The 115,343-nt window shown below is 58.5% G+C and carries 101 protein-coding genes, 4 tRNA genes, 3 rRNA genes and 2 pseudogenes (2 of these 110 cut by a window edge); 62 read left to right on the top strand and 48 right to left on the bottom strand.

The window, feature by feature from the left end; translation table 11 throughout:
* Positions 1–453: the 5' portion of a hypothetical protein gene (locus ACYZUA_RS07360; protein ID WP_461962583.1), read on the bottom strand. It extends 33 nt beyond the left edge of the window; only the first 453 of its 486 coding nucleotides appear in the window; the start codon lies at positions 451–453; its stop codon lies off the left edge, out of view.
* A 180-nt stretch (positions 454–633) separates the two neighbouring features.
* Positions 634–1,191: a hypoxanthine-guanine phosphoribosyltransferase gene (locus tag ACYZUA_RS07355; protein WP_046048293.1), complete on the bottom strand. Its 558-nt coding sequence runs from the start codon at positions 1,189–1,191 to the stop codon at positions 634–636.
* Between the two features lie 163 nt (positions 1,192–1,354).
* Here ACYZUA_RS07355 and upp point away from each other — a divergent pair, with 163 nt between their 5' ends.
* Both upp and ACYZUA_RS07345 read left to right on the top strand, forming a co-directional pair.
* Entirely contained in the window at positions 1,355–1,993 is a 639-nt protein-coding gene (gene upp / locus ACYZUA_RS07350) for a uracil phosphoribosyltransferase (RefSeq protein WP_008025893.1), read from the top strand.
* A 2-nt stretch (positions 1,994–1,995) separates the two neighbouring features.
* Positions 1,996–3,270 carry a uracil-xanthine permease family protein gene (locus ACYZUA_RS07345; RefSeq protein WP_461962582.1) on the top strand — a complete coding sequence of 425 codons (1,275 nt, stop codon included), beginning with the start codon at positions 1,996–1,998 and terminating at the stop codon, positions 3,268–3,270.
* Positions 3,271–3,400: 130 nt separating this feature from the next.
* Here ACYZUA_RS07345 and hemH read toward each other — a convergent pair whose 3' ends face one another.
* Positions 3,401–4,426, bottom strand: coding sequence for a ferrochelatase (gene hemH / locus ACYZUA_RS07340; protein WP_461962581.1), 1,026 nt, complete (start codon positions 4,424–4,426; stop codon positions 3,401–3,403).
* A gap of 13 nt (positions 4,427–4,439) precedes the next feature.
* A complete protein-coding gene (locus ACYZUA_RS07335) occupies positions 4,440–5,342 on the bottom strand; it encodes a TIGR01777 family oxidoreductase (protein ID WP_461962580.1) in 903 nt (300 codons plus the stop codon).
* Positions 5,343–5,538: 196 nt separating this feature from the next.
* Here ACYZUA_RS07335 and ACYZUA_RS07330 point away from each other — a divergent pair, with 196 nt between their 5' ends.
* From ACYZUA_RS07330 to ACYZUA_RS07280, 11 genes are all read left to right on the top strand, one after another.
* Positions 5,539–6,525, top strand: a complete 987-nt coding sequence (locus tag ACYZUA_RS07330; protein ID WP_461962579.1) for an NAD(P)/FAD-dependent oxidoreductase — start codon at positions 5,539–5,541, stop codon at positions 6,523–6,525.
* A gap of 133 nt (positions 6,526–6,658) precedes the next feature.
* Positions 6,659–7,618, top strand: a complete 960-nt coding sequence (locus tag ACYZUA_RS07325) for a YbgA family protein (RefSeq protein ID WP_461962578.1) — start codon at positions 6,659–6,661, stop codon at positions 7,616–7,618.
* Between the two features lie 10 nt (positions 7,619–7,628).
* Positions 7,629–8,570 carry a MerR family transcriptional regulator gene (locus tag ACYZUA_RS07320; protein WP_461962577.1) on the top strand — a complete coding sequence of 314 codons (942 nt, stop codon included), beginning with the start codon at positions 7,629–7,631 and terminating at the stop codon, positions 8,568–8,570.
* Positions 8,571–8,590: 20 nt separating this feature from the next.
* Positions 8,591–10,036 carry a deoxyribodipyrimidine photo-lyase gene (gene phrB, locus ACYZUA_RS07315; protein WP_461963902.1) on the top strand — a complete coding sequence of 482 codons (1,446 nt, stop codon included), beginning with the start codon at positions 8,591–8,593 and terminating at the stop codon, positions 10,034–10,036.
* Positions 10,029–10,451, top strand: coding sequence for a nuclear transport factor 2 family protein (locus ACYZUA_RS07310; protein WP_283181641.1), 423 nt, complete (start codon positions 10,029–10,031; stop codon positions 10,449–10,451). The genes phrB and ACYZUA_RS07310 overlap by 8 nt, the downstream gene beginning before the upstream one ends.
* Positions 10,448–11,230 carry an SDR family NAD(P)-dependent oxidoreductase gene (locus ACYZUA_RS07305; protein WP_283189097.1) on the top strand — a complete coding sequence of 261 codons (783 nt, stop codon included), beginning with the start codon at positions 10,448–10,450 and terminating at the stop codon, positions 11,228–11,230. Before ACYZUA_RS07310 ends, ACYZUA_RS07305 begins: the two co-directional genes overlap by 4 nt.
* Positions 11,227–12,474 carry an NAD(P)/FAD-dependent oxidoreductase gene (locus tag ACYZUA_RS07300; protein WP_283189098.1) on the top strand — a complete coding sequence of 416 codons (1,248 nt, stop codon included), beginning with the start codon at positions 11,227–11,229 and terminating at the stop codon, positions 12,472–12,474. The genes ACYZUA_RS07305 and ACYZUA_RS07300 overlap by 4 nt, the downstream gene beginning before the upstream one ends.
* Positions 12,471–13,286: a DUF1365 domain-containing protein gene (locus tag ACYZUA_RS07295; protein WP_461962576.1), complete on the top strand. Its 816-nt coding sequence runs from the start codon at positions 12,471–12,473 to the stop codon at positions 13,284–13,286. The genes ACYZUA_RS07300 and ACYZUA_RS07295 overlap by 4 nt, the downstream gene beginning before the upstream one ends.
* Positions 13,273–14,544, top strand: coding sequence for a class I SAM-dependent methyltransferase (locus ACYZUA_RS07290; RefSeq protein ID WP_461962575.1), 1,272 nt, complete (start codon positions 13,273–13,275; stop codon positions 14,542–14,544). The genes ACYZUA_RS07295 and ACYZUA_RS07290 overlap by 14 nt, the downstream gene beginning before the upstream one ends.
* On the top strand, positions 14,537–15,040 hold the full coding sequence (locus tag ACYZUA_RS07285) for a DUF2878 domain-containing protein (RefSeq protein ID WP_461962574.1): 504 nt from the start codon (positions 14,537–14,539) through the stop codon (positions 15,038–15,040). The genes ACYZUA_RS07290 and ACYZUA_RS07285 overlap by 8 nt, the downstream gene beginning before the upstream one ends.
* 53 nt (positions 15,041–15,093) lie before the next feature.
* Positions 15,094–15,399, top strand: coding sequence for a YkgJ family cysteine cluster protein (locus ACYZUA_RS07280; RefSeq protein WP_282378837.1), 306 nt, complete (start codon positions 15,094–15,096; stop codon positions 15,397–15,399).
* A 123-nt stretch (positions 15,400–15,522) separates the two neighbouring features.
* Here ACYZUA_RS07280 and ACYZUA_RS07275 read toward each other — a convergent pair whose 3' ends face one another.
* The 6 genes from ACYZUA_RS07275 to hemA form a co-directional block, all read right to left on the bottom strand.
* Entirely contained in the window at positions 15,523–16,041 is a 519-nt protein-coding gene (locus ACYZUA_RS07275; RefSeq protein WP_461962573.1) for an acyloxyacyl hydrolase, read from the bottom strand.
* 113 nt (positions 16,042–16,154) lie between these two features.
* Positions 16,155–16,946, bottom strand: a complete 792-nt coding sequence (gene murI, locus ACYZUA_RS07270) for a glutamate racemase (protein WP_461962572.1) — start codon at positions 16,944–16,946, stop codon at positions 16,155–16,157.
* A complete protein-coding gene (locus tag ACYZUA_RS07265) occupies positions 16,939–17,694 on the bottom strand; it encodes a molybdopterin-synthase adenylyltransferase MoeB (protein ID WP_461962571.1) in 756 nt (251 codons plus the stop codon). The genes murI and ACYZUA_RS07265 overlap by 8 nt, the downstream gene beginning before the upstream one ends.
* Positions 17,688–18,518: a peptide chain release factor N(5)-glutamine methyltransferase gene (prmC, locus tag ACYZUA_RS07260; RefSeq protein WP_461962570.1), complete on the bottom strand. Its 831-nt coding sequence runs from the start codon at positions 18,516–18,518 to the stop codon at positions 17,688–17,690. Before prmC ends, ACYZUA_RS07265 begins: the two co-directional genes overlap by 7 nt.
* Complete coding sequence (prfA, locus tag ACYZUA_RS07255) at positions 18,519–19,601, bottom strand: peptide chain release factor 1 (RefSeq protein ID WP_461962569.1); 1,083 nt, start codon at positions 19,599–19,601, stop codon at positions 18,519–18,521.
* Entirely contained in the window at positions 19,598–20,887 is a 1,290-nt protein-coding gene (hemA, locus tag ACYZUA_RS07250; RefSeq protein ID WP_461962568.1) for a glutamyl-tRNA reductase, read from the bottom strand. The genes prfA and hemA overlap by 4 nt, the downstream gene beginning before the upstream one ends.
* Before the next feature lie 181 nt (positions 20,888–21,068).
* Between hemA and ACYZUA_RS07245 the strand changes: the two genes are divergently transcribed.
* From ACYZUA_RS07245 to ychF, 8 genes are all read left to right on the top strand, one after another.
* On the top strand, positions 21,069–22,793 hold the full coding sequence (locus ACYZUA_RS07245; RefSeq protein ID WP_461962567.1) for a tetratricopeptide repeat protein: 1,725 nt from the start codon (positions 21,069–21,071) through the stop codon (positions 22,791–22,793).
* Positions 22,794–22,797: 4 nt separating this feature from the next.
* Positions 22,798–23,415: a lipoprotein insertase outer membrane protein LolB gene (lolB, locus tag ACYZUA_RS07240; RefSeq protein ID WP_461962566.1), complete on the top strand. Its 618-nt coding sequence runs from the start codon at positions 22,798–22,800 to the stop codon at positions 23,413–23,415.
* 2 nt (positions 23,416–23,417) lie between these two features.
* A complete protein-coding gene (ispE, locus tag ACYZUA_RS07235) occupies positions 23,418–24,269 on the top strand; it encodes a 4-(cytidine 5'-diphospho)-2-C-methyl-D-erythritol kinase (RefSeq protein WP_046053453.1) in 852 nt (283 codons plus the stop codon).
* Between the two features lie 37 nt (positions 24,270–24,306).
* A tRNA-Gln gene (locus tag ACYZUA_RS07230) sits at positions 24,307–24,381 on the top strand.
* Between the two features lie 45 nt (positions 24,382–24,426).
* Positions 24,427–25,368 (top strand): ribose-phosphate pyrophosphokinase, encoded by a 942-nt coding sequence (locus ACYZUA_RS07225; protein ID WP_003208392.1) that lies wholly within the window; start codon positions 24,427–24,429, stop codon positions 25,366–25,368.
* A gap of 141 nt (positions 25,369–25,509) precedes the next feature.
* Positions 25,510–26,112 (top strand): 50S ribosomal protein L25/general stress protein Ctc, encoded by a 603-nt coding sequence (locus ACYZUA_RS07220; RefSeq protein WP_461962565.1) that lies wholly within the window; start codon positions 25,510–25,512, stop codon positions 26,110–26,112.
* Positions 26,113–26,281: 169 nt separating this feature from the next.
* Positions 26,282–26,866 (top strand): aminoacyl-tRNA hydrolase, encoded by a 585-nt coding sequence (gene pth / locus ACYZUA_RS07215; protein ID WP_309676573.1) that lies wholly within the window; start codon positions 26,282–26,284, stop codon positions 26,864–26,866.
* Between the two features lie 23 nt (positions 26,867–26,889).
* A complete protein-coding gene (gene ychF, locus ACYZUA_RS07210) occupies positions 26,890–27,990 on the top strand; it encodes a redox-regulated ATPase YchF (RefSeq protein ID WP_064675906.1) in 1,101 nt (366 codons plus the stop codon).
* 93 nt (positions 27,991–28,083) lie between these two features.
* Here ychF and ltrA read toward each other — a convergent pair whose 3' ends face one another.
* Both ltrA and ACYZUA_RS07200 read right to left on the bottom strand, forming a co-directional pair.
* Complete coding sequence (ltrA, locus tag ACYZUA_RS07205) at positions 28,084–29,505, bottom strand: group II intron reverse transcriptase/maturase (protein WP_461959972.1); 1,422 nt, start codon at positions 29,503–29,505, stop codon at positions 28,084–28,086.
* Between the two features lie 579 nt (positions 29,506–30,084).
* Positions 30,085–31,302: an MFS transporter gene (locus ACYZUA_RS07200; RefSeq protein WP_461962564.1), complete on the bottom strand. Its 1,218-nt coding sequence runs from the start codon at positions 31,300–31,302 to the stop codon at positions 30,085–30,087.
* A gap of 332 nt (positions 31,303–31,634) precedes the next feature.
* On the opposite strand from ACYZUA_RS07200, the gene ACYZUA_RS07195 reads away from it, so the two are divergent.
* The 3 genes from ACYZUA_RS07195 to ACYZUA_RS07185 all read left to right on the top strand — a co-directional run bounded on the left by ACYZUA_RS07195 (position 31,635) and on the right by ACYZUA_RS07185 (position 34,938).
* Positions 31,635–33,692, top strand: a complete 2,058-nt coding sequence (locus ACYZUA_RS07195) for a methyl-accepting chemotaxis protein (protein ID WP_095130365.1) — start codon at positions 31,635–31,637, stop codon at positions 33,690–33,692.
* A gap of 116 nt (positions 33,693–33,808) precedes the next feature.
* Positions 33,809–33,885 (top strand) — tRNA-Met (locus tag ACYZUA_RS07190).
* Between the two features lie 144 nt (positions 33,886–34,029).
* Positions 34,030–34,938 (top strand): bestrophin-like domain, encoded by a 909-nt coding sequence (locus tag ACYZUA_RS07185; RefSeq protein ID WP_095130363.1) that lies wholly within the window; start codon positions 34,030–34,032, stop codon positions 34,936–34,938.
* On the opposite strand, the gene ACYZUA_RS07180 is transcribed toward ACYZUA_RS07185, so the two are convergent.
* Positions 34,842–35,951 carry a DUF2817 domain-containing protein gene (locus ACYZUA_RS07180; protein WP_461962563.1) on the bottom strand — a complete coding sequence of 370 codons (1,110 nt, stop codon included), beginning with the start codon at positions 35,949–35,951 and terminating at the stop codon, positions 34,842–34,844. The two genes, ACYZUA_RS07185 and ACYZUA_RS07180, sit on opposite strands and share 97 nt — an antisense overlap.
* A 164-nt stretch (positions 35,952–36,115) precedes the next feature.
* On the opposite strand from ACYZUA_RS07180, the gene ggt reads away from it, so the two are divergent.
* Together ggt and ACYZUA_RS07170 are read left to right on the top strand one after the other, a co-directional pair.
* Complete coding sequence (gene ggt / locus ACYZUA_RS07175; RefSeq protein WP_461962562.1) at positions 36,116–37,948, top strand: gamma-glutamyltransferase; 1,833 nt, start codon at positions 36,116–36,118, stop codon at positions 37,946–37,948.
* A 262-nt stretch (positions 37,949–38,210) separates the two neighbouring features.
* Positions 38,211–39,365 carry a Fic family protein gene (locus ACYZUA_RS07170; RefSeq protein ID WP_461962561.1) on the top strand — a complete coding sequence of 385 codons (1,155 nt, stop codon included), beginning with the start codon at positions 38,211–38,213 and terminating at the stop codon, positions 39,363–39,365.
* A 7-nt stretch (positions 39,366–39,372) separates the two neighbouring features.
* Here the strand turns inward: ACYZUA_RS07170 and ACYZUA_RS07165 are convergent, their stop codons facing one another.
* The 3 genes from ACYZUA_RS07165 to ACYZUA_RS07155 all read right to left on the bottom strand — a co-directional run bounded on the left by ACYZUA_RS07165 (position 39,373) and on the right by ACYZUA_RS07155 (position 41,584).
* Positions 39,373–39,756 (bottom strand): TOBE domain-containing protein, encoded by a 384-nt coding sequence (locus tag ACYZUA_RS07165; RefSeq protein WP_461962560.1) that lies wholly within the window; start codon positions 39,754–39,756, stop codon positions 39,373–39,375.
* A gap of 81 nt (positions 39,757–39,837) precedes the next feature.
* Positions 39,838–40,932 (bottom strand): D-alanine--D-alanine ligase, encoded by a 1,095-nt coding sequence (gene ddlA / locus ACYZUA_RS07160; RefSeq protein WP_461962559.1) that lies wholly within the window; start codon positions 40,930–40,932, stop codon positions 39,838–39,840.
* 10 nt (positions 40,933–40,942) lie between these two features.
* The gene (locus ACYZUA_RS07155) at positions 40,943–41,584 is read right to left on the bottom strand and encodes a LysE family translocator (protein ID WP_461962558.1); all 642 of its coding nucleotides are present in this window, start codon (positions 41,582–41,584) and stop codon (positions 40,943–40,945) included.
* A gap of 150 nt (positions 41,585–41,734) precedes the next feature.
* Here ACYZUA_RS07155 and ACYZUA_RS07150 point away from each other — a divergent pair, with 150 nt between their 5' ends.
* Complete coding sequence (locus ACYZUA_RS07150) at positions 41,735–42,544, top strand: AraC family transcriptional regulator (protein ID WP_461962557.1); 810 nt, start codon at positions 41,735–41,737, stop codon at positions 42,542–42,544.
* A 76-nt stretch (positions 42,545–42,620) separates the two neighbouring features.
* Positions 42,621–42,989, top strand: a complete 369-nt coding sequence (locus tag ACYZUA_RS07145) for a cupin domain-containing protein (RefSeq protein WP_046048322.1) — start codon at positions 42,621–42,623, stop codon at positions 42,987–42,989.
* A 12-nt stretch (positions 42,990–43,001) separates the two neighbouring features.
* On the opposite strand, the gene ACYZUA_RS07140 is transcribed toward ACYZUA_RS07145, so the two are convergent.
* The 3 genes and pseudogenes from ACYZUA_RS07140 to ACYZUA_RS07130 form a co-directional block, all read right to left on the bottom strand.
* On the bottom strand, positions 43,002–43,601 hold the full coding sequence (locus ACYZUA_RS07140; RefSeq protein ID WP_461962556.1) for a flavin reductase family protein: 600 nt from the start codon (positions 43,599–43,601) through the stop codon (positions 43,002–43,004).
* A 57-nt stretch (positions 43,602–43,658) separates the two neighbouring features.
* Positions 43,659–44,096: pseudogene (locus ACYZUA_RS07135) on the bottom strand (methyl-accepting chemotaxis protein); the annotation flags it as partial.
* Positions 44,097–44,246: 150 nt separating this feature from the next.
* Positions 44,247–44,885 (bottom strand): annotated as a pseudogene (locus tag ACYZUA_RS07130) (PAS domain-containing protein); the annotation flags it as partial.
* A gap of 628 nt (positions 44,886–45,513) precedes the next feature.
* Between ACYZUA_RS07130 and ACYZUA_RS07125 the strand changes: the two are divergent.
* Positions 45,514–45,909: a DUF6124 family protein gene (locus tag ACYZUA_RS07125; RefSeq protein ID WP_461962555.1), complete on the top strand. Its 396-nt coding sequence runs from the start codon at positions 45,514–45,516 to the stop codon at positions 45,907–45,909.
* 89 nt (positions 45,910–45,998) lie between these two features.
* Here ACYZUA_RS07125 and ACYZUA_RS07120 read toward each other — a convergent pair whose 3' ends face one another.
* Positions 45,999–47,315: an MFS transporter gene (locus tag ACYZUA_RS07120; RefSeq protein WP_461962554.1), complete on the bottom strand. Its 1,317-nt coding sequence runs from the start codon at positions 47,313–47,315 to the stop codon at positions 45,999–46,001.
* A 202-nt stretch (positions 47,316–47,517) separates the two neighbouring features.
* Between ACYZUA_RS07120 and ACYZUA_RS07115 the strand changes: the two genes are divergently transcribed.
* From ACYZUA_RS07115 to ACYZUA_RS07100, 4 genes are all read left to right on the top strand, one after another.
* A complete protein-coding gene (locus ACYZUA_RS07115) occupies positions 47,518–48,936 on the top strand; it encodes a short-chain fatty acid transporter (RefSeq protein WP_461962553.1) in 1,419 nt (472 codons plus the stop codon).
* A gap of 208 nt (positions 48,937–49,144) precedes the next feature.
* Positions 49,145–49,465: a hypothetical protein gene (locus ACYZUA_RS07110; RefSeq protein ID WP_461962552.1), complete on the top strand. Its 321-nt coding sequence runs from the start codon at positions 49,145–49,147 to the stop codon at positions 49,463–49,465.
* A gap of 184 nt (positions 49,466–49,649) precedes the next feature.
* Positions 49,650–50,822 carry a hypothetical protein gene (locus tag ACYZUA_RS07105; RefSeq protein WP_461962551.1) on the top strand — a complete coding sequence of 391 codons (1,173 nt, stop codon included), beginning with the start codon at positions 49,650–49,652 and terminating at the stop codon, positions 50,820–50,822.
* Between the two features lie 146 nt (positions 50,823–50,968).
* Positions 50,969–51,493: an SET domain-containing protein-lysine N-methyltransferase gene (locus ACYZUA_RS07100; RefSeq protein ID WP_461962550.1), complete on the top strand. Its 525-nt coding sequence runs from the start codon at positions 50,969–50,971 to the stop codon at positions 51,491–51,493.
* Positions 51,494–51,499: 6 nt separating this feature from the next.
* Here the strand turns inward: ACYZUA_RS07100 and can are convergent, their stop codons facing one another.
* Positions 51,500–52,144, bottom strand: coding sequence for a carbonate dehydratase (gene can, locus ACYZUA_RS07095; RefSeq protein WP_461962549.1), 645 nt, complete (start codon positions 52,142–52,144; stop codon positions 51,500–51,502).
* Positions 52,145–52,296: 152 nt separating this feature from the next.
* Here can and ACYZUA_RS07090 point away from each other — a divergent pair, with 152 nt between their 5' ends.
* Positions 52,297–52,701 carry a serine kinase/phosphatase gene (locus tag ACYZUA_RS07090; RefSeq protein ID WP_461962548.1) on the top strand — a complete coding sequence of 135 codons (405 nt, stop codon included), beginning with the start codon at positions 52,297–52,299 and terminating at the stop codon, positions 52,699–52,701.
* A 156-nt stretch (positions 52,702–52,857) separates the two neighbouring features.
* Here ACYZUA_RS07090 and rimI read toward each other — a convergent pair whose 3' ends face one another.
* Positions 52,858–53,310 (bottom strand): ribosomal protein S18-alanine N-acetyltransferase, encoded by a 453-nt coding sequence (rimI, locus tag ACYZUA_RS07085; protein ID WP_461962547.1) that lies wholly within the window; start codon positions 53,308–53,310, stop codon positions 52,858–52,860.
* Positions 53,303–54,052: an energy transducer TonB gene (locus ACYZUA_RS07080; protein ID WP_283190951.1), complete on the bottom strand. Its 750-nt coding sequence runs from the start codon at positions 54,050–54,052 to the stop codon at positions 53,303–53,305. The genes rimI and ACYZUA_RS07080 overlap by 8 nt, the downstream gene beginning before the upstream one ends.
* Before the next feature lie 206 nt (positions 54,053–54,258).
* Between ACYZUA_RS07080 and mksB the strand changes: the two genes are divergently transcribed.
* Genes mksB through mksF form a run of 3 tightly spaced genes read left to right on the top strand, consistent with a single transcriptional unit; the run spans position 54,259 to position 59,064 of the window.
* Entirely contained in the window at positions 54,259–55,536 is a 1,278-nt protein-coding gene (gene mksB / locus ACYZUA_RS07075) for an Mks condensin complex protein MksB (RefSeq protein WP_461962546.1), read from the top strand.
* On the top strand, positions 55,526–56,227 hold the full coding sequence (gene mksE / locus ACYZUA_RS07070; protein WP_008145537.1) for an Mks condensin complex protein MksE: 702 nt from the start codon (positions 55,526–55,528) through the stop codon (positions 56,225–56,227). The genes mksB and mksE overlap by 11 nt, the downstream gene beginning before the upstream one ends.
* Entirely contained in the window at positions 56,224–59,064 is a 2,841-nt protein-coding gene (gene mksF, locus ACYZUA_RS07065; protein WP_461962545.1) for an Mks condensin complex protein MksF, read from the top strand. The genes mksE and mksF overlap by 4 nt, the downstream gene beginning before the upstream one ends.
* Positions 59,065–59,139: 75 nt before the next feature.
* Here the strand turns inward: mksF and ACYZUA_RS07060 are convergent, their stop codons facing one another.
* From ACYZUA_RS07060 to ACYZUA_RS06995, 14 genes are all read right to left on the bottom strand, one after another.
* The gene (locus ACYZUA_RS07060) at positions 59,140–61,443 is read right to left on the bottom strand and encodes a PqiB family protein (RefSeq protein ID WP_461962544.1); all 2,304 of its coding nucleotides are present in this window, start codon (positions 61,441–61,443) and stop codon (positions 59,140–59,142) included.
* On the bottom strand, positions 61,436–62,059 hold the full coding sequence (locus ACYZUA_RS07055; RefSeq protein ID WP_461962543.1) for a paraquat-inducible protein A: 624 nt from the start codon (positions 62,057–62,059) through the stop codon (positions 61,436–61,438). The genes ACYZUA_RS07060 and ACYZUA_RS07055 overlap by 8 nt, the downstream gene beginning before the upstream one ends.
* Positions 62,046–62,705, bottom strand: a complete 660-nt coding sequence (locus ACYZUA_RS07050) for a paraquat-inducible protein A (protein WP_461962542.1) — start codon at positions 62,703–62,705, stop codon at positions 62,046–62,048. Before ACYZUA_RS07050 ends, ACYZUA_RS07055 begins: the two co-directional genes overlap by 14 nt.
* 148 nt (positions 62,706–62,853) lie before the next feature.
* A 5S ribosomal RNA gene (gene rrf / locus ACYZUA_RS07045) occupies positions 62,854–62,969 on the bottom strand.
* 150 nt (positions 62,970–63,119) lie between these two features.
* Positions 63,120–66,011, bottom strand: a 23S ribosomal RNA gene (locus tag ACYZUA_RS07040).
* A 248-nt stretch (positions 66,012–66,259) separates the two neighbouring features.
* Positions 66,260–66,335 (bottom strand) — tRNA-Ala (locus tag ACYZUA_RS07035).
* Positions 66,336–66,362: 27 nt separating this feature from the next.
* Positions 66,363–66,439, bottom strand: a tRNA-Ile gene (locus ACYZUA_RS07030).
* Positions 66,440–66,600: 161 nt separating this feature from the next.
* Positions 66,601–68,139 (bottom strand): 16S ribosomal RNA (locus ACYZUA_RS07025).
* Together the 16S, 23S and 5S rRNA genes with 2 tRNA genes alongside form the textbook arrangement of a ribosomal RNA operon.
* A 543-nt stretch (positions 68,140–68,682) precedes the next feature.
* Entirely contained in the window at positions 68,683–69,303 is a 621-nt protein-coding gene (gene msrQ, locus ACYZUA_RS07020) for a protein-methionine-sulfoxide reductase heme-binding subunit MsrQ (RefSeq protein ID WP_461962541.1), read from the bottom strand.
* Complete coding sequence (gene msrP / locus ACYZUA_RS07015; RefSeq protein ID WP_461962540.1) at positions 69,303–70,316, bottom strand: protein-methionine-sulfoxide reductase catalytic subunit MsrP; 1,014 nt, start codon at positions 70,314–70,316, stop codon at positions 69,303–69,305. The genes msrQ and msrP overlap by 1 nt, the downstream gene beginning before the upstream one ends.
* A 58-nt stretch (positions 70,317–70,374) precedes the next feature.
* Positions 70,375–71,229, bottom strand: coding sequence for a CDP-diacylglycerol--serine O-phosphatidyltransferase (pssA, locus tag ACYZUA_RS07010; RefSeq protein ID WP_461962539.1), 855 nt, complete (start codon positions 71,227–71,229; stop codon positions 70,375–70,377).
* 144 nt (positions 71,230–71,373) lie between these two features.
* Entirely contained in the window at positions 71,374–72,390 is a 1,017-nt protein-coding gene (gene ilvC / locus ACYZUA_RS07005; protein WP_007948647.1) for a ketol-acid reductoisomerase, read from the bottom strand.
* 48 nt (positions 72,391–72,438) lie between these two features.
* Positions 72,439–72,930, bottom strand: coding sequence for an acetolactate synthase small subunit (ilvN, locus tag ACYZUA_RS07000; RefSeq protein WP_003176102.1), 492 nt, complete (start codon positions 72,928–72,930; stop codon positions 72,439–72,441).
* A gap of 2 nt (positions 72,931–72,932) precedes the next feature.
* Positions 72,933–74,657, bottom strand: a complete 1,725-nt coding sequence (locus ACYZUA_RS06995; protein WP_461962536.1) for an acetolactate synthase 3 large subunit — start codon at positions 74,655–74,657, stop codon at positions 72,933–72,935.
* Between the two features lie 400 nt (positions 74,658–75,057).
* On the opposite strand from ACYZUA_RS06995, the gene ACYZUA_RS06990 reads away from it, so the two are divergent.
* Entirely contained in the window at positions 75,058–75,480 is a 423-nt protein-coding gene (locus tag ACYZUA_RS06990) for a DUF4124 domain-containing protein (protein WP_461962535.1), read from the top strand.
* 107 nt (positions 75,481–75,587) lie between these two features.
* Here the strand turns inward: ACYZUA_RS06990 and ACYZUA_RS06985 are convergent, their stop codons facing one another.
* From ACYZUA_RS06985 to mrcB, 3 genes are read right to left on the bottom strand one after another with little or no spacing between them, the layout of a single operon-like run.
* Positions 75,588–75,923 carry a YqcC family protein gene (locus ACYZUA_RS06985; protein WP_461962533.1) on the bottom strand — a complete coding sequence of 112 codons (336 nt, stop codon included), beginning with the start codon at positions 75,921–75,923 and terminating at the stop codon, positions 75,588–75,590.
* Complete coding sequence (locus ACYZUA_RS06980) at positions 75,923–76,657, bottom strand: tetratricopeptide repeat protein (RefSeq protein ID WP_461962531.1); 735 nt, start codon at positions 76,655–76,657, stop codon at positions 75,923–75,925. The genes ACYZUA_RS06985 and ACYZUA_RS06980 overlap by 1 nt, the downstream gene beginning before the upstream one ends.
* Before the next feature lie 16 nt (positions 76,658–76,673).
* Complete coding sequence (gene mrcB, locus ACYZUA_RS06975) at positions 76,674–78,998, bottom strand: penicillin-binding protein 1B (RefSeq protein WP_461962530.1); 2,325 nt, start codon at positions 78,996–78,998, stop codon at positions 76,674–76,676.
* A gap of 118 nt (positions 78,999–79,116) precedes the next feature.
* Here mrcB and ACYZUA_RS06970 point away from each other — a divergent pair, with 118 nt between their 5' ends.
* The 4 genes from ACYZUA_RS06970 to ACYZUA_RS06955 all read left to right on the top strand — a co-directional run bounded on the left by ACYZUA_RS06970 (position 79,117) and on the right by ACYZUA_RS06955 (position 82,443).
* On the top strand, positions 79,117–80,673 hold the full coding sequence (locus ACYZUA_RS06970; protein WP_461962528.1) for a bifunctional aminoglycoside phosphotransferase/ATP-binding protein: 1,557 nt from the start codon (positions 79,117–79,119) through the stop codon (positions 80,671–80,673).
* 91 nt (positions 80,674–80,764) lie between these two features.
* Positions 80,765–81,109, top strand: coding sequence for a pentapeptide repeat-containing protein (locus ACYZUA_RS06965; RefSeq protein ID WP_111451047.1), 345 nt, complete (start codon positions 80,765–80,767; stop codon positions 81,107–81,109).
* A 245-nt stretch (positions 81,110–81,354) separates the two neighbouring features.
* The gene (locus tag ACYZUA_RS06960) at positions 81,355–81,627 is read left to right on the top strand and encodes a TfoX/Sxy family protein (protein ID WP_003228231.1); all 273 of its coding nucleotides are present in this window, start codon (positions 81,355–81,357) and stop codon (positions 81,625–81,627) included.
* A gap of 15 nt (positions 81,628–81,642) precedes the next feature.
* Positions 81,643–82,443: a Crp/Fnr family transcriptional regulator gene (locus ACYZUA_RS06955; RefSeq protein ID WP_461962527.1), complete on the top strand. Its 801-nt coding sequence runs from the start codon at positions 81,643–81,645 to the stop codon at positions 82,441–82,443.
* Between the two features lie 233 nt (positions 82,444–82,676).
* Here the strand turns inward: ACYZUA_RS06955 and ACYZUA_RS06950 are convergent, their stop codons facing one another.
* The 4 genes from ACYZUA_RS06950 to ACYZUA_RS06935 are packed head-to-tail and all read right to left on the bottom strand — an operon-like array spanning position 82,677 to position 86,222.
* Positions 82,677–83,528: a ChaN family lipoprotein gene (locus tag ACYZUA_RS06950; RefSeq protein WP_461962526.1), complete on the bottom strand. Its 852-nt coding sequence runs from the start codon at positions 83,526–83,528 to the stop codon at positions 82,677–82,679.
* Between the two features lie 20 nt (positions 83,529–83,548).
* Entirely contained in the window at positions 83,549–84,316 is a 768-nt protein-coding gene (locus ACYZUA_RS06945) for a heme ABC transporter ATP-binding protein (protein WP_461962525.1), read from the bottom strand.
* Positions 84,316–85,299, bottom strand: a complete 984-nt coding sequence (locus ACYZUA_RS06940) for a FecCD family ABC transporter permease (protein ID WP_197281707.1) — start codon at positions 85,297–85,299, stop codon at positions 84,316–84,318. Before ACYZUA_RS06940 ends, ACYZUA_RS06945 begins: the two co-directional genes overlap by 1 nt.
* A gap of 50 nt (positions 85,300–85,349) precedes the next feature.
* On the bottom strand, positions 85,350–86,222 hold the full coding sequence (locus ACYZUA_RS06935; RefSeq protein ID WP_461962524.1) for a heme/hemin ABC transporter substrate-binding protein: 873 nt from the start codon (positions 86,220–86,222) through the stop codon (positions 85,350–85,352).
* A gap of 166 nt (positions 86,223–86,388) precedes the next feature.
* On the opposite strand from ACYZUA_RS06935, the gene ACYZUA_RS06930 reads away from it, so the two are divergent.
* Positions 86,389–86,706 carry a Rieske (2Fe-2S) protein gene (locus ACYZUA_RS06930; protein ID WP_461962523.1) on the top strand — a complete coding sequence of 106 codons (318 nt, stop codon included), beginning with the start codon at positions 86,389–86,391 and terminating at the stop codon, positions 86,704–86,706.
* Here the strand turns inward: ACYZUA_RS06930 and sfsA are convergent.
* Positions 86,703–87,416: a DNA/RNA nuclease SfsA gene (gene sfsA / locus ACYZUA_RS06925; RefSeq protein WP_461962521.1), complete on the bottom strand. Its 714-nt coding sequence runs from the start codon at positions 87,414–87,416 to the stop codon at positions 86,703–86,705. The two genes, ACYZUA_RS06930 and sfsA, sit on opposite strands and share 4 nt — an antisense overlap.
* Positions 87,416–88,588 carry a pyridoxal phosphate-dependent aminotransferase gene (locus ACYZUA_RS06920; protein ID WP_461962520.1) on the bottom strand — a complete coding sequence of 391 codons (1,173 nt, stop codon included), beginning with the start codon at positions 88,586–88,588 and terminating at the stop codon, positions 87,416–87,418. The genes sfsA and ACYZUA_RS06920 overlap by 1 nt, the downstream gene beginning before the upstream one ends.
* Positions 88,589–88,920: 332 nt before the next feature.
* Here ACYZUA_RS06920 and dksA point away from each other — a divergent pair, with 332 nt between their 5' ends.
* The 16 genes from dksA to ACYZUA_RS06840 all read left to right on the top strand — a co-directional run bounded on the left by dksA (position 88,921) and on the right by ACYZUA_RS06840 (position 109,987).
* Positions 88,921–89,361 carry an RNA polymerase-binding protein DksA gene (gene dksA / locus ACYZUA_RS06915; RefSeq protein WP_007902025.1) on the top strand — a complete coding sequence of 147 codons (441 nt, stop codon included), beginning with the start codon at positions 88,921–88,923 and terminating at the stop codon, positions 89,359–89,361.
* 203 nt (positions 89,362–89,564) lie between these two features.
* A complete protein-coding gene (gluQRS, locus tag ACYZUA_RS06910) occupies positions 89,565–90,461 on the top strand; it encodes a tRNA glutamyl-Q(34) synthetase GluQRS (RefSeq protein WP_461962518.1) in 897 nt (298 codons plus the stop codon).
* 77 nt (positions 90,462–90,538) lie between these two features.
* The gene (locus ACYZUA_RS06905; RefSeq protein ID WP_003176118.1) at positions 90,539–90,715 is read left to right on the top strand and encodes a hypothetical protein; all 177 of its coding nucleotides are present in this window, start codon (positions 90,539–90,541) and stop codon (positions 90,713–90,715) included.
* Positions 90,699–93,653 (top strand): sensor histidine kinase, encoded by a 2,955-nt coding sequence (locus tag ACYZUA_RS06900; protein ID WP_176471621.1) that lies wholly within the window; start codon positions 90,699–90,701, stop codon positions 93,651–93,653. Before ACYZUA_RS06905 ends, ACYZUA_RS06900 begins: the two co-directional genes overlap by 17 nt.
* Before the next feature lie 22 nt (positions 93,654–93,675).
* Positions 93,676–95,112: a sigma-54-dependent transcriptional regulator gene (locus tag ACYZUA_RS06895; protein ID WP_461962516.1), complete on the top strand. Its 1,437-nt coding sequence runs from the start codon at positions 93,676–93,678 to the stop codon at positions 95,110–95,112.
* 893 nt (positions 95,113–96,005) lie between these two features.
* Positions 96,006–97,406 carry a polynucleotide adenylyltransferase PcnB gene (locus tag ACYZUA_RS06890; RefSeq protein ID WP_008153304.1) on the top strand — a complete coding sequence of 467 codons (1,401 nt, stop codon included), beginning with the start codon at positions 96,006–96,008 and terminating at the stop codon, positions 97,404–97,406.
* Between the two features lie 3 nt (positions 97,407–97,409).
* Positions 97,410–97,895, top strand: a complete 486-nt coding sequence (gene folK, locus ACYZUA_RS06885) for a 2-amino-4-hydroxy-6-hydroxymethyldihydropteridine diphosphokinase (protein ID WP_461962514.1) — start codon at positions 97,410–97,412, stop codon at positions 97,893–97,895.
* A gap of 365 nt (positions 97,896–98,260) precedes the next feature.
* Positions 98,261–99,061 carry a 3-methyl-2-oxobutanoate hydroxymethyltransferase gene (gene panB / locus ACYZUA_RS06880; protein ID WP_461962513.1) on the top strand — a complete coding sequence of 267 codons (801 nt, stop codon included), beginning with the start codon at positions 98,261–98,263 and terminating at the stop codon, positions 99,059–99,061.
* On the top strand, positions 99,058–99,918 hold the full coding sequence (panC, locus tag ACYZUA_RS06875) for a pantoate--beta-alanine ligase (protein WP_461962512.1): 861 nt from the start codon (positions 99,058–99,060) through the stop codon (positions 99,916–99,918). The genes panB and panC overlap by 4 nt, the downstream gene beginning before the upstream one ends.
* A gap of 197 nt (positions 99,919–100,115) precedes the next feature.
* Positions 100,116–100,496 carry an aspartate 1-decarboxylase gene (gene panD, locus ACYZUA_RS06870; protein ID WP_008153310.1) on the top strand — a complete coding sequence of 127 codons (381 nt, stop codon included), beginning with the start codon at positions 100,116–100,118 and terminating at the stop codon, positions 100,494–100,496.
* Between the two features lie 230 nt (positions 100,497–100,726).
* Positions 100,727–102,391 carry a glucose-6-phosphate isomerase gene (pgi, locus tag ACYZUA_RS06865; protein ID WP_076029727.1) on the top strand — a complete coding sequence of 555 codons (1,665 nt, stop codon included), beginning with the start codon at positions 100,727–100,729 and terminating at the stop codon, positions 102,389–102,391.
* Positions 102,392–102,578: 187 nt separating this feature from the next.
* Positions 102,579–104,516 (top strand): acetate--CoA ligase, encoded by a 1,938-nt coding sequence (gene acs / locus ACYZUA_RS06860; RefSeq protein ID WP_461962511.1) that lies wholly within the window; start codon positions 102,579–102,581, stop codon positions 104,514–104,516.
* A 65-nt stretch (positions 104,517–104,581) separates the two neighbouring features.
* On the top strand, positions 104,582–105,454 hold the full coding sequence (locus ACYZUA_RS06855; protein ID WP_095133089.1) for an oxygenase MpaB family protein: 873 nt from the start codon (positions 104,582–104,584) through the stop codon (positions 105,452–105,454).
* Between the two features lie 175 nt (positions 105,455–105,629).
* Positions 105,630–106,646, top strand: coding sequence for a class I SAM-dependent rRNA methyltransferase (locus ACYZUA_RS06850; protein ID WP_095133087.1), 1,017 nt, complete (start codon positions 105,630–105,632; stop codon positions 106,644–106,646).
* 93 nt (positions 106,647–106,739) lie between these two features.
* Complete coding sequence (locus ACYZUA_RS06845; protein ID WP_461962510.1) at positions 106,740–109,691, top strand: DUF748 domain-containing protein; 2,952 nt, start codon at positions 106,740–106,742, stop codon at positions 109,689–109,691.
* On the top strand, positions 109,688–109,987 hold the full coding sequence (locus tag ACYZUA_RS06840) for a DUF2845 domain-containing protein (RefSeq protein ID WP_461962509.1): 300 nt from the start codon (positions 109,688–109,690) through the stop codon (positions 109,985–109,987). The genes ACYZUA_RS06845 and ACYZUA_RS06840 overlap by 4 nt, the downstream gene beginning before the upstream one ends.
* Before the next feature lie 267 nt (positions 109,988–110,254).
* Here ACYZUA_RS06840 and ACYZUA_RS06835 read toward each other — a convergent pair whose 3' ends face one another.
* Together ACYZUA_RS06835 and ACYZUA_RS06830 are read right to left on the bottom strand one after the other, a co-directional pair.
* Complete coding sequence (locus ACYZUA_RS06835) at positions 110,255–110,608, bottom strand: BON domain-containing protein (protein ID WP_461962508.1); 354 nt, start codon at positions 110,606–110,608, stop codon at positions 110,255–110,257.
* 308 nt (positions 110,609–110,916) lie between these two features.
* Entirely contained in the window at positions 110,917–111,333 is a 417-nt protein-coding gene (locus ACYZUA_RS06830; protein WP_461962507.1) for a pilin, read from the bottom strand.
* 225 nt (positions 111,334–111,558) lie between these two features.
* Here ACYZUA_RS06830 and pilB point away from each other — a divergent pair, with 225 nt between their 5' ends.
* The 3 genes in view from pilB to ACYZUA_RS06815 are tightly spaced (at most 2 nt apart) and all read left to right on the top strand, a layout consistent with a single transcriptional unit that may run on beyond the window.
* Positions 111,559–113,259, top strand: coding sequence for a type IV-A pilus assembly ATPase PilB (pilB, locus tag ACYZUA_RS06825; RefSeq protein WP_461962506.1), 1,701 nt, complete (start codon positions 111,559–111,561; stop codon positions 113,257–113,259).
* 2 nt (positions 113,260–113,261) lie between these two features.
* Complete coding sequence (locus ACYZUA_RS06820) at positions 113,262–114,479, top strand: type II secretion system F family protein (RefSeq protein WP_461962505.1); 1,218 nt, start codon at positions 113,262–113,264, stop codon at positions 114,477–114,479.
* 1 nt (position 114,480) lies between these two features.
* Positions 114,481–115,343: the 5' portion of a prepilin peptidase gene (locus ACYZUA_RS06815; RefSeq protein ID WP_461962504.1), read on the top strand. The gene runs 10 nt beyond the window's last position; only the first 863 of its 873 coding nucleotides appear in the window; the start codon lies at positions 114,481–114,483; its stop codon lies off the right edge, out of view.

The raw sequence follows: 115,343 nt of genomic DNA, 5'->3' as shown, positions 1-115,343 counted from the left end.
GGCCCAGACATGGCCGTTGGCGTAGCTGAGGAACTGGCAATACACCGTGTCATTGCGCAACAAGTCGATCACCACCCGGTACTGAGCCATCGGGTAAAACAGCGTCAGGGTTTTGTTCTTGTCGTCGTAGATCGGCTTTTTCAGGCTTTTGCTTTCGCCATCGAAATTGACCAGCACCTGGTTGATGGTCGCGCCCTTGTTCAAGGATTTGCCCTTGAGACGGATCAGCAACGGTGAGGTCACCGGAATCGGCTGCTGGTTTGACTGGCGTTGACTGCCGACCACCACCGAGTACTCGGTGACCTGCAACAGCTGTTGCTGCTCGGGCTCCGCGTTACGCAGGGCCAGGTCATCCGGGGGCAGGAACTGCGCGTGCATCGGCGCAGGGGCGGCCGCCAGAGGCAGGCTGACGGTCAGCAACAGGGCGGCGCAGCTGCGGATCAAAAGGCTCATGACAGGCTCCGGAGGGCGGGGCCGAGCACTCTAGCATGGGCGCACAAAACGGATCTGTGAACACAGAACCATTGTGGGAGCGAGCCTGCTCGCGATAGCGTCGGCACATCCAACATAACGTTGTCAGATAGACCGCTATCGCGAGCAGGCTCGCTCCCACAGGGGATTTGACTGATTTTTTTACATGCCTTTAACAGCAAAAATCCCGTTGGCGTTACGCCAGTAGCCTTTGTAGTCCATGCCGTAACCGAAGATGTAACGGTCGATGCATGGCAGGCCGACGAAGTCGGCTTTCAGGTCCGGGCGAGCCTTGCGGTCGTGGTCCTTGTCGATCAGCACGGCGGTGTGCACAGCGCGGGCGCCAGCGTGTTTGCAGTAGTCGATGATCGCGCCCAGGGTGTGACCTTCGTCGAGGATGTCGTCGATGATCAGCACGTCACGGTCGAGGAACGACACTTCCGGCTTGGCTTTCCAGAACAGATCGCCGCCGCTGGTTTCGTTGCGATAACGGGTGGCGTGCAGGTAGGACGCTTCCAGCGGGAAGTTCAGATAGGTCAGCAGCTTGCCGGAGAAAATCAGCCCACCGTTCATCACGCAGAACACCACCGGATTGCTTTCAGCCAGCTGGTCGTTGATTTGTGCACCGACGCGGGCGATGGCCGCCTCGACTTCAGCTTCGGTGTACAGGCAGTCAGCCTCTCGCATGATTTGACGGATATGCTCGAGATCAGCGGACATGGCGCTCTCCAGGGGGTGGCTGTTCAGGAAAAGCGGGCAAAGGTACGCATCAAGCGAGGCCAGATCAAGCGTTTGTGGACTAACGTACTTCATGTCTATAGGACAACACCCTCGGATAGATTAATCTAGGCCGGTTTTTTTGCCCGCCGCCGGAGCCTTTCCCATGCCCATCCTCGAGATCCGCCATCCGCTGATCCGCCATAAACTCGGCCTTATGCGCCGCGCCGACATCAGCACGAAGAATTTCCGTGAGCTCGCTCAGGAAGTCGGTGCCCTGCTGACCTATGAAGCCACCAAAGACCTGCCGCTGGAAAGCTACGACATCGAAGGCTGGTGCGGCACGGTGTCGGTCGAAAAAATCGCCGGCAAAAAAATAACTGTAGTCCCGATCCTGCGCGCCGGTATCGGCATGCTCGAAGGCGTGCTGAGCCTGATCCCGGGCGCCAAAGTCAGCGCCGTCGGCGTGGCCCGCAACGAACAGACCCTGCAGGCCCACACCTACCTGGAAAAACTGGTTCCGGAAATCAACGAACGCCTGGCGATGATCATCGACCCGATGCTCGCCACCGGCAGTTCCATGGTCGCGACCATCGACCTGCTGAAAAAGGCCGGTTGCCGGGATATCCGCGCGATGGTGCTGGTGGCTGCCCCTGAAGGCATCGCCGCCGTAGAAAAGGCTCACCCGGACGTGACCATCTACACCGCGTCCATTGACGAGAAACTCAACGAACACGGTTACATCATTCCAGGCCTGGGCGATGCCGGTGACAAGATCTTCGGTACCAAGCAGAAGGACGCTTGAGCATGCAGCAAGAGTGCAACGATCCGCTCTGGCGCACGGTGTTGTCGGGTGCGCAGATGCTGTTCGTGGCCTTCGGCGCCCTGGTGTTGATGCCGCTGATTACCGGCCTCGACCCGAACGTGGCGCTGTTCACTGCTGGCCTGGGGACGATTCTGTTCCAGATCGTCACCAGGCGTCAGGTGCCGGTGTTCCTGGCATCGAGCTTTGCCTTCATCACCCCGATCATTCTCGCCAAAGGCCAGTTCGGCCTCGCGGCGACCATGGGCGGCGTGATGGCGGCGGGTTTCGTCTACACCTTCCTCGGCCTCGCCGTGAAGATCAAAGGCACCGGTTTCATTGACCGTCTGCTGCCGCCGGTGGTGATTGGCCCGGTGATCATCTCCATCGGCCTGGCCATGGCGCCAATCGCCGCCAACATGGCGATGGGCAAGGCTGGTGACGGCACCGAGCTGATTCATTATCAGACGGCGATGCTGATCTCGATGCCAGCGCTGCTGACCACCCTGATCGTCGCGGTGTTCGGTAAGGGCATTTTCCGCCTGGTGCCGATTATCTCCGGCGTGCTGGTGGGTTTTGCGATGGCGTTCTATTTCGGCGTCGTTGATACCGCGAAAATTGCCGCTGCACCGTGGTTTGCGATCCCGCACTTCACCGCGCCGGAATTCAACTGGCAGGCGATTCTGTTCATCGTTCCGGTGGCCCTGGCTCCAGCCATCGAGCACATCGGCGGCGTGATCGCGGTCGGTAGCGTGACCGGTCGCGATTACCTGAAGAAACCCGGCCTGCACCGCACCCTGCTCGGCGATGGCATTGCCACCACCGCCGCCGGCCTGTTTGGCGGCCCACCCAACACCACCTATGCCGAAGTGACGGGCGCGGTGATGCTGACCAAGAACTACAACCCGAAGATCATGACCTGGGCGGCGATTTTCGCCATCAGCCTGGCGTTCGTCGGCAAGTTCGGCGCGCTGCTGCAAAGCATTCCGGTACCGGTGATGGGCGGGATTCTGTGCCTGTTGTTCGGTTCGATCGCGGCGGTGGGCATGAACACGCTGATTCGCCACAAGATCGACCTGGGCGAAGCGCGCAATCTGGTGATTGTCTCGGTGACCCTGGTGTTCGGGATTGGCGGCGTACTGGTCGGCACCGGCACTGGGCCGGACGACTTCGGCCTCAAAGGCATCGCGCTGTGCGCGGTGACGGCGATTGCGCTGAACCTGCTGCTGCCGGGTAATGACAGCTGGAAGCACAAGAAGGCGGATGAGCCGGTGTTGTAAGGGTTTAAGCTCTTTGTTGTCAGTGCAATAGCTATCGCGAGCAGGCTCGCTCCCACATTTGATCGGTGTCGAACACAAAGTCTGTGTTCACCGAATATCTACTGTGGGAGCGAGCCTGCTCGCGATGCTTTTAAAGCGACAATGGCGCTCTTTCGCACAAGGCATTCAACGCCCGCGCCCACTGTGGATCGTCGTTGAGGCACGGCACCAGCACCAACTCCTCCCCTCCCGCTTCGCGGAACAGCTCTTTGCCGCGATCCCCGATCTCTTCCAGCGTCTCGATGCAATCGGCAACGAACGCCGGGCACATCACCAGCACTTTCTTCACGCCCATCCCCGCCAACTCATCAAGGCGCGCTTCGGTGTAGGGTTCGATCCATTTCGCTCGCCCCAAACGCGACTGGAACGACACCGACCACTTACCGTCCCGCAGCCCCAGTCGCTTGGCAAATTCGGAGGCAGTGCGCAGGCATTGGGCGCGGTAGCAGGTCGCCAATACTTCTGGCGAAGCGTTCCGGCAGCAATTATCGCTTTTGAAGCAATGGTGACCGGTAGGGTCGATCTTTGTCAGGTGCCGCTCGGGCAATCCGTGAAAGCTCAGCAGCAAGTGATCGTAATCCTGCTGCAAATGCGGCTTGGCACTGGCCACCAGCGCATCGAGGTATTCCGGTTGATCGTAGAACGGCTGGAGAATCGAAAACTGCACATCCAGCTGCTTATCGCGCACCACCCGCTTGGCCTCCTCGATCACGGTGGTCACGGTGCTGTCGGCGAATTGTGGATAGAGCGGCGCGATCGTGATCCTCTTGTGACCCTGAGCCGCCAGGCGCACCAACGTCGATTCAATCGACGGCTCACCGTAACGCATCGCCAGTTCCACCGGACCGTGGGTCCACTGGGCAGTCATGGCCTGTTGCAGGCGACGGCTGAGCACCACCAACGGCGAGCCCTCCTCCCACCAGATCGAGGCGTAGGCGTGAGCAGACTGCTCCGGGCGCTTGAATAGAATCAGCGACACCAGCAAACGTCGCACCGGCCATGGCAGGTCGATCACATACGGGTCCATCAGAAATTGATTGAGGTAACTGCGCACATCCGCCACGGAGGTGGAGGCCGGTGAGCCCAGATTGACCAGAAGCAATGCGTGATCAGTCATGCAACGTCCTATTTCAAAGGCGGCTGGAAAAGTCGTCCAGTGCCGCGCGCAAATCAGTGAACTGGAAAGTGAAACCCGCTTCCAGCAAGCGAGCCGGCACAGCCTTCTGGCCGCCCAGCAACAGCAATGACAATTCGCCCAGACACACCTTCAACGCAAGGGCCGGCATGGGCATGAACGTCGGGCGGTGCAGCACGCTGCCTAACGTCTTGGCAAACTCGCGGTTGCGCACCGGCTTGGGCGCGCAAGCATTATAAGGACCACTGGCGTCTTCCTGACGCAGAAGAAAATCAATCAGGGCGATTTGATCGTTGATATGGATCCACGGCATCCACTGCCGGCCATTGCCGATAGGCCCGCCCAGCCCCACTTTGAACGGCAGCAACAGCCGCGACAAAAAGCCGCCCTCGGCCGACAATACCAGCCCGGTGCGGATGAGAATGACACGAATGCCCAATGCCTCGGCACGCTGGGCCGTTTCCTCCCAGGCAATGCACAACTGGCTGGCGAAATCATCGATGACGGGCGGAGATTCTTCAGTCAGCTCCCGCTCGCCCCCGTCGCCGTACCAACCAATGGCAGAGCCCGAGATTAATACCTGAGGTTTTTGCGCGCGGCTTTCGAGCCAGGCCAGCAGGGTTTCGGTCAGCGTGATCCGGCTGCTCCAGAGCAGCGCTTTGCGTTTGGAGGTCCATGGCCGGTCGGCAATCGGTGCGCCCGCCAGATTGATAATGGCATCAACCGTTTCTTGTCCAAGGTCTTCGAACAGTGCAATTCCCCGCACCTGCGCACCGCAGATTTTTGCGACCTTTTCAGGTGTGCGGCTCAAGACAGTCAAACGATGTCCCTGACTCAACCAGTGTCGGCAGAGTTGACGTCCTATCAAACCAGTACCGCCGGTCAGCAATATGTGCATGACTTCTTCCTCGCGTGGCGTTTTACCTTGATCACTAGTCTATTTTTATAAGCAGGGATCTTTGGTATCGGGCAGGCTCTGTGTTTAACAATAGGCCAAGCTGTCAGAACGAGAACGCTAAAAGTTATACCAAAAAACAATATTGTACAGGTTTCAACCACGGCGTAGTCTGTACAGAAAGGTAAACGAGGCCCCTATGACTGTACCTATCGCAATCATCGGCACCGGCATCGCCGGACTCTCCGCCGCCCAGGCCCTGACAGAGGTCGGGCATGTCGTTCAACTTTTCGATAAAAGCCGCGGCAGTGGCGGACGCATGTCGAGCAAGCGCAGTGATGCGGGTGCTCTGGACTTGGGCGCGCAATATTTCACTGCCCGCGACCGTCGCTTCGTCACTGAAGTCCAGCGCTGGCAAGGCAACGGCTGGGTTGCCGAATGGATGCCGCAGCTCTACACCTTCCACGGTGGCCAGCTCAGCCTGTCGCCGGACGAACAGACGCGCTGGGTCGGCACGCCGCGCATGAGCGCCATCACCCGTGGCCTGCTCGGCGACCTGGAAGTGCATTTCGCCTGCCGCATCACCGAGGTCTATCGCGGCGAGGAGCACTGGCATCTGCAGGACGCCGAAGGCTTCACCCACGGCCCGTTCAGTCATGTGATTATCGCCACGCCGGCGCCTCAGGCGACTGCTCTGCTGGCCTCCGCGCCGAAACTCGCCGGTGCCGCCGCCGGGGTGAAAATGGACCCGACCTGGGCTGTCGCGCTGGCGTTCGAGACACCGTTGGATACGCCCATGGAAGGCTGCTTTGTACAGGACAGCCCGCTCGACTGGCTGGCTCGCAACCGCAGCAAACCCGGGCGCGATAACACCCTCGATACCTGGGTGCTGCATGCGACCAGTGCCTGGAGCCGGCAACATATCGACCTGTCCAAGGAAGCGGTGATCGAGCAATTGCACGGCGCGTTTGCCGAGCTGCTGCACGACGCCATGCCCGCCCCGACCTTCAGCCTCGCCCACCGCTGGCTCTACGCCCGGCCCGCCAGCAGCCACGAATGGGGAGCCTTGGCCGATGCCGATCTGGGCCTCTATGTGTGTGGCGACTGGTGCTTGTCCGGTCGTGTCGAAGGCGCCTGGCTCAGCGGTCAGGAAGCCGCCCGCCGCTTGCATGCGCATCTGCAGTGATCCGTATCGATCCGGTAGGAGGCCGACAGTAAAAACCTATACAAACAATTTGACTTGTACACCTTTGAATCTATGATGAAGTTATGTTGTACAGACCGAGCCGTCTGTACAGGTTTAGATTCGAGGTGCTCCGATGCCCCACGTCACCATGAAACCGAAGATCGCCATCAGCGCCTGCCTGATGGGCGCAGAAGTGCGTTACAACGGCGGGCACAAGGCGTCGCGGCTGTGCAGTCGCACCCTCACTGATTATTTCGATTTCATCCCGGTCTGTCCGGAAGTCGCCATCGGTCTCGGCATCCCCCGTGAACCGATCCGCCTGGTGGGCGATCCACAACATCCAGAAGCCATCGGTACCGTTAACCCAACGCTCAATGTCACCCGGACGCTGGCCGAGTACGGTCAGAAGATGGCCGCGGAACTGGGTGACATCTGTGGCTACATCTTCATGCAGAAATCCCCGTCATGCGGCCTCGATCGGGTCAAGGTCTACCACGCCAACGGTACCCCGGTGGACGGTGGTGGCCGTGGCATCTACGCCCAGGCATTCTGCGCGCGGCATCCGGATTTACCGGTGGAAGAAGACGGCCGACTCAACGACCCGGTGCTGCGCGAAAACTTCCTCACCCGCGTATTCGCCTATAGCGCCTGGCAGCAATTGCTGCGCGATGGCCTGACACGCCGTGGCCTCACGGACTTTCACTCGCGCTACAAATACCTGCTGATGGCCCACAACCCCGTGCAATACAAAACTCTGGGCAACCTGCTGGGAAACATGGGCCAGACCGACCCGAACGAGCTCGGTCCACGCTATTTCAGCGAGCTGATGGCGGCCTTGAAAAAATGCGCCACACGCCGCACCCACACCAACGTCCTGCAACACATCAGTGGCTATCTCAAACAGACAATCAGCCCTGAAGACAAACTGGAAGTGCAGCACGTCATCGGCCAATACCGCCACGGTATCGTGCCGTTGGTGGTGCCGTTGACGCTGCTCAAACACTACTTCCGTCAACACCCGGATCCCTACATTGCGCAACAGGTTTACCTGCAACCGCATCCGGAAAATCTCAGCCTGCGCAACGCGATCTAATGACAATCCAATGAAAAGCCCACTCGACACCAGCGCCAGCGAAGACCTCGGCGCCGACTTCAAGAAAGCCCTCGACGAAGGCTGGCTGCCGATCCGTGAGGTCGCGCGGCAGACCGGCGTCAACGCCGTCACCTTGCGAGCCTGGGAGCGGCGTTATGGCTTGATCGTGCCGCAACGCACGCCCAAGGGGCATCGGCTGTTCTCTGCCGAACACGTTCAACGCATCCTGACGATTCTCACCTGGCTCAACCGTGGCGTGGCCGTCAGCCAGGTCAAGCAACTGCTCGACACCCCGCAGGCCTTTACCGAATCCGTCGAAAACGATTGGCAAGTGATGCGTCATACGCTGCTGCAAGCGGTCACTCAACTGAACGAACGCACCCTCGATGACACCGTCAATCAGGCCATGGCGTTGTATCCACCACGAACCTTGTGCGCACAACTGCTGATGCCATTGCTGGCTGAACTGGAGCAACGCTGGCAAGGCCAGTTCGGCGCGCAGATGGAGCGGGTGTTTTTTTACTCCTGGCTACGCAGCAAATTTGGCGCACGCATCTACCATAACAACCGTCAGTTACGCACCGCGCCACTGTTGTTGATCAATCAATCGGACCTGCCACTGGAACCTCACCTGTGGCTGACCGCCTGGCTGATCAGCAGCGCCGATTGCCCGGTGGAGGTGTTCGACTGGCCACTCCCCGCCGGCGAACTCGCGCTGGCGGTCGATCATCTGCAAGCCCGCGGCATACTGCTGTATTCCAGCAAAGCCATGAACCTTTCGCAGCTGCCGAAACTTTTGAATGGTGTCAGTTGCCCAAAAATGATTGCCGGCCCCACGGTTTGCATCCACCACGCCGAGTTGTCCGCACGAACGTTCAAGATTACTGATTTGTTCCTGGCTGAAGATCCGTTAGCGGCGCATCAGGGCCTGATTCAGCGTGGACTAATTTAATGAAACGTACGGACACCACCATGCAATTGATCTGGTTGCGCAACGACTTGCGCCTACATGACAACACCGCCCTTTCGGCCGCCGCTGCTCGCGGCCCGACTGTGGCGGTGTATCTGCTGAGCCCGGAGCAATGGCTGGAGCACGATGACGCGCCGTGCAAAGTGGATTTCTGGTTGCGCAATCTTGGCGAGTTGAGCCGTACGCTGGGCGAACTGAATATTCCTTTGCTGATCCGCACGGCATCACGCTGGGATGAAGCGCCGAAGGTGCTGCTCGAACTGTGTCAGCTATTGAAGATTGGCGCGGTGCACCTCAACGAAGAGTACGGCGTTCATGAAAGCCGTCGTGATGACGCCGTGGCCGAGTCGCTCAAGGCCCATGGCATCGATTTCTATAGCTACCTCGATCAACTGCTGTTCAAACCGGGCAGCGTGCTGACCAAGACCGGCACTTACTTTCAAGTCTTCAGCCAGTTCCGCAAAGTCTGCTACGACCGTCTGCGTGCGTCGTTACCAGGGCTGGTCGTCGCACCCGCGGTTCAGGTGCCACTTGCTATGCGCAGCGACAAAATCCCATCAAGCGTTGAAGGTTTCAAAACGCCGCGCCACAGTTTGCGCACACTCTGGCCGGCCGGTGAAGCCGAAGCCCGGCGCCGTCTCAACACCTTCACCGACGCCCAGATCGACTATTACAAAAACGAGCGAGACTTCCCGGCCAAACCGGGCACCAGTCAGCTCTCGGCTTATCTCGCCGCCGGGGTGATTTCCCCTCGCCAATGCCTGCACGCCGCCCTGCAAAGCAATCAAGGGGAATTCGAAAGCGGTAAGGTCGGCGCGGTGACCTGGATTAACGAACTGCTGTGGCGCGAGTTTTACAAACACATTCTGGTGGGCTACCCACGGGTCTCGCGTCACCGTGCTTTCCGCCCGGAAACTGAAGCCCTGGCCTGGCGCGACGCCCCGGAAGAACTGCTGGCGTGGCAAGAAGCCCGCACCGGCCTACCGATCATCGACGCGGCCATGCGCCAATTGCTCGAAACCGGTTGGATGCACAACCGACTGCGCATGGTCGTGGCGATGTTCCTGACCAAAAACCTGCTGATTGACTGGCGTGAAGGCGAGCGCTTTTTCATGCGGCACCTGATCGACGGCGATCTCGCGGCGAACAACGGCGGATGGCAATGGAGCTCGTCCACCGGCACCGACTCGGCGCCCTACTTCCGGATTTTCAATCCGTTGAGCCAGTCTGAAAAATTCGACAGCGAAGGCGTATTCATCAAGCACTGGCTGCCGGAACTGGCCGGGCTGAACAAAAAGGAAGTGCACAACCCGGCCAACCTTGGTGGATTGTTCGGCGTGGCAGATTATCCGTCGCCAATCGTCAACCTAAGCACCTCGCGCCAACGGGCACTGGCCGCGTTCAAGAACCTGCCAACACGACAACAGGCCGGAGGACACGATGAGTGATTTCCTGCGCCGTTTTGCCCAACAGTTTGCAGCCTTGGACAAGGACTGCCTGCAACACCTCAATCAGCTCTACACCCACGACGTGCACTTCACCGATCCTCTGCACGAAGTTCAGGGCCTGGTGCAAATGCGCAGCTACTTCAATGAGCTCTACGCCAACGTCAGCGATCTGCACTTCGACTTTCATGGCTTCGACCAGATCAGTGAAGGCGAGGGCTATTTGCGCTGGGTCATGAGTTATCGCCATCCGCGCCTGGCCAGCGGTCAGTTGATTCGGGTCGATGGCTGCTCGCACCTGCTCTGGCGCGATAAGGTTTATCGCCACCGGGATTACTTCGATGCCGGGGCGCTGCTTTACGAACATGTACCCGTATTAGGTCGGGCGATTGCCTGGCTGAAAAGGAGAATGGGATGAGTTTTACACCTCCACGGCGATATTGGTTAACCGGCGCCAGCAGCGGCATTGGCGCCTCGCTGGCCGAAGAAATACTGAAAACCGGCGCCCACGTCGCCGTCAGTTCGCGCTCGGCGGCGGTGCTGAAAGTCTTGTCGCTACGTTATCCGGGGCAAGTGCTGGTGGTGCCCGGTGACTTGACCAACAGCCAGACAGTCCGCGAAATCGGCGCGCAAATTGCCGAAGACTGGGGATCCCTGGACACGGTGATTCTCAACGCAGGCACCTGCGAATATGTTGACGTTCACCAATTCGATTCCTCGATTGTCGAGCATGTGGTGCGCACCAATTTGCTCGCCAGCGCGTACTGCATCGAGGCGGCCTTACCGTTGCTGCGCAAGGGTACCGCGCCACACTTGGTGGGCGTCGCCAGTTCGGTGACGTACTTGCCGCTACCCCGCGCCGAAGCCTATGGCGCGTCAAAGGCCGGGCTGCGCTACTTGTTCGAATCGTTGCGCATTGATCTGGCGCCGGAAGGCATTGAAGTCACCGTGGTCAGCCCGGGGTTTGTCGAGACACCGTTGACGGCGAAGAACGATTTCCCGATGCCGCTCAGTTGGCCTGTGGATAAAGCTGCGAAGCACATTTTCGCCAAACTCAAAAACCGCCCACTGGAGATCGCGTTTCCCGGCCTGTTCATGGCCGCGCTCTGGCCGCTGTCTAAAATGCCCAACAGCGTGAAACTGGCCATCGGCAAGCGCATGGTGCGTAGCAGTCCGCCGATCAAGGATGTCCCTTGAACATCGCCATCATCGGCAGCGGGATCTCGGGGCTGACCAGCGCCTACCTGCTCAATCGCAGGCACGAGATCACCCTGTTCGAAGTCAGCGACTGGGTCGGTGGTCACACCCACACGGTGGACGTGACTGTCGATGGCCAGCGCTATGCAGTGGACACCGGTTTTATTGTGTTCAACGACTGGACCTACCCCAATTTCATTCGCCTACTGGGCCAGCTCGGCGTGGGCTTCAAACCCACCGAGATGAGTTTCTCGGTCACCGACCCGGATTCGGGCCTCGAGTACAACGGCAACAACCTCAACAGCCTGTTCGCCCAACGTCGCAACCTGATGTCGCCAGGGTTCTGGGGCATGTTGCGCGACATCCTGCGGTTCAACAAAGAAGCCCAGCGCGATCTCGAAGAACAACGGATCGCCGCCGACACTACCCTCGATCAATACCTCAAGGCCGGCGGCTACGGCGAGCGCTTTATCCTGCATTACATCGTGCCGATGGGCGCGGCGATCTGGTCGATGTCCATGGCCGACATGCTCGGTTTCCCGTTGCAGTTCTTCATCCGGTTTTTCAAGAATCACGGCTTGCTGTCCGTCAGCAATCGTCCGCAATGGAGTGTGATCGAGGGTGGTTCAAGCGCTTATGTCGCACCTCTGACCGCGTCTTTTAAAGACAAGATCCGCCTCAATTGCCCGGTGACCCGCGTTGAACGCGATGAAGACGGCGTCGTTATCCACAGCGCCGCCGGCAGCGAGCGTTTCGACAAAGTGGTGTTCGCCTGCCACAGCGATCAGGCCCTCAAACTGCTGGCCAAACCGAGCAGCGCCGAACAGTCGATCCTTGGCGCCCTGCCCTACGCCGACAACGAAGTGGTGTTGCACACCGACACGCGCTTGCTGCCGGTGCGAAAGCTTGCCTGGGCCAGTTGGAATTATCGCCTCGGTGGTCCCGGTCACACGCTGGCCGCCGTCACTTACGACATGAACATTTTGCAAGGCATCCAGAGCGACACCACGTTTTGCGTCAGCCTCAATCAGAGTGCAGGCATCAGCCCGAACAAAGTGCTCGCCAAATTCACCTATGCCCATCCGCAATACAGCTTGGCTGCCGTCGCCGCGCAGGCACGCTGGGATGAATTGGACGGCGCGCAGCACACTTGGTTTTGCGGCGCTTATTGGGCCAGTGGTTTCCATGAAGACGGTGTGGTCAGTGCGCTGCGGGTTGCTCGCTCACTGGGAGAAGAGTTGTGAACAGCGCCCTTTACAGCGGCTGGATCGCCCATCGGCGGTTTGCCCCGCGGCGCCATGAATTCCGTTACCGGATCGGTCTGCTGTACCTGGACCTCGACGAACAGGACGCGGTGCTTGGCTTGTCGCCGCTGTCGGGCACCAGCCGTTTCGCGCCGTTCTCGTTTCGCGAAACCGATTACTTGAAAGCCTTCACTGACAGTGGCATGCGCTTGATCGACGCGGTACGTCAGCAGGTCGCCGAAGTAATCGGCCATGTGCCAAACGGCTCGATCTGCCTCCTGACCCAAGCCCGCAGTTGGGGCCTGTCGTTCAACCCGGTGAGTTTTTTCTACTGCCATGAGGCCGACGGCCAACTGGCGGCGATTCTCTGCGAAGTCACCAATACGCCGTGGCGCGAGCGTTACCACTACGTGTTACCGGCCAAGGCACCGACGAACGTGCAGGACTTCCACCAGCATTTCGCCGTGGCAAAGGCGTTTCATGTCTCGCCGTTTCTGCCGCGCGATATTGAATACCGCATGAGCTTCAGCCCCGCAGCGCAAAAACTCGGCGTGCACATGGCGGATTGGCAAGGCGAACTGAAACTGTTCGACGCCACACTCAACCTGCACCGCGAAGCCCTCACCCGCGCCAGCCTGCACCGTTACTTGCGGCGCTTTCCGTGGATGACCGCGAAAACCTGTCTGGCGATTTATTGGCAGGCCGTGCGCTTGCTACTGAAACGCGCACCGATATTTGCTCATCCGGCTGCCGATGGCAGATTTCAGACCACCATTGTTCCCCCCAAGGATCGCCGCCATGAAATCCTCTAGCGTCTCGGCCAAAACCAACCTGTTAAGTACCAACGGCCTGACCGGATCGTTGCTGCGCCGTGGTGTGTTGCGGCAGATGGCGCAGCTCAAACACGGGCAACTGGTGGTCTTCGAGGACGGCGAACGGCACGCCTTCGGTACCGCCGGCAGCCATCCGGTGGGCGAAATCCATATTCTCGACGCCGCGGCCTGGGGACTGGTGGCGAGTAACGGCTCGATTGGCGCGGGCGAAGCGTTTATCCACGGCTACTGGAGTTCGCCGGATTTGACGGCAGTGGTGCGTGTCTTCGTCAGCAACCTTGACGTGCTGGATGCACTGGAAGGTGGACTGGCAAAACTGAGCCGCCCGTTCGTGCAGAGCCTGCACTGGCTCAATCGCAACACACGCAAGGGCTCGCAGAAAAACATCGCGGCACATTACGACCTCGGCAATGACTTGTTCGAGCAGTTTCTCGACCCGACCATGATGTATTCCGCCGCGCAGTTCCTCACCCCTGAAGACACCCTGGAACAGGCGCAACTGAACAAGCTCGAACGTATCTGCCAGAAACTCGCGCTGCAACCCAGCGATCACCTGCTGGAAATCGGCACCGGCTGGGGCAGCATGGCGCTTTACGCCGCCCAGAATTACGGCTGCAAAGTCACCACCACCACGCTGTCGAAAGAGCAGTACGCCTTTACCGCGCAACGGATCGAAGCCCTGGGTTTGCAAGACCAGGTCACACTGCTGCTGTCCGATTATCGCGACCTGACCGGGCAGTACGACAAACTGGTGTCGATCGAGATGATCGAAGCGGTTGGTCATCGCTTCCTGCCGACCTACTTCAAGCAATGCGCGCAGCTGCTAAAGAGTAACGGCTTGATGCTTTTGCAAGCGATCACCATCCGCGAGCAGCGCTACGAACAAGCCAAGAGCAATGTCGATTTCATTCAGCATTACATCTTCCCCGGCGGCGCCCTGCCCTGCGTGCAGAAAATGCTGGAGATTGTCAGCCGTGACACCGACATGAACCTACTGCACATGGAGGATTTCGGCCTGCACTACGCGCGAACCTTGCGCCTGTGGCATGAGAATTTTCGCCGCGCCCACGGTCGCTTGAGCGAAATGGGCTACGACGACTATTTCCTCCGGCTGTGGGAGTTTTATCTGTGCTACTGCGAAGGTGGTTTCCTGGAACGCACCATCGGCACGGCGCAATTGCTGCTGGCCAAACCCGCCGCGATGCCGAGGCCGCTGCTAGGCCGATTCAATGCTTGAACGATGGGTAAATGCCGCGCTGTTTCAGGTCGGCTGGTTTGCCTGCGTGATCGGAGGCAGTGGTCCGTGGTTGCTGGTGGCGTTGGCGGTGCTGGTGATTCATCTGTTGTGGATAAGTCGCTGGGCTGATGAAGGCCGACTGATCCTCAGCGTGGTGCTGCTGGGAACGATGGTCGACAGTTCGTTGCGCTGGCTGGGGGTGTTCGACTTCAACGATGTCGCGCCGCTGATTCCGATGTGGCTGATGCTGTTGTGGGCGTTGCTGGCAACCACCTTGCGACATTGCCTGCAATGGACCGCCAATCCCTGGTGGCTCGGCAGCCTACTAGGCGCCGTCGGTGGACCGTTGTCGTATTACGCGGGAGGACAATTGGCCGGGGTGCAATTTCCCTATGGACAATGGCCGACACTGATCGGCATCGGATTACTGTGGGCGCTGCTGTTTCCCACGCTGCATTTCATGGCTCAGCGGCTGGCGTCCGATACGCACAGCTGAGCGTCCGTCAGGCCTTTCACACAGCCCCGGCTCACTGCCTTACACTGCGAGCCATGAAAACCATTCCCCACACACAAATCGCCGAACCGGTGGTCACTTGCTCGACCTGCGCAGCTTGCTGCTGCCAGCTCGAAGTCATGCTGATCACCGACACGGGCGTGCCCGAACGTTTTATCGATACTGATGACTGGGGTGGGGAAGTCATGTTGCGTCTGGATGACGGTTGGTGTGCTGCGCTGGATCGCAACACGATGATGTGCACCATCTACGAAAAACGCCCGCTGATCTGCCGGGAGTTCGAGATGGGCGCACCGGAATGCATCGACGAACGCCAAGGAATTACCACGGCGTATCGGTGATCGAGAAAACACCGCAGATCTAATGTGGAAGCGAGCCTGCTCGCGAAGGCGATTTAACATTCAACACTGATGTTGACTGACAGCCCGCTTTCGCGAGCAGGCTCGCTCCCACATTAAAAGCGCTTACAACGGCATCGTGTAATGCAGCGCGTAGCTTTCTACACCATCGTTCGGGCTGCTTAGCCCGGCATTTGAATAGTGCGTCGCACGAATCCCGACTTCATGTCCGCCCGCAAAGCGCAGCCCAAAACCGAACCGGTCTTCGAACTGAAAGGCACTGCCGAGTTGGTTGTTTTCGACTTCGGTATTGGCAAATACTGCGACGCCAACCCCCAACTCGACATAAGGTTTGACGTTCTGTCCGGCAAACTCGTAAACCAGTACCGGCGAGAACGACAGGCTGTGGTTACTGGAGGTCTTGTCGCCTTCCCAATAGGTGTAGGCACCGCTCCAGTAACCCGTCAAACGACCGATATCACTCTGCAACCAGCTCTTGTCCCAATCGAATTGCATGCCCAGTCGATAGGTCATGGTCGATTCGTCAGTCTGGCCGACCGCGAACTCCACGCCTGCCGCCTGTGCGGTAAAACTGTGCCCCATCAGTGCGGCCGCAATCGCGGCCAAGCAGAATAGTCGCTTCATTAGAAACATCCTTTCCCGAACGATTTCGTATGGTTTTTTTGTTGCTCAACGCTCTAGAAGTCGACAATTAATCAGAAGTTCACCCCAATTACTCGCTTGTCCCCGAGTTTTGTTTACTCCTTGAAGCTTCGCACAACCCCAGCGGTATTCCACAATATCGGCAAGATATTTCTGAAATGTGCCGGATCGGCACTTGTCCAGAACTGTGCAGCACGAGCCGGCTCCTCGGCGAGCAACTCCCGCTCGGCCAACAATCGCTGTAGTTGCCGCGCTACAGCGGCGCCGGTATCAATCAAGCTGATGTCATCGGGGATCATCTGCTTCAGCAACGGCTTTAGAAAGGGGTAATGCGTGCAGCCAAGTATTATCGTGTCACACCCGGCGCCGAGCAGCGGTTCGACATACCTGGCCAGCAACTCGCGCAATGCCTCGCTGTGCAGATCTCCGTTTTCAATCAGTTCCACCAGGCCGGGGCACGGCTGAGTGATGACTCGCACATCGGTGGCGAATCGGTCGAGCAACGCGGCGAACTTGGCACTCTGCAAGGTGCCGGTGGTGGCGAGTACACCGACCACACCGCTGCGGGTGGCGGCAGCGGCCGGTTTGACCGCCGGTTCCATACCGACGATGGGCCACTCGGGATAATCGCGCCGCAAGTCTGCTACCCCAGCGACCGTCGCCGTGTTACAGGCCAGCACCAAGGCCTTGGCGCCCTGCTGCTGAAAAAAACCGGCCATCACGCTACAGCGATGACGGATGAATTCCGGGGTTTTCTCGCCGTAGGGAATATTCCCGCAATCGGCGACATACAACAGTGACTCGTTGGGCAGCAAACGCTGGATCTCGGCCAGCACCGAAAGCCCACCGACACCGGAGTCGAACACGCCAATCGGCGCTTCACGCATGCATCGAACCACAGACGCTGCAGCCCGGATCACGCTTGACCCGCAGTTCGCGAAAGCGCGAGCCCAAGGCATCGATCAACAACAAGCGTCCCACCAGCGGTTCGCCAAATCCCACCAGCAACTTCATGGCTTCCAGCGCCTGAAGGCTGCCCACCAGGCCAACCAAAGGCCCTATGACGCCGGCTTCGCTGCACGTCAGTTCAGCCTCGCTGCCGTGACCATACAAACAGTGGTAGCACGGGCTTTCCGGACGGCGCGGGTCAAACACTGACAACTGACCTTCCAGTCGAATCGCAGCGCCACTGACCAAGGGTTTGCAGGCGGCGACACACGCCGCGTTGACCGCTTCGCGGGTGGAGAAATTGTCGGAACAGTCCAGCACCAGATCCACCGCGGCCACGGCGGCGGCCAGGGAATCTTCGTCCAGCGCGGTGCGGTGGGCGATCAACTGAATCTCGGGATTGATTGCAGTCAGTCGGCGTATAGCCGAATCGACCTTGCTCAGGCCGACGCTGTCGGTGTCGTGAACGATCTGGCGTTGCAGGTTGGTCAGGTCGACGGTGTCGAAATCTGCCAGATGCAACTCACCGACGCCGGCGGCTGCCAGATACAGCGCAACCGGCGAGCCGAGGCCGCCGAGACCGACGATCAATACGCGGCTTTCTTTCAGTCGCAACTGGCCGTCGATGTCGACGTGTTGCAACAGAATCTGCCGACTGTAGCGCAACAGTTCCTGATCATTCAGCACGGCAGGCGCCCCAGGCTGATACGTTCGTGACCGCCCAGATCGGTGCGGCTGTGGACTTCTTCAAAGCCGTGGGTCAGCAGCAAATCGCGTACCGCAGTGGCTTGATCGTAACCGTGTTCAAGCATCAACCAACCGCCCGCCTCCAGATAATCCGGCGCCTGGGCGACGATCAGACGCAGATCGTCGAGCCCGTCGATGCCGGCCACCAAGGCACTGGCCGGTTCGAAGCGCACATCGCCTTCCACCAAATGCGGATCGGCTGAGGCGATGTAAGGCGGGTTGCTGATGATCAGCTGAAAACGCTGACCTTCCAGCGCACTGAACCAATGACTGCTCAGCACGGTGGCGTTATTCAGGTGAAGTCGCTGACGATTGCGCTCGGCCAGGGCCACGGCTTCGAGCACGCGATCCACGGCGGTCACCTTCCAGGCCGGACGCTCGCTGGCCAGGGCCAACGCAATGGCGCCGCTGCCGGTGCCGAGATCGAGGACCTTGGCAGGTGTGGCTGGCAGGAGTTCAAGCGCCGCTTCTACCAACAGTTCGGTGTCCGGGCGCGGGATCAGCGTATGCGGCGCCACTTCCAGATCAAGCTTCCAGAAACCTTGCTGACCGAGGATGTAGGCCACTGGCTCGCCGCCACGGCGGCGCTGCAAATACTCGGCAAACTTCAGCGCCGCTTCGCTCGGAACGATGCGCTCGGGCCAGGTGTGCAGAAAACTGCGGGACTTGCCCAACGCGGCGGCCAGCAACAATTCGGCATCCAGGCGCGCGGTGGGCGAATCTGGCAGGTCGGCGGCGCGTAACAAACTGGCAATGATCGTCATTTACTCACCTATCGCTGCCAATTGGTCTGCCTGGTATTCGGCCAGCAACGGCTCGATTACCGCATCGACGCCACCCGCGAGGATTTCGTCGAGGGAATACAGCGTCAGGTTGACCCGATGGTCGGTGACCCGCCCTTGGGCAAAGTTATACGTGCGGATCCGCTCCGAGCGATCGCCCGAACCGACCAGCAATTTACGCTCGCTGGCGATAGCGTTCGCGGCGGCGCTGGTCTGCTGATCGTTGAGCTTGGCCGACAGCCAGGACATCGCCCGGGCGCGGTTCTTGTGCTGGGAACGTTCTTCCTGGCACTCGACGACGATACCGGACGGCAAGTGCGTGATGCGGATCGCCGAGTCCGTCTTGTTGACGTGCTGACCACCGGCACCGGAGGACTTGTAGGTATCGATGCGCAAATCCGAAGGGTTGATCTCGATCGCTTCCTGCTCGTCCGGCTCGGGCAACACGGCTACGGTGCAGGCCGAAGTGTGGATGCGACCCTGGGATTCGGTGGCCGGAACCCGTTGTACGCGGTGGGCACCGGATTCGAATTTCAGCTTGCCGTAGACGCTGTCGCCTTCAACGCGGGCGATGACTTCTTTAAAGCCGCCGTGTTCACCGATGTTCTCCGAGAGGATTTCCACCCGCCAGCCACGACGCTCGGCGTAACGCGAATACATGCGGAACAGGTCACCAGAGAAAATCGCCGCCTCGTCACCGCCGGTGCCGGCGCGGATTTCGAGGAACACGTTACGCCCATCGTTCGGATCCTTGGGCAGCAACATGCGTTGCAGGCTGGCTTCGATGTCGATCAGTTGCTCTTTGGCTTCGCGGACTTCTTCCACGGCCATTTCGCGCATGTCCGGGTCGCTGTCCTTGAGCAGCGCCTGGGCACCCTCGAGATCGCTTTGTACTTTGAGCAACTGTTTATAGGTTTCGACAATCGGTTCGACTTCCGCGTATTCCTTGGAATAGGTGCGGAATTTGGTCTGATCGGAAATGACTTCGCCGTCGCCAAGCAAGGCGGTCAATTCCTCGAAACGGTCCTGGAGGATGTCCAGCTTATTGAGCAGTGACGCTTTCATTGCGGTTTTTTATCCGAAAAGCTATCCGATGAGCCCTCATTCAGGGCAAAGAGTTCCTGGGCCATGGCCAGCGCATCGAGGCGGCCTTCGGCAGAGAGCTTTTTCAACTGCACGCTCGGTGCGTGCAAGAGTTTGTTGGTCAGGCCACGCGCCAGTTGCACCAGCACGTCTTCGGCGCTGCTGCCGTTGGCCAGCATACGCTGGGCCTTCTGCAATTCTTCGTCGCGCAGGCGTTCGCTTTGTTGGCGATAGGCCTTGAGCACATCCACCGCCGCCAGTTCACGCAGGCGGACCATGAAATCTTCGGCACCGACCGAGACCATCTCTTCCGCCGCCTGGGCTGCACCCTGGCGACTCTTGAGGTTCTCGGCGACCACTTCGTGGAGGTCGTCGACGCTATAAAGGTAAACGTCGTCCAGTTCGCCGACTTCCGGCTCGATATCCCGGGGAACGGCGATGTCTACCATGAAGATCGGCTTGTGCTTGCGCAGTTTCAAGGCGCTTTCCACCGCGCCCTTGCCCAGGATCGGCAACTGGCTGGCGGTAGAGCTGATGACGATGTCGCTGCGCACCAGTTCCGCCGGGATGTCCGAGAGCAACACCGCGTGGGCGCCGAACTGCTCGGCCAGAATGCTCGCGCGCTCCAGCGTGCGGTTGGCGACGACGATGCGCTTCACACCCAATTCGTGCAGATGACGGGCGACCAGGGTGATGGTCTCGCCGGCGCCGATCAGCAAGGCCTGGCTGCGTTGCAGGTCGCTGAAAATCTGTTTCGCCAGACTGACCGCGGCAAACGCCACGGACACCGGGTTCTCGCCAATGGCAGTGTCAGTGCGCACCTGTTTGGCCGCATTGAACGTCGCCTGGAACAGCCGCCCGAGCAACGGACCGATGGTGCCGGCCTCGCGGGCCACGGCGTAGGCCGATTTCATCTGACCGAGAATCTGCGGTTCGCCCAACACCAGCGAATCGAGCCCGGAGGCCACCCGCATCATGTGACGAACTGCCGCATCATCTTCGTGCACATAAGCACACGCGCGCAGCTCTTCGAGGCTCAAATGGTGATAATCGGCCAGCCAGCGCAATATGATGTCAGCCGAAAGGTGATCCTGTTCTATATAGAGTTCACTGCGATTGCAGGTGGAGAGGATCGCAGCTTCGCGGCTGTCGGTGAGTCGGCAGAGCTGCTGCAAGGCCTCCACCAGCTGCTCAGGGGTAAAGGCCACGCGCTCGCGGACGTCTACTGAAGCAGTCTTGTGGTTGATACCGAGTGCAAGGAAGGCCATTCAAAGTCGCTGATGGTGACGTGAAGCCGGCAATTGTCCTACTTCGACAGAGCCAGAACAACTACCGCTGACTATTGTCCCAATGACCTGCCTCTATAAAGACACCCTTGAGACTCGGTTATGTTTGGCTGAAGGCTTGTGTCATGATGATCCGACCGCAGGTTAGTCGTCCTCTTCCTATATGAATAGATCTTCCGCGTTGCTCCTCGCTTTTGTCTTCCTCAGCGGCTGCCAGTCCTTGGCACCCGTTTCGTCGGACGGTACGCCGCCGGTCGAAGACAGCACTCCGGCCCCTGAAAAGCCCAAGGTTTACAGCTCATTCAGTGAAGAAACCGTCTTCAGTCTGTTGAGCGCCGAACTGGCTGGCCAGCGCAATCGTTTCGACATTGCCCTGGACAACTACGTGACCCAGGCGATCAATACTCAGGATCCGGGCATCTCCGAGCGGGCATTCCGTATCGCCGAGTACCTGGGCGCCGACCAGGCTGCCCTGGACACCGCGTTGATCTGGGCGAAAAACGCCCCGGAAGACCTTGAGGCGCAACGGGCCGCTGCCGTGCAACTGGCTCGTGCGGGGCGTTATGACGACTCCATGGTCTATATGGAGAAAGTCCTGCAAGGCAAGGGCGACACGCATTTCGACTTTCTAGCCCTGTCTGCGGCCGATACCGACCAGGACACGCGCAACGGCTTGATGAAAAGTTTTGACCGTTTATTGCAGCGCCACCCGAACAACAGTCAGCTGATTTTCGGCAAAGCCTTGCTCCTGCAACAGGACGGTGACGCCAAGGGTGCGTTGGGCCTGCTGGAAGACAATCCACCGGACGAAGGCGAAATAGCACCGATTCTGCTGCGCGCACGCCTGCTGCAAACCCTCAATCGTGGCGATGAAGCGCTGCCGCTGCTGCAAAAAAGCATCAAGAAATACCCGGACGACAAACGCCTGCGCCTGACTTATGCGCGCATGCTGGTCGAACAGGACCGCATGGACGACGCCAAAGCCGAGTTCTCGAGCCTGGTTCAGCAGTACCCCGAAGACGACGAATTACGTTACTCCCTGGCGTTGGTCTGCCTGGAAGCCAAGGCCTGGGATGAGGCCAAGGGCTATCTGGAAGAGCTTATTGCCCGGGAAAGCCACGTCGATTCGGCGCACCTGAATCTCGGTCGTATCGCAGAAGAGCGCAACGACCCTCAAGGCGCGCTGATCGAGTACGCCCAGGTCGGCCCGGGCAACGATTACCTGCCGGCGCAATTGCGTCAGGCCGATATCCTGATGAGCAATGGCAAGACCGCCGAAGCCCAAAGCCGTCTGGCTGCGGAGCGCGATGAACAGCCCGATTACGCGATCCAGTTGTATTTGATCGAAGCCGAAACCTTGTCTGCCAATAAACAGCCCGACAAGGCCTGGAATGTATTGAAGCAAGCCTTGCAGCAATACCCGGACGATCTGAATCTGCTGTACACCCGCGCCATGCAAGCGGAAAAACGCAATGACCTGGCGCAGATGGAAAAAGACCTGCGCCTGATCATCAAGCGCGACCCGGACAACGCGATGGCATTGAACGCCCTCGGTTACACCTTGTCCGACCGTACGACGCGCTACGCTGAAGCCAAGGCCTTGATCGAACAGGCGCACAAGATCAATCCAGAAGACCCGGCGGTACTCGACAGTCTTGGCTGGGTGAATTTCCGTTTGGGCAATTTCGACGAAGCCGAACGCCTGCTGCGCCAGGCGCTGGAGCGCTTCCCCGATCAGGAGGTCGCCGCGCACCTGGGCGAAGTCCTGTGGGCCAATGGCAAGCAACGGGAAGCCAAGCAAATCTGGAGCAAGTTCCTCAAGGAGCAGCCCGACAGCCCCATCCTGCGCAGCACCATCAAGCGCCTGACCGGATCAGAGACTCTTTAAGATTATGTTTTTGCGCCACCTCATTGTTTTCAGTTTCATCGCCCTGCTCGCCGGTTGCGCGGGCTTCGGTGCCCGCGAATCAGTCCAGGGTAAAGGCAACACAGCCCAATGGCGCGAGTACAAACAGCAACTGACCAGCCTCGACGGTTGGCAGATCAACGGCAAGATCGGCATTCGCGCCCCGAAAGACTCAGGCAGCGGCACGTTGTTCTGGCTGCAGCGACAGGATTACTACGACATTCGCCTCTCCGGCCCCCTGGGTCGCGGCGCAGCACGCCTGACCGGTCGCCCCGGCAAGGTCTCGCTGGAAGTCGCCAACCAGGGCCGCTATGAAGCGCCGACGCCTGAAGTGTTGGTCGAAGAACAACTGGGCTGGAAGCTACCGGTGTCCAATTTGGCCTGGTGGGTTCGCGGGCTCCCGGCCCCGGATAGTAAAAGCCGTCTGACGCTGGATGCCGACAGCCGCCTGGCCCATCTTGAGCAGGATGGCTGGCAAGTCGAATACCTCAGCTATGCCGAGCAAAACGGCTTCTGGCTACCCGAGCGGATCAAACTGCACGGCACCGACCTTGACGTCACGCTGGTGATCAAGGAATGGCAACCACGCAAATTGGGGCAGTGAACATGACCGCTCCGCGCTTGACGCTGCCCTCCCCGGCCAAACTCAATCTGATGCTGCACATCCTCGGTCGCCGTGAAGACGGTTATCACGAGTTGCAGACTATTTTTCAGTTTCTCGATTACGGCGATGAAATCACGTTCGCCGTTCGAGATGACGGTGTGATTCGACTGCACACCGAATTCGATGGCGTTCCTCACGACAGCAATCTGATTGTTCGAGCGGCAAAAAAACTTCAGGAGCAATCCGGTTGTTCGCTCGGTATCGACATCTGGATCGAAAAAATTCTACCCATGGGCGGTGGTATCGGTGGCGGCAGTTCAAATGCCGCGACGACTTTGCTCGGCCTCAATCATCTCTGGCAACTGGGTTGGGATGAGGATCGACTGGCCGTGCTGGGCCTGACGCTTGGCGCGGACGTCCCGGTTTTCGTGCGTGGGCACGCGGCTTTTGCCGAAGGCGTGGGGGAGAAACTGACCCCTGTAGACCCCGAAGAACCGTGGTATCTCGTGCTTGTGCCGCAAGTCTCTGTAAGTACAGCAGAAATTTTTTCAGATCCGTTGTTGACACGTAACTCTTCTCCCATTAAAGTGCGCCCCGTTCCCAAGGGAAACAGTCGAAATGACTGCTTACCGGTGGTAGCAAGGCGTTACCCAGATGTACGTAACGCATTGAATTTGTTAGGTAAATTTACCGAAGCAAAACTCACCGGAACTGGAAGTTGTGTGTTTGGGGGCTTCCCAAGCAAAGCTGAAGCTGATAAAGTCTCGGCCCTTCTTACAGAGACCCTTACAGGGTTTGTAGCAAAGGGAAGCAACGTTTCGATGTTGCATCGCAAGCTGCAAAGTCTGCTCTAAAAGGAACCGAGTACTGGGTACTCGTTGCAACAGATACAGGGGCGTCGCCAAGCGGTAAGGCAGCAGGTTTTGATCCTGCCATGCGTTGGTTCGAATCCAGCCGCCCCTGCCATTTTCTATACTCATCCAGGTTACCCTCAGCCTCTAGGTACTGCGCGTGTCCAAGATGATGGTCTTTACGGGGAACGCTAACCCCGATCTGGCTCGGCGTGTTGTACGTCAGCTGCATATCCCTCTCGGTGACATCTCTGTCGGTAAGTTCTCCGACGGCGAAATTACTGCCGAGATCAATGAAAACGTCCGCGGTAAAGATGTCTTCATTATTCAGCCGACTTGCGCTCCGACCAACGATAACCTGATGGAACTGGTAGTGATGGCTGATGCCTTCCGCCGCTCCTCGGCTACTCGTATCACTGCTGTTATTCCTTACTTTGGTTATGCCCGTCAGGATCGCCGTCCGCGTTCCGCACGTGTGGCTATCAGCGCGAAAGTCGTTGCTGACATGCTTACCGTAGTCGGCATCGACCGTGTTCTCACGGTTGATCTGCATGCTGACCAAATCCAGGGTTTCTTTGATATTCCGGTAGATAACATCTACGGCTCCCCAGTATTGGTGGATGACATTGAAGATCAGCGCTTCGAAAACCTGATGATCGTGTCCCCGGACATTGGCGGCGTCGTGCGTGCACGAGCTGTTGCCAAATCCCTGGGCGTGGATCTCGGGATCATCGACAAACGCCGTGAGAAAGCCAATCACTCTGAAGTGATGCATATCATCGGTGATGTCGAAGGGCGTACCTGTATTCTGGTCGATGACATGGTCGATACCGCCGGCACTCTGTGCCACGCGGCCAAGGCCCTGAAAGAGCATGGCGCTGCCAAGGTTTTCGCCTACTGCACACACCCTGTGCTGTCCGGTCGGGCGATCGAAAACATCGAAAATTCAATGCTGGACGAACTGGTGGTGACTAACACCATCCCGTTGTCCGCCGCTGCTCAAGCCTGCTCGCGTATCCGTCAACTGGATATCGCGCCGGTAGTTGCCGAAGCGGTTCGCCGCATCAGCAACGAAGAATCGATCAGCGCGATGTTCCGTTAAGGGCCCTGCCCTTCTCGGATATCTCGTTGACGAAAAGCGCCCCGCCCCGGCATTCCTGTCGGGGCGGGGCTTTTTTGCCCATATCGCCTTTAGCGCTGGTCGCAAACGCTGGGGCGAATGTGGTTATTTTGGAGATACAACATGAACGATTTTACTCTGAATGCTGAAGTGCGTTCCGACCTGGGGAAAGGTGCGAGCCGCCGCCTGCGTCGTCTCGCAAGCCTGGTACCTGCTGTAGTTTACGGTGGCGAAAAAGCCCCTGAATCCATCAGCATGCTGGCTAAAGAAGTTGCCAAACTGCTCGAAAACGAAGCGGCTTACAGCCACATCATCGAGCTGAACGTTGGCGGCACCAAGCAAAACGTAATCATCAAAGCTCTGCAGCGTCACCCGGCCAAAGGCCACGTGCTGCACGCCGACTTCGTACGCGTTGTAGCTGGCCAGAAACTGACCGCTATCGTGCCTGTACACTTTGTTGGTGAAGAAGCGCCGATCAAGAAAGGCGGCGAAGTTTCGCACGTTGTTGCTGAAATCGAAGTTTCGTGCCTGCCGAAAGACCTGCCTGAATTCATCGAAGTCGACCTGGCTAACGCCGAAATCGGTTCGATCATTCACCTGTCTGACCTCAAAGCCCCTAAAGGCGTTGAGTTTGTTGCTCTGGCACACGGTGATGACAAGGCTGTTGCCAACGTCCACGCTCCACGTGTTGCTCCAGAAGCTACTACTGAAGGCGCAGCAGAGTAATTTCACTCTGTTCGCCGGAGTGACCGGAAACATCGCGGACTAGAGCGTAGCGAGAAAGCGGGCGAGAACGCGGAGTTTACATAATGGTAAATGAGCACTTGTCGTCCACTTTCGCCGCACACAACTGTCGCGGCGATGTTATCCACCACTCCAAGGAAGGGCCCCTATCGTGACTGCCATCAAACTGATCGTTGGCCTGGGAAATCCAGGCGCTGAATACGAACAGACCCGGCATAACGCAGGGGCCTTTTTTGTTGAGCGCATCGCGAACGCACAAGGCGTAAACCTTGTTGCGGATCGCAAATATTTCGGCCTGACCGGGCGCTATTCGCATCAGGGTCAGGATGTTCGTCTGCTGATTCCCACCACCTACATGAACCGCAGCGGCCAGGCCGTCGCGGCACTTGCCGGCTTCTTCCGCATTACGCCTGAAGAAATTTTGGTGGCGCATGACGAACTCGACCTGCCACCGGGTGTAGCCAAGCTCAAACAGGGCGGCGGCCATGGCGGTCACAACGGGTTGCGCGACATCATCGCGCAACTGGGCAATCAGAATACCTTTCACCGCTTGCGGCTTGGCATTGGCCACCCGGGCGTTGCCAGTATGGTTTCAAATTTCGTCCTGGGTCGTGCGCCACGCGCCGAACAGGAAAAACTCGATGCCAGCATCGACTTTGCCCTCGGCGTGCTGCCGGATATCCTCGCCGGTGAATGGAACCGCGCGATGAAAAACCTGCACAGCCAGAAGGCCTGACTCTACTCCTCGGGGAAAACACCATGGGATTCAATTGCGGCATCGTCGGCCTGCCTAACGTCGGCAAGTCCACCCTGTTCAACGCCCTGACCAAATCCGGGATCGCGGCCGAGAACTTCCCCTTCTGCACCATCGAACCGAACACCGGTATCGTGCCGATGCCGGATCCGCGTCTGGAAGCCCTGGCGGCCATCGTCAATCCCAAGCGTATCCTGCCGACCACCATGGAATTCGTCGACATCGCAGGCCTGGTGGCCGGCGCCTCGAAAGGTGAAGGCCTGGGCAACAAGTTCCTCGCCAACATCCGTGAAACCGATGCCATCGCGCACGTAGTCCGCTGCTTCGAAGACGAGAACGTGATTCACGTCTCCAACAGCGTCGACCCGAAACGCGACATCGAAATCATCGACCTGGAACTGATCTTCGCCGACCTCGACAGCTGCGAGAAGCAACTGCAGAAAGTCGCCCGCAACGCCAAGGGTGGTGACAAGGACGCCGTGGTCCAGAAAGGCCTGCTGGAGCAACTGATCGCTCACTTCACCCTCGGCAAGCCTGCGCGTACGCTGATGAAGACCATGGGCGCCGACGACAAAGCGGTGATTCGTGGTTTCCATCTGCTGACCACCAAGCCGGTCATGTACATCGCCAACGTCGCTGAAGACGGTTTCGAGAACAACCCGCTGCTGGACATCGTCAAAGCCATCGCCGAAGAAGAAGGCGCTATGGTGGTTCCGGTCTGCAACAAGATCGAAGCTGAAATCGCCGAACTGGACGACGGCGAAGAGAAAGACATGTTCCTCGAAGCCCTGGGCCTCGAAGAGCCTGGCCTGAACCGCGTAATCCGCGCCGGCTACGAAATGCTGCATCTGCAAACCTACTTCACCGCCGGTGTCGAAGAAGTCCGCGCCTGGACCGTCCGCGTCGGTGCCACCGCACCACAAGCTGCTGGCGTGATCCACACCGACTTCGAAAAAGGCTTCATCCGCGCCGAAGTCATCGCCTACGACGACTTCATCCAGTACAAGGGCGAAGCCGGCACCAAAGAAGCTGGCAAATGGCGTCTGGAAGGCAAGGATTACATCGTTAAAGACGGCGACGTGATGCACTTCCGTTTCAACGTCTAAGTTATTCAGGACGAAGCACCCGATCGAGTAGGAGGCGGCTTCACAGCCGCCGTCCTCTCACACCACCGTACGTACGGTTCCGTATACGGCGGTTCAGGTTATGCGGCTAAGCCGGTTTATCGTATCCAGTATCGAGACCAACCCGAGTCGATCCCACAGCTTCTTCGGTAGCGCCTGATTCATATGCGACGCTCCCGAGTTCCACCATGGGCCTCGGCCATTGGTCGCCGATTTCCACGCCCGCGCCTCGTCGAGTCCCAAACGTATCAAGTTGCGCGCCCTCGTAGAGGGCCGCTTCCATTGACGCCAGATGACACAACGAAGTTTGTGACGCACCCATCCGTCCAGTTCCTCAAGTGGCCGCTTGCTCTGAGTCAGCTTGAAGTAGCCAGCCCAACCACGCAGTACGGGCGTTACTTGCTCGACGATATACCTCATTGAGCGAGCCCGTATCCGACGCAAGATTTCCCTGAGTCGATCGCGTAGGCGGTGCAGGCTTATGCTCGCTACCCTCAGCTTTGGCTGTTTATGCCAGCTCATCCCATAGCCCAAGTAGTCGCAGACCCAAGGCCGTGCTACGCAGCTCTTTTCCCGATTCAGCGTCAGTTTCAGACGCTGATTCAGGTAGCGCTCAACCCCAGCCAACACTCGCTCACCCGCACGACGACTGCGCACATAAATGTTGGCGTCGTCGGCATAACGCACGAAGCGATGGCCTCGCCGTTCCAGTTCGCGATCGAGTTCGTTGAGCAGGATGTTCGACAGCAACGGCGAGAGCGGGCCGCCTTGCGGCGTCCCTTCCTGCCGTCGGCTGACGAGTCCGCCCGACATCGTTCCCGCTTCGAGGTAACGACGGATCAGCGCGAGCACCCGCTTATCTTCGATTTGACGCGTCACGTAAGCCATCAGGACATCGTGGTTGACCCGATCAAAGAACTTCTCGAGATCAAGTTCCACGCACCAGCGGTGACCCGCTGCCACATGGTCCCGAGCGGTTTCGAGGGCTTGGTGGGCGCTTCTGCCCGGACGAAAACCGTAGCTGTAGTCCGAGAACAGCGGGTCGAAGATCGGCGTGAGCTGTTGCAGCAGAGCCTGCTGGATCAGGCGATCCACGACGCTGGGGATACCCAGCTGTCTTGTGCCGCCTTTGGGTTTGGGGATGTCGACGGCGCATACACCTTGCGGGTGGTACTCACCGGCCAGCAACCGATCCTTGAGGGTCGGCCAATACTGTTTTACGTAGCCCGCCAAGTCATCGACCGTCATGCCATCGGCACCCGGTGCGCCCTTGTTGCTGACCACGCGGTGATACGCACGCTTGAGGTTCGCCGGTGCAAGCACCCGCGCCATCAGCGTGTCCGGCTCCGCGTTCGTCCACGCCACAGACGCCGTCGATACCTCTGCCCTGTCAGCCGTCATCCTCGGATACTGTCCGGGACTCGGGGTAACAGTCTTCTCTGGGAGAAATTTCTGCATTTCGATACTCGACGAGACTCTGACGCCTACTGGCGGCATAACCTGTTCGGCCCTTGGTGACGTGGTTATTCGTCACTTACTACGGCCTCGGCTGACTTCTGCACGTTCATCCCGTCGCCTCTCGACGCTCGGTAGCACAGTGGCAAACGTGCAGATCTCCCAGGGTAATTCGCGCGACCTTCCTGCTTATGCCTGTCGGATTTACGTCACAGCGTTCCGTGCAAGTATTGGGCTTTGACGATTTGGGCCGTCTTACCCCGCTGCGCCGCCTCTATCCGCTTCCTGTTCGTCAGGCCAGCATTTTGCCTCGGGCTTCCTTCAGATTCGCAGTCACCCGCGACACCCTTGCCTCTGGCTAACACTTCCCCTTGCCGGGTGTGTAGAGGACTCTCACCTCCAAGTCACCAGCGTGGCCACCACAGCCAAACTGGTTGCGCTTACGCGCAACGCGCCATGCCTGGCGCACCCCAAGAAAAAGCCGCGTTTAAACGCGGCTTTTTTGTGCCTGAAATTCCTGTAGGAGCAAAGCTTGCTCGCGATGGCCGTTACGCGATTTGCCTTATGCACCGCGTCATCGTTCATCGCGGGCAAGCCTTGCTCCTACGGGACCGCGTGTTTTCAGGCTTTTTTAGTTCTTGGCAGAAAGATCGCCAGCACACCCAACAACGGCAGGAACGAACACAGCAAGTACACGTATTCGATGCCGTGTATGTCCGCCAGATGCCCAAGCAACGCCGCACCAATCCCGCCAAAGCCGAACATCAATCCGAAGAACACCCCGGCAATCATCCCGACATTGCCCGGCACCAGTTCCTGCGCATACACCACGATCGCCGAGAATGCTGACGCCAGGATGAAGCCGATCACGACGCTGAGGATGCTGGTCCAGAACAGGTCGACGTGAGGCAGGATCAGGGTGAACGGCGCGACGCCGAGGATCGAGAACCAGATCACCGCCTTACGCCCGATCTTGTCGCCGATCGGCCCACCGAAGAAGGTCCCCGCCGCTACCGCTCCGAGAAACAGGAACAGATGCAACTGTGAACTCGCCACCGACAGGTCGAACTTCTCGATCAGGTAGAACGTGAAGTAGCTGGTGAGGCTGGACATGTAGAAATACTTGGAAAACACCAGCAACCCGAGCACCACCAGCGCACTGATCACGCGGTTCTTCGACAAGCCATGCGTCGCCGCCTGTCCTTGCTTGAGTTTGAACAGGCTCAAGTGATTGGCGTACCAGCGGCTGATCCGATAGAGCACGAACAGCGCAAACACCGCGAACAATCCGAACCAGGCCACATGGCCCTGACCGAAAGGAATGATGATCGCCGCAGCCAGCAACGGACCGAAGGCTGAGCCTGCATTGCCGCCGACCTGAAACGTCGACTGCGCCAAACCAAACCGCCCGCCAGACGCTAATCGCGCCACGCGAGAAGCTTCCGGGTGAAAGGTCGAGGAGCCGATACCGATCAATCCTGCCGCCAGCAAAATCATCGGAAAACTGCCGACCACCGACATCATCAAAATGCCGATCAATGTGCAAACCGTCCCGGCCGGTAGCAGCCAGGGTTTGGGGTGCCGATCGGTGTAGTAACCGACCCACGGCTGCAACAGCGAAGCCGTTAGCTGGAACGTCAAAGTGATCAAGCCAACCTGGGTGAAAGTCAGGCCATAGTTGGCCTTGAGCATCGGATAGATCGACGGCAGCACCGACTGGATCAAGTCGTTGATCAAATGCGCCAGCGCCACGGCGCCGATGATGCGCATGACCAAAGGGCTGCTTTGTGAAGTCGCGGATGCCGGCTGCGCGCCGGTCTGGACATTGCTGATAGCCATAAGAGTTTCCGTACAACAGATGGGTGCACACAGGCAGGTGCGTCAATGTGCCATTTTTCGGTGCAGCAGCGCCATCCCCTTAGCCTGCTAACGACTTCGACTTTCATCACTGAAAAGGTGATAGCGCAACGCCATGGTCTGAATCTTGCCTTGGTAATCCGCTTCAACGCGGCCCCTTACAAAGGGGACCGAGAATGGGAAGTTTCGCTACAGAGCCGGCCTACAGAGCTGGCGAGGGTGAACTTTCGAGGCCTTTTAAAAGGGCACAGGTCGCGGCCGCAACGGTCTCGACGCACGCCAATGGCGCGTGGTGTCCAGAGGAGTCATGGGGCATGCAGGCTTTTTTATCACCGGGGATCGGGTTACTGGGGCGTTTTGGCTTCGCACGCAAATTTCAGCTGTTATTTCTACTGTTTATCCTGCCGCTGGCGGGCAGTCTGTGGATGATCGGTCAGGACTATCGCGACAAACTGAACCTGATCTCCGGCGAACGTGCCGGGGTTCGGCAACTGCTCGCCCTCGATGCACTGGATAATCTGCTCGCCGCCCAGCGTGACCGCGCGGCTCGCTGGCGCGCCACGGAAACCAATCGTCAGCCGACACCCGCGACGATCGCGGCGATGGCTGCTTTCGATACGGTTCAGCCAGCCGTCGCCCAAGCCACCTCGGACCTCGGCAACGCACTGCAAACCGAAGGCGCCGAGGGCGAAACCCTGGCCCGTTATCAAGCCCTGCAAACCGCCCTCAACGGCCTCGACTCGAAAAGCTTGAGCAGCGTCGGTTGGTGGCCGGACGGTTACGATCGTTTCACCAATGCCTTGAGTGCGCTGCAAGCCTTGCGCGAGCAGATCGCCATGGACAATCGCCTGACGCTGGCGCCGTGGCTGGAAACCTATCTGCTGACGCAAATCTCCACGCAACACGCGCCAGACCTGATTGAGCGAGTCGGCCGTCTCGCCAGCGTCGGCCAGGCCTCTGTAGTGTCCGGGCAGTTCACCCTGCAAAGCCGCCTGCAATTGCGCGACTTACGCAGCCGCATCGGTGATGCCCGGGAGCAGCTGGTCAAAACCGCCAGCCTGCTGGAAGCGCGACTGCCCAGCGCGTTGCAAGCCTGGGCCGGGCAATACCATGACAGCCTCAAGCACCTGGACGCCGAATTGAAAGTCCTCGATGACGGCGTGTTCGGCGGCAGTATCAAGCTCAAGCCGGAAGAATTTGAACGAAGTCTCGACGGCCTCCTCTCCGACCTCGCTTCGTTGCGTCAGCAGTCGTTGGTGTCACTGGATCAACGTCTGGACTATTACCACGGTTCTGCCATCCGCCAGTTCATCCTGGTAGCGACCATTTTCGGCTGCCTGCTGCTGGCCGCGCTGTATCTGTTCATCTGCTTGCAAGCCTCGATTCGCCGTAGCACCAGCGGCATTACCCTGCTGGCCGAAGCCTTGCGCGACGGCAATCTGAGTCTGCAAGTACCGGTGGAGGGCCGCGACGAACTGGCCGCCATCAGCACCGCCCTCAACGTCGCGGTGGTGCAACTGCGTAACAGCTTACTGGGGGTCGATCATGAAACCTTGCAACTGAGCAACGCGGTGCGCACCCTCAACCATCACTCCAGCGGCGCCCTTGGGGAAGTCGAAGCTCAGCAGTTGCAGATCAGCCAGATCGCGGCGGCGGCCACGCAATTGGCCGCGACCTCGCAAGGGGTCGCCCAGAGTTGCGAACAGGCTTCTGGCAGCGCTCAGCACACCCAGCGCATCGCCGCCGACAGCAGCCGTGACAGCCAGCGCACGACGGCGAGCATTCAGCAACTCAATCAACGCTTGAATGACACCGCTGCGGCACTGGGCCGGGTCAGTGAGCAAGGGCAGCAGATTCAGTTGGTGGTGGACACCATTCGCGGGGTGGCCGAGCAGACCAACCTGTTGGCACTTAACGCCGCCATCGAGGCCGCTCGCGCGGGTGAGCAAGGTCGTGGCTTTGCGGTGGTGGCCGATGAAGTACGCAGCCTGTCGCAACGCACCCAATCCTCCACCGCACAGATTGCCGGCACTGTCGACAGCCTGCGCAGTACCGTGAACGAAGCGGTGAGCCTGATGGAAGCCGCTTGCGGCCAGGCTCAGTCCGACGCCCAGGCCGTCACTGGCCTCGGCGAACGCTTGGGGGAAATTGCCAGTGCTGTGCAAAGTGTCACCGACACCCTGGCGCAGATCGCCACAGCGGTCGACGAGCAAGCGACCACCGCCGACGAGGTCAGCGGCAACATCCAGCAAGTCGATCAGGCGGCGGTACGCTTGCTCGAAGGCGCGCGGGCGGTGAATCTGGCGGCGGACACTTTGAGCCAGGGCAGCAAGGCCTTGAGTGCCAATACCGGGAGATTTCAGCTCAGTTGACGCCCTCCCCTGGCCCGTTTTTTCGGGTCAGGTGGATAAGCGGTTGAAAGCGTAGAGAAATATTTTAGATTTACGCTTGACACATCTCAGTTACGAGCCAATAATGCGCGCCACTTGGCTACATAGCTCAGTTGGTTAGAGCATAGCATTCATAATGCTGGGGTCCGGGGTTCAAGTCCCTGTGTAGCCACCAAGTACTAAAAACGGCTTACCGAAAGGTAGGCCGTTTTTTTATGCCTCGAGAAAAGTGCTCCCGGCCCACAGAGCGGTTAATGCCCGCTCTTCGCGGTTCTCTCCTACAGTTAATGCCAAAGCTTAAACGCAGAGAGACCACCCTATGCACTGGGGCCTGGACGAGATCATTCTGTTTTTCATCGTGGTCGCCATCTTCTGCGTGGTGCTGGAACTCGCTTTTCGTCTCGGCCGTCATCACCGAACCCACAGCAGTGATTCGAACCGATCCCACCTCACCGTTTTGCAAACCGCCCTCCTCGGTCTGCTCGCGTTGTTGCTGGGTTTCAACTTCGCCATGGCCACCTCACGTTTCGAAGCGCGCAAAACACTGATTCAAGATGAAGTCACGGTGATCGGCTCGACCTATTTGCGGGCGAAGCTACTGCCGTCTGATCTGCGCGGGAAGATGTCGGCGCTGCTCAAGGATTACGTCTCGGCGCGGATTGAATTCATGCGCGCCGGCACGGACGAGATACTGTTGAAGGCGGCCAGCGAATCGTCCCGGACGATCGAGGACCAGTTATGGAATCTGGCTGCCACCGCCGAGGCCCAGGGCGAAGCGACAGCCGCCATGAACCTGGTGATCCAGTCGTTGACCGACGTCTACAACGTCAATGAAAAGCGCCGCGCCGCGCAGGACAATCATGTCCCGGCAACCGTCATCAATCTGCTGTTCGTCGTGGCCATCGGTGCGCTGGGTTTGATCGCTTACAGCTATGGCCTGGGCCACCGTCGACGGCACGGTTCGACGGCCGTCTTCGCGATCCTGATTGCCATGGTCTTCACCGTCATCCTCGACCTGGATCAGCCCCGCAGCGGCTTCATCCGCGTCGGCGAAGAAAGCATGCTGCGGTTGCAGGAAGATTTGAACCGCATGAGTTCGGGCAACCAGAGGCCACTTCCCCGTAAATCACGTCAGGAACGAATTGCCGGCAATGCTGACAACGCCCGTTCCCAAATCTGCCAGGTGCGCAGCCAGACCATCGCCTGCCAGTCGCTGTCGGCGGGATAGAACTGCTCAAGCAGATTCAGTTTGATCCCGCGCCCCACGGCATCACTCGGATTGCCGTGCAGATGCAGCCAGTGATCATCGCGCAGATGACGATGAACCTCGGCGCCGGGATACGTCCCGCACTCGATCACAAACGGCATCAACCGCACGTTCGGCAACGCATTGATCAACGCCTGCGAGGTGTAGCCGGTGGCGGTGGCCGCAACGCCGGTTTCGCTCAGCGTGTCGGCGCCCGTGTGCAAGGTATAGAGCCAGGGACCATAAATGGCCTGCGCATCTGCTAGCGCTGGATACGCCGCTTCGGTGATGGTCAGCAACATCGGATGACCGTACTCCCCGGCGCCGGTGTGCAAGTCGAAACACATCGCCACTTCGGCATGCGAAACATGCTTTTGGATGATCTGATGCAACGTGCGATTCGACCAGCTCGGGGACAATCCTCCGTAAAACAAACCGTCGGGATGACGGTGCTGGCCGCCCTCCACAATCGACATCACCGCGGGCCAGCCGTGTTCGTTGATCTGCGCCTCGAGCAAGGCATCGGCGCGATCACGCTCCGGGCCCTGCAACTGCGTGCAGGCATAGATTTCATGCAGCGCTGCGTAGGCCTGATTATCTGGCAATGCGTGGTCGAAGTTCAGGTGATTGCGGTTCAGGTCGATGTTGTCTTCGTTGACCCGACGCAGCCACGCAGTGCCCCACGGATTGATCAGGTGGATCATCACCACCGCGACATCGGCCGGCAAAGAACGCTTGCCCAACTCCCGCAACCACTTGATCTGACATCCCGAACCGTAGAAGCCTTCGACGCCATGAGTGCCACTCAGCGCAATCAGCAAACGCTTGGCGCGCGGATCACCCAGCACGGCCACATCGGTGCTCAACGGCTCACCGAACGGCCCTTTGAGCGGATGCGGGTACTCGGTCAGCGTCGCACCGGCCGCGGTCGCAGCGACCAGGAATTGATCACGCTGGGTGCGGTAACTTGGCTGGGTGGGGAACTCGGTCTGCATGTCTGCCTCTTGTTGATCTTCTGGCCAGTCTGTTGCCCTAGACCCTACAGAAAATCCTTGGAGTCATGAAGGGCAAAAGCATCTTTGCTGTAGGCCTAGGTTTGCGTCACATCCTTTCGGCCGATAAAGTCCCCTGATCTTTCCCACGGACGGAGTGCCCCCACGTGTTATCAGCCTTGCACTTGAGCCGCTATCGCCTGTCAGCATTTTCGCTGATCGCTGCCGCTTTAACCCTCGCAGCCTGTAGCGTCCCGACCTCTTCGACGCTACCTATTGCGCCGGAAGTCGCGTCGGGCTATCGCACTGACCTGCAAACCCGACACGCCTCAAAACACATGGCGGCCGCGGCCAATCCGCTCGCAGCCGAGGCCGGGCGGGAGATGTTGCGCCGGGGCGGTTCGGCAATCGATGCCGCGATTGCGATGCAAGCCGTGCTGACCCTGGTCGAGCCGCAATCCTCGGGCATTGGCGGTGGCGCACTGATCGTGTTGTGGGATGGCAAGGCTGTGCGCACTTATGACGGTCGCGAAACCGCTCCCGCCGGCGCCACCGAGAAGCTGTTCCTGCAAGCCGACGGCAAACCGATGCCGTTCACCCAGGCGCAGATTGGCGGGCGTTCGGTGGGGACACCGGGCGTTTTGCGAGCGCTTGAGTTGGCCCATCAGAAACACGGTCATCTGCCGTGGGCGCAGCTGTTCGAACCGGCGATCAAACTCGCGGAGCAAGGCTTCGCCATCTCGCCACGCCTTCACCGGTTGGTCGCCTCGGACTCGTCCATTCGACGCTCGCCGGACATGGCGGCCTACTTCCTGAACGTCGATGGCAGCCCGAAAGCCGCAGGCACGCAACTGAAAAACCCGGCACTGGCCGCGGTGTTCAAACGCATCGCCAAGGAAGGACCGGATGCATTGTACAAAGGCCCTATCGCACAAGAGATCGTCGCCAAGGTTCAGGGCCACGCCAATTCGGGCAGCCTGTCGCTGAACGACCTCAAAGGCTACAGCGCCAAGGAACGCGCGCCGCTGTGCACCGACTACAAACGCTGGCAGGTCTGCGGCATGCCGCCGCCGTCGTCAGGCGGGATCGCCGTGGCGCAGATCCTCGGCACCTTGCAGGCTCTGGAAACCCGTGACCCGCGATTTGCCCTGGCGCCGCTCAAACCGGTCAAGACCAGCCAACCTGCGGGCGTTGAGCCGGCGCCTGAAGCCGTACACCTGATCTCCGAAGCCGAACGCCTGGCCTACGCCGACCGCGCGCTGTACGTGGCCGACGCAGACTTCGTGCCCGTTCCCGTCAAAGGACTGGTGGACCCTGCGTATCTGGCCGACCGCGCGGCCCTGATCGGCGATCGCAGCATGGGCACAGCCAAACCCGGTACCCCGCCGGGTATTCAGGTCGCCTACGCACCGGACCGTTCGCCGCTGCGCATCTCCACCTCGCAAGTGGTGGCAGTGGATGACGAAGGCGGCGCCGTGTCCATGACCACCACCGTGGAATCCGCGTTCGGCTCGCACCTGATGGTTCAGGGTTTCCTGCTGAACAACCAGATGACCGACTTCTCGTTCATCCCCGAAGAGAATGGCCAGAAGGTTGCCAACCGCGTCGAACCCGGCAAACGCCCACGCTCGTCCATGGCACCGACGCTGATCTTCGACCGCCAGAGCGGCGAATTCCTCGCCACCATCGGCTCCCCCGGTGGCTCGCAGATCATCGAATACGTCGCCAAATCCACCATCGGCCTGCTCGACTGGAACCTCGACCCACAAGCCGCCATCAGCCTGCCCAACTTCGGCAGCCGCAATGGCCCGACGGAGCTGGAACAGGGGCAGTTCAGCCCGACACTGATTCAGGCGCTGAAGGACAAAGGCCACAGTGTGAACGAGATCGACATGACCAGCGGGACTCAGGCGATTGTTCGAGTGAAGGATGCGCAGGGGAAAACGTCGTTGGCGGGTGGGGCTGATCCGCGACGTGAGGGAGCGGCGTTGGGGGATTGAGTCCTACGTGGGAATGAGCAAGGGCTTACCGGGAGGTAGGCCTTTTTTTTATGTTTGTTTACTATTGATTGAGTAAAGAACGTGAGGCCACCAACCGCTTTTCCAAGCACGCCCTTTTCACTTATCTCGTTACAGCTTTCGACTTCACATAGAGAACGATTAGAGATAATTTTTACACCCGCATCAAAAATAGCCCTATAAATAGGGCCTGTTGAGGGCCTCATTAGAGATAACTCCCCTCAACGCCAGAGATAAATTCCATATGCCCGAATTTGCCCATCATGAACTTCAGCTCCTGAATCCAACTTTCGACTCCCCGTTGGTGGACGTGTTGAGTGAGCTGGAACACCTACGACGGCTCCGACTTGAAGGCGATACTCCAGCCCCGGTATTTTTTCAGCTCAAGGCAATTTTCCACACATTGGAAAGCCTGGGGTCAGCACGGATTGAGGGTAACCACACAACCTTGGCCGACTACCTGGACAACAAAATCGAGGGTAAGGCAACGGATAGCGACCAACTGCGTGAAGTTGCCAACATCGAAAAGGCCATGAGCTATATCGAAGAAATCATGCAGCCAGGTGAACCTTTGACCGAACGGACCATTCGCGAAATACATGCGATGACCGTCCAGCAACTTGAGCGTGAAGGCGACCGAACTCCGGGCGCCTATCGTCAAACGCCAGTACGTATCGCACAGTCGGAGCATCTTCCGCCAGAAGCAGTTCAGATACCAGGGTACATGCAAGAGCTGGTTGCCTTCGTGAACCATGATGACCTGCCAAAATACGACCTGATGAAAGTCGCCTTGGCGCACCATCGATTCGGATGGATTCATCCTTTTGGAAACGGTAACGGCCGCGTAGTGAGACTACTCACTTACGCACTCTTGATGAAATATGGGTTCAACGTAAACACAGGCGGGAGAGTGCTGAATCCCACAGCCGTTTTCTGTAACGATCGCGAGCGCTATTACGCAATGCTAGGTGTGGCTGACACCGGCACGAAAGCAAGTCTCGAAGCGTGGTGTGTCTATGTGCTGGAAGGTGTGAAGGATGAGATTGCCAAGGTTGATCGACTTACCGACTACGCCTACCTCAAACACTCAATTCTCATGCCTGCCGTTACATTCGCTCGTCAGCGCGAGTGGATTACCAAAACAGAAGAAGCTGTGCTGGATATAGCGATCAATGAAGGCGTTGTTAAGTCTGCAGATCTCGCCCATGCACTACCAGACCTATCAGCTAGCCAACGCACCTACTTGATTAAAAAACTGGTGAGCCAAGGAATGCTCCTTCCAATCAACGAAGGAGCAAGGCAGTACACCATTGGATTTTCTAATAACTACCTGATCCGAGGTGTCATCAAGGGGCTTAGAGAGCAAGGTTTTATCCCCGAGCCGCTGGAAAATCCTTGAAGGCGTATCAGGCCGGCACACCCAAAATGATATGCGACGCCTTGATCACCGCAGTCGCACTCACACCCGGTGCCAGGCCCAGTTCTGCCACAGCCTGGCGTGTCACGATCGAATAGACTTCGGTGCCGCCGTCGAGCTGGATGACCACTTCGGAGTTCACGGCGCCATTGATGACACTGGTGATCTTGCCTTCCAGGCAGTTGCGCGCCGACAGGCGAATGTCGCTGGATTCGGTCATCAACATGACCCACGGCGCCTTCACCAGCGCGACCGCGTCCTTGCCGACCGCCAGGCCGAGGTTCTTCACGCTTTCCATGGTCACCACGGCCACCAGTTCATTGCCGCCCGACAGTTTCAGTGAGACTTCGGCGTTGACCGCGCCGGGCTGCAATTAACTGATGGTGCCTTTGAAGACGTTACGTGCGCTGACTTTCATGACGTATCTTCTCGAATAATTATTGTTGTACTCAGCCTAGCGAGAGATCTTCAGCCCCTGTCTCGCCTGATGCTTCTCCAGCGCAAGCTCGATCAAACGGCTGACCAGCTCGCTGTAAGTCATACCGGCGGCCTGCCATAGCTTGGGGTACATGCTGATGCGGGTGAAGCCGGGCAACGAGTTGATCTCATTGATCAGCACTTCGCCGCTGTCGGTCAGGAACACGTCGACCCGCGCCAGCCCGGAACAGCCCAACACCTGAAACGCCTCGACGGCCAGGGCACGGATGCGTTCACTGGCTTCGATGCTGATGTCAGCCGGCACCACCACTTCCGCCGCTTGAGCGTCGATGTATTTGCTGTCGTAGGAATAGAACCCGCTGCGTACCACGATCTCGCCACAACCGCTGGCGATGGCGTTTTCGTTGCCGAGCACTGCGCATTCAATCTCACGACCGCTGACGGCGGACTCGATCAAGACTTTCTCATCAAAACCCAGGGCCAGTTCTATTGCCGACGCGTACTCGGCTTCGTCATTCACCTTGCTCACGCCCACGGAAGACCCCTGGTTTGCCGGTTTGACGAACAGCGGCAGGCCGAGTTTGCCTTGCACCTCGGCGAATCCGGTACGCGCCGCGGTGGCGCGGGTCAGGGTGACGAACGGCGTGACCGCCAACCCGGCGTCACGCAGCAGGCGCTTGCTGATGTCCTTGTCCATGCAGACGGCGGAACCGAGCACGTCGGAGCCGACAAACGGCAGATCAGCCATGCGCAGCAACCCTTGCAGGCAACCGTCTTCACCCAGGGTGCCGTGGACGATCGGGAAGATCACGTCGACGTGGCCCAGCAGTTCCTGACTGGAGGTTTCCACCAATTGCTGACTGACCTTGCCCGGCACGACGGCCAGTTCACGGTTCGACTGGTTGAGGGCGATCAGCGCCGGGTTTTCCTGGTTGAGCAGGAAGTTCGAAGGGTCGTTAAGGTGCCAGTGGCCTTGTTTATCGATGCCGATCAGCACCGGTTCGAAGCGCGAACGATCCAGCGCATCGACGATGTTTTTCGCCGATTGCAGCGACACTTCGTGTTCAGCCGAACGGCCGCCAAAAATAATGCCTACCCGCAGTTTGCTCATTCAGAACTCCTTAACGATTGGCCACCAGATGTGCGCCGAACAACAGATAGCAACTACCGGCGAAGCGATCCAGCCATTTACGCGAACGATCATAAGCACCCGCGACCCGCCGGCTGGCGAACAGCAGCGCCACGCTGCAATACCAACTGAATGACAAGGTCGCCATGGTCAGCACGGCCAGCGCCAGCAACATCGGTGGCGGCGAGGCTGGCATGGCCGTAGCGAAAATCGTTGCAACGAATAGCGCTGCCTTGGGATTGGTCATGTTGCCCACAAAGCCCCGGCCATACGCCGATAGCAGCGTGCGACCTGCGCCATTCAGCGATCCGCTATCGCCCCGTACACTCGGTGGTTTGCGCTTGAACTGCTTCAAGCCCAGATAAATCAGGTAACAACCGCCGGCAATCTTGAAGCTCAGGTAGAGCGTCGGCGCAGCGCTGAACAGCGATTTGATGCCCAGGCCACCCGCCAACCCCCACAGCACCGTGCCCGTGGCCACGCCGAGTGCGGCGACAACCCCGTGGCGCCGGGAGCAACTGGCAGCCAGTTGCGCGGTGTTGAAGAAATTCGGCCCCGGCGTCACCACCGCAACCGTCCACAACAGCGCCAACGACAACAACGGAGCGGCGTAGCTCAGGTGGGATACTTCCATGATGTGAGGCGCCTTCGTGGCTTAAAAAATATGCAACACCTTGCAACATTAGTCCGGGATTTTCCACCAGCCGGGAGATTCGATAGGCAGCAGACAGGCGGTTGGTCAGTGGGGTAACGTGTTCAGCATCGAGTTCAAGGCAACACCACCATGGCCAAGCACACGCCCCCCATCGACTGGTTCCACCGCGCGCCCGACGTCGGCGGGCTTCAGCGTTTCGAAGCATTTTTTGCAGGCCACGGCTACGACCTTCACCGCCACGACACCTACGCCATCGGCCACACACTGGCCGGTGTGCAGAGTTTTCAGTACCGCGGTGGCTGGCGCCACAGTCTGCCGGGCGGGACCATGGTGCTGCACCCGGACGAAGTTCACGATGGCGAAGCCGGCACCGAGACCGGGTTCCAGTACCGAATGATGTACATCGAGCCGGCACTGATCCAGCAGATGCTCGGCGGGCAGCCGTTGCCATTTATCAAGACCGGCCTGTCGAACGATCCACGTTTGTTCGCCGCGACCGCCGTGCTGCTGCGAAGCCTCGATTGTCCCCTCGAGTCTCTGGAAGAGCAGGATGCGCTGTTCGATCTGGCCCAAGCCTTGAACAGCGTTTGCGGAGTGCCTGCCACCCGCCAGAGCTTCGACTACGTGGCCGCCGAACGCGCGCGGGAATTTATCCACAGCGCACTGGATCGCACCGTGACGCTGGAAGAACTGGCGCAACACAGCGGTCGCGATCGCTGGAGCCTGTCACGGGATTTTCGCCTGTTGTTCGGCACCAGCCCTTATCGATACCTGACCATGCGCCGCCTCGACCTGGTCCGCTCGCTGCTGATTCAGGGCCAGCCATTGGTCAGCGCTGCGCTGATCGCCGGCTTCACCGATCAGAGCCACATGACCCGGCAGTTCAGCAAAACCTACGGCCTGTCGCCGGCCCGCTGGATGAAAATGCACCGCCGCTGAGCCACGCACAATCATTCAAGAAGTACGCCGATGCGCCGGCTATCGTGGATTTACGATCAACCACGAGAGCTGCTTCATGAAAGCTTACGAAAGCCTGAACTTCGCTGAAAAAATCGCCAGGATCGACCCGTACTGGACGCCCAGGGTCATCGCCGAAATGAACGACTACCAGTTCAAGGTAGTGAAACTGCTGGGGGACTTCATCTGGCACGATCACCTTGATACCGACGAAACCTTCATCGTGCTCGAAGGGCAATTGCGTATCGACTTTCGCGATGGCCACGTGCTGGTGAACGCTGGCGAAATGTATGTGGTGTCAAAAGGTGTCGAACACAAACCGTTCGCCGAGCAGGAGGTGAAACTCCTGCTGATCGAGCCCAAGGGTGTGCTGAACACCGGCAACGAAGGTGGCGAGCGCACTGCGCAGAATGACGTCTGGGTGTGAAAGGCCGGCTGCTTATGGCTGCAAGGTTTTGCCGTCCACTGGATCGCCGATTTTCAGGAAATGCCCGCCCGCCACATGATGCAAGGTGCGCAGCGCGTCTTGCCCTTCGAAATGCCAGCGACCGTCACTGAACACCCGCTCGTCTGCCTGAGCGGCAATCACTTCGGCCAGGAACAGATCGTACTGCTGGTGATTGCCGGGCTCCGGCAGCAGTCGGCATTCCAGCCAGGCGACGCAGCCTTCGAGCATCGGCGCATCGATCAATTCAGCGCTGAAGGTCGGCAAGCCATAGACCTGGAACTTGTCCCGGCCCTGGTCCCGAGTCAATTCCAGGCCGGACGTCGAACCCACGGTCTGGACGATATCGGCCTGGACGGCGCAGGGAACGTTCAGCACAAACGTGCCCGAAGCCTCCAGCAGTTGCCGTGTCCAGGTGGACTTGTCCAGCACCACGGCAATTTTCGGTGGCTCGAAATCCAGCGGCATGGCCCAGGCCGCCGCCATGATGTTGCGCTGGCCATCATGAGCCGCGCTGACCAGCACGGTCGGGCCGTGATTGAGCAGACGATACGCCTTGGCCAAGGGGACCGGACGGCGGTGAGAAACGCTCATGATGGCTGCTCCTGGGGAAAAGGCCGATTGTAGCGATTTACGCCACGATGGCAGGCATCAAGTCGCTAACTGATTGGCAAACTGCCCGACCGCGTTTACTACTTTCTGTGCGCCGTCCTGAATCTCGACAATCACCGTCCCCGCCTCTGCCGCCAGCGCCAGTCCCTGTTCAGCCTGGAGTTTGCCCTCGGTCATCAGCGCCACGGCGTTGCGCGCCATGTCCTGATTCCGACGTACTACGCCGACAATCTCATCGGTTGCCTGGCTGGTGCGCGAAGCCAATTGCCGGACCTCATCTGCCACCACCGCAAAACCACGCCCCTGTTCCCCGGCCCGAGCCGCTTCGATGGCCGCGTTGAGCGCCAGCAGGTTGGTCTGTTCGGCAATCCCGCTGATGGTTTTGACAATGGTGCCGATTACCAGCGACTGCTCGTTCAGCGCTTCGATGCCTTCACCGGCGGTCTGCATGTGCGTGGCAAGGTCACGCATCACGTTGACCGCCTGAGTCACCACAGCGTTACCCCGCTGCGCGCTGCTGTCGGTTTGTTGCGAGGTGCTGTAGGCAATGTTGGCCGCTTCGGCGACGGCTTGCTCCTGATTGACTTGATCGGTAATGACCGTGGCGAACTTCACCACTTTGTAGAGCTTGTTGTTGGCATCGACCACCGGGTTGTAGGAAGCCTCCAGCCAGACCACGCGACCGTTGCTGTCGAAGCGCTTGAAACGGGCGGCAATGAACTCGCCTGCATTCAAGCGGCGCCAGAAGTCCTGATACCCGGCGCTGTTGTATTCCTCGGGCTCGCAGAACATGCGGTGATGTTTGCCCTTGATTTGCGCCAGGCTGTAACCCATGCCGCTGAGGAACCGTTCGTTGGCTGCCAACACATTGCCATTGAGATCGAACTCGATCACCGCCGTGGAACGCACGAGCGCGCCGATCAGGTTCTCATGTTCACGTGACGCTTCGATGGTGCGGGTCAGGTCACTGGAATAAATCGAGAAGTGTTTGATCCGGCCGTCCGCGGACCGGACCGGCTGCACGATCGAGCGCAGCCAGGCTTCCTGGCCATTGCCGCGCAACAAACGCACCGTGCCGGCAAAGTGCTCGCCACGGGTCAACGCGACCTTGAAGCGCTGGTGAAATTCGTCCGACTTCACATGGGCCGGAACGATGTCTTCGATGTGTCGCCCTAGCAGGTCGCTGCTTTTGTAGAGCATCTCGCCGATGAAGTTCTGGTTGACCGATTGAATCCGCCCATCGGTATCGAGGGTCAAGACCAGCATCTCGCTTTCCAGACTTTCCTTCACTTGCTGGAGGCTGGAGAGTTCTTCGCGAAGAGCCGACAGCTCCTGCTTCAAGCGTTTGTTGAACATGGGATACACCGATGGACAGGGATAGAAAGCGGCATGCAGCCTAACCATCGGCCTCAGGGATATTTTCTGAAGAGTGTTTCAGGGTTGTCCTACAAAAATAGTTAGGCAACTTGATGCGCGTCTTGTCGTCAGAAGCCGAATGGTTGTCGAACATCGTTTCTTCCCAACATTTCCGCAAATTAAACACCGCTCGACAGCACTTGTTGAAAACGGCTCAAGGTTACTTCCTGCAAGCTACAACACCTTGCGTCGTTGCCTACAGCTACGCCAGAATCTGCCGGCTTGTGCGCCTTGGGGGTGGTCGGTAACTTGGTTCCTGTCACTGCCCATCAGTGATCGGGTTTAGTCGCCCGGCTAGTCATCAACGGTTGCACAAGTGTTATCCAGTCAGGTTCGCCTGCACTTGATGGTGGCTGTGCGCATGGCGCTTTCGGGCGCGCCGGGTTTTGGTGGCTTTACCGGTCGACTAACTTGCGCACAGCCGCCTCCTTTTCGTTTAGTCGCGAGATGGTCACGGCCCTACTATAGGAAAGTTACCATGTTCAAGGTCACACCCAACCCACCCGACACCGATCCGGTCTCCCCCTACGAAAGCCCCGACTCAAACAAACTCAACGAAGCCGCCGAGCGCGCCCTCGACCATCACTTCCCGCCAGCCGACCCCAAACCACCCAAGCGCAACGGCCAGCTCTTCAGCGTCTGCCCGGGTATCAACCCTGAAACCCTGCTCGCCAATGCCTCGGAAGATTTGCTGTCCATCAGCGCCATCGCCGCCAACCTCGCCGATGATGTGGACGGCTCACGCCGCTCCGTAGCCCTGGCGCTCAGCCGCATGGCTGACGGCGTGCATTTGTTGGTGGAACGAATGCTGGATCATTTGGATGACCCCGAGATGGCGGCGATTTTCGCCAGGCAACAAACCCGCTTCACCTAATCCGTCACCCACAAAAAAATGGGCACCCAACCTGGTTGGCGTGCCCATTCTTTTTTCCGCTCCCCCGCTACGCCGAAATACGCCGACTGTCACTGAGCGCAGGGAGTCACGCTGCGGCTCCCGACATTGGGCATGCGCGCGCCGAAATACGCGGCACTGCTCACACCCACAACCCCCATCACCGCGCAGAAGATCACGCAGATCCATGGGCTCCACGGCATCAGACCGATCAGCAACAACGGTGTGATACTCGCCCAGACGGCGTAGGCAATGTTGTAGGTGAAGGAAATCCCCGAGACACGAATCCGCGCCGGGAACAGGCTGACCATCACCGACGGCACCGCGCCGACCACCCCACAACCAAGGCCGGCCACCGCATACGCCAGGCCGATCCAGCTGCCACCGATGATCAGGCAGGTATAGAGCACGCCGATGCCCAATGGCAGCAGCAGGCTATAAAGCATCACCGTGCGCCAGGCGCCAATGCGGTCGACCAGCAGTCCGGCGAGTACACAGCCGATATTCAGAAAGACAATGCCCAAGGCACTCAAGGCAAAGGTGTGGCTGGCGGTCATGCCGAATGTTTTCTGCATCATGGTCGGGGTGATCACCACGAACACCACCACCGCCGAGGTCAGTACGCAGGTGAGGATCATCGCTGGCAGCATGGCCAGGCGATGTTCACGCAAGACCGTGCGCAGCGGCAGTTCGACAGCTGCATCCCGCTGGGCCTGCATGGCCATGAACACCGGGGTTTCGCTGAGCCAGCGGCGTAGCCAGACACCGATTACACCGAACACACCGCCCAGCAGAAACGGGTAACGCCAGGCGTAATCAAGGATTTCCGCCGGAGTGAACGCCTGTGCCAGAAACGTCGCCGTCAGTGCACCGATCAGGTAACCAAACGTCAGCCCGGCCTGCAGAAAACCCAGGGCATAACCGCGATGCCCGGCCGGTGCATGCTCGGCGACGAACACCCAGGCGCTCGGCACTTCGCCACCCACCGCCGCGCCCTGGAGGATTCGCAGCGCCAACAGCAACAGCGGTGCGAAATAACCGATCTGCGCGTAGGTCGGCATGATGCCGATCAGCAGACAGGGCAGCGCCATCATCAGGATGCTCAGGCTGAAGACCTTCTTGCGGCCCAGTCGGTCGGCGAAATGCGCCATCAGAATCCCGCCCAACGGCCGCGCCAGATAACCGGTAGCGAAGATCCCGAAGCTTTGCAGCAGCCGCAGCCACTCCGGCATTTCCGGTGGGAAGAACAGCTGGCTGAGGGTCAGGGCAAAAAACACGAAAATGATGAAATCGTAGATTTCCAGCGCGCCGCCAAGGGCCGCAAGGCCGAGGGTCTTGTAGTCCGAGCGGGTGAATGGCGCCGGGTGCGAGTGGGTGTTGGCGGTCATGAAAAGAACTCTGGCATAGGCAAAAAACCAAGGCGCCCATGGTCTACGCAAACGCGCCAACGGACAACCCGTTAGACCAAAGTCCTAGATGCGTAAAACTTCGTCACAAAAAAGAACCGATTGTTTTACTGTTGACAGCTGTCTAGACGGGCCTTTTGCGGCCCGGAAGACCACAACAAACATAAAAATTCGAGGTATACCCGTGGCCGCTGATATCGAAGATACCCGCTCTGCCCGCTTTGCCCTGCGCTGCTCAAGTTTTGCCGAACGCTGGTTCCCCGACTCCTGGGTGTTTGCCGCACTGGCGGTGATTATCGTTGCCGTGGCGACCCTGTTCATGGGTGCCAAACCCACCGACGCCGCCATGGCCTTCGGTGACGGCTTCTGGAGCCTGATCCCGTTCACCATGCAGATGGCTTTCGTGGTGATCGGCGGTTATGTGGTTGCCAGCTCGCCACCGGCGGTGAAACTGATCGACCGGCTGGCGCGGATCCCGAAAAACGGCCGCTCGGCCGTGGCCTGGGTTGCGTTGATCTCCATGGTCGCTTCGCTGCTGAACTGGGGGCTGTCGCTGGTGTTTGGCGGTTTGCTGGTGCGCGCCCTCGCCCGCCGTACCGATCTGAAAATGGACTACCGTGCCGCCGGTGCCGCCGCCTATCTGGGTCTCGGCGCGGTGTGGGCCTTGGGCCTGTCCTCGTCCGCCGCGCAATTGCAGGCCAACCCGGCCAGCCTGCCGCCGTCGATTCTGTCGATCACTGGGGTGATTCCTTTCACGCAAACGATCTTTCTCTGGCAGTCCGGTGTGATGTTGCTGGCACTGATCGTGATCTCGCTGATCATTGCCTACGCCACTGCACCCGGCCCGAACTCGGCCCGTGATGCCAAAGCCTGCGGCATCGATCCGAGCTTCAACCTGCCGCCGTTGCAACCGCGCACCCGCCCCGGCGAATGGCTGGAGCACAGCCCGCTGCTGACGATTTTGCTGGTGCTGCTGGCGGCCGGATGGCTGTTCCACGAGTTCTCGACCAAACCGGCGATCAGTGCGATTTCCGGGCTAAACACCTACAACTTCCTGTTCATCATGCTCGGTGCCCTGCTGCACTGGCGCCCGCGCAGCTTCCTTGACGCGGTGAGCCGTGCGGTGCCGACCACCACGGGCGTACTGATCCAGTTCCCGTTGTACGGCTCGATCGCCGCGCTGATGACCACCGTCAAAGGGACTGACGCTCAGTCGCTGGCTCACCACATCTCGACCTTTTTCGTACAAATCGCGTCCCACGACACCTACGCGCTGCTGATGGGCGTGTACTCGGCGATCCTCGGTTTCTTCATCCCGTCCGGCGGGGGCAAATGGATCATCGAAGCGCCGTACGTCATGCAAGTGGCCACCGACCTGAACTACCACCTGGGCTGGGCCGTGCAGATCTACAACGCCGCCGAAGCCTTGCCGAACCTGATCAACCCGTTCTACATGCTGCCGCTGCTGGGTGTGCTCGGGTTGAAGGCACGGGACTTGATCGGGTTTTCGTTCGTGCAACTGCTGGTACACACGCCACTGGTACTGTTTCTGCTGTGGGCGTTGGGAACGACGCTGACGTATACGGCGCCGGTGATGCCGTAATACGTAAGCGATTGCACCTGCTGCGGGCAGGTGCAATTTCACCTGCTTGGGCATGAAACAAACGCCTGGATTTATCCTACAAACCGGCTCGATTGCGCCTGACATGAAACCCGGAGAGTTCTTATCTCCAACCTAAAATTCGCCGAGTAAACTCCGACAGCTCACAACTTTTTAAATCAAGACAGCACTGACCAAGGATGAACAACACATGTCTTTAATTTCGAAAACGCTGGAAGAGATGATTAACGAGATTTACCAGGACGGTAGGGTTTCAGTCGTTGAATATCAAAAGCTGCGTGATGATGCAGATCGCCGTATGGACGCTGTCGTCCGCGAGTTCGGCCAGCACAACAATTTGACCGCCCTTCAAAAAGCGATGGATGTGGTCATGCAATTAACGCAAACGTCCATCATTGATGCCAAAAAAGCCAAACTGACCGATACAGGAGAGGCCATCGTCAAGGATGCCGTATTTGCACAGGTCGAGTACTTGCGCGCCGGTACTCATTTGGCACTAAAGCTGTTGTAACGCTTCAACCTCCGTTCGGCCCATAGACATAAAGCCCGGGCCGGACGCCATAACCGAGCGTTCCTGGCATACACACCGCAGGCTCTACGCAAAAAACTACACGCAAACACTTTTCTGCGTAACGCCGCTGATCCAGTATGGCGCGAACCCCAATCAACGGGACCACGCTGAAAAGGATCTGAGCATGTTCAAATTCGCAGGATTCACCCTCGCGGCCCTCACCTTGAGTGCCGCCGCCCATGCCGATGTCGGCCTGAAGCTGGGCAGTACCGAACGCGTCACCCGCCTGTTCGCTTACCCCAACAACTGCAACGTGATCTGTTTTCGCAACTGGACGCTGGAGCAAACGGTCGAGCATTACCTGACCCAAAGCGTGCAGCGCGATGGTTACAGCGCGGCGAAAGTGCTGGTCAAAACCGATAACAATCAGCTCTATGCCGAAATCAGCGGCGTACCCCGTGGCTATGAAAAACCGTTGACGGCGTTGCTCGATACCGGTGATCTGGCCTATACCGGCGCCAGCAAGCTGAATGCCGACGGCAAGTGGGCTTACAGCTGGTATCTGTTCCTGCCACTGGGCATGGCCCTGGAAAACCGCAAAAGCATTGAACTGTTGCACTTCCCACCCGACTATTCGTTGACCCAGGCTCAGGATTACTTGCGATCCGCCACCACCGATCGCTGGGCCACACTGCTGACAGTCAACGGAATCCCGGCCGACCAGACGCCGGGCTACCAGACCATCATCGACATCGCACCGATTGCCGCACCGTCCAACGCCGGCAAGGACCTGGAAGGCGTCTACGACTACTTCAAGGACTACCAGACCACGATGGTCAAGCAACTCAGCCAGAACGCCAGTGGTGCGGCGTTGCCGATGGTCGCCTTCGGCGCCCCGGTGCGTAACTGGATCAAGCAGCAATACGGGCCGACCGTGAACGTGCTGGGCCTGGTCAGCATCAGTCCGAGCGAAGGGGTGAAAGTGCCAGTGCTGGGTTCCAACCACCCAAGCTACATTTGGTACGCCGCCGACCCGGAAAGCTATACCGGCAGCGATGCCCAGGCCAAGGCCGACGCCGCCGGCCTTAAAGTCATGGGCCAGGATTTGAGTGCCGCGTGCTGGCAGGCCGCCATGGGCCGCCAACCGGACAGTAATCCCGACATTGAACTGAGAAGTTGCACCCAAACCTGGCAAGTGGCCCAGTCAGAAAAAACCTGCGAGCTGTTCTATACCTCGATCCGCAACCTGACGCCCGAAAAAGCCGTGGCCAAGTGCGCGACGGCACCGATCAAATCTCAGCTCAAACAGCTGAAAGCTCCGGTACCCGCGCCTGCGATCCCTGTCCCGTCTCTGTAAAAACGATGAACGGCGGGTCTACTGTCATAAGTGACAGTAGACCCGCCGTTTCATTTGCGAGACGCTTGAGTCGTACCCATGTGTTGCAGAGCTGACAGGATCGTCAGCTGATGGAGGTCGCAGCACCCAGCCGACAAGGATCGTTTATGAAAACCCACGCTCTGCACGAGACGCTTGCAAAACCTCCCGATGGGATTTATCCATTTGCGGAGCTGCCCGTTCGCTTGGGATTCCCCTCCAGGGTCGACTTCGAGATTATCGACAATACCAACGGATCGGCGGCAGCCGTCGCAGTACTTCGGGATTTTCCACGCATCAGCCGAATTTGTCGGGCTTCGGGGCATCTGCTGCCTTATCGGTGTCGGCATACCCGGCAACTGGCCCGTGGCATCCATGTCTACGACCCGAGCTTCTGCGGGCTGCTGCGACACTCCTGCGACCCAAACGTATTTCTCGACATGAGTGAGCTGTGGTTGTGGGCGCTGAAGGACATCAAAAAAGGCGACCGACTGACGATGGACTACGCTTCCACCGAAGACAAACTCTTGCGTCAGTTCGCCTGCCAGTGCGGCTCGTTCGACTGCCGAGGCTGGATCACCGGCTACGATGAATCGCCAAACGCCGACGGCCAGTTGTTTCTGCAGCACTGGCGCCGGCGAAGTCTCTGCTGAGGGGCGTTACAACGCCTCGACCGGGCGCAGACGGTATTGCGGCGGCAATTGCTCGAAACCGCTGATGGTGGCGTTCAGGCTTTTCCAGCGACCGTCCTTGATGCCATAGATGCAGCCGTGAATCGACAGGCTCTGCCCGCGGTGCCAGGCATTTTGCACAATGCTGGTGTGCCCGACGTTGGCCACTTGCTGGATCACGTTGTATTCGCAGAGGCGGTCGACCTGCTCTTCTTCAGTGGGCAATTTGGCGAGTTCTTCGCGTTTTTCATAATAGAGATCGCGAATCGAGCGCAGCCAGCCGTCGATCAGGCCCAACTGACGGTCCTGCATAGAGGCGCGCACACCGCCGCAGCCATAGTGGCCGGTAACGAGGATGTGTTTGACCTTCAGCACGTCGACCGCGTACTGAATCACCGACAGGCAGTTGAGGTCGGTGTGCAGCACCACGTTGGCCACGTTGCGGTGTACAAACAGATCGCCGGGCAGCATGCCGACGATCTCGTTCGCCGGCACCCGGGCGTCGGAGCAACCGATCCACAGGTACTCCGGGGTTTGCTGACGAGCCAGCTTGGCAAAGAAATCAGGATCTTCTTTGGTGATCGCGTCAGCCCAGCGCTCGTTGTTATCAATCAGATCTTGTAGTTCGTTCATGCGATGAAGCCTCGAGAATGGTGCGCTTCTATGACAGACAACCCTCTGTCGGGGTCACGCGCCAGATGCAGATACCCGGTTTTCCATGCCGGAGGAATTCTCAGCAGCCCAGGGGGTCCACCCTAGTAAGGCCTACAGTATGAGGAATTACCATGACTGAATCACGACGTCCGTACGATGCGGTGCAACCCGAGCCCATCGATGACAACGAAGACCGCATGGGCTCGATGCATGAGCTGGATTTCGACGAGGAAGAACCCAGCGCCAAAATCGGCGACGAGCTGCCGCAAACGGAGCGTGAACGCCTGATGCCTCGGGAACGCGTACGTGAAGCCGGCATGACCGGGGCCTCGACCGATGACCATGAGCCCACCGACGATGACATGAGCCCGGAAAACCTGATCCGAGAAGACGGCGCACGGGACGCCCACGAAGCGGGTGAAGGTGACCAGGCCGATTGGGATTTGAGCATCGTCGATGAAGACGACATCGGCGGGGGCAATGGGCTGGATGAAGAGGAACTGGCGCGGCGGGATCCGATGGACGGTAATCGTTGATTCTCTAGCGTCTGACAGTACGCCATCGCGGGCAAGTCGGATCGCCGCATCGCATGCTCCTACAGGTTTGGCGCCGAACACAAAATGTGTGAGCGCCACTAAACCTGTAGGAGCATGCGATGCGGCGATCCGACTTGCCCGCGATGCTTTTACGGCTCAATCCACCAAAGTGCAGGCCATGACGACAGCATCTTCACGCCCACTTACCGCCGGGTAGTAATCGCGTCGACGACCAATCTCGTTAAACCCATAACGCTCATACAACTTGAACGCGCCACGGTTGCTGTCGCGCACTTCCAGAAAACACTCCCGCGCCTTGGCGTCATACGCCCGGGACATCAAATGCTCCAGCAACGTCAAGCCCAGGCCACGGCCCTGGTTCTCCGGTTTGACGGTGATGTTCAGCAGATGCGCTTCATCAAGGATGATCTGCACCACCCCGTGGCCAACCTGTTGCTGGCCTTCAAACATCAGCCATATCTGATATTTACCCAGCCCATCGAGAAAAATCCCGCGAGTCCAGGGATGGCTGTAAGCCGCGTATTCGATTTTCAGTACAGCGTCCAGGTCCGCCTCGGTCATCGGGCGGAACGATACAGCGTCACTCATTCGATTCTTTCCAGCGCGCCATCAGCCGACGCATGGCTTGCCAGACATCAGCCTTACGCTGTGGCTCTTCCATTAATAATTCCAGACCCGGCAGGGCCCAGACCGAGCCCAGGCCTTCGACCTGGAGTTCACGGTTGAAGGATTCGGCGTTCGCCTCACCGGCGAATCGCACTGCCGGCAGGCCGATCAGCCACACGCAGACACACGGTGCGTCTTCCAGCCGGGCCGAGAGAAAACCTTGCACGAAGTCGCGAGCCGCTTCCGGACCTTGATCCATGGTGCCCCGAGACAACAGCGGCCAACGCACCGGCTCGCCGACGATTTGCGGGCTGTCCGGCAGACCGGCGGCGCGCAGCATGTCCTTGAGCAATAGATAGGCAGGGTCGCGGGTCTGGAACGATTCGCCTGTGGGTAACTCCACCAGCAGCAGGCAACGCCCGGCCCGCAGCAATTGCAGGGCGAAACGCGGTGGCGGCACGACGGGCGCCTTGGCCACAACCGGAGCGGCCTCTTCTTCAACCTTGGCATTCGTGCGCGTGCTGGCCAGCGATGGCCGTGGCACCTCGATTTTCACCCGCTCGGCCGGTTTAACCAGCGGTTCCACGGGCGAATCAGCCACAGGCACGGGCGCAACCGGAGCAACCGGCGCGACGACCAACGGCTCGGGCATCTCCAGCAACTCAGGGCGCGAGGGCGCAGCAAAGGGCAATTCGGTGCGCGGCAGCCAGTTGACCACCTGCATGGCGGTCAAATAAGCGCGGCGACGGGACTCGATAAGCAAAGGTCGGCCACTTGTGGATAACTAAAGTGCGGTGATTCTACCGCCCTTCGCTCAAGATCGCCCACGCTTGATCGATAGAAAGCCAACTGTCCGTCCCGAGAGTGAATCGCAACGGGCGTGATGCAGTACAATCGCTGCTTTTATTCGTCAACCAGCCGGCCATTCCGATGATCGAACCCAAGCGCGTCTTGCGCGCCCTCGCTGAACACTGGGCACTTCTGGAGCCGCTGTGCGAGCACTTCGACCAAGGCACCTTGAGCCTCAACGAATTGCGTTCACAGTTGGCCGCCCAGCAACTGGACAGTACGCCGCAGGACATCACCAGCCTGCTGGATGTGTGGATCCGCCTCGACATTCTGGTTCCCGTGGCGAAAAGCCCGAACCGTTTCGAGCTTAATGCGCAGATCCACGACTTCCTCGCCTACCTGCGCCGTGAGCACCGTCTGGGCCTGTGCCTGGAGATCGAAGCCTATCTGCGCCACCTCGAGCGTCTGGCCGGTTATATCCAGGACGCCTTCGACATCCGCGACGGCCACGACCTGGCGCGCCAGTTGCGCCTGCTCGACATGCGCGTACGGGACGTATTGAAAAAGCTCGCCAACGACGAACAGGCCCTGGTGGCCGTCGCCGAGCGCGCCAAGACCAGCGACCGGCAGATTCCCCTGCGTCAGCGTTACGCTGAAGTACTGGCGACCTGGGACGAATACGTAGAGCCGATGATTCAGCTGGTGAACGCCGACGGCGCCTTCGAACAAGGCGTGCGCAAGGTCGAGAACGTGCTGTTGAAGATGCTCACCGAGCAGCAGCGCCTCGGCCATCTGGTCGACGACGACATGCTGCTGCGCACCCACGCGCGCATCCTCGAAATGCAGACCAGCGCCCAGCTGACGCTGCGTCACGCCCGCGAGCTGTTGCTGCCGCTGCGTGAAGAAGCCCGTCGGCACAACGCCGTGACCCGTGGCGCGGCGCTGGCCTTGTCGGCCATTCGTCGCAAAGGTATCGATGCGGTGCCACAAGCGGCGATGCCAATGTTTACCCGACCGCAAAGCACTTTCCTCGGCAGTGCCAGTCAGGTCGAAGCCTACGTTTACGCGTTGGCCCGCTTCGAGCCGAAACCGGCACGCTTCCCCAAGGCCCACAAGACTCAGAAAGGCGAAGCGCCGCGCGCGCCACGCACGGTTCGGGAAATGCTCGAACGCTGCGAAGACGCCCTGCCGATGCCGGACCTGATGACCTGGTTGCTGGAGCAAGAGCCGGACGGCGCTACCGACGAATTACTTTATTGGTTCTCGCGCCTGTCGCGGGAAAAGCGCTTTACACGCGAACGTCTGGAACGCCGCGACTACCACACTCACGAGCATCAGGTCAGCCTGCGCTCCTTCGCCCTGCTCTCGGCCGGCGACACCGCCGCCGAGGATTCTGCGAGCATCCCACATGCATCTTGATCTAAACGAACTGTCCCAGCTGGCGCCGATTTTTCGCGAGCTGTTCAAGGGCTACCACGTCAGCCGCCGCGACCCGGAGCTGTACGCGCAATTGTCGAACTTCCAGGATCAGTACCGCACGCTGTTCAAGGCGTTGGGCTTTGAGTTGGTCTGCGACACCCGGGGCTTCTACTACTTCGTGCCGGACCTCGCTGCGGCGGCGGTGAACAAGACCGCGCAACGTCTGGCGCTGTTCACCTTCATTCTCGTCGAGCACCTGGCCGATCAGGGCCGTGACCCGGTCGCCGTGCTCGACGGTGGCAGCCTCGGCCGCGACGAGTTGCCATCGTTGCTGGAAAAGTACCGCGACCTGTTTATCCAGGCCGAAGTGCAGACCGTCGAAGAGCTCGAAGAAAAAATCATGCGGCGCATGACTCAGCTCGGTTTTGCCGGCGAAGAAAACGGCATCTACCGTTTCCTGCCGCCGATGCACCGCTTCCTCGATGTCTGCCTGTCGGTCCAGCAGGATCGCGACCTGGCGGCCAGTCTGCACAGTGTGTTGCCATTGCCGGTCCCTGTGCTGATCGATGACGACAGCGACGAAAAACTTCTGGAAACCGATGACCCACTCGATCTGAGCGACTTCGCTGAAGAAAGCGAAGAAGACGCCATGGCCCGCGCCATTGCCGAAGAACAGGAGACCGACGCATGAGCAAGGAACGCTACGGCATTCGCCGCTTTGCCCTTTTGAACACCGCCGGCTACAGCCTCGGCCTGTTCCCGCTAGAAGAACCGTTGTCGGTTTACGGCGCGAACAACCTCGGCAAATCCGCCTCGATCAACGCCTTGCAGTTCCCGATCCTGGCGCGCATGTCGGACATGAGTTTCGGCAAGTACAGCCTGGAACAATCCCGGCGTTTCTACTTCGCCTCGGACACCAGCTACATCCTGGTCGAGGTCTCGCTGCCTCACGGTCCACACGTGATCGGCGTGGTCGGTCGCGGCCCGGGCGGTGGTTTCGGTCACCAGTTCTTTGCCTACGCCGGCAAGCTGGATCTGGCCCATTACCAGAAAAACGACACTTGCCTGCGTCAGAAAGAATTGTTCACCAACCTTGAGCGCGAAGGCCTGAAAGCCTACGAGTTGAAGCCTGATGAACTGCGTCGCTTGCTGGTCGGCGGTCACACCTCGATTCCGCTGGACCTGACGCTGATCCCGCTGCGCTCCACCAGCGAGCAGAGCCTGAAGACCTTCCGCGCACTGTTCATCAACCTGCTGCACATGCGCGAAATCACCGCGGCCAAGCTCAAGCAGCTGTTTCTCGATGCGTTCGAACACAGCCTGCGTTCCGGCAGCGTCGACTACATCGCCGCGTGCGAAGAAGCGTTCCGCGATGTACGACGTATGGAGCAGGACTACAACTCGCTGGTCACTGCCGGCCCATTGGTCGAAGCCCTTGCGGCAGGCGTGACCCAGCGCAATATCCTGCGCGGCAAACTGCACCGGATCTCGCCGCTGCTCGATTCCCTGCTCGGCACCTGGTCGGACTACGCCAGTGCGCGCAAGGAAGAGCTGACGATTCAGGCCGAGCACTACCGCAACGAACAAGACGCGCTGCAAAACGATCAACGCGGCGGCACTCAAGAGCTGATGCGTCTGGAGCGGGAAATCACCGGCATCCAGCGCTGGCTTGGCGAGCTGTCGGTGCTCAAGCATCGCTTCGCACTGGTCGATGACGTCAAAGTGCTTGAGCAGCAACTGCTCGCGGCGAAGGACGCGCACGATGAACTGGCCGGTGCGCTGGCGCAGTCGCGGCAGTTCAGCGCCGAGGATCTGGAAGAGCGTCTGCGGGACCTGGAAAAACGCCTGAAGTCGGTCAAGCAGCAACTCGATCACGCCGACAACAACAGCTACGCCCGTCTGCGCGAAGAGTTCTCGCAACAGGACGTCGAGCGTCTGATGCGCCTGTTCAACAGCGCGCTATTCAGCCTGCCGCTGGGTGAGCACGGTATTACGCTGGACGAGGAAGGTCAGTGGGTCAAATCCATGGAGCTGATTCTCGACGGCTTCAAGGGCGAGCGCTTCGAAGTGCCGGGCCTGTCCATCGACATCTCGCACATCGAACCGCCAGCACTCCAAGCCTTGGCCGACCGCGCCGCGTTGCGCGATCAGAAAGAGCGTCTGGACAAAGAGCTCAAGCAACTCAAGACCCAACAGGCCGTGGCCGCCGACCGCGCCGCGAGCAAGACCCAGACTGAAGCGCTGTACCAACAAGTGCTGGATGCGCAGAAAGCGCTGGAAGATTTCCGCCGCGCGCAAACCTTGAGCGCTGAGGAAGGCGACAAGCTGGAACAGCTGGCGCAGATGGAAGCGGCGCAGGACGAATTGAAGCGTTCCAGCGACGCCTTTACCGAACGGGTCCAGCAACTGTCGGCCAAACTGCAACTGGTCGGCCGGCAGATCGGCGACATGGAAGCCAAGCAACGCACCCTCGACGACGCCCTGCGCCGCCGTCAGCTGCTGCCCGCAGACCTGCCGTTCGGTACGCCGTTCATGGACCCGATCGACGATTCCATGGACAACCTGCTGCCGTTGCTCAATGACTATCAAGACAGCTGGCAGGGTTTGCAGCGCAGCGATGGTCAGATCGAGGCGCTGTATGCGCAGGTGCGTCTCAAGGGCGTCGCCAAGTTCGACAGCGAAGACGATATGGAGCGTCGCCTGCAACTGCTGATCAACGCTTACGCGCACCGCACCGACGAAGCCCTGACCCTTGGCAAGGCGCGTCGCGCGGCCGTTACCGACATTGCCCGGACCCTGCGCAACATCCGCAGCGACTACGACAGCCTCGAGCATCAACTGGCGTTGTTCAACCGCGAGATCAACAAGCGTCAGGTCTCCAACCTACAAAGCTTCCGCATCGTTCTGGCCCCGAACAAGGAAGCGCTCAAGCACATCGACCAGATCATCCACAGCGCCGGCCAGTACGAAGAAGGCGAAACCCTCTCCGTCTTCGACCTGAGCCAAAGCGCCGATCAGGACAACAAGAACGAAGAAGCCAAGGAATACCTGGCGCGCCTGGTGGCGGCGAACCACAACCAGCTCGGCCTCAAGGATTTGTTCGAGTTGGCGTTCGAGATCACCAAGGTCAACGGTCAGCCGGTTATCCACACTGACATCGATGGTGCCGCTTCCAACGGTACGACCATGACCATCAAGGCGCTGACCAACATGTACTTGTTGCTGCACTTGATGGACCGCGACCAGGCCGGTCGCGTGCGCCTGCCGTACTACCTCGACGAGGCAGCGGACATCGACGAGAAGAACCAGGCAGCGTTGCTGGAAACCAGTCTGCAACTGGGCTTCGTACCGATCCTGGCGAGTGTGAAGCCGCAGGTCTGCGCCAGTGTCGCCATCGACCTGGAAGGCGGGAGCGGCCCGAACGGGATCTACATCGACGAGGCGGACTGGAAGTACATCCGTCGTCACGATGAGGTGAAGGCTGCCGCTACCGTTGAAGCGGATGAACCGGAGCTGGATGCGGTCTGATTTGCATTAATCGACAGCAATAAAAAAAGGCCGCGATCCAATGGATCGCGGCCTTTTCATGCCTGCTGCTTGGGGCTACTTGCCGATTGAAATCTTCGGCGCCCAGGTCAGCCATTCGTCTTCGAACTTATCGAACAGCGGGAACGTTTGCTCAGCTAGCGCCGGACTGCCCATGCGCTCGCCGTCCGGCGTGGCGAAAGCGATGCCGCCCTGAATCAGCGTCTCCAGCGATTCGGTACGCATCGTCGCCCCTTTGAACAAGCCGTAATCAAAGCCAAAACCACTGGAGTTCCAGAACCGCGTGCCGCTGCGCACCAACGGCGCGTACTTCGGCTCGATCAGGATATGCACCAGTACACGGTCCGCCGTCTGGCCGAGTTCATAGCCTGTCACCTTGCCCACGGTGATTTCGCGATAAGTGACCGGCACACCTGTTTTGAGCGAACCACGGCGGGCAGCGCTCAACACCAGACTCAAACCGGCTTCTTGTTTAGCGGTTTCCGGCGGATTGGTCAGGGCCACGAAGTTCTTCTGTGGGCCGAGGTTTTTCGCGGCCGGTTGCACTTCGATGTATTGGCCAGTGACCAGCGTTTCGAGGTTGGATGTCTTGATCAGACCCAGTTCAGGTTTGACCACCCAGAACTGACTCCCGACCCGAGCGATACGCTCCGGCACTTCGGTGATTCGTGCAGTCAGCAACACCGATTGCAGATCATCGCTGAGGTCGACGTCTTCGATCTTGCCGACATCCAGGCCTTTGAAGCGAATCGGCGTGCCGCTGCGCAAACCATCGGCGCGATCAACCCTGATGGTTACCACGGCGCCCTTTTGCGTCGCCTCATCATGACTGGCGAATAAACGGAAACGCGGAATTCGCTTCTGCAACGGTGCCTTGGCTTCCGGAGTTTCGAAAGCAATGCCGCCAGCCATCAGGCTTTGCAGCGACTCACTTTTGACCTGGATTCCACCGGTCAGTCCACCCGTCAGCGTGATGCCGCTGGCATTCCAGAACCGTGTCGAGGCGTTGACCAGACCTTCGTATTCCTTCTCGATGTGTACACCAATCACCAACTGCTTTTTTTTGCGTGAGAACTGATAGCTCTGGACCGAACCGACCTTGACCTGCTTGTAGAGAATCGGGCTGCCGACCTCCAGTGAACCGAGGTTTTCGGTGAACAGCACCAGGTGCAATCCTGGCGCACGCAAGTCGAGCGGCGGTGCCTTCGGCCGTGCCACAAACTCGCGTTGCGGTGCGGCGCCTTTGTCTCCGGGACGCACGGCGATGTAGTTACCTTTGACCAACGCTTCGAGACCGGTGATACCGGCAAGCGAGATCGACGGTTTAACCACCCAGAACTGGGTGCCTTCGACCAGGTAATCTTCAGCCAGAGGATCGAGGGTCAATTCGGCGGTGGCACTGGATAGATCTGGATCGATCTTGAGCGCTTTCAGATTGCCGACCTGGATGCCTTTGTACATAACTGGCGTACGACCAGCCTGCATTCCTTCGAAGTCGCTGAGTTTGACCTTGACCCGAATACCGGCGGCGGCTGCATCGAAATCTTCGTAGAGACGGAATGGCAGACTCGGATCGGTGGGCGGACTGTCCTTGCGGTTCTCCGGCGTGGCGAACGCGATACCGCCGGCGACAATGCTCGCCAGCGACTCGCTACGCACTTTCACACCCGACAGGTTGGCGTCGATGCTGATGCCGCTGGCGTTCCAGAAGCGCGTGTGTTTGCGTACCAGTTTGGCGTAGGTGGGCTCGATGAACACTTTGAGTTCAATGGTGCTTTGGTCTTCGGAGAGCAAATAGCTTTTGATCTGCCCAACCTTGATCTGCTTGTAGAACACCGGACTGCCGCGATTCAGCGAGCCAAGGCGATCAGCCTTGATGGTCAGGTGCAAACCGGGCTGGGCGTCCGACAGCGGCGGCTCTTCGGCCAGGGCTTTGAACTTGCGCGTCGGCTCGCCCTCGCCCGGGCTTATCGCGACGTAGTTACCCGAGACCAGTGTCTCCAGGCCAGTGATGCCGGCCAGCGTCACGCTCGGCTTGATCAGCCAGAAACGGGTGCTGGTCCGCAGGTATGGCTCCACGTCCTTGTTCATTTCGACGGTGGCGATCACACCTTTGGAGTTGCCTTCGTCATCAAGTTTGAGGGTCTTTACCTTACCCACCGACATGCCTTTGTAGACGACTTCGGTCTTGTTGGCTTGAATGCCTTCACCACTTTCGAAACGCACTTGAATCTCGATGCCGGTCTCGTTGTAGGCACGCCAGCCGAGCCAGCCACCGATGATCAGGGCGATCAAGGGCAGCACCCAAATAGCTGACCAGTTCGAGGCCGGTCGGGTTTTTGCTGTAGGCAAATCAGTCATGGTCGTCGTCCGACTCCGTGTTATCCCAAATCAGTCGGGGATCGAAAGTTACTGCGGCAAGCATCGTCAGAATCACCACACTGGCGAAAGCGATGGCGCCAAGATTGGCTTCGACGCTGGCAAGCCGTCCGAAATTCACAACCGCCACCAGGATGGCGATCACAAAAATATCGAGCATTGACCAGCGGCCAATGAACTCAATAAAGCGGTACATCCAAATGCGCTGGCGAGCCGACAGTGGCTGACGGCGCTGCACGGAAAACAGCAGCAGTGCGATACCCACCAATTTGAACGTCGGTACCAGAATACTGGCGATAAAAACCACGGCGGCGATTGGAATCATGCCGTGTTGAACCAGTTGAATCACACCGGACATGATGGTGCTGGGATCGCCCTGCCCCAGTGAACTGACGGTCATGATCGGCAGCACGTTAGCCGGGATGTAGAGAACTGCAGCGGTAACCAGCAACGCCCAGGTACGCATCACACTGTTCGGGCGACGGGCGTGAACCAGCGCACCGCAGCGGGTGCAGACCTGCTCGTCGGTGTCCGCTTCCTGCTTGTTCAATTCATGGCATTCGGTGCAAATCAGAATGCCTGCATCAATCGCCCGCATGGGCATCCTCTCCTGATAAAGCCTGCCAGATCTGATGGGGCGACATCACAACCTCCAACCAGACCTGAACCAACAACAAACCGATAAAGCACGCCAAGCCAATCCCGACGGTAATTGCTGCCATATCTGCCAGTTTGACGATCGCGACCAGTACGCCCATCAGGTAGACCTCGAGCATCCCCCAATCGCGTAAATGGTGATAAATGCGGTAGAGCAACAGGCCGTAACTGCGTCCGATATCAAAACGAATACTCAGCAGTACAACCAGTTGGCAAAGCAACTTGAGCAGCGGGATTCCCATGCTGCAGAGAAATACCACGACTGCAACGCCCTGCATTCCGGTATCGAACAGGCCGACAACGCAGCTCCAGACGGTGTCGTGCGATGACTGCCCGAGTAGATGGAGCTGCATGATGGGTAAAAAGTTCGCCGGGATATACAACAACAGAGCGGCGATAACCAACGCGAGACTGCGCTGTACGACGTTATGCCGATGGGCGTAGAGCTCGTAACCGCAGCGCGGACAGAGTGCTTTCTCGCCATGGGCAAGTTCGGGCTTGCGCATCAGCAAGTCGCACTCATGACATGCTACCAAGTCGTCCAGCGGTAATTCTGACAGCCCTGGGGTGTCAACCGGATCTGGCATAAAGGCTCTGGCTCCGAAAAAGATGGATCTATTCTAGTGTCATGGATCGAAAATAACTGTGCAAATTTGTGCTTTAACTGAAAGCCACTTTCCTGCGGGCAAAACAAAACCCCTACCTGCATACGCAGATAGGGGTTTCGGAATTTAATCTTGACGATGACCTACTCTCACATGGGGAAACCCCACACTACCATCGGCGATGCATCGTTTCACTGCTGAGTTCGGGATGGGATCAGGTGGTTCCAATGCTCTATGGTCGTCAAGAAATTCGGGTACCGAGTCGTGGCCAGCTGGCCTCGCTTCAGCAAATCGGGTATGTGACAGCGGGTGTTTTGTGAATCTCTCGAACTTTCGGTTCGTTGCGTCTTCACACACCGCAATCTGGCCTTTCGACGCAAATTGCTTGGGTGTTATATGGTCAAGCCTCACGGGCAATTAGTATTGGTTAGCTCAACGCCTCACAGCGCTTACACACCCAACCTATCAACGTCGTAGTCTTCGACGGCCCTTCAGGGGACTCAAGGTCCCAGTGAGATCTCATCTTGAGGCTAGTTTCCCGCTTAGATGCTTTCAGCGGTTATCTATTCCGAACATAGCTACCCGGCAATGCCACTGGCGTGACAACCGGAACACCAGAGGTTCGTCCACTCCGGTCCTCTCGTACTAGGAGCAGCCCCTCTCAAATCTCAAACGTCCACGGCAGATAGGGACCGAACTGTCTCACGACGTTCTAAACCCAGCTCGCGTACCACTTTAAATGGCGAACAGCCATACCCTTGGGACCGGCTTCAGCCCCAGGATGTGATGAGCCGACATCGAGGTGCCAAACACCGCCGTCGATATGAACTCTTGGGCGGTATCAGCCTGTTATCCCCGGAGTACCTTTTATCCGTTGAGCGATGGCCCTTCCATACAGAACCACCGGATCACTAAGACCTACTTTCGTACCTGCTCGACGTGTCTGTCTCGCAGTCAAGCGCGCTTTTGCCTTTATACTCTACGACCGATTTCCGACCGGTCTGAGCGCACCTTCGTACTCCTCCGTTACTCTTTAGGAGGAGACCGCCCCAGTCAAACTACCCACCATACACTGTCCTCGATCCGGATAACGGACCTGAGTTAGAACCTCAAAGTTGCCAGGGTGGTATTTCAAGGTTGGCTCCACGCGAACTGGCGTCCACGCTTCAAAGCCTCCCACCTATCCTACACAAGCAAATTCAAAGTCCAGTGCAAAGCTATAGTAAAGGTTCACGGGGTCTTTCCGTCTAGCCGCGGATACACTGCATCTTCACAGCGATTTCAATTTCACTGAGTCTCGGGTGGAGACAGCGCCGCCATCGTTACGCCATTCGTGCAGGTCGGAACTTACCCGACAAGGAATTTCGCTACCTTAGGACCGTTATAGTTACGGCCGCCGTTTACCGGGGCTTCGATCAAGAGCTTCGCGTTAGCTAACCCCATCAATTAACCTTCCGGCACCGGGCAGGCGTCACACCCTATACGTCCACTTTCGTGTTTGCAGAGTGCTGTGTTTTTAATAAACAGTCGCAGCGGCCTGGTATCTTCGACCGGCATGGGCTTACGCAGTAAATGCTTCACCCTCACCGGCGCACCTTCTCCCGAAGTTACGGTGCCATTTTGCCTAGTTCCTTCACCCGAGTTCTCTCAAGCGCCTTGGTATTCTCTACCCAACCACCTGTGTCGGTTTGGGGTACGGTTCCTGGTTACCTGAAGCTTAGAAGCTTTTCTTGGAAGCATGGCATCAACCACTTCGTCACCCAAAGGGTAACTCGTCATCAGCTCTCGGCCTTGGAATCCCGGATTTACCTAAGATTCCAGCCTACCACCTTAAACTTGGACAACCAACGCCAAGCTGGCCTAGCCTTCTCCGTCCCTCCATCGCAATAACCAGAAGTACAGGAATATTAACCTGTTTTCCATCGACTACGCTTTTCAGCCTCGCCTTAGGGACCGACTAACCCTGCGTCGATTAACGTTGCGCAGGAAACCTTGGTCTTTCGGCGTGGGTGTTTTTCACACCCATTGTCGTTACTCATGTCAGCATTCGCACTTCTGATACCTCCAGCAAGCTTCTCAACTCACCTTCACAGGCTTACAGAACGCTCCTCTACCGCATCACCTAAGTGATACCCGTAGCTTCGGTGTATGGTTTGAGCCCCGTTACATCTTCCGCGCAGGCCGACTCGACTAGTGAGCTATTACGCTTTCTTTAAAGGGTGGCTGCTTCTAAGCCAACCTCCTAGCTGTCTAAGCCTTCCCACATCGTTTCCCACTTAACCATAACTTTGGGACCTTAGCTGACGGTCTGGGTTGTTTCCCTTTTCACGACGGACGTTAGCACCCGCCGTGTGTCTCCCATGCTCGGCACTTGTAGGTATTCGGAGTTTGCATCGGTTTGGTAAGTCGGGATGACCCCCTAGCCGAAACAGTGCTCTACCCCCTACAGTGATACATGAGGCGCTACCTAAATAGCTTTCGAGGAGAACCAGCTATCTCCGAGCTTGATTAGCCTTTCACTCCGATCCACAGGTCATCCGCTAACTTTTCAACGGTAGTCGGTTCGGTCCTCCAGTTAGTGTTACCCAACCTTCAACCTGCCCATGGATAGATCGCCCGGTTTCGGGTCTATTCCCAGCGACTAGACGCCCTATTAAGACTCGCTTTCGCTACGCCTCCCCTATTCGGTTAAGCTCGCCACTGAAAATAAGTCGCTGACCCATTATACAAAAGGTACGCAGTCACCCAACAAAGTGGGCTCCCACTGCTTGTACGCATACGGTTTCAGGATCTATTTCACTCCCCTCTCCGGGGTTCTTTTCGCCTTTCCCTCACGGTACTAGTTCACTATCGGTCAGTCAGTAGTATTTAGCCTTGGAGGATGGTCCCCCCATATTCAGACAAAGTTTCTCGTGCTCCGTCCTACTCGATTTCATGACCAAGAGATTTTCGCGTACAGGGCTATCACCCACTATGGCCGCACTTTCCAGAGCGTTCCGCTAATCTCAAAGCCACTTAAGGGCTAGTCCCCGTTCGCTCGCCACTACTAAGGGAATCTCGGTTGATTTCTTTTCCTCAGGGTACTTAGATGTTTCAGTTCCCCTGGTTCGCCTCTTAAGCCTATGTATTCAGCTTAAGATAACCATCTTATGATGGCTGGGTTCCCCCATTCAGACATCTCCGGATCAAAGTCTGTTTGCCGACTCCCCGAAGCTTTTCGCAGGCTACCACGTCTTTCATCGCCTCTGACTGCCAAGGCATCCACCGTATGCGCTTCTTCACTTGACCATATAACCCCAAGCAATCTGGTTATACTGTGAAGACGACATTCGCCGAAAATTCGATTCTTGCTCATACAGAGCAACTCACAAATTTTACCTTAGCCTGATCCGTTACCAGTGAAAGTAACGTTCAGTCTATCTTTCTATCACATACCCAAATTTTTAAAGAACGATCTAGCCAAAGACTAGAAATCAACATTCACCATCCTACGATGGAATGCTCATTTCTAAGCTTTCAACAAACAGAAGCAGTAGTGGTGGAGCCAAACGGGATCGAACCGTTGACCTCCTGCGTGCAAGGCAGGCGCTCTCCCAGCTGAGCTATGGCCCCGTATTGCTACAGGTTCCCACACAAAATTGGTGGGTCTGGGCAGATTCGAACTGCCGACCTCACCCTTATCAGGGGTGCGCTCTAACCAACTGAGCTACAGACCCAATTTCGAGCTTTAAGGCCGACCTCACCCTGCTCCTTACCTCAGAGCATGGGGTGCGTTCCAACCAACTAAGCTACAACCTGTTAGGGCTGCTTCTTATCGTCTTCTTCAATGAATCAAGCAATTCGTGTGGGAGCTTATGGAGCAGCTGATGTCGTCGATTAAGGAGGTGATCCAGCCGCAGGTTCCCCTACGGCTACCTTGTTACGACTTCACCCCAGTCATGAATCACACCGTGGTAACCGTCCTCCCGAAGGTTAGACTAGCTACTTCTGGTGCAACCCACTCCCATGGTGTGACGGGCGGTGTGTACAAGGCCCGGGAACGTATTCACCGCGACATTCTGATTCGCGATTACTAGCGATTCCGACTTCACGCAGTCGAGTTGCAGACTGCGATCCGGACTACGATCGGTTTTCTGGGATTAGCTCCACCTCGCGGCTTGGCAACCCTCTGTACCGACCATTGTAGCACGTGTGTAGCCCAGGCCGTAAGGGCCATGATGACTTGACGTCATCCCCACCTTCCTCCGGTTTGTCACCGGCAGTCTCCTTAGAGTGCCCACCATTACGTGCTGGTAACTAAGGACAAGGGTTGCGCTCGTTACGGGACTTAACCCAACATCTCACGACACGAGCTGACGACAGCCATGCAGCACCTGTCTCAATGCTCCCGAAGGCACTCCGCTATCTCTAGCAGATTCATTGGATGTCAAGGCCTGGTAAGGTTCTTCGCGTTGCTTCGAATTAAACCACATGCTCCACCGCTTGTGCGGGCCCCCGTCAATTCATTTGAGTTTTAACCTTGCGGCCGTACTCCCCAGGCGGTCAACTTAATGCGTTAGCTGCGCCACTAAGAGCTCAAGGCTCCCAACGGCTAGTTGACATCGTTTACGGCGTGGACTACCAGGGTATCTAATCCTGTTTGCTCCCCACGCTTTCGCACCTCAGTGTCAGTATCAGTCCAGGTGGTCGCCTTCGCCACTGGTGTTCCTTCCTATATCTACGCATTTCACCGCTACACAGGAAATTCCACCACCCTCTACCATACTCTAGCTTGTCAGTTTTGAATGCAGTTCCCAGGTTGAGCCCGGGGATTTCACATCCAACTTAACAAACCACCTACGCGCGCTTTACGCCCAGTAATTCCGATTAACGCTTGCACCCTCTGTATTACCGCGGCTGCTGGCACAGAGTTAGCCGGTGCTTATTCTGTCGGTAACGTCAAAACACTAACGTATTAGGTTAATGCCCTTCCTCCCAACTTAAAGTGCTTTACAATCCGAAGACCTTCTTCACACACGCGGCATGGCTGGATCAGGCTTTCGCCCATTGTCCAATATTCCCCACTGCTGCCTCCCGTAGGAGTCTGGACCGTGTCTCAGTTCCAGTGTGACTGATCATCCTCTCAGACCAGTTACGGATCGTCGCCTTGGTGAGCCATTACCTCACCAACTAGCTAATCCGACCTAGGCTCATCTGATAGCGCAAGGCCCGAAGGTCCCCTGCTTTCTCCCGTAGGACGTATGCGGTATTAGCGTCCGTTTCCGAGCGTTATCCCCCACTACCAGGCAGATTCCTAGGCATTACTCACCCGTCCGCCGCTCGCCACCAGGTACAAGTACCCGTGCTGCCGCTCGACTTGCATGTGTTAGGCCTGCCGCCAGCGTTCAATCTGAGCCATGATCAAACTCTTCAGTTCAAACATCTTTGGGTTTTTAAGAAACCCTAAACTTGGCTCAGCAATCGTTGGTTACATCTTTGATTTCTCGCGGAGTAACTTGTGATGCTGATAATCTTGTTGACTATCAGTCTGACTCCACAAGCACCCACACGAATTGCTTGATTCAGTTGTTAAAGAGCGGTTGGTTAAGATCTTTCGTCTCAACCGAGGCGCGCATTCTACAGCAGCCCCTGTTGCTGTCAAGCGGTTATTTTTCGAAGTTTTCAAAGTTTCCTTTGCAACTTCAACCACTTGCGCTTGCGATCTCTCGTTAGCGGGAGGCGAATTCTACAGCGTTACTCGCTGCTGTCAACACCTCTTTTACACCGCTTTCGACCGAGAAGATCGAAGCGTCAATCAAGCTAAACATCCGGCCTGACCAACTCCTTCTGGGCTTCGATGACCTGAAGCAACTCGCTGCCGAAAACTGCGTAACTCATTGTTTACCAAGGAGTTTTCCGTTTCGACTGCGCCGGAAGTGGGGCGAATTATAGACTTACAGAATCTGCCGTCAACCCCTAATTACGCTTTTCGTACAGAAGGTGTTTTTTTGGCTATTAAACGTGGGATTCGCCGGGTTACAGGGGGTAGCCGCAACACTAATAGCAATGCACCTATAGAGGCGTAAACCGCCCACTCCTTAAGATCAGCGCGCACGATCCACAACATATGCAGCAATCCAAGCCCGAGAACCACATAGGCAAGACGATGCAATGTCTTCCAGCGAGACCCCAAACGCCGCTGACTATAGCGATTTGAGGTCACCGCCAAGGCCAATAAACCCAGAAACCCCAGCGCCCCGACAATAATGTACGGCCGCTTGCGCAACTCACCACCCAACTGCGACCAATCAAAGCCGAGGATGAACGCCGTATACCCACTCAAATGCAAAACCACATAAGCGAAGCACCACAAACCCAGTTGCCGCCGGACAGCAATCCACCCTGCCCAACCGGTAAGCTTCTGCACAGGTGTCATGCTTAACGTAATGAGCAGCAGGACAAGCGTCCCCAGCCCCAGCCGATCAACCAGCACCTTGCCAGGATCAGGCCCCAGCACATCCTCCGAGGCCTGATACAACCAAAGCAGCGGCCAGACCGCTGCAGCTATAAAGACGCCAATTCGCCAAAACGGAAATCGCATCAGTAGTTCTTCCGCAAATCGAGCCCTGTATATAGAGAGGCGACTTCATCCGAGTAGCCATTGAACATCTGCGTGTCCCGCACATTGGGCTTGAACAGCCCACTCGGCAAACGCCGCTCACGCGCCTGAGTCCAACGCGGATGGTCGACCGCAGGATTCACGTTCGCATAAAAACCATACTCGTCCGAGGCAATGCTCTGCCAGGTGGTTTTCGGTTGCTCACTCACCAGACTGATCCGCACGATGGATTTGATGCTCTTGAAGCCGTACTTCCACGGGACTACCAAACGCAGAGGCGCGCCGTTCTGATTCGGCAACTCCCGCCCGTACATACCCACGGCAAGAATCGCTAATGGGTTCATCGCCTCATCCAGGCGCAGCCCTTCTACATACGGCCAGTCAATCAAGGAAAAACCGGAACGCTGCCCGGGCATGCTCTTGGGATCTTCCAGGGTTTCGAAGCGAATGAATTTGGCTTTGGACGTCGGCTCGACTTCCTTGAGCAGGGCCGAGATGGGAAATCCGATCCATGGAATGACCATCGACCAGGCCTCTACACAGCGGAGACGGTAGATGCGTTCCTCCAACTGATAAGGCCTCATGAAGTCTTCCAGTGCGTACCGTCCCGGCTTGCCCACCTCCCCGTCCACCACCACACTCCAAGGTTCGGTTTTCAGCGCGCCGGCATTGGCGGCTGGATCACCTTTATCGGTGCCGAACTCGTAGAAGTTGTTGTAATGGGTCGCATCCTTGAATGGCGTGATCGCCTCATCCTTGACGTTGACCGCCCCCCATTTGGTAGCAGGTAGTTTTTCGGCAAACCAGGAAGGCGCCTTGCCTGGCTCGACATCCGCATAACGCGCAGCATCGGCAGCACTAACCCAACGCGGCAAGCCGCTAACAGCCAAACCGGCTACGGCGGCACCCAGCACGTTGCGGCGAGATAGGTAAAGGGATTCAGGCGTGACATCCGACTCAAGACAGTCAGACGCTTTGGAGACTTTGATCAGCATGGCAACTCCGCAGCATTGGAGAACAGATGCACCAATAGACTGCGGAGTATGAGGGAAGTTAAGCGTTTTTGTGCCGACGAAGACGTAACAGATATTGAACCGGGCCAGAGGCTGCATAAGCGAGGAAAACCAGCAGCAGGATGCGCGGCGGATCACTGAACACTACGGCAAACACCAACACCACGGCGAGAATCGCCACGAAAGGCACACGCCCTTTCAAGTCCAGCTCCTTGAAGCTGTTGTACTTGATGTTGCTGACCATCAGCATGCCGGCGGCAGCTACCATCAGTGCAACCAGGAAGGACATCTTCGAACCCTGAATGCCGTAATCACTGAACGCCCAGACAATGCCTGCGACCACACCAGCAGCCGCAGGACTGGCAAGACCGATGAAGTAGCGCTTGTCGGCAGTGCCGACCTGGGTATTGAAACGCGCCAGACGTAACGCAGCACCGGCTACATAAATGAAGGCAACCATCCAGCCGACCTTACCCATGTCGCCCAAGGCCCAACCGAATGCCAACAATGCCGGCGCAACACCAAAGGCGACCATGTCGGACAGCGAGTCGTACTCGGCACCGAAGGCGCTCTGGGTATTGGTCATACGGGCAACGCGACCATCGAGGCCGTCGAGCACCATTGCAACAAAAATCGCGATCGCTGCAAAAGCAAAATACTTGCTCGCACCAATCGAATCACCAGCACTCAGGGCGCTCTGGGCGCTCATCGAGTTGATGATGGAATAAAAACCTGCAAACAGATTCGCGGTGGTAAACAGATTCGGCAGAAGATAGATACCACGATGCCGGACTTTACGACCTTCAGCGTCATGCCCTTCCTCGATGTGTTCATCGATGGGCAGCAGGCTTTCGGCGTCAGAAGCCTTGTTTGGCTCTTCGGGACGTTCGCTCATGGACATTACCTTGCAACGGGGTGGAAAGTTTTGACAGGTGTCTGGGACGACGGTTCGGCCGCAAACGATGCAGCTTTATACCAGAACCAGCCCCCCAAACGAAAAAACGCGGCCTAGGCCGCGTTTTTCGTACAAGTGCGCGACTTAGTTTTTAGCTTTGTCGACGATCTTGTTGGCACCGATCCACGGCATCATAGAGCGCAGTTGCTCGCCGATGATTTCGATACCGTGAGCGGCGTTGTTACGACGCTTGGCGGTCATCGAAGGATAGCCGGTAGCGCCTTCGCTGATGAACATCTTGGCGTATTCGCCGTCCTGAATACGTTTCAGGGCGTTGCGCATGGCCTGACGGGATTCGGCGTTGATCACTTCCGGACCGGTCACGTACTCGCCGTATTCAGCGTTGTTGGAGATCGAGTAGTTCATGTTGGCGATACCGCCTTCGTACATGAGGTCAACGATCAGCTTCAGTTCGTGCAGGCATTCGAAGTAGGCCATTTCCGGCGCGTAGCCAGCTTCAACCAGGGTTTCGAAACCGGCTTTGACCAGCTCAACGGTACCGCCGCACAGAACGGCTTGTTCGCCGAACAGGTCGGTTTCAGTCTCGTCCTTGAAGGTGGTTTCGATGATGCCGGTACGACCGCCACCAACGCCAGCAGCGTAGGACAGTGCAACGTTTTTGGCGTTGCCGGAAGCATCCTGATAGATAGCGATCAGATCAGGGATACCGCCGCCTTTGACAAACTCGGAACGCACGGTGTGGCCCGGAGCTTTCGGCGCGATCATGATCACGTCGAGGTCAGCGCGCGGAACAACCTGGTTGTAGTGGATCGCGAAGCCGTGGGAGAAGGCCAGGGTGGCGCCTTTCTTGATGTTCGGCTCGATTTCGTTTTTGTACAGAGCGGACTGGAACTCGTCCGGGGTCAGGATCATGACCAGGTCGGCAGCCGCAACAGCGGACGCAACGTCGGTCACTTTCAGGCCGTGAGCTTCGGCTTTGGCAACAGTCGCCGAACCTTTACGCAGGCCAACAGTAACGTCAACGCCGGAGTCTTTCAGGTTGCACGCTTGTGCGTGGCCCTGGGAACCGTAACCGATGATGGCAACTTTCTTGCCCTGGATGATCGACAGGTCGCAGTCTTTTTCGTAATAAACTTTCATGAAATTCCCCTATATATCCAGGCCGTTCAGGCCATTCGCTAATTTGGTTTAGATGCTGAGTACTTTGTCGCCGCGGGCAATGCCGGTTACGCCGCTGCGGACGGTTTCCAGAATCGAGGCGGTGCCAATGGACTGAATGAAGCTGTCGAGCTTGTCGCTGGTACCGGTCAATTGAACGGTATACACGCTAGCGCTGACATCAACGATCTGCCCACGATAAATATCGGTAGTGCGTTTGATCTCGGCGCGCTGGGCACCGGTGGCCTTGACCTTGACCAGCATCAGTTCACGCTCGATGTGAGCACTCTCCGACAGGTCGACCAGCTTGACCACTTCGATCAGCTTGTTCAGGTTCTTGGTGATCTGCTCGATAACTTCATCGTGGCCAACCGTGGTCAGCGTCAGACGCGACAGGGTCGGGTCTTCGGTAGGTGCCACGGTCAGGCTTTCGATGTTGTAGTTGCGCTGCGAGAACAGGCCGACTACACGAGACAGAGCGCCCGGTTCGTTTTCCAGAAGCAAGGAAATAATGTGCCGCATGATTATGTACGCTCCGTCTTGCTCAGCCACATATCGCGCATGGAGCCGTCTTTGATCTGCATCGGGTAGACGTGCTCGCTGGTGTCGACCGAAACATCAATGATCACCAGACGATCTTTCATGGCGAACGCCTCTTCCATCTTCGCCTTCAAATCTTTCGATTCGGTGATGCGAACGCCGACGTGACCATAGGCCTCCGCCAACTTGACGAAATCAGGCAACGACTCCATGTAGGAGTGCGAGTGACGGCTTCCGTAACTCATGTCTTGCCACTGGCGAACCATACCCAAAACGCCGTTGTTCAGGATGACGATTTTCACCGGCAAGCCATATTGCAGACAGGTGGACAGTTCCTGAATGTTCATCTGGATACTGCCCTCGCCCGTCACGCAGACGACGTCGTCATCCGGGAAGCTCAGCTTGATGCCCATGGCCGCCGGAAAACCGAAGCCCATGGTGCCCAAGCCACCGGAGTTGATCCAGCGGTTCGGTTTGTTGAACGTGTAGTACTGCGCCGCAAACATTTGATGCTGACCCACGTCGGAGGCCACAAAGGCATCGCCCTTGGTGACTTCGCACAGGGTTTCGATCACGGTCTGCGGCTTGATGACGCTGCCGTCGCCCTTGTCGTAAGGGAACAGGCCGCGGTCACCGCGCCACTCATCAACTTGTTTCCACCAGCTGGCAACGGACTCCTTGTTCGGGGTCTCGCCGATTTCCTTGAGGATCGCGACCATCTCGGTCAGGACACTCTCGACCGGACCGACGATAGGCACGTCCGCCTTGATGGTCTTGGAAATCGAAGCCGGGTCGATGTCGATGTGAATGATCTTGGCATTCGGGCAGAACTTGGCCGGGCCGTTGATCACGCGGTCGTCGAAACGAGCGCCGACTGCAAGGATCACGTCGGCATGGTGCATCGCCAGGTTAGCGGTGTAGCTGCCGTGCATGCCGAGCATGCCGATGAACTGACGGTCGGTGCCAGGGTAGGCACCCAGTCCCATCAGGGTATTGGTCACTGGCAGGTTGAGCATCTTCGCCAATTCGGTCAGCGGCGCGGAACCGCCACCGAGAATCACGCCGCCGCCTGCGTACATCACAGGACGCTTGGCCGCCAGGAGCATTTCTGCCGCCTTGCGGATCTGCCCGGAGTGACCGCGAACGGCCGGGCTGTAGGAACGCAGCTTGGCTTTTTTCGGGAAGATGTATTCGAACTTCTCGGCAGGGTTGGTCATGTCTTTCGGGATATCGACAACGACCGGGCCCGGACGACCGGATTGCGCCAGGTAGAACGCTTTCTTCATGACTTCCGGGATTTCCGACGCGTGCTTGATCATGAAGCTGTGCTTCACGATCGGCCGGGAGATACCGATCATGTCGGTTTCCTGGAATGCATCGGTGCCCACCATGTTGCTAGGTACCTGGCCGGAAATGACCACCATCGGAATGGAGTCCATGTAGGCGGTGGCAATACCGGTGATGGCATTGGTTGCGCCAGGACCGGAAGTCACCAGTACCACGCCGGCTTTACCGGTGGCACGGGCATAGCCGTCAGCCATATGGGTAGCCGCTTGTTCGTGACGAACCAGGATGTGGGTCACTTCCGGTTCTTTGAACAGGGCATCGTAGACATGAAGAAGAGCACCACCCGGGTACCCGTAGATATATTTGACGCCTTCGTCACGCAAAAAGCGGACGAGCATCTCACCGCCAGATAAAAGCTCCACGTTGTTCACCTCTAAAACGCCAGAATACCGCCCACATAAAAGAGGACGGGTCTTAATAGGTTTACTTCTCAGCAGAGCATGAGCGACGGTGGTCGCCGACTACGTCAGCACTGACTGAGCAAGTATTGGGATCGTCCCAAGTGTTGCGGGCCTTTCCCACCCAGCGCGAGGTAACGCGTTGCGGGTGTAACAGGTCGGCGCGGATGTGCGCCTCATGATCTGCTGAGCGGGCCTGCTTCTGGCAGTCCCTCTACAGCGGACTTTGGATTCTTCTGTTTCGTCCTCTCCAAGTCAAGTCGTCTATGTGCTTTATTGAACTAAGCACATGAGAAAGCAAGAAAAAACCGCTAAACAGCAACTGTGTTAGCTTCAATTGCGCAACCCAATACAAGGAAATGGCATGCGAACGTTTTTCCTGACCGTCAGCCTGCTGATTGGCATCAGCCCTTTGTGCATGGCCGCTCAGATCTACAAATGGGTCGACGCCCAGGGTGTAACCCACTTTGACGCACAGCCGCCGCAAGGCCAGGAAGCCACCACCGTGGTCACGCCCTCCTCGCCGGCTAGCAACCAGCCACCGCAGCCACGCAGCGGAGCCATTGGCGATCAACAGGCCATCGACAATAAAGTGAAAAAGCAGGTCGCCGAGCAGCAAGCCCAGCTGAATGCATTCTGCGAACAGGCGCGAACGAACCTGGCTCAACTGCAGAATAATCCACGAATACGGGAGGATGTCGAAGGTGAGATGCGCCGCCTGACCGACCAGCAACGTCAGGAGCGCATTAGCGAAGCACAGAAACAGATTGCGGATAACTGCCAGTAGACGACTGTAGGAGCCGAGCTTGCTCGCGATGAACGATGACGCGGTGTACCTGGTACACCGCGGCGCCTGCAATCGCGAGCAAGCTCGGCTCCTACACAGGATCAGATTCAGCGGGAGGCGGTAATCAACAGGTCGAACTCTTTGAGCAGCACCTGCAACTGCCTGTCCTTGCCCTGAACATTACGGGCGGCGAAGACCATTTCGGCCATCTCCTGAATTCCCGAAGCGTTTGGCAAGGGCAGATCCTGCTCGAGGATCGTCTTCATCCGCGGAAGGAAGACCCATTGCAGCCACTGCTCGAAATCCAGCGTGTCGACCGAGAAGGGTTCGACACTGGAAAGTGCGTCGGCGGAGGGCGAGACCTCGTCCCACCAACCCTGAACCCGCAGCTCGCGCTCGATCAATAGCAACTGTTCGGCAATCTTCGGAAAACGCGCGTCCATCACAGCGAAACCTTTGCCTTTTGACGGGCCAATGCTGCGCCAGAGGAATCACCCTGCTTCTCACGCGCCTGAGCGATCAACTCCCACAGGCTGGCCTGAAGCGCCGGACGACCGTTAGCGAAGGTCAGGCCACGACGAGCAAACTGCTCGGCTTGTGGCGCATCGCCTTGAGCCATGCGCACCTGAGCCAGACGATAAAGCACTTGCGGCTCACGCGGCGCAACACGCTGGGCGCGCTCGAGGCTGGAAGAAGCGCCATTGAGATCACCGCTCGCCTGTTGTTGCTGAGCGGTGGTCAGCAAGGCCAGAACCGGACCGTCCAATTGCTCGTCGGCAGACAAGCCACCGGAGCTCGCCGAAGGAATCCCGCTCGGCGTCGACGGCATACTGTAGCTGCCTTGATTGACCGGTGCCGACTGGACTGGCGCGGTATCGATTGGCCCCGGGGTAATCGGGCCTGGCGTGATCGGCGCAGTGCTGATCGGTGCCGACGTCACTGCGCCACCACCTGGCACCATTACGACGACGCCGGTATCACCTTGTGGAATCGCCTGAGTCTGGGCTTGCGCAGGACGTTTAGTCGTCGTCTTGCGGAAACCGCCATTCGCCGAAACCCGTTCACTGTTCGAAACGGCGCTACCGGAATCCACAACCGGAATCGAACCGCGCTGTACGGAGGAGCAACCGCTGAGCAAAGCCACGGCGGTAACCGCTGGAATCAACCACTTGTTCACTTGAAACCCTCTTTGCTTAATTCATCCAGCCCTTGACCCAATCCATCACCGTTTCGCCGTTAACAGGGCTTTCGCCACCGCAAGCGGCACCGGGAGGCGGTTCGCTGCCGCGAATATACGGCATCTGCACGGCACCTGGGCAGTTGGCATCAGAGCCTTGCCCGGTACGCGAATCGACCCAGGCCTGAACAATGTTGTCTGGCTGCGGCATGTCCAGCGGCAACGGATCGGCCTTGCGCATGAAACTGGTCCAGACCTGCAGCGCACCGGTGGCACCGGTGAACGGTGTCTTGCCGTTGTCATCGCGACCCAGCCAGACCACTGCCAGCAGGTCCTGACTGAAACCGGCAAACCAGCTATCCCGTGAATCGTTACTGGTGCCGGTCTTGCCAGCCAGGGTCAGGGTTTTCGGCAACACGTTGTAAACCGAACTGCCGGTACCTTCACGCATCACCCGCTGCATGGCGCTCTGGACCAGGTAAATGGAGGCCGGATCGAAACGCTGCTGAATCTGGAACGGATAACGCTTGAGCGGTTCGCCGTCAGCGGTCAATACGCTACGGATCCCGCGCATCGGCGTATTGAAACCACCGTTGGCCAGGGTCTGGTACATAGTCGCCACTTCGATCGGGGTCAGACCGCCAGCGCCCAGCAGCATCGACGGGAACGCCGGGAATTCGCGACTCACACCAAGACGCGCCAGGGTCTTCAGGACATTCGGCACGCCCACCGCCAACCCGAGACGCGCGGTCGACAGGTTGTAGGAATGCGCCAGGCCCTGATACAGAAATACAGTGCCATGGGAGCGGCGATCGTAGTTCTGCGGTTTCCAGACTTGACCGTCCGCGCCTTTGACCGAGAAGGAATCGTCCGACAGCCAACTGGTCAAGGTGTACTGGCTCGGCTTCTCAAGGGCTGTCAGATAAACCGCCGGCTTGATCAAAGAACCGATCGGTCGCACAGCATCCAGCGCACGGTTGAAGCCGGCAAAACCTGCCTGACGACTGCCGATCATGGCCTGGACTTCACCGGTTTCCGGATTGGTCACGACCATGGCCGCTTCAACCTCATCGGAACCCTTGCGCCCGGAGAGTCTCTTGAAGGTGTCGTTGACCGACGCCTCGGCTTTCATCTGCAGGATCGGGTCGAAACTGGTGAAGATCCGCAGACCTTCTTCGGTCAAGTCTTCGTCGCGATAGTCTTCGCGCAGCTGACGTTTGACCAGGTCGAGGAAGCCGGGGAACGAGCTGTCCGCCAGACTGCCGCGCTTGGTCACGCCCAACGGCATCTTCTTCGCAGCTTCGACTTGCTCGGCAGTGGCGACGCCCTGCTCCTGCAACACGTCGAGTACCAGGTTACGCCGCTCAAGGGCACGTTCCGGATAACGACGCGGGTTGTAGGAAGACGGCCCTTTGACCATGCCCACCAGCAACGCCACTTGATGCAGCTTCAGTTCGGCCAGCGGCTGGCTGAAAAAGAACTGGCTGGCCAGACCGAAACCGTGCACCGCACGCTGACCGTCCTGACCGACAAACACTTCGTTGAGGTAAGCCTCAAGGATTTCCGGTTTGTCGTAATGCAACTCAAGCAGCAGCGCCATCATGGCTTCGGTGAGCTTGCGGCTCAGGCTGCGTTCGTTAGTCAGGTAGAAGTTTTTGACCAACTGTTGAGTCAGCGTACTACCACCCTGGCGCATGCGGCCGGAGGAGCCGTTGACCCAGATGGCCCGAGCGATCGACTTCGGCGAGACGCCAAAATGGTGATAGAAGTCGCGGTCTTCAACAGCCACCAAGGTCTCGAGCAGATAAGGCGGCACCTGATCGATCTTGATCAGGATCCGGTCTTCGAGGTTTTTCGGGTACAGGCCACCGATCAGCAGTGGTTCAAGGCGCACGACCGAAAGCTTCGAACCATTGGTTGCCGACAGTTCGGCCACGTAGTCGCCAGAGAAGCGAACTCGCACGGGTTGTGCTTGTTCCATGCCTTCATAGAACTGAAAACCACGGGTATTCAAATTGACGGTATTGCCGCTGACCGCGGCGGCACCGGGGCCGTTGGCCACGCTTTCGCGTCGATAGCCCAAGGCATCGAGCTCGGTCAGAAAATCGTCCTTGCTGAGCTTTTGTCCGACGAACAACTCCAGCGGGCGCGCGTACACCTTGGCCGGAATGGTCCAGCGCTTGCCGGAGAATTTCTCCTGGACGATCGCGTCGAGGTAAACCGCGAACCCGGCCAGCACCACAAGGCCGACCAGACTGAGTTTAAGGGCCCAGCCCAGCCAGGGGCGCAGGCCCTTGGAAGGTGGTTTTTTGGGGGTACGGGGGGATCGAGTACGAGTCATGGCGGCGGATTATACGCACTTTATTCATACTCAACAGAAGCCCTCCGAGGTTTGCGTCAGACGGACTTGCGGCCATAATGACGGCCGTGAATTTTCCCCAGACTCTGAAGGATCGCCTGTGAGCCAGTCCCTGATCGCCGCCCTGCAAAACCCGGCCCTCTACCCGCATCCCATAGACGGGTTCCAGGTCATCGAAACCCATATTTCCTGGGTAATCCTCACCGGCCCCTTTGCTTATAAAGTGAAGAAGCCAGTGAATTTCGGCTTCCTGGATTTCACCAACCTCGACGCCCGCAAGCATTTTTGCGGGGAAGAACTGCGTCTTAACCAGCGCCTGACCAACGATTTGTATCTTGAAGTGTTGCCAATCACCGGCAGCGCCGAAGCCCCACAACTGAGTGGCGAGGGTCCGGTCGTCGATTACGCACTGAAAATGCGTCAATTCCCACAGAGTGGGTTACTCAGCACCCTACAAGCCAATGGTGAATTGACCACCGCGCACATCGACGAGATGGCCGCGCAGATCGCCCAATTCCATCTCAGCGCACCGAAAGTGCCTGCCGAACACGAAGCTGGCACGCCGGACAGCGTAATGGCGCCGGTACGCCAGAACTTCGAACAGATCCGCCCGTTCCTTAGCGACAAGGCTGATCTGCTGCAACTGGATGCGCTGCAAGCCTGGGCCGAAAGCAGCTTCGAACGCCTCAAGCCACTGTTCGCCCAGCGCAAGGCCGAAGGTTTGATTCGCGAATGCCACGGTGATATCCACCTGGGCAACGCCACCGTGATCGACGGCAAGGTCGTGATCTTCGACTGCATCGAGTTCAACGAACCGTTCCGCTTCACCGACGTTTATGCCGACACCGGATTCCTGGCGATGGACCTGGAAGACCGTGGCCTGAAGAGCCTGGCGCGCCGCTTCATCAGCCAGTACCTGGAACTGACCGGCGATTACCAGGGCCTTGAGTTGCTGAACTTCTATAAAGCCTATCGCGCATTGGTTCGCGCCAAGGTCAGTCTGTTCAGCATGCCGGCCGAGGCCGACCCGGTGCAGCGAGCCACCACCCTGCGTCAGTACCGCAATTACGCCAACCTGGCGGAAAGCTACAGCACCATTCCTTCGCGCTTCATGGCCATTACCCACGGTGTTTCTGCTGTCGGCAAGAGCCACGTGGCCATGCGCCTGGTGGAAGCGTTGGGCGCCATTCGCTTGCGTTCCGATGTAGAGCGCAAACGTCTGTTCGGCGAGCAAACCGTGCCAAACGACCCTCAGGCCGGCATCTATAGCGCCGACGCCAGCGCCGCCACTTACACCCACCTGCATGAAATTGCCGCGGTGATTCTGCATGCTGGTTTCCCGGTGGTGATCGATGCAACTTACCTCAAGCGCGACCAGCGTGACGGCGCAGCGAAAATCGCCGAAGCCACCGGCGCGCCATTCCTGATCCTCGATTGCAATGCGCCGCAAGCAGTGATCGAGAGCTGGCTGGCACTGCGCCAGGCAGACAAAAAGGACCCGTCCGACGCTAACCTGGCCGTAATCGAAGCCCAGCAAGCCACTCGTGAGGCCCTGACGCCCGAAGAGATTCTCTGCAGCAAACGCGTGCAGACCAATGAAAGCGGAACCCTCGACACAGTCGTTGCACAGATTCGCCAGCGCCTGCCAGGTCTGTAAGAAACTATTTCAGCCGTGAAGCCTTCGCCGGCTTCACGGCTGCCAAATAGTGGCACTATACTGGCGTCATAAAACCAACAGGTGATGTGACATGAGCCAGCCGAAACTTCTCGACACCCCGCTTTATGCGTTGCTGCACAAAGACGACATCACAGGTTTCAACAACGAGCGCCCAAAAGATGGACCTATCGACATGGTCGGTGGCGATTTCCGGGGGCTGGACCTGCGTGAACTGAACGCCGACGGCATCGACTTCACCGATGCCTATTTCCGCTCCGCCGACTTGCGCGGCATCGACTTTCGCAACGCTTCCCTGGAAGGTGCAAGCCTTGCTCACGCACAGATCTCCGGCGCCTACTTCCCGCCAGAGCTGAGTGCTGACGAGATCCTGATGTCGATGAATTTCGGTACACGCCTGCGTTATCGCACCCGCTAAATGCGACCTTTAGCTGACCCGTTCGGCGCCCCCGCTTTGCGCTGAACGCTGGGCATGGCTTGCCCGGAAACCTGATTCCACCGCCCTTTCCTCCTACCGCACTCGCGGACTTTCGCACAGCCTCGAGAATTCGCTTCTTAGAAGCTTTTGCGTCGAAACCAACCAAACAATCACGCTTTTCCTACTGATGGCTACACTCCTGAGAAGCTCGCCCACGCACCGTTCGGCCGTCGCAAGGAGGCTTGATGAATGATGAACTGCAGCACCTGAAGAATCTTGGCAAGACGTCGGCGCAATGGCTGCATGCCGTGGGCATCCACAGCGCCTCGGACTTGCGTCGCCTGGGGGCGGTGGATGCTTATCGGGCCGTGCGCACGCGCGGGTTTCGGGCGTCCAAGGTGTTGTTGTATGCCATCGAAGGTGCCCTGATGGATGTGCACTGGAATGACATTCCCGCCGAGCGCAAGGACGCCTTGAACAAACAGCTGGAAGCTATCTCGTCACGTCACAAGAACTGAACGGACGCAGCAGCCATGTACCTACTTGGGGAACAACCGGCTTACGCCGACGCGCTGATCAATCGACTGCAACATATTCCCGGCCGGCTGCTGGAAGGTTTGATGCCCTGCGGACCGAGCCTGGAATTTTCAGCCGTCGATGATCTGGCCGTCCTGTTACCCGGCGATCAATTGTTTGTGCTGGACAACGGCCTGCTGCATGGATGCATCGACGATCGGGCATTGTTCTATCTGCACGAGGGAGATCTGATTGGCTTGCGCCAGGGCACGGACCTGCCGCGTTGCCGCTTTCGCAGCGACAGCCCGCTGGCATTGACCCCTTACCTGCGCGCCGAGGTTTTTCAGCATATCTATGCCGACCCGGAGCGTTCGGAGCTGTTCCTTCAATACATGGCCGGTCAGTCCGCCCTGCTGTCCGACGCCGTCGCGCGCCTGAAACAACCCGAATTTCGAAGCACCAATGGTTTTCAGCGCGTGGCCAGTGGCGAAGTGTTGATCCGTCAGGGCGATGAACCGGATCAGGTATTCGTCATCATTGATGGTCACGCCGAAGCCTTTGTCGACGGGCATAAAGTCGGCGATATACCCAAGGACGAGATTTTTGGTGCCATGGCGGTGTTCACTGGCGAGAAGCGTAACGCCAGCGTGATCACCAGCGAACCCAGCACTGTCATGCTGATCCCCAAGGACCAGTTTCTCAGCCTGACCCAAAGCAATCCGAAGATCGCCCATAGCCTGATTGCGAGCATGGCCCGACATATCGACTTGCTGAATAAACAGATCACTCTGATGAGTTCGCTCAACCGCACAGGCTGAAACCCAATGATTACGGGCGTTTCCAGCCAGCGGACTGCGCATTTCAAATAATTGAAAAATCAGCGGTTGACTTGGTAATGAGAATCGCTATGATTATCACAACTGGTCGCGAGACTGGTCGATATTTGAAAAGCCCTTGGTTCGGACTCTCAGATATCTCCTCATCAGGCTAATCACGGTTATTTGACCCGGCTCTTGCCGGGTCTTTTTTTGCCTGGAGAAAACTCGTTGGATCACTTGCCAAATTGCTTACGCATTTGCGCACAGTAATCCTGCGGCGGCGTGGCAGGTGTGTACCAGACGTAATCAGCCATGGCCGGTGTGACCTCGCTGCCCTGCTCTGCCAGCATCAACACCATAGGCGCCTGGGGTTCTCCCAGATCAAGCACATGAATCGGCACGCCGACATCCTTGCGCGCATGGTAAGCACCGGCAAACAGCAGTGAAGGCGTGGGTGCCGCCAGCAGGCGCTCGGCCATCCGTCGGTCACGTTGCTGCTGGACCGCCAGCATCGCCGGCATCTGCGACTTTGGCAGCAAGCCACAGTGGGAATCGCTGACTTGCTTCAGCAACTCATCTTTGACTGAAGCTGCGTTGGAGCGCGAACCACTCAATGTCGGAGGATTGGCGTAAACGGCACGGACTTCGAGCGTGTCCAGATTGGCTGCCAGCAGCGGGTATGGTTGGGGCAGCGCGAAGCGAACGATCGGCCCGTACAGATTCCAGTCCCAACCCGACTGCCAGGCCAATGCGCCGGGCAAATCCGCCGGTAGTGTCGGGGCATGACGAACATCATCGACGCGCGGCTGTTGATCCGGCGTGAGCATTTCCAGCAGCAGACTGCCTTGAGCTCGCCGTTCACCCAGTGACTGCAATAACCACAATTGCAGTGCATGGTGATCGCGATTGTCATGCTGTTCGCCCACGATAAGCCGTGAAGGCGTCTCCAACCGCGCAACCAGTTCCTCTGCCGTGAGGGTCTGACCGCTGCGCAAGTCCCGAATCTCGCCGACAACCGGTGGCGGAGTCGAAACATGCTGACAGGCACTCAGCATCAGCAAGGCCAGCATCAAAATCCCACGCATGTTTTCACTCCATAAAAAACTCAGCGGGCGATGATCAGCGGATGCCCACGCTCCGGGTGCTGCTGCACCAGCACTTCCAGCCCGAAAACAGCCTTGAGTGGTTCCGGGCGCAACACCTGCTCCGGTGTATCGAGCGCCACAGGACGCCCGCCTTCGAGCAGTAACAGGCGATCACAATAGCGCGCTGCCAGGTTCAGATCATGCAGGATCACCAGCACCGCCGCGCCGCGATTGGCAAACTCGCGCACGGCTTGCAACGTGGTGTGCTGATGAAGCGGGTCGAGCATCGACGTTGGCTCATCGAGCAACAACGTTTGCCCTGCTTCGCCCGGCCAGAGCTGCGCCAGAACCCGCGCCAGATGCACCCGCTGACGTTCGCCACCGGACAAGGCCAGATAGCTGCGGCCACTCAAATGCCCGGCATCGGCAGCCTGCAATGCGGCGGCGACGATCTCGTCATCGCGAACCCGGCCGCTTTGATGCGGCAAGCGGCCCATGCCGACCACTTCTTCGACACGAAAGGCGAAGTCCAGGGTCGACACCTGCGGCAATACCGCCAAACGCTGCGCTCGCGCCGTCCCCGCCCAATCGCTCAACTCACGCTCGTCGAGCCAGACACTGCCGTGATCGGCATGCAACTCGCCGCACAAGGCGCCGAGCAAGGTGCTTTTACCAGCCCCGTTAGGTCCCAGCACACCGAGGACTTCGCCCGGTTTGAGTTCAAGCGTGATGTCCGTCAGGACAATCTTTCGGCCTCGACGGATTTGAAGATTTTGCGTTCGCAACATCAGGCACGCCCTCTGAGCAATAAATACAGAAAGAACGGCGCACCGATGAAAGCCGTGACGATCCCGATCGGCAATTCAGCCGGCGCCAGGGCCAGTCGCGCCACCAGATCGGCAAACAACAAAAGACTGGCACCCGCCAATACTGACGCTGGCAACAGCACACGATGATCGGGGCCCGCCAGCAATCGCACCAGATGCGGCACCACCAGACCCACAAACCCGATCATCCCCGCCGCGGCCACCGCAGCACCGACACCCAACGCCGTGCAAAACACCAATTCGCGCTTGAGCCTTTCGACGTCGATACCCAGATGACCGGCCTCCGACTCACCCAGCAACAACGCATTCAAGGCTTTGGCCCGGCGCGGCAGCCACAACGCCACGCCGGCACTGATCAACAGCAACGGCCAGAGCCGCGAATAGCTGGCGCCATTGAGGCTGCCCAGGTTCCAGAACGTCAGGGTGCGCAGCGTCGCGTCATCCGCCAGATAGGTGAACAGCCCCACGGCGGAGCCGGCCAGTGCCGTCAACGCAATACCGGCCAGCAGCATGGTCGCGACATTGGTCTGCCCGTTGCGCCGGCCCAATCGATACACCAACGCGGTCACGCCCAACCCGCCGAGAAACGCGCACAGCGATAACAGATAAGGCCCGAAGGATTCGGGCAGTCCGCCGAATACCGAGCCACCGACAATCGCGATCGCCGCGCCCAATGCCGCACCGCTGGAGACGCCGACCAGCCCCGGATCGGCCAGAGGATTACGAAACAACCCCTGCATCGCCACGCCGGACAGTGCCAACACCCCTCCCACGGCCAAACCCAACAAAGTTCGCGGCAAGCGAATCTGCCCGAGGATCAGCTCGGCCTGCTCCAGCCCGTCGGGCGCGATCGGTACACCCACCAGCCGCAGGGCTGCACGCAAGGTGTCGAACAACGGCAAGCTTACCGGCCCAAGCGCCAACGACAGCCAGATGGCCAGCAAACACAGCAGGATCAGACCAATGAATAAAGCGCGGGGTTTAACCAGGATGGTCATTGGCCGGCCGAACCGGGGTAAAAGGCGTCAGACAGGTTTTTCAACGCAGCGGGTAGCCGCGGCCCCAAGCCCCCTACCAATAAAGTCGGATCAAGCTCCATGACTCGCCCATCCTTGGCCGCGCGGGTCGACGACAGGATCGGGTTCTCCTTGAACAACGCCGCACGGGCTGCATCGCCGGTCAGTGCACGATCAGCAAACACCAGCACCTCGGGATCCAGGCTGACCAGGGATTCGACAGAAAAGGGTTTATAGCCGGTATGCGTGGCCAGATTGTGCCCGCCGGCCTGTTGCAGCAACCAATCGGCGGCGGTGTCCTTGCCGGCGATGAGCGGTTTGCCGCCCGCGTGGCCAAGCAACAACAGCACGCCCGGCGATTTTTCCTTCAACTGCGCCCGAGTGACCCGGATCTTTTGTTGATCGAGTTGCTGTTGATAAGTTTGAAACACCTGCGAAGCCTGATCTTCAGCGCCAAGCAACTTGCCCAGATGCTGCAAATTGCCCTGCAACGTCGGCAGATCCGGCTGGGCCGAGAACAGCTCGACCTGCACGCCCGCACTGCGAACCTGCGAAAGCACCGGTGGCGGTCCCATTTCCTCGGTTCCTACCAGTATCTGCGGGCGTAAGCTCAAGATGCCCTCCGCCGACAATTGCCGCTGATACCCGATGCTGGGCAATGCCTTGAGCAATTCCGGGTGTTGACTGGTGGTGTCGACACCGACCAGTTTCGATTCACCGCCCAGTGCGCTGATCCACTCCGATAAAGCTCCACCGGCACTGACCCAACGTTGTGGCAACTCGGCCGCTGCGGCGTGGTGGCTGACGAGGAGTCCGACACAGAGCGCAGCAACGCGGGTACTCAGGCGCATAAACAGCTTCCTTTAAGGGTTTTCCCGGGCATCGAGATGACAGGCCAAGTATCCTCGGCATCTGGCACCTGAACCCGACAGGCAAGGCAGCCATTTGATAATTGTTTGCATTTGAACGTCAAGCTCGGACATATCCAGTCACGAGCCGCCGGACTTGAGGATAGACATGAAGTTTCTTTGTGCAGGCGTTGAGCTGGCCGATGCCAGCAGCCGCGGCTTCGACATCGACGGCCAGAAGCTCTTTGCCGTGCGCCGTGGCGGCCAGGTTTACGTCTACATCAATCGCTGCCCGCACCGTGGCGTCGGACTGGAATGGAAGCCCGACCAGTTTCTCGACCCCAGCAACAGCCTGATCCAGTGCGCGACCCACGGCGCACTGTTTCTGATCGAGGACGGCGAATGCGTCGCCGGTCCTTGCGCCGGGCAGTCCCTGACCACCGTCGTTTGCCGCGAAGACGAGCAAGGGATCTGGGTCAGTCTTTAACCGTTGAGCAACATGTCCAGACGCCGATCGACCAGCATTTCTTCGTGGGTCAAACGCACGCCGTAGGCCAGCACCTCGACCCCGCACGACACCGCCTCACGCAAGGCTGCGGCGTAGGCCGAATCGATTTCTTCTGCAGGACGCACGGCGTCGATGCCGGTGAGATTGACGCAATACAACTGCACCGCACGAATTCCGTCCCGGGCCAAATGCGCCAATTCGCGCAAATGCTTGGCCCCGCGCTGGGTCACGGCATCGGGAAACGCTGCCACCGAAGAGCCATCGAAGCCCAAAGTGACACTTTTGACTTCCACATAGGCCGGCCCGCTCGGGTAATCGAGGCGAAAATCGATGCGACTGCTCTCCTGACCGTAGGCCACTTCACGTTTCAGTTCGGTAAAACCGTTCAGTTCGGTGATGACACCGGCTCGCAGCGCCTCTTCGATCAAGCCGTTGGCCCGCCCGGTGTTCACACAAAACAAGCGTCCCTGCGGGGTTTCGCCGACTTCCCAAGTACCGGGCAACTTGCGCTTGGGGTCGTTGGAACGGCTGAACCAGACCTGCCCACCTTCGACCTGACAATTAAGCATCGAGCCGGTGTTCGGGCAGTGAATGGTCAGCAACTCGCCGCTAACGGTTTCGATATCGGCGAGAAAACGCTTGTATCGACGAATCAAACGGCCTTCTTCGAGGGGAGGATGAAAACGCATCAGCCTTGCCAGCTCTTCAAGCCGCGTGCAATCCGCTCGACCGCTTCCTGTAGGCGCGGAAGACTTTGGGTGTAGGCAAACCGCACGTGGTGGCCAGCCTGATAACGACCGAAGTCCAGACCCGGAGTAATCGCCACGTGTTCGGTTTCGAGGAAATGTCGGCAGAACGCGAAGGCATCACCGCCGAACTTGCTGATATCGGCATACAAATAGAACGCGCCTTCAGGCTCAACGGCGATACCAAAGCCCAGCTCTCGCAGGGCTGGCAGCAGGAAATCCCGACGACGGCCGAATTCGGCGCGACGTTCTTCCAGAATGCTGATCGTGGCCGGTTCGAAGCAGGCCAGAGCGGCGTGCTGAGCCATGCTCGGGGCGCTGATGTAGAGGTTCTGCGCGAGTTTTTCCAGCTCACCGACCGCCGCTTCAGGCGCCACCAGCCAACCAAGTCGCCATCCCGTCATGCCGAAATACTTGGAAAAACTATTCAGTACAAAGGCACTGTCATCGACTTCCAGCACGCTGGCCGCATCAGTGCCGTAAGTCAGTCCGTGATAGATCTCGTCCACCACCAGATGACCGTGGCGCTCCTTGATCGCGGCAGACAGGCCCGCCAGCTCGTCGCGGGTCAGGATCGTCCCGGTCGGGTTGGCGGGCGACGCCACCAGGGCGCCGACGCTGTCGTGGTCCCAATGGCGGGCAATCAGGTCCGGCGTCAGTTGATAGCGCACGTCCGGACCTACAGGAACAAGCTGCGCTGCGCCTTCCACCAGCCGCAAAAAGTGCCGATTGCACGGGTATCCCGGGTCCGCCAGCAGCCAGTGCTTGCCCGGATCCACCAACAAGGCGCTGGCCAGCAGCAATGCACCGGAACCACCAGGCGTGATGAGGATTCGCTGCGGGTCGATGTTCAAACCGTAACGTTGCTGATAGAAGCCGGAAATGGCCTCACGCAACTCGGGAATGCCGCGCGCGGCGGTGTAACGGGTCTTTCCCGCCGTCAATGCGGCCTGACCGGCCTGAATGATCGGCTCGGCGGTGGTGAAGTCGGGTTCGCCGATTTCCAGGTGGATCACGTCGTGGCCAGCGGCTTGCAGTTCATTGGCCCGCGCCAGCAGCGCCATGACATGGAAAGGTTCGATCGCGCGACTGCGGGCACTGTAGGACTGAACCATTAGCCTTCCTTCAACGGGAAAAAAAACCAATTCTACCCAAGCGCAGGAACGAGCGAGAACCTAAAGCGGTCAGACCGTTATAACGCTGGTCTCAAACGACTCAAGCGAGTGTCTCAGGTTTGACTAAAATCAATATTTGATCAGGTCTCCAGCACCGCCAGACAAGGCTTTGCAATCATTTGCAAGCACTGCGGGCCACTACCTCGACATCCGGGAGTAGCGCGGTCCGATTTGATCTGGTAAGTTCGCCCGCTTGCAGCCGCAGGGCCGGCAGGTGTCGGTGATGGAGCAATCCTGCGCAATGGATTACAAGAGTAGAGGCGGTCCATTTCATGCCCACCCAAGCAAAGCAGCAAAATCAGTCGATCAGCGGTTTCGAACCCTACAAAGAAGTAAAGGGCGAGGAATACATGGGCAAGCCCATGCGCGCTCACTTCACCAAGATCCTGAATAAGTGGAAACAGGACTTGATGCAGGAAGTCGACCGTACGGTTGATCACATGAAGGACGAAGCGGCCAACTTCCCGGACCCGGCAGACCGTGCCAGCCAGGAAGAAGAATTCAGCCTGGAGCTGCGTGCCCGCGACCGCGAGCGCAAGTTGATCAAGAAGATCGACAAGACGCTGCAACTGATCGAAGACGAAGAATATGGCTGGTGCGAGTCCTGCGGCGTCGAAATCGGCGTCAAGCGACTGGAAGCCCGCCCTACCGCCGACATGTGCGTTGACTGCAAGACCCTGGCGGAAATCAAGGAAAAGCAAGTCGGCAAGTAATCTCGACTTGAACGAAAAACGGAGCGTGCGAACGCTCCGTTTTTGTTTCCGGCATTCGCTGATACCTGCTGTGACTTTAAGATCGCCATCGCGAGCAAGCTCGGCTCCTACAAAGGCTGGCGCGACTTCCTGTAGGAGCCGAGCTTGCTCGCGATGGCGGCTTCAAGCCATGCTCAATACGACCAGACAACGTAACCGCCCTCATGACTGCCATCACCTCCCCCACCTACATCGGGCGCTTCGCCCCCACGCCCAGTGGACATCTGCACTTCGGTTCGCTGGTCGCAGCGCTGGCCTCGTACCTTGACGCGCGCTCGGTGGGGGGCCGCTGGCTGATGCGCATGGAAGATCTCGATCCGCCACGGGAAGAGCCCGGCGCTCAAGCGGCCATTCTTAAGGCGCTGGAAAGCTACGGCTTCGAGTGGGATGGCGAAATGGTCCGACAGAGTGACCGGCACGATGCCTACGCCGAAGTCCTCAATCGCCTGTTCAATCACGGCCTGGCCTACGCGTGCACCTGTTCACGCAAAACACTTGCGCCCTATCACGGGATTTATCCAGGGCTGTGCCGCAACGCGGGCCACGACACCAAAGATGCTGCGATTCGCCTGCGTGTCCCCGAGCTGGAATATCACTTCGTCGACCGGGTGCAAGGCGAATACCGCCAACACCTGGGCCGGGAAGTCGGCGATTTCGTGATTCGTCGCCGGGACGGGCTCTACGCCTATCAACTGGCGGTGGTGCTGGACGACGCCTGGCAAGGCATCACCGATATCGTCCGCGGCGCCGACCTGCTCGACTCAACACCGCGCCAGCTCTACCTGCAAGAACTGCTTGGCCTGCCGCAACCGCGCTATCTGCATATCCCGCTGATCACCCAGCCCGATGGCAACAAGCTCGGCAAGTCCTATCGTTCGCCGCCGCTGACCGAAGATCAGGCAACCCCCTTATTGCTGCGTGCATTACGCGCATTGGGGCAGAATCCCGGTGCCGAACTGGCTTATGCCACCCCAAGGGAAGTGTTGAACTGGGGCATCGCCCACTGGGATGCGTTGTTGATCCCGCGCACACTCAGCCTGCCCGAAGCGCAACTACAGTGATCACACTTGCAGTGGCGCGCCCATCCGTTACCATCGCCGCACGTTTTCGGGCACGCGCATAAAAAAGAGAGGCCGGGATGTACATCTATCGCTTGGTCCTGCTCCTGGTAGTGGGGATTTATCTATTTTCCCCGGCCATCATGGATTGGTGGATCGACGCCACTGGCGCCTGGTATCGCCCTTATCTGCTCTGGCTGATTCTGATCGTCGTGACCTTCATCCTGCAGAGCCAAAAAGATGCCGATGAGCTTTAGCCTGACCCAGATGATCCTGATCAGCGCCGCGTACCTGGCGGTGCTGTTCGGCGTAGCCTGGGTCAGCGAACGGGGCATGATCCCCCGGGCGATCATTCGCCACCCGCTGACGTACACCCTGTCGCTGGGCGTTTATGCCAGTGCGTGGGCGTTTTACGGCACGGTGGGCCTGGCCTATCAATACGGCTACGGATTTTTGTCCAGCTATCTAGGCGTCTCCGGCGCGTTTCTGCTGGCGCCGGTGCTTTTGTACCCGATCCTGAAAATCACCCGCACGTACCAACTGTCGTCGCTGGCCGATCTGTTCGCCTTCCGCTTCCGCAGCACCTGGGCCGGCGCGCTGACGACGATCTTCATGCTGATCGGCGTGCTGCCGTTGCTGGCGTTGCAGATTCAGGCGGTGGCCGACTCCATCGGCATCCTCACCCGCGAGCCGGTGCAACATCGCGTGGCCCTGAGCTTCTGCGCACTGATTACGCTGTTCACGATTTTCTTTGGATCGCGCCACATCGCCACCCGCGAGAAACACGAAGGCCTGGTGTTCGCGATTGCTTTCGAGTCGGTGATCAAACTGATCGCCATCGGCGGCGTTGGCCTCTATGCGCTGTACGGCGTGTTCGATGGCCCGCAACAGCTTGAGCTTTGGTTGCTGCAAAACCAGACCGCGCTCGCCGCATTGCACACGCCATTGCAGGAAGGCCCATGGCGCACGTTGCTGTTGGTGTTCTTCGCCTCGGCGATCGTGATGCCGCACATGTACCACATGACGTTTACCGAAAACCTCAACCCGCGCTCGCTGGTCAGTGCGAGCTGGGGCTTGCCGCTGTTCCTGCTGTTGATGAGTCTGGCGGTACCGCTGATTCTCTGGGCCGGACTGAAACTCGGCGCGACCACCAATCCGGAATACTTCACGCTCGGCATTGGTATCGCAGCCAACAGCAAGGCATTGGCGCTATTGGCCTACATCGGTGGATTGTCGGCGGCCAGCGGTTTAATCATTGTCACCACCCTGGCCTTGTCCGGGATGGCGCTGAACCATTTGGTGCTGCCGCTCTATCAGCCGCCGGCCGAAGGCAATATCTACCGCTGGCTGAAATGGACCCGCCGGGGGCTGATCGTCGCGATCATCATGGCCGGTTACGGTTTCTACCTGCTGCTGGGCGCGGAACAGGATCTGGCGAATCTGGGCATCGTCGCCTTCGTCGCCACCCTGCAGTTCCTGCCGGGCGTGCTGTCGGTACTGTATTGGCCGACCGCCAACCGCCGCGGTTTCATTGCCGGTTTGCTCGCAGGGATTCTGGTGTGGCTGGTGACCATGCTGCTGCCGCTGGTCGGCAATCTGCAAGGCTTCTACATACCGCTGCTGAACATGATCTACGTGCTGGACGACACCAGTTGGCACATGGCGGCGATCGCCTCGCTGGCGGCCAACGTGCTGATGTTCACCCTGATTTCGCTGTTCACCAACGCCAGCAGCGAAGAGGCCAGCGCCGCCGAAGCCTGCGCCGTGGACAACGTGCGCCGGCCGCAACGCCGCGAACTGCACGCCGCCTCACCCCAGGAATTCGCCACACAGCTGGCAAAACCTTTGGGCGCCAAGGCAGCACAGAAAGAAGTCGAACAGGCACTGCGTGACCTCTATCTGCCTTTCGATGAGCGTCGGCCTTACGCCTTGCGCCGCTTGCGCGACCGTATCGAAGCCAACCTCTCCGGCCTGATGGGGCCGAGCGTGGCTCAGGACATGGTCGAGACATTCCTGCCTTATAAGGCCGGCGGCGAAAACTACGTCACCGAAGACATCCACTTCATCGAAAGTCGCCTCGAGGATTACCACTCGCGCCTGACCGGGCTTGCCGCCGAACTCGATGCCCTGCGCCGCTATCACCGACAGACCTTGCAGGAGTTGCCGATGGGCGTCTGCTCGCTGGCCAAGGATCAGGAAATCCTCATGTGGAACAAAGCCATGGAGGAGCTGACCGGGATTGCCGCACAGCGTGTGGTCGGTTCGCGCCTGAGCACCATCGCCGATCCATGGAAAGAGCTGCTGCAAGGCTTCATCAATCTGCCGGACGAGCATTTGCACAAACAGCACCTGGCCCTCGACGGCCAGACTCGTTGGCTGAACCTGCACAAAGCGGCGATCGATGAACCGCTTGCACCCGGCAACAGTGGCCTTGTATTGCTGGTGGAAGACCTGACCGAAACCCAGATGCTCGAAGATAAACTGGTGCACTCCGAGCGTCTGGCCAGCATCGGCCGACTCGCCGCCGGCGTGGCCCATGAAATCGGCAACCCGATCACCGGCATTGCCTGTCTGGCGCAAAACCTGCGCGAAGAGCGCGAAGAAGACAGCGAACTGAAAGAAATCAGCGGGCAGATCCTGGAGCAGACCAAACGCGTGTCGCGCATCGTTCAGTCGCTGATGAGCTTCGCCCACGCTGGCAGCCATCAGCACAGCGACGAGCCCGTCTGTCTGGCCGAAGTGGCCCAGGATGCCATCGGTTTGCTGGCCCTGAACCGACGCAATTTCGAAGTTCAGTTCTACAACCTGTGCGATCCCGATCACTGGGTCGAAGGCGATCCGCAGCGGCTTGCACAAGTACTGATCAACCTGCTCTCAAACGCCCGTGACGCCTCGCCTCCCGGCAGTGCGGTGCGGGTCAAAAGCGAAGCCGGCGAACACACGGTCGACTTGATCGTGGAAGACGAAGGCAGCGGTATTCCGAAGAACATCATGGATAGATTGTTCGAACCTTTCTTCACCACCAAGGATCCTGGCGAAGGCACCGGTCTGGGCCTTGCACTGGTCTATTCCATCGTTGAAGAGCATTATGGACAAATCACCATCGACAGCCCGGCTGATGTTCAAAGCCAACGCGGCACCCGTATCCGGGTGACCTTGCCGCGTCATGTCGAAGCGACGTCCGCTGTGAACTGAGACCGTCGAGAGTATCGAATCAATGCCGCACATTTTGATCGTCGAAGACGAAACAATTATCCGCTCCGCCTTGCGCCGCCTGCTGGAACGTAACCAGTACCAGGTCAGCGAAGCCGGTTCAGTGCAGGAAGCACAAGAACGCTTCACCATTCCCACGTTCGACCTGATCGTCAGCGACCTGCGTCTGCCTGGCGCGCCTGGCACCGAGTTGATCAAACTCGGCCAGGGCACTCCGGTGCTGATCATGACCAGCTACGCCAGTCTGCGTTCGGCGGTCGACTCGATGAAGATGGGCGCGGTGGATTACATCGCCAAGCCTTTCGATCATGACGAAATGCTCCAGGCCGTCGCGCGAATCCTGCGTGACCGTCAAGCTGTGCAAACCAGCGGCGAACCTGCCGTCGGCAAAGCCGGCAATGGCGCCGCGAAACCGGGCGCCAGCAACAACAACGGCGAAATCGGCATCATCGGCTCCTGCCCGCCTATGCAGGATCTGTACAGCAAGATCCGCAAAGTCGCGCCAACCGACTCCAATGTATTGATTCAGGGCGAATCCGGCACCGGTAAAGAACTGGTGGCGCGCGCTCTGCACAACCTGTCCAAACGTGCCAAGGCGCCGATGATTTCGGTGAACTGCGCGGCCATTCCGGAAAGCCTGATCGAGTCCGAACTGTTCGGCCACGAAAAAGGCGCGTTCACTGGCGCCAGCGCCGGGCGTGCCGGCCTGGTCGAAGCGGCCGACGGCGGCACCTTGTTCCTCGACGAAATCGGCGAACTGCCACTGGAAGCCCAGGCCCGCCTGCTGCGCGTGCTGCAGGAAGGTGAAATTCGTCGTGTGGGTTCGGTGCAATCCCAGAAAGTCGATGTGCGCCTGATTGCTGCGACTCACCGGGACCTCAAGAGCCTGGCGAAGATCGGCCAGTTCCGTGAAGACTTGTATTACCGCCTTCACGTGATCGCCCTGAAACTGCCGGCCCTGCGCGAGCGCGGCGCGGATGTCAACGAAATCGCCAACGCGTTCCTGGCGCGGCAGAGCGCGCGAGTCAACCGCACCGACCTGAAGTTCGCCCCGGATGCCGAGCAGGCGATTCGTCATTACGCCTGGCCGGGTAACGTTCGAGAGCTGGAAAACGCCGTAGAACGTGCCGTCATCCTGTGCGAGAGCCCGGAGATTTCCGCCGAGCTGCTGGGGATCGACATCGAACTGAGCGATCTGGACGATGACGATTTCATCGGCCTGCCTCCACAACAGGGCAGCGCCGCCGGTAACAACAGCCATGAACCGACCGAAGACCTGTCACTGGAAGACTACTTCCAGCACTTCGTTCTCGAGCATCAGGACCACATGACCGAAACCGAGTTGGCGCGCAAACTCGGTGTCAGTCGCAAATGCCTGTGGGAACGCCGTCAGCGCCTGGGCATTCCGCGGCGCAAGACCGGGGTGGCCAGCGAGAGCTGAACCTCGCCTGTCTGATACGCGGGTAACACGTGACACTGTGAAAAAACTGTTACCTCAGGTTTTTCACGTAACAGAAGCCGGGGCTTACGGTAACGAAGCCCCGGCTTTTTTTGGCCTCCGAAAACCTCACCAACCTACCTAACCCCTTGTTTTACTGGGTTTCGCAAAAGTTGGCACGCACCCTGCTATATGTTTGATACAAGAACAATAACAAGCAATGCACAAGACAATAAAAATAAGACGTATCGACTCACGCACAATAAAAACAAGACGGCGAGAGGCGCAGCTAACTGATTCTTTTGGAGAGGCGTTGTATTTGGGGCTTGCCCCACGACCAGGCCGAGAACAACAAAAACTGTCACAAGACAGAGCCTGAACTGGTTGGATCGCAAGATCACTGCAACACAGCGACCAAAGCAATCCGTTTGCTCTTGGCTCCCGATTGGGAGGGTCATGAAGGAAAAACTTCATGGCGAGGGCACTTAACAAAAACAAAAAGCCCGAATCAAAAATAAAAATAGAGCATGCAACTACTTTCTTGGGGAGCTTCGGCTCCCCTTGTAGTTTCTGGCGTTTAGACTTTGTAGCAACTGCGTTTGTGGCGAGGGGATTTATCCCCGTTCGGCTGCAAAGCAGCCGTAAAACCTGAACGCATGGTCTATCTGAAGCACCGCGTTATCTGAATTCACGACTGCTTCGCAGCCGAACGGGGATAAATCCCCTCGCCACAGCGCATTGCTCGGCAGCTGCTAGAGCCCATCCGCACCAACAAGCCCCTCCCTTCAAGCGCTTGCGCAGCTTCCTACACCATCCCCCGACTAAATGCTAGAATCCCCGCCCATCATGCGGTCATTCTTCGTTTTGGCCGAACATTCCTTCAAACAGTGCATCCCATGCTGAAGAAGCTGTTCCAGTCATTCCGTTCTCCCAAGCGTCATACGCAACACATTCGCAGTACGCCTGAAGTGCTCAACAGCGGCCAACATTCGCTGCAAAAGGCCCAATTCAGTCGCTACGCGGTGAACATCGTCGAACGCCTGCAGAACGCCGGTTATCAGGCTTACCTGGTCGGCGGCTGTGTGCGTGACATGCTGCTCGGCATCACGCCAAAAGATTTCGACGTCGCCACCAGTGCCACACCTGAACAGGTGCGAGCCGAATTCCGCAACGCGCGGATCATCGGTCGCCGCTTCAAGCTGGTGCACATCCACTTTGGCCGCGAAATCATTGAAGTCGCGACCTTCCGCGCCAATCACCCGCAAAACGATGAAGAGGAAGACAGCAACCAGTCTTCCCGCAACGAAAGCGGGCGCATCCTGCGCGATAACGTCTATGGCACGCTGGAAGAAGACGCGCAACGCCGCGACTTCACCATCAACGCCTTGTATTACGATCCGGTCAGCGAGCGCATCCTCGACTACGCCAACGGCGTACACGACATCCGCAATCACCTGATCCGCCTGATCGGCGACCCGAAGCAACGCTACCAGGAAGACCCGGTACGGATGCTGCGAGCCGTGCGTTTCGCCGCCAAGCTGAATTTCGGCATCGAAAAACACAGCGCCGCGCCAATCCGTGAACTGGCGCCGATGCTGCGCGAGATCCCATCGGCGCGCCTGTTCGAAGAAGTGCTCAAGCTGTTCCTCTCCGGCCATGCAGCGGACACCTTCGAGATGCTGGTCGACCTGCAGCTGTTCGATCCGCTGTTCCCGGCCAGTGCCGAGGCGCTGGAATACAACCCGACGTACACCCACACGCTGATCAGTGAAGCGTTGATCAACACCGATCTGCGGATCAAACAGAACAAACCGGTGACCCCGGCGTTCCTGTTTGCGGCGCTGCTTTGGCCTGCCCTGCCGGCCCGTGTATTGCGCCTGCAAGAACGTGGCATGCCGCCGATTCCGGCGATGCAGGAAGCGGCTCATGAACTGATCGCCGAACAGTGCCAGCGCATCGCGATTCCGAAACGCTTCACCATGCCGATCCGCGAAATCTGGGACATGCAAGAGCGTCTGCCACGCCGCAGCGGCAAGCGCGCCGACCTGTTGCTGGACAACCCACGGTTCCGAGCCGGCTACGACTTCCTGCTGCTGCGCGAAAGCGCCGGCGAGCAGACTGATGGCCTGGGCGAGTGGTGGACGGACTATCAGGACGCCAACGACAGCGAACGTCGCGACATGATTCGCGACCTCAGCGGCAAGGACGACGGCACTGGCGCTCCACGCAAACGTCGCCGCAGCGGTGGCGCCAAGCGCAAACGTACCGCAGGCGCACCGAGCGCCACGGGCGAGTAATCCATGGAACGCATCTACATCGGCATGGGCAGCAATCTGGCTGACCCCGCCGAACAATTGCGCAGCGCCGTCGAGGCGCTGGCACAGTTGCCGCAAACCGAATTGATCGGGGTTTCCGCGTTCTATCAGAGCGACTCGCTGTTACCCGGCCAACCGCGTTATACCAACGCGGTTGCCGCCCTCGACAGCACACTCCCGCCGCTGGAGCTGCTTGATGCGCTGCAAGCCATCGAAAACGGACAGGGTCGCGAGCGCCTTGAACGCTGGGGCCCGCGTACGCTGGATCTCGACATCGTACTGTTCGGTGATCGGCTGATCGATGAACCTCGCCTCAAGGTGCCTCACTACCATCTGCAGGAACGAGCCTTCGTTCTGTATCCACTGGCCGAACTGGCGCCGGCGGATTTGCGTCTGGCCGATGGCCGCAGCCTGAGTGATTTGCTCGCTGCCTGCCCGTTCGTCGGGTTGGAACGCGTCTCCCAAAATTGACAAAAATCCCCTGTGGGAGCGAGCCTGCTCGCGATAGCGACTTAACATTCACCGAAGATGTTGACTGTCAGGACGCCATCGCGAGCAGGCTCACTCCCACATTGGTTTTTGTGTTGAACACAAAATCTGCTGCTGAATCGCATCAGTTACCCCGGTAACACCCCACACGTAACAATGCGGTAACACACGCAATTGACTTCCCGAGTTCTCCTCACGACTATAGGCGTCCCGCTACCGCCAACACGGCGTTGAAGGGCGCAATCCAGGCCTTAAAAGCACGACAACAGACCGTGCGCCTGTATTTAACGAAGAATCACGCGCGTTACTCGCAGTAGTTTCCACAGCGCCTGAATGAGGAACTTTTCATGCCAGCCATCACCCTGACCACTCTGCAAGGTCTCAAGCAAAAAGGTGAAAAGATCACCATGCTGACCTGCTATGACGCGACCTTCGCCCACGCCTGCAATGAGGCTGGTGTCGAAGTGCTGCTGGTGGGCGACTCCCTTGGCATGGTTTTGCAAGGTCACGACAGCACCCTGCCGGTCACCACCACGGAAATGGCTTACCACGTGGCGTCCGTCAAACGCGGTAACACCGATGCGTTGATCCTCGCCGACCTGCCCTTCATGGCCTACGCCACCACCGAACAAGCCATGACCAACAGTGCCCTGTTGATGCAGGCGGGTGCGCACATGGTCAAGGTTGAAGGTGCGTTGTGGCTGGCGGACTCGATCCGTTTGCTGGCCGAGCGCGGTATCCCGGTGTGCGCGCACATGGGGCTGACACCGCAATCGGTGAACATTCTAGGCGGTTACAAAGTCCAGGGTCGCAGCGAGAACCAGGCGCGGCAAATGCGTGCCGACGCCATCGCACTGGAGCAGGCCGGTGCATCCATGTTGCTGCTCGAATGCGTACCGAGCGAACTGGCTCAGGAAATCACCCAGGCTGTGGGCATTCCGGTAATCGGCATCGGCGCCGGCAGCGGCACCGATGGCCAGGTATTGGTTCTGCACGACATGCTCGGCCTGTCGATCACTGGCCGTGTGCCGAAGTTCGTGAAGAACTTCATGGCCGGGCAACAAAACATTCAAGCGGCGATTGGCGCTTACGTCACTGAAGTCAAAGCGGCGACTTTCCCAGGTATCGAACACGGATTCTCTGCATGAACACCGTAAAAACCGTACGCGAATTGCGGGCCGCCGTGGCCCGTGCCCGTGGCGAAGGCAAGCGAATCGGCTTCGTGCCGACCATGGGCAACCTGCACAGCGGTCATGTTGCACTGGTGACCAAAGCCACCCAACGGGTGGATTTCGTGATCGCGAGCATTTTCGTCAACCCGTTGCAGTTCGGCGCCGGCGAAGACCTCGACAAGTACCCGCGCACCCTCGCAGCCGATCAGGAGAAGCTGCTCCAGGCCGGTTGCCACTTACTGTTCGCGCCAACCGTTGAAGAAATGTACCCCGACGGCATGGTCGGCCAGACCCGCGTCAGCGTTCCGCAACTCTCCGAAGGCCTCTGCGGCGCCAGCCGTCCCGGGCATTTCGAAGGTGTGGCGACGGTGGTCACCAAGCTATTCAACATGGTCCAGCCGGACCTGGCGATCTTCGGCCAGAAAGACTTCCAGCAACTGGCGGTGATCCGCGCCCTGGTGCATGACCTGAACATGCCGATCCAGATCATCGGCGAACCGACGGTACGTGCAGCCGATGGCCTGGCGCTGTCGTCGCGCAATGGTTTCCTCAGCGAAGAACAGCGGGCCGTTGCGCCGGTTGTGTATCGCGGTTTGAGCCAGATTGCCGACGCAATCAAACAGGGTGAACGGGATTTCCCGGCGTTGATCGGTGCGCAGATCAAGCAGCTTGAAGCGGCGGGTTTGCGTCCTGACTATCTGGAGATTCGTCATGCGCTGACCTTGCGTCCGGCGACCCCGGAGGATCGGGACCTGGTGATTCTGGTGGCAGCGTTCCTGGGCACTACGCGGTTGATCGATAACCTGCATCTGAACCTCGACGCTACTGCCTGAACACCACAATCCCCCTGTAGGAGCCGAGCTTGCTCGCGATGGGGCCGTCAGATTCAACATCAATGTTGGCTGACAGTCCGCCATCGCGAGCAAGCTCGGCTCCTACAGCGTTCTGTGTGGGTTCTCACACCGTATTGCTGGCCCTCAAGCCTTTGGGCACAATGCCCGCCGTTCGATTCCGACCTGGGGAAACACTCATGCACGCCATCATGCTCAAGGCCAAGCTGCATCGCGCCGAAGTCACCCACGCTGTACTCGATTACGAAGGTTCTTGCGCCATCGACGGCGAATGGCTGGACCTGTCCGGCATCCGTGAGTACGAACAGATCCAGATTTACAACATCGACAACGGTGAACGCTTCACCACCTACGCGATTCGTGGCGAAGAAGGCTCGCGCATGATCTCGGTCAACGGTGCCGCCGCACACAAGGCCAAGGTGGGTGACCGCGTGATCATCTGCGCATACGCCCACTACAGCGAAGCCGAGCTGCTCAACTTCAAGCCACGCATGCTCTACATGGCGCCGGGTAATGAACTGAGCCACACCAGCAATGCCATTCCGGTTCAGGTCGCCTGATCCCGTCTTAGCCCCTCCCCCCTTCCGTTTGTCGGACCGTTCCCTGCTTGATGTATAAAAAAGTACCGGGAACGGGTCAGACAAAGTCAAGACAGATCGCAGCGCGAGGTTTACTGTATTCGCCCTGTGTCATGAAATCGTGTCGACGCAGTTGACCGGACGCCCACCCACAGCGCTCCGGTATTTTTAGTGTTCAAAAGGCCGTTCAAGTAAAAAGGAAACCCGCAGCGATGGCGTATTACCGCACCCCTCAAGACGTTACCGCTCTGCCCGCCTGGCAAGCGTTGAATGACCACCGCCAAGCCATGCAGGATTTCAGCATGCGCGAAGCCTTTAATGCCGATCCGCAGCGCTTTACCCAATTCACCCTCAGCAGCTGCGGCCTGTTTCTCGACTACTCGAAGAACCTGATCAACGCCCAGACCCGCGATCTGCTGGTGGGCCTGGCCAACGAAGTCGACCTTCAGGGCGCGATCAAAGCGCTGTTCGAAGGCGAAATCGTCAACTCCTCCGAAGGTCGTCCGGCCCTGCACACCGCGCTACGCCGTCCGGTCGGCGACAAGCTGAAGGTCAACGGCGTCAACGTGATGCCGGAAGTGCACAAGGTCCTGAACCAGATCACCGACCTCGTGGGCCGTATCCACGACGGTTTGTGGCGCGGTTACTCCGAGAAGCCGATCACTGACGTGGTGAACATCGGCATCGGTGGCTCGTTCCTCGGCCCGGAACTGGTCTCCGAAGCGCTGCTGTCCTACGCCCAGAAAGGCGTGCGCTGCCATTACCTGGCGAACATCGACGGCAGTGAGTTCCACGAACTGACCATGAAGCTGCGTGCCGAAACCACACTGTTCATCGTTTCGTCGAAATCCTTCAACACCCTCGAAACCCTGAAAAATGCCCAGGCTGCACGCGCTTGGTACCTGGCTCAGGGTGGTTCGGAAGCCGAGCTGTATCGTCACTTCATCGCCGTCTCCAGCAACAATGCAGCGGCTGTGGCATTCGGCATCCGCGAAGAAAACATTTTCCCGATGTGGGACTGGGTTGGCGGGCGTTATTCGCTGTGGTCGGCCATCGGTTTGCCGATCGCCCTGGCCATCGGCATGTCGAACTTCAAAGAACTGCTGTCCGGTGCCTACACCATGGACCAGCATTTCCAGAGCGCGCCTTTCGAACAGAACATGCCGGTACTGCTGGCGTTGCTCGGCGTGTGGTACGGCAACTTCTGGGGCGCGCAAAGCCACGCGATCCTGCCGTACGACCACTACCTGCGCAACATCACCAAGCACTTGCAACAGCTGGACATGGAATCCAACGGCAAGAGTGTGCGCCAGGACGGCACTCCGGTCTCCACCGACACCGGCCCGGTGATCTGGGGTGGCGTGGGCTGCAATGGTCAGCATGCGTATCACCAGTTGCTGCACCAGGGCACCCAACTGATCCCGGCCGACTTCATCGTGCCGATCGTCAGCTTCAACCCGGTGTCCGACCACCACCAGTGGCTGTACGCCAACTGCCTGTCACAAAGCCAGGCGCTGATGCTGGGCAAGACCCTTGCCGAGGCCGAAGCCGAGTTGCGCGACAAAGGCATGAGCGAAGAAGAGGTGCAAAAACTCGCGCCTCACAAGGTGATCCCGGGCAACCGTCCGAGCAATACGTTGGTGGTCGAGCGCATCAGCCCGCGTCGCCTCGGCGCATTGGTGGCGATGTACGAACACAAAGTCTTCGTGCAAAGCGTGATCTGGGGCATCAACGCCTTCGACCAGTGGGGCGTGGAGCTGGGTAAAGAGCTGGGCAAAGGCGTCTACAACCGCCTGGTCGGCAGCGAAGAAACCCCGGCTGACGATGCTTCGACTCAGGGCCTGATCAACTACTTCCGCGGTCGTCACCGCGGCTAACCCCTCGCTCCCGTAGGAGCCGAGCTTGCTCGCGATGAACGATAACGCGGTGTACCTGATACACCGCTGCGTCTGCATCGCGAGCAAGCTCGGCTCCTACAGGGTTGTGTTTGTTTTCGGGTCTTGAACCCTCTCCCCACTCGGCGCATCTTGATTACTTGTCGCAAAACAAGAATAAGGAACCGTCATGTTCGATATCAGCACGTTCCCCCAAGCCGATGCCGTCCGCCGGGCTGCACAATTAAGTCAAGACGACTACAAGCGCCTGTACCGCCAGTCCATCGACCATCCCAGCACCTTCTGGGCCGAACAGGCCACACGCTTTCTCGACTGGAGTAAGCCGTGGGACACCGTCCAGCGCTACAACCTGAAAACCGGTGAAGCGAGCTGGTTCGCCGGCGGAAAGTTGAATGTCAGTTACAACTGCATCGACCGTCACCTGGAAAAGCGCGGCGACCAAATCGCGATCATCTGGGAAGGCGACGACCCTGCCGAATCCGCGCAGATCAGCTACAAAAAACTTCATCACAACGTCTGCCGCCTGGCCAACGTGCTCAAAAGCCGTGGCGTGAAGAAAGGCGACCGCGTGTGCATCTACATGCCGATGATCCCCGAAGCCGCCTACGCCATGCTCGCCTGCACCCGCATTGGTGCGGTGCATTCGGTGGTGTTCGGTGGTTTCTCTCCGGACTCTGTGCGTGACCGGATTCTCGATGCCGACTGCCGCACCGTGATCACCGCCGATGAAGGCGTGCGCGGCGGTAAAGTCGTGCCGCTCAAGCAGAAGGTCGACAAGGCGCTGCAAAGTTGTCCAAACGTCAGCACCGTCATCGTGGTCGAGCGCACTCAGGGCGAAGTGGACTGGGTTGACGGCCGGGACATCTGGTATCACCAGGCGCTGCGTGACGTCAGCGACGATTGCCCGCCTGAGCCGATGGGCGCCGAAGACCCGCTGTTTATCCTCTACACCTCCGGCAGCACCGGCAAACCCAAAGGCGTGCTGCACACCACCGGCGGCTACCTGCTGCAAGCGGCGATGACCTTCAAGTACGTGCTCGACTACCGCGACGACGAAGTCTTCTGGTGCACCGCCGATGTCGGCTGGGTCACCGGCCACAGCTACATCGTCTACGGTCCGCTGGCCAACGGCGCGACCACGCTGATCTTTGAAGGCGTGCCGAGCTACCCGAGCAGCTCGCGCTTCTGGCAGGTGATCGACAAGCACCATGTGAACATTTTCTATACCGCCCCGACCGCCCTGCGCTCCCTGATGCGAGAAGGCCCCGAACCGTTGAAGGAAACTTCCCGCGCGAGTCTCAGATTACTCGGCACTGTCGGTGAGCCCATCAACCCGGAAGCGTGGGAATGGTACTTCAATGCCGTCGGCGAACAGCGTTGTCCGATCGTCGATACCTGGTGGCAGACCGAAACCGGCGGCATCATGCTCAGCCCTCTGGTCAGCGCCCAACGAATCAAACCCGGCTGCGCCACGCAACCGATGTTCGGCGTGCAACCGGTGCTGCTCGATGAAGTGGGCAAGGAAATCAAAGGCGCCGGCAGCGGCGTGCTGGCGATCAAGTCCAGCTGGCCGGCGCAGATCCGCAGCGTCTACGGCGACCCGCAACGAATGGTCGATACCTACTTCAAGCCCTACCCCGGTTACTACTTCACCGGCGACGGCGCACGGCGCGATGAGGATGGTGATTACTGGATCACCGGCCGCATCGACGACGTGATCAACGTCTCCGGGCACCGCATCGGCACCGCGGAAGTGGAAAGCGCATTGGTGCTGCACGACAGCATCGCGGAAGCGGCGGTGGTGGGTTACCCGCACGACGTCAAGGGTCAGGGCATCTACGCCTTCGTCACTCCCATGAACGGCACCGAACCCAGTGACGAACTGAAGAAAGCACTGCTCGCTCACGTCAGCGAGGAAATCGGCAGCTTCGCCAAACCGGACCTGATCCAGTGGGCGCCGGCCTTGCCGAAAACCCGTTCGGGCAAGATCATGCGGCGCATTTTGCGCAAGATCGCCTGCAACGAACTGGACAGCCTGGGCGACACCTCGACCCTGGCTGACCCGAGCGTGGTCCAGGAGTTGGTTGATAATCGCCTGAACCAATAATCGCTTGTTTCAAAAGCCTGCGCGGCTGTTAATGGCCGCGCCTCCTTTTCCGCCACTGAGTCGCCATGGAATTCATTCGAACCCGCATCGAAACCCAGATCATGAGCCTGACCGGTCTGTCGCTGGGCAAGCTCGACCTGGAAAACCCCAAGGGTGATCCCGGCCTGTTCGGCCCCGATTCGGTGAGCTGGCAAGTGCATGGCGACTTCAGCAGCATGCTGATCGGCGGCATCAGCGCCCTGATGCTGCAAGCCCTGCATCCACTGGCCCTGGCCGGGGTCTGGGACCATTCGAATTTCCGCGAGGACATGATCGGCCGACTGCGCCGCACCGGGCAGTTCATTTCCGGCACCACCTTCGGTTCGCGAAAGGACGCCGACTGGCTGATCGAGAAAGTCCGCACCATCCACCTGCAAGTGACCGGCACGGCACCGGATGGCCGGCCCTACGCCGCCAGCGATCCCGATCTGTTGACCTGGGTACACGTGGCCGAAGTCAGCAACTTCCTCGCGGCCCATTTGCGTTACCGCAATCCGAACCTGTCCCTGGCCGACCAGGACCGTTACTACGCGGAAATCGCGCTGGTCGCCGAACGGCTCGGCGCCCGTGACGTGCCGCGTTCGCGGCAGGAAATTGCCGATTACCTTGAGCGCATTCGCCCACAACTGCTGTGCGACGAGCGCAGTCGAGAGGTGTTACGGCTGTTGTTGAACGCTCCGTCCCCCAGCCGTTTGGCCAGACCTTTCGGCGGTTTGATGATGAAGGCCGGGATCGACCTGCTGCCGGACTGGGCCAGTGACATGCTGGGCGTCAGCCAGAGCCCGCTGCAACGCAAGCTGATCCGCGCCAGCGTCAATCGCAGCGTGCCGATGATGCGCTGGGCGGTGCGTAACGGCTCGGTGCACCGGGCCAAACGACGGATGGGTTTGCTGACCTGATCGCCCCTAAAAGCATCGCGAGCAGGCTCGCTCCCACAGTGGTTTTGTATCGGACATAAATTTTCAAACAATAGTGATCCCTTGTGGGAGCGAGCCTGCTCGCGATGGCAGCACCTCGGTCCCGCGCCAAGCTGTTAAACTCCCGCGCCAAATTCCCTTCTGCAAGGCGCCCGGCATGTCTTCCTTGAATCAGGCGCTGCGCGCCGCCCTAGATCGTCGTCAGGACTTGCTGGCCGAACTGCATCAGCAAGGCACCGATTGCTATCGCCTGTTCCACGGCAGCCAGGAAGGCGCCGGCGGCCTGACGATCGACCGCTACGGCCCGCAATTGCTGGTGCAAAGCTTTCACCAGTCGCTGGAACGCGATGCGCTGCTGCAATTGCACGACACCATCAATCAGCACCTGGGACTCGAAACGCTGCTGGTTTACAACGATCGCTCCCGTGGCAACTCGCGCATCGACCGTGAAGACACTGTCTACCGCGCCGACGAGGCCGCCCTGCAAGACTTGATCGGTCACGAATGGGGCCTGAATTACCGGGTTCGCGGCCGCCACGCCGGCCAGGATCCACTGCTGTTCCTCGACCTGCGCAACACGCGCGGTTGGGTGAAGCAGCACAGTAAAAACAAAAGCGTGCTGAACCTGTTCGCCTACACCTGTGGCGTTGGCCTGAGTGCAGCGGCCGGTGGCGCGAGCGAAGTCTGCAACCTAGATTTCGCCGAGGGCAACCTGGCCGTTGGCCGTGAGAACGGCCTGCTCAATCCGCAGTTGCCGACCATGGAATTCATCCAGTCCGACTACTTCCCGGCCATCCGCCAGTTGGCCGGCCTGCCGATCAGCCAGCGCCGCGGGCAGAAACTGCCGAGCTATCAGCGTCTGGAACAGCGTCAGTACGATCTGGTGCTGCTGGATCCGCCAGCCTGGGCCAAGAGCGCTTTCGGCACCGTCGACCTGCTGCGCGACTATCAGAGCCTGCTGAAGCCGGCACTGCTGACCACCGCCGACAATGGCGTGTTGATCTGCTGCAACAACCTGGCAAAGGTCAGCATGGACGACTGGCGCGAGCAAGTTTTGCGTTGTGCAGAGAAAGCCGGCCGGCCGGTGCGCGAGTGGACAGTGATGAAGCCGGGCGGCGATTTTCCGTCGATGGATGAGCAGCCGCCGCTGAAAACCCTGATTCTGCAACTCTGAGATTCGTCCGGAAAATCAGATAATTCCTATAAAGCAGGATCGCTTCGGAACCGGAAACGCGTGCCATACTCCAACGCACTCCGATTCAGACAGATGAAGCCACACATGCCCAAAGGATTGATCCGCGCTATTGGCGCTCTGTTGACCGTTCTAGCCCTCTACAGCCTGCTGGGGTTTCTGATTTTGCCGGGCATCGCGTTACGGGTGGCCAATCAACAATTGGCCAGTTACGCAACGACGCCCGCGACGATCCAGCGGATCGAACTCAACCCGTTCAGCCTTGAAGTGACCCTGTGGGGCCTGATCATCGGCGAGCCGGGCAAGGAACAGGTCGGCTTCGAGCGACTGTATGCAAACTTGCAGATCGACAGCCTCTGGACCAAGGCGCTGCACCTGTCCGATATCGAAATAGACAAACCCAAGACCGAAATCCTCTTCGGCAAGGACGGCAAGCTCAATCTGCTTGGCCTGTTCAAAATCCCCGCCAGTGAACCGACGCCGGCCGACCCGAACGCCAAACCGTTCCCGTTGCGCATCGAGCGGATCAAACTTGCCAGTGGTTTTGTGCACTTCCAGGATGCGCGGCCCAGCGAGCCCATTGAGTTCCTCTACGACAAACTCGATTTCGAGTTGAAGAACCTCAGCACCCTGCCGGAAGACAGTGCCGACATGACCTTGATGGCCGTTGGCCCGGGAGGTGGACAGGTCGACTGGACCGGCAATTTCAGCCTGATCCCGATTGCCTCCGAAGGTAAGCTGAAAATCACCGATGGCAAGATGAAATCCTTTTGGCCCTACGTGCGTGACTCGGTGCCACTGGTACTCGAAGACGGCGTCATGAGCCTCAGCACTGACTACAAACTGAACCTGTCCAAGGAAACCGAACTGCTGTTGAGCAACGTCGCCGTCAGCATCGCGCCGTTCGCGATCAAGGCACCAGACGGCCGACCGCTGGCGAAACTCGAGCGTCTGGACATCAGCGAAACCACTGTGGACCTGGCCAAACAGCAAGTGGTTGTCGGCAAGATCCGCAGCCAGAAACTGGAAACCTGGGCCGCCCTCGAAGCCGACGGGCAACTCGATTGGCAGAAACTGTTCGCCAGCCAACCGTCCAAAGCAGCCGTCAAAGCCAAGGCCGAACCGGCCAGCGCCCCGGCAGCCGCCGATTCACCGAAACCCGACCCGGCGCCACCCAGCAAGCCATGGCAAGTGCTGCTCAAAGACGTGCAATTGCGCAATTACCAGGTGCATCTGGCTGACCGCAAGGCGCAACCCGCCGTAGCGTTGGATGTCGGTCCGTTGAACCTGGACCTGCAGAATTTCGACAGCCTCAATGGCTCGCCTTTTAACCTCAAGCTCGATACGGGCGTGGGCAAGCAAGGCAAGATCACCGCAGACGGTATCGTCAATCTCGCCCCGGTCAGCGCCAGGTTAAACGTACAAACCAAGGACATCGACCTGCGCGTCGCCCAGTCCTATATCAACCCGTTCATTCGCCTGGAACTGCGCAGCGGCATGCTCGGCAGTGATCTGGCAGTCGATCTGAAAAGCACCGAGCCGCTGGCATTCAACGTCACCGGTCGTGTTCAGGTCGATCAACTGCATACCCTCGACACCCTCAAAACCCGCGACTTCCTCAAGTGGCAGCAGTTGGTGCTCGAAGGCCTGAGCTATCAGCACGGCGACAGCCTGTCGATCAACAAGGTCAACCTGTTCCAGCCTTATGCGCGCTTCATGATCAACGATGACCGCACCACCAACATCGATGACTTGCTGATTCCGCAACCGGCCGACTCAGGCGCTAAAACAACTGCAGCCAAACCTGCCAGCAAGGAAAAACCGCTGGGCATCCACATTGGCGGCATTGCCATCAATGACGGCTCGGCCAACTTCGCCGACTTCAGCCTGACGCCGAATTTCGCCACGGCCGTTCAACAACTCAATGGGCAAATTGGCACCATCGACAACCGTCAGTCGAAACCGGCCAGCGTCGATATCAAAGGCAAGGTCGACCGCTATGCCCCGGTCACCATCAAGGGCTCGGTCAACCCGTTCGATCCGATGGCCAGCCTGGACATCGCCACCAGTTTCAAACGTGTTGAACTGACCACGCTCACGCCCTACTCCGGCAAGTTCGCCGGTTACCGCATCCGCAAGGGCCGGCTCAATCTCGACCTGCATTACAAGATCACCAATGGCCGACTCCTGGCCGAAAACAAAGTGGTGGTCGAGCAGCTGCAACTGGGTGAAAAGGTCGACAGCCCAGACGCCGTGAGCTTGCCGCTGAAGCTGGCGATCGCGTTGCTCAAGGATGTCGACGGCAAGATTTCCATCGAGCTGCCAGTGAGCGGCGACCTGAACAACCCGCAATTCAGTGTCATGCCGATTGTCTGGCAGACCTTGCGCAACCTGATCGTCAAAGCCGCCGCGGCGCCCTTCAAAATGATTGGCGGACTGATCAGTGGCGGTGGTTCGGAAGATTTGGGCACTGTGTCGTTTGCCCCGGGTTCAAGCGACCTGAGCAAGGAGGCCGAGGGTTCGCTGGTCAAACTGTCCCAGGCGCTCAAGGAACGTCCGGCCCTGCGCCTGGAAATCGAAGGCACGGCTGCTGCAAGCAGCGATGGCCCACTGATCGCCGAACAACGTCTGGAGCGGGAATACCAGTACAACTACTACAAGATGCTCCAGCGTCGCGGTGACAAGGTGCCGGCTCAGGCTTCACTGCTGCAAGTACCCGATAACGAGAAAGGTCCGCTGCTGGAAGGGATCTATCGCACGCGTCTGAAGACTCAGCCGCCCGCCGAGTGGAAGGATCTTGGCAAGGAAGAACGCACGGTAAAAATGCGCGAAGGCGTGATCAAGTTCTGGAGTTCCAGCGACGTGCTGTTGCGTCAGTTGGGTCAGGAGCGCGCCAGCAGCATCAAGGATTATCTGGTCGACAAGGGTCAGTTGGCCGATGACCGCGTGTACTTCATCGACGCTAACCTCGGCGAAGCGGAAAGTGACGGTCGGGTGGTTACGCCGCTGCATCTGGACGCCGAGTGACAGGCGCGAAATGGCTGATAAGCCTGGCTCTGGCGATAGCCGCCAGCCAGGCCTCGGCAGCCGATACCCTGCGCTGTGGCAGTCAATTGGTCAGTGTCGGCGACAGGTCCAGCGAAGTGCTGCACAAATGTGGTGAACCGGTCAGCCGCGATCTGTTGGGCTACAAGCGCAGCGCCAACCGACGAGAGGAATTTCAAGTCGAGGAATGGACCTACGGGCCCAACGGCGGGATGTACCAGTACCTGCGTTTTGAAGGTAATCGTTTGAAGCAGATCACCAGCAAGCGCGGCAACTGAACCCACCACAACTCAATGTGGGAGCGAGCCTGCTCGCGAAGGCGGATTAACGTTCAACACATCTGTTGGCTGAAAGTCCGCTTTCGCGAGCAGGCTCGCTCCCACAGTTGTTTTAGGTCGCCCACAATAGAACAGGCCCCGACACGAATGCCGGGGCCTGTAATGGCCACATCCTTATGGCCTTTCGCATGAACTCTCCTGAGGCGGCAGGCGTATTGCTCGGCCCGCCTGTCGCGCCTTCTCCCAGTCCAGGCGAGAAGTCTTGCCTTACTCGGCTTTCAGGCCGTCAGCGGACACCGCTTTGACGCCTTTGATTTTCTTGGCAATGGCCACCGCAGTAGTTTTCTGAGCGTCGGTCACCGCAACGGTGGACGACAGGGACACAACGCCTTTGTTGGTTTCGACTTTGATATCGGTACCAGGAATGCCTTTTTCAGTCACCAGGTCTGTTTTGACTTTGGTGGTGATCCAGGTATCGGAAACATCCTCTTTCGCTTCAGTAACCTCACCAGCGGCCAGCATCATAGGTGCTTGAGTGGCTTGGGTCTGAGCAAATGCAGTGTTGGCCATGGTCAGGGTCAGCGCGGTAGCAGTAGCGGCAGCGATAGCGAACTTCTTCATACGAGTAACTCCTGTTTTTCATAAAGTCTGCTGCGTGTCTTGTCAGCAGGGTTACTGGAGATATTGCGAACGCTGTGCCAACTTTGAAATCGACAATAAATCGTTATAAATCATTAACTTATAAAAATGATCAATTTTCGGAATCATGCAAATTGCATGAGTTGGAAATTATCGACATGCAAGTTGCGGGTTTTGCCGCAGGCCTAAGGCCATGAATTGTCGGGATTTTCTTGCCGGCGTGATGACCATTGAATTTCAGACAAAAAATACCCCGCCATTTAGGCGGGGTAGGTGCAGCAGGCGCTAACTCAAACGCCTGGGCAGCTAGGAGTCGAATAGTCCTTGGCGGCAGTAGTTGCGCAAGTCCAACCGGCAGTCGCGCTACGAGAAATGGTAATGGTCTTGCCCAGTACAGGCGCCGGGGCATTGATCAGCGTACATACGATGGTTCCGGTACCAGCGGCAACAGTCCCCGTCACTGCAAGGTTGCAGTTCTGAGTAGCAGCAACTGTCGCATTGACGTTGGCAAGGGTCGGATCGGCGGACCCTGCATTAATGACATCTTCATAAGGCACTTTCAGCGCCGAGACTTCGGCAATACCCGCCGTCACTTTGGCCCGGGCCTGATACTTGGAGTACTGCGGCAACGCAAACGTCGCCAGAATCCCGATGATCGCCACCACGATCAGCAGCTCGATCAGGGTAAAACCTTTTTGAGTCTTCATAGACAAGCTCCATGCATGAGTCGAAATCTCATGATCTGAATTAGCCGCAGCACAGCCCATGCCAAGCGCCGCGCCCCCTGTTGGCGGGACGCGAGGCGAGTGCAACGCCCTTTCCTACCCCCGGAATCCGCACTATCTGACACTTTTTGTCACCTGAACGCCGCTGGTTTGGTTCCTCCGCTTGACTAGGCTATAAGTCATGAACTGTCTGCGTCCGGTATCCCAATGAATGACATCGTCCTTAGCGGTCTGGCCAAGCAACTGGTCCTGGCCGAGCTGCTCACTGACAAAAGCGCGCAACAGGCGTATCAGCAAGCCCAACGCAACAAAATCTCCCTGGTCAGTTTTCTGGTGCAGAACAAACTGGTGAAGAGTCGCCAGATCGCCGAGATCGCTTCAGAACACTTCGGCATGGCCTTGCTCGACCTCAACTGTCTGGAAAAAGAAACCCAACCCAGGGGGCTGGTCAGCGAGAAGCTGATTCGCCAGCACCACGTGCTGCCCCTCTGGCGGCGCGGCAACAAGTTGTTTGTGGGCGTTTCCGACCCGAGTAATCAGCAAGCCATCAATGATATCCAGTTCAGCACCGGGCTGAATACCGAAGCCATTCTGGTGGAGGACGACAAGCTCAGCGACGCCATCGAAAAATTCTTCGATACCCAAGGCACCGGCATGGAAGACATGGCCGACGTTGACCTCGATGGCGTGGACATCGAGTCGATCGATGACAATAAACAGGACGCCATCGCCGGACAGGATGCCGATGACGCGCCCGTGGTGCGCTTCGTCCACAAGATGCTGCTGGACGCGATCAAAAGCGGCTCTTCCGACCTGCATTTCGAGCCCTACGAAAAAACCTACCGCGTGAGGATGCGCACCGACGGTATTTTGCGTGAGGTCGCCAAGCCACCGATTCACTTGGCCAATCGCATCGCCGCGCGGCTGAAAGTCATGGCCAGTCTCGACATCTCCGAACGGCGTCGGCCCCAGGACGGGCGGATCAAGATGCGCCTGTCCAAGAGCAAATCCATCGACTTTCGGGTCAATACCCTGCCGACCCTGTGGGGCGAGAAAGTGGTGATCCGGATCCTCGACCCGTCCAGCGCTCAAATGGGCATCGACGCTCTCGGCTATGAGCCCGATCAGAAAGACCTGTACATGGCCGCCCTCAAGCAGCCACAGGGGATGATTCTGGTAACCGGGCCGACCGGCTCGGGCAAGACCGTGTCGCTCTACACCGGGCTGAACATTCTCAACACCGTGGACATCAACATCTCCACCGCCGAAGACCCGGTGGAGATCAACATGGAAGGCATCAACCAGGTCAACGTCAATCCCAAACAGGGAATGGACTTCGCCCAAGCGCTACGCTCATTTCTGCGTCAGGATCCGGACGTGATCATGGTCGGCGAGATCCGCGACCTCGAAACCGCCGAAATCGCCATTAAAGCAGCCCAGACCGGACACCTGGTGCTGTCGACCCTGCACACCAACAGCGCCGCCGAAACCCTGACTCGCCTGCACAACATGGGCATTGCGGGGTTCAACATTGCCACCTCGGTCAGCCTGATCATCGCCCAGCGCCTGGCGCGCAAACTGTGCAGCCATTGCAAGAAACCCATCGAGATTCCCCGGGAGGCGCTGCTGAAGGAAGGCTTTCCCGAGGAACGCATCGGCTCATTCACGATCTATGAGCCTGTCGGTTGCGATCAGTGCAACGGCGGTTACAAAGGGCGAGTCGGGATTTATGAAGTGGTGAAAAACACACAGGACCTGCAACGGTTGATCATGGCCGAAGGCAATTCACTGGAAATCGACAGTCAGATGCGTAAAGACGGCTTCAACGACCTGCGCACGTCAGGCCTGCTCAAGGCCATGCAAGGCATCACCAGCCTTGAAGAAATCAACCGGGTCACCAAGGACTGAATATGGCGGTCAAAGCAGCAAAAATCAGCGTCTATGCCTGGGAAGGCACAGACCGCAAAGGCACCAGAATGACCGGCGAGTTGAGCGGCCAGAATCCGGCGTTGATCAAGGCCCAATTGCGCAAGCAGGGCATCAACCCCGGCAAGGTACGCAAGAAATCCACCTCGATTTTCAACCTCGGCAAGCGCATCAAGGCCCAGGACATCGCTCTGTTCACCCGACAGATGGCGACCATGATGAAGGCCGGCGTACCGCTGCTGCAGTCCTTCGACATCATCGGTGAAGGCTTCGATAACCCGGCCATGCGCACACTGGTTGACGAGGTGAAACAGGAAGTCGCGGCGGGTAACAGCTTCGCCGCCTCCCTGCGCAAAAAACCTCAGTATTTCGATGAGCTCTACTGCAACCTGGTCGATGCCGGCGAGCAGGCCGGTGCCCTCGATACCCTGCTGGAGAGAGTGGCGACCTATAAGGAAAAAAGCGAAAGCCTCAAGGCCAAGATCAAGAAAGCCATGACCTACCCACTGGCAGTGGTGTTCGTCGCAATCATTGTGACGGGGATTCTGCTGGTCAAAGTGGTGCCGCAGTTCGAATCGGTGTTCAAAGGGTTTGGTGCCGAATTGCCAGCCTTCACAGTGATGGTCATCGGTCTTTCGGAGTTCATGCAGGATTGGTGGTGGGCGATGCTCGGCGTGCTGATCGCGGCCATCTTCGGTGTGCGCCATGCGTTTAAAAGGTCGCAAGGCTTTCGGGACCGAACGGACACCTGGCTGCTGAAACTGCCGCTGATTGGCACGCTGATGTACAAGTCCGCCGTGGCCCGTTACGCCCGCACGCTGTCGACTACCTTTGCGGCAGGTGTGCCGCTGGTGGAAGCCCTGGATTCGGTGGCCGGCGCTACCGGCAACATCGTGTTCAAGCGCGCGGTGCTGCGCATCAAACAGGACGTATCCACTGGCATGCAGCTGAATTTTTCCATGCGTGCCTCCGGCATTTTTCCGAACATGGCAATTCAGATGACCGCCATCGGTGAAGAGTCCGGCGCGCTGGACGATATGCTCGACAAGGTCGCGAGCTTCTACGAGGACGAAGTGGACAACATGGTCGATAACCTCACCAGCCTGATGGAGCCGTTCATCATGGTGGTGCTGGGTGTTATCGTCGGTGGCCTGGTGGTTGCGATGTACCTGCCCATCTTCCAACTCGGCACAGCGATCTGACATGCCCTTGAACGACATTCTTACCCTCCACCCGTTGGCCTTCGTGATCGCCGCCCTGTTAGTCGGCCTGCTGATTGGCAGCTTTCTCAACGTGGTGGTCTGGCGCCTGCCAAAAATGCTTGACCGCGAATGGCATGAGGAGGCCCGTGAAGTGTTGGGCTTGCCAGGCGAAACACCGCTGCCGACCTTCAACCTGATGCGGCCCCATTCCCAGTGCCCACATTGCGGCCATCGAATCCGCGCCTGGGAAAACATTCCGCTGCTCAGTTATCTGTTTTTGCGGGGTCGATGCTCGAACTGCACGGCAGCCATCAGCAAACGCTACCCGCTGACCGAACTGGCCTGTGGTCTGCTCTCGGCGTTTATCGCCTGGCATTTCGGTTTCGGCTGGCAAGCCTGCATGGCGCTGCTCCTGAGTTGGGGGTTGCTGACGATGAGCCTGATCGACGCCGAGCACCAACTGCTGCCGGATGTGCTGGTGCTGCCGCTGATATGGCTGGGGCTGATCGTCAACAGTTCCGGGCTCTTCGTGTCCTTGCATGACGCGTTGTGGGGCGCGGTGGCCGGTTATATGGCGTTGTGGTCAGTGTTCTGGCTGTTCAAGCTGATCACCGGCAAGGACGGCATGGGCCACGGTGATTTCAAGCTGTTAGCGATGTTCGGCGCCTGGGGTGGCTGGCAGATATTGCCAATGACCCTCCTGTTATCGTCGATGGTGGGCGCCGTTGTCGGCGTGATTTTGCTGCGTTTGCGCAATGCGAAAACCTCCACGCCGATCCCCTTCGGACCCTTTCTGGCAATTGCCGGCTGGATTGCCTTGCTCTGGGGTGGTCAAATAACCGACTTCTATTGGCAGTCTGTCGG

Source organism: Pseudomonas sp. LS2P72 (assembly GCF_054897865.1).
The sequence above is the reverse complement of the archived record's forward strand: the minus strand, read 5'-3'. Positions and strand labels throughout refer to the sequence as shown.

What these genes read in the sequence shown, in the direction of transcription:
- ACYZUA_RS07355 (WP_046048293.1), bottom strand. Translation starts at nt 1,191, where the DNA reads ATGTCCGCTGATCTCGAGCATATCCGTCAAATCATGCGAGAGGCTGAC.
- upp (WP_008025893.1), top strand. Translation starts at nt 1,355, where the DNA reads ATGCCCATCCTCGAGATCCGCCATCCGCTGATCCGCCATAAACTCGGC.
- ACYZUA_RS07345 (WP_461962582.1), top strand. Translation starts at nt 1,996, where the DNA reads ATGCAGCAAGAGTGCAACGATCCGCTCTGGCGCACGGTGTTGTCGGGT.
- hemH (WP_461962581.1), bottom strand. Translation starts at nt 4,426, where the DNA reads ATGACTGATCACGCATTGCTTCTGGTCAATCTGGGCTCACCGGCCTCC.
- ACYZUA_RS07335 (WP_461962580.1), bottom strand. Translation starts at nt 5,342, where the DNA reads ATGCACATATTGCTGACCGGCGGTACTGGTTTGATAGGACGTCAACTC.
- ACYZUA_RS07330 (WP_461962579.1), top strand. Translation starts at nt 5,539, where the DNA reads ATGACTGTACCTATCGCAATCATCGGCACCGGCATCGCCGGACTCTCC.
- ACYZUA_RS07325 (WP_461962578.1), top strand. Translation starts at nt 6,659, where the DNA reads ATGCCCCACGTCACCATGAAACCGAAGATCGCCATCAGCGCCTGCCTG.
- ACYZUA_RS07320 (WP_461962577.1), top strand. Translation starts at nt 7,629, where the DNA reads ATGAAAAGCCCACTCGACACCAGCGCCAGCGAAGACCTCGGCGCCGAC.
- phrB (WP_461963902.1), top strand. Translation starts at nt 8,591, where the DNA reads ATGCAATTGATCTGGTTGCGCAACGACTTGCGCCTACATGACAACACC.
- ACYZUA_RS07310 (WP_283181641.1), top strand. Translation starts at nt 10,029, where the DNA reads ATGAGTGATTTCCTGCGCCGTTTTGCCCAACAGTTTGCAGCCTTGGAC.
- ACYZUA_RS07305 (WP_283189097.1), top strand. Translation starts at nt 10,448, where the DNA reads ATGAGTTTTACACCTCCACGGCGATATTGGTTAACCGGCGCCAGCAGC.
- ACYZUA_RS07290 (WP_461962575.1), top strand. Translation starts at nt 13,273, where the DNA reads ATGAAATCCTCTAGCGTCTCGGCCAAAACCAACCTGTTAAGTACCAAC.
- ACYZUA_RS07285 (WP_461962574.1), top strand. Translation starts at nt 14,537, where the DNA reads ATGCTTGAACGATGGGTAAATGCCGCGCTGTTTCAGGTCGGCTGGTTT.
- ACYZUA_RS07280 (WP_282378837.1), top strand. Translation starts at nt 15,094, where the DNA reads ATGAAAACCATTCCCCACACACAAATCGCCGAACCGGTGGTCACTTGC.
- ACYZUA_RS07275 (WP_461962573.1), bottom strand. Translation starts at nt 16,041, where the DNA reads ATGAAGCGACTATTCTGCTTGGCCGCGATTGCGGCCGCACTGATGGGG.
- murI (WP_461962572.1), bottom strand. Translation starts at nt 16,946, where the DNA reads ATGCGTGAAGCGCCGATTGGCGTGTTCGACTCCGGTGTCGGTGGGCTT.
- prmC (WP_461962570.1), bottom strand. Translation starts at nt 18,518, where the DNA reads ATGACGATCATTGCCAGTTTGTTACGCGCCGCCGACCTGCCAGATTCG.
- prfA (WP_461962569.1), bottom strand. Translation starts at nt 19,601, where the DNA reads ATGAAAGCGTCACTGCTCAATAAGCTGGACATCCTCCAGGACCGTTTC.
- hemA (WP_461962568.1), bottom strand. Translation starts at nt 20,887, where the DNA reads ATGGCCTTCCTTGCACTCGGTATCAACCACAAGACTGCTTCAGTAGAC.
- ACYZUA_RS07245 (WP_461962567.1), top strand. Translation starts at nt 21,069, where the DNA reads ATGAATAGATCTTCCGCGTTGCTCCTCGCTTTTGTCTTCCTCAGCGGC.
- lolB (WP_461962566.1), top strand. Translation starts at nt 22,798, where the DNA reads ATGTTTTTGCGCCACCTCATTGTTTTCAGTTTCATCGCCCTGCTCGCC.
- ispE (WP_046053453.1), top strand. Translation starts at nt 23,418, where the DNA reads ATGACCGCTCCGCGCTTGACGCTGCCCTCCCCGGCCAAACTCAATCTG.
- ACYZUA_RS07220 (WP_461962565.1), top strand. Translation starts at nt 25,510, where the DNA reads ATGAACGATTTTACTCTGAATGCTGAAGTGCGTTCCGACCTGGGGAAA.
- ychF (WP_064675906.1), top strand. Translation starts at nt 26,890, where the DNA reads ATGGGATTCAATTGCGGCATCGTCGGCCTGCCTAACGTCGGCAAGTCC.
- ltrA (WP_461959972.1), bottom strand. Translation starts at nt 29,505, where the DNA reads ATGCCGCCAGTAGGCGTCAGAGTCTCGTCGAGTATCGAAATGCAGAAA.
- ACYZUA_RS07200 (WP_461962564.1), bottom strand. Translation starts at nt 31,302, where the DNA reads ATGGCTATCAGCAATGTCCAGACCGGCGCGCAGCCGGCATCCGCGACT.
- ACYZUA_RS07195 (WP_095130365.1), top strand. Translation starts at nt 31,635, where the DNA reads ATGCAGGCTTTTTTATCACCGGGGATCGGGTTACTGGGGCGTTTTGGC.
- ACYZUA_RS07185 (WP_095130363.1), top strand. Translation starts at nt 34,030, where the DNA reads ATGCACTGGGGCCTGGACGAGATCATTCTGTTTTTCATCGTGGTCGCC.
- ACYZUA_RS07180 (WP_461962563.1), bottom strand. Translation starts at nt 35,951, where the DNA reads ATGCAGACCGAGTTCCCCACCCAGCCAAGTTACCGCACCCAGCGTGAT.
- ACYZUA_RS07170 (WP_461962561.1), top strand. Translation starts at nt 38,211, where the DNA reads ATGCCCGAATTTGCCCATCATGAACTTCAGCTCCTGAATCCAACTTTC.
- ddlA (WP_461962559.1), bottom strand. Translation starts at nt 40,932, where the DNA reads ATGAGCAAACTGCGGGTAGGCATTATTTTTGGCGGCCGTTCGGCTGAA.
- ACYZUA_RS07155 (WP_461962558.1), bottom strand. Translation starts at nt 41,584, where the DNA reads ATGGAAGTATCCCACCTGAGCTACGCCGCTCCGTTGTTGTCGTTGGCG.
- ACYZUA_RS07150 (WP_461962557.1), top strand. Translation starts at nt 41,735, where the DNA reads ATGGCCAAGCACACGCCCCCCATCGACTGGTTCCACCGCGCGCCCGAC.
- ACYZUA_RS07145 (WP_046048322.1), top strand. Translation starts at nt 42,621, where the DNA reads ATGAAAGCTTACGAAAGCCTGAACTTCGCTGAAAAAATCGCCAGGATC.
- ACYZUA_RS07140 (WP_461962556.1), bottom strand. Translation starts at nt 43,601, where the DNA reads ATGAGCGTTTCTCACCGCCGTCCGGTCCCCTTGGCCAAGGCGTATCGT.
- ACYZUA_RS07125 (WP_461962555.1), top strand. Translation starts at nt 45,514, where the DNA reads ATGTTCAAGGTCACACCCAACCCACCCGACACCGATCCGGTCTCCCCC.
- ACYZUA_RS07120 (WP_461962554.1), bottom strand. Translation starts at nt 47,315, where the DNA reads ATGACCGCCAACACCCACTCGCACCCGGCGCCATTCACCCGCTCGGAC.
- ACYZUA_RS07110 (WP_461962552.1), top strand. Translation starts at nt 49,145, where the DNA reads ATGTCTTTAATTTCGAAAACGCTGGAAGAGATGATTAACGAGATTTAC.
- ACYZUA_RS07105 (WP_461962551.1), top strand. Translation starts at nt 49,650, where the DNA reads ATGTTCAAATTCGCAGGATTCACCCTCGCGGCCCTCACCTTGAGTGCC.
- ACYZUA_RS07100 (WP_461962550.1), top strand. Translation starts at nt 50,969, where the DNA reads ATGAAAACCCACGCTCTGCACGAGACGCTTGCAAAACCTCCCGATGGG.
- can (WP_461962549.1), bottom strand. Translation starts at nt 52,144, where the DNA reads ATGAACGAACTACAAGATCTGATTGATAACAACGAGCGCTGGGCTGAC.
- ACYZUA_RS07090 (WP_461962548.1), top strand. Translation starts at nt 52,297, where the DNA reads ATGACTGAATCACGACGTCCGTACGATGCGGTGCAACCCGAGCCCATC.
- rimI (WP_461962547.1), bottom strand. Translation starts at nt 53,310, where the DNA reads ATGAGTGACGCTGTATCGTTCCGCCCGATGACCGAGGCGGACCTGGAC.
- ACYZUA_RS07080 (WP_283190951.1), bottom strand. Translation starts at nt 54,052, where the DNA reads ATGCAGGTGGTCAACTGGCTGCCGCGCACCGAATTGCCCTTTGCTGCG.
- mksB (WP_461962546.1), top strand. Translation starts at nt 54,259, where the DNA reads ATGATCGAACCCAAGCGCGTCTTGCGCGCCCTCGCTGAACACTGGGCA.
- mksE (WP_008145537.1), top strand. Translation starts at nt 55,526, where the DNA reads ATGCATCTTGATCTAAACGAACTGTCCCAGCTGGCGCCGATTTTTCGC.
- mksF (WP_461962545.1), top strand. Translation starts at nt 56,224, where the DNA reads ATGAGCAAGGAACGCTACGGCATTCGCCGCTTTGCCCTTTTGAACACC.
- ACYZUA_RS07060 (WP_461962544.1), bottom strand. Translation starts at nt 61,443, where the DNA reads ATGACTGATTTGCCTACAGCAAAAACCCGACCGGCCTCGAACTGGTCA.
- ACYZUA_RS07055 (WP_461962543.1), bottom strand. Translation starts at nt 62,059, where the DNA reads ATGCGGGCGATTGATGCAGGCATTCTGATTTGCACCGAATGCCATGAA.
- ACYZUA_RS07050 (WP_461962542.1), bottom strand. Translation starts at nt 62,705, where the DNA reads ATGCCAGATCCGGTTGACACCCCAGGGCTGTCAGAATTACCGCTGGAC.
- msrQ (WP_461962541.1), bottom strand. Translation starts at nt 69,303, where the DNA reads ATGCGATTTCCGTTTTGGCGAATTGGCGTCTTTATAGCTGCAGCGGTC.
- msrP (WP_461962540.1), bottom strand. Translation starts at nt 70,316, where the DNA reads ATGCTGATCAAAGTCTCCAAAGCGTCTGACTGTCTTGAGTCGGATGTC.
- pssA (WP_461962539.1), bottom strand. Translation starts at nt 71,229, where the DNA reads ATGAGCGAACGTCCCGAAGAGCCAAACAAGGCTTCTGACGCCGAAAGC.
- ilvC (WP_007948647.1), bottom strand. Translation starts at nt 72,390, where the DNA reads ATGAAAGTTTATTACGAAAAAGACTGCGACCTGTCGATCATCCAGGGC.
- ilvN (WP_003176102.1), bottom strand. Translation starts at nt 72,930, where the DNA reads ATGCGGCACATTATTTCCTTGCTTCTGGAAAACGAACCGGGCGCTCTG.
- ACYZUA_RS06990 (WP_461962535.1), top strand. Translation starts at nt 75,058, where the DNA reads ATGCGAACGTTTTTCCTGACCGTCAGCCTGCTGATTGGCATCAGCCCT.
- ACYZUA_RS06985 (WP_461962533.1), bottom strand. Translation starts at nt 75,923, where the DNA reads ATGGACGCGCGTTTTCCGAAGATTGCCGAACAGTTGCTATTGATCGAG.
- mrcB (WP_461962530.1), bottom strand. Translation starts at nt 78,998, where the DNA reads ATGACTCGTACTCGATCCCCCCGTACCCCCAAAAAACCACCTTCCAAG.
- ACYZUA_RS06965 (WP_111451047.1), top strand. Translation starts at nt 80,765, where the DNA reads ATGAGCCAGCCGAAACTTCTCGACACCCCGCTTTATGCGTTGCTGCAC.
- ACYZUA_RS06960 (WP_003228231.1), top strand. Translation starts at nt 81,355, where the DNA reads ATGAATGATGAACTGCAGCACCTGAAGAATCTTGGCAAGACGTCGGCG.
- ACYZUA_RS06955 (WP_461962527.1), top strand. Translation starts at nt 81,643, where the DNA reads ATGTACCTACTTGGGGAACAACCGGCTTACGCCGACGCGCTGATCAAT.
- ACYZUA_RS06950 (WP_461962526.1), bottom strand. Translation starts at nt 83,528, where the DNA reads ATGCGTGGGATTTTGATGCTGGCCTTGCTGATGCTGAGTGCCTGTCAG.
- ACYZUA_RS06945 (WP_461962525.1), bottom strand. Translation starts at nt 84,316, where the DNA reads ATGTTGCGAACGCAAAATCTTCAAATCCGTCGAGGCCGAAAGATTGTC.
- ACYZUA_RS06935 (WP_461962524.1), bottom strand. Translation starts at nt 86,222, where the DNA reads ATGCGCCTGAGTACCCGCGTTGCTGCGCTCTGTGTCGGACTCCTCGTC.
- ACYZUA_RS06930 (WP_461962523.1), top strand. Translation starts at nt 86,389, where the DNA reads ATGAAGTTTCTTTGTGCAGGCGTTGAGCTGGCCGATGCCAGCAGCCGC.
- sfsA (WP_461962521.1), bottom strand. Translation starts at nt 87,416, where the DNA reads ATGCGTTTTCATCCTCCCCTCGAAGAAGGCCGTTTGATTCGTCGATAC.
- ACYZUA_RS06920 (WP_461962520.1), bottom strand. Translation starts at nt 88,588, where the DNA reads ATGGTTCAGTCCTACAGTGCCCGCAGTCGCGCGATCGAACCTTTCCAT.
- dksA (WP_007902025.1), top strand. Translation starts at nt 88,921, where the DNA reads ATGCCCACCCAAGCAAAGCAGCAAAATCAGTCGATCAGCGGTTTCGAA.
- gluQRS (WP_461962518.1), top strand. Translation starts at nt 89,565, where the DNA reads ATGACTGCCATCACCTCCCCCACCTACATCGGGCGCTTCGCCCCCACG.
- ACYZUA_RS06905 (WP_003176118.1), top strand. Translation starts at nt 90,539, where the DNA reads ATGTACATCTATCGCTTGGTCCTGCTCCTGGTAGTGGGGATTTATCTA.
- ACYZUA_RS06900 (WP_176471621.1), top strand. Translation starts at nt 90,699, where the DNA reads ATGCCGATGAGCTTTAGCCTGACCCAGATGATCCTGATCAGCGCCGCG.
- ACYZUA_RS06895 (WP_461962516.1), top strand. Translation starts at nt 93,676, where the DNA reads ATGCCGCACATTTTGATCGTCGAAGACGAAACAATTATCCGCTCCGCC.
- ACYZUA_RS06890 (WP_008153304.1), top strand. Translation starts at nt 96,006, where the DNA reads ATGCTGAAGAAGCTGTTCCAGTCATTCCGTTCTCCCAAGCGTCATACG.
- folK (WP_461962514.1), top strand. Translation starts at nt 97,410, where the DNA reads ATGGAACGCATCTACATCGGCATGGGCAGCAATCTGGCTGACCCCGCC.
- panB (WP_461962513.1), top strand. Translation starts at nt 98,261, where the DNA reads ATGCCAGCCATCACCCTGACCACTCTGCAAGGTCTCAAGCAAAAAGGT.
- panC (WP_461962512.1), top strand. Translation starts at nt 99,058, where the DNA reads ATGAACACCGTAAAAACCGTACGCGAATTGCGGGCCGCCGTGGCCCGT.
- panD (WP_008153310.1), top strand. Translation starts at nt 100,116, where the DNA reads ATGCACGCCATCATGCTCAAGGCCAAGCTGCATCGCGCCGAAGTCACC.
- pgi (WP_076029727.1), top strand. Translation starts at nt 100,727, where the DNA reads ATGGCGTATTACCGCACCCCTCAAGACGTTACCGCTCTGCCCGCCTGG.
- acs (WP_461962511.1), top strand. Translation starts at nt 102,579, where the DNA reads ATGTTCGATATCAGCACGTTCCCCCAAGCCGATGCCGTCCGCCGGGCT.
- ACYZUA_RS06855 (WP_095133089.1), top strand. Translation starts at nt 104,582, where the DNA reads ATGGAATTCATTCGAACCCGCATCGAAACCCAGATCATGAGCCTGACC.
- ACYZUA_RS06850 (WP_095133087.1), top strand. Translation starts at nt 105,630, where the DNA reads ATGTCTTCCTTGAATCAGGCGCTGCGCGCCGCCCTAGATCGTCGTCAG.
- ACYZUA_RS06845 (WP_461962510.1), top strand. Translation starts at nt 106,740, where the DNA reads ATGAAGCCACACATGCCCAAAGGATTGATCCGCGCTATTGGCGCTCTG.
- ACYZUA_RS06835 (WP_461962508.1), bottom strand. Translation starts at nt 110,608, where the DNA reads ATGAAGAAGTTCGCTATCGCTGCCGCTACTGCTACCGCGCTGACCCTG.
- ACYZUA_RS06830 (WP_461962507.1), bottom strand. Translation starts at nt 111,333, where the DNA reads ATGAAGACTCAAAAAGGTTTTACCCTGATCGAGCTGCTGATCGTGGTG.
- pilB (WP_461962506.1), top strand. Translation starts at nt 111,559, where the DNA reads ATGAATGACATCGTCCTTAGCGGTCTGGCCAAGCAACTGGTCCTGGCC.
- ACYZUA_RS06820 (WP_461962505.1), top strand. Translation starts at nt 113,262, where the DNA reads ATGGCGGTCAAAGCAGCAAAAATCAGCGTCTATGCCTGGGAAGGCACA.